We start from the raw sequence: 101,114 nt of genomic DNA on the forward strand, positions 1-101,114 counted from the left end.
CCTGAGACACACCTGTCCGTGAGGTCCTGAGACAGGACAGCCGGTTCTGACCGGAATCGCCACTCACGACGGCCGCGGAAGTCATTGCCGCAGCGGGTGGGATTGGCGGGTGCGGAAGTGTTCGCCGTGACCGCTGTGCTTGGCATGGTGAGGTCCCGGCGGTTGTGGTGTGGCGCGCGGAGGTTCGCGGTGGCTGTGGCGTGGCATGCGTAGGTTCGCGGTGGCTGTGGCGTGGCATGCGTAGGTTCGCGGTGGCTGTGGCGTGGCATGCGTAGGTTCGCGGTGGCTGTGGCGTGCTGGAGTTCCCGGCGGCGGTGGTGTGGCGCGCGGACGTTTCTGGCTGCCGTGGCGTGGCGCGCGGACGTTTCTGGCTGCGGTGGCGTGGCGCGCGGAAGTCTCCGGCAGCGGTGGTGCGGCGCGCGGACGTTTCCGGCGGTGGTGGTGCGGCGAGTGGAAGTCTCCGGCGGCTGCGGCGTCGCGTGGCGTGGCGTGCGGAAGTTCTCGGCAGCCGTCAGGTGCGGGCAGCGCGTTCGGCTGGGCGGGAAGCGAGCGGGCAGTTGCGGGAAAGAGCTCTCGGCGAGGGCGGAGGACTCGCAGGCCGGGACCAGCACGGAGCTTGTGCCCGGCTAAATGAAGCAGGCCTCGCGCCCGCAGGACAACCCTGACCCGTCCCGAACCCATTGCGGCACCCCGCATCCAGCCCATCACCGCCAGAAACACCTTGCCCCGCCAGGAAAACCCCGTGCAGCACGAAGCGGCGGGCCGCCCGGGATGCCTCCGGTGCGGCCCGCCGCCTCCCCCTTGCATCCGTCTGCTCGGCGCACTCGGGGTAGTGGAGTGTCCAGGCCAAAGCAGACGGGATGTCAGCCCGCCGCGCGGGTCACCACTGCGTTGCCGGTTCCGGTGCGGGCGCGGACTTTCAGCGCGACCGCGCCCTCCGGCGGCGTTTCCGAGACGTCCAGTTCGCTCGAAACCCGCCCGGCCGCCGACGCCAGTTCTACTTCCGCTCGCACTCCGCTCCGGATGCCGACGCGCACCTCGCCCGAGCCGGTGATCAGTTCGAGCGAACCGGACGCCGCGTCGGCCACCGAGAGGTCGCCGCTTCCGGTGCGGGCCATGACGTCGCCCTCGACCGCGCCCAGCCAGACGTTTCCGGTGCCGGTGCCGAGCGTCGCCGGTCCGGCGATCGACGCCGCTTCGACCGAGCCGCTTCCGCTGCGCAACTGCAGTCCGGCCAGGGTCGGGCCGAGTTTCACGGCTCCCGTTCCCGTCCGGATGGTGGCCGCGCCGTCCGCGCGTTCCAGCGACACTTCGCCGGACCCGGTGAGGATGTCCGCGCGGCCCGCAGCGCCGGTCACCGTGACGTCCGCCGAACCCGCGCGCACTTCGAGGTGCGACCCGGCCGGCGCGTGCACCGTCACCGCTACCGGGACGTTCCGCAGCTGCCACGCCTTCGCCGCTCGCACGACGACCCGGTTGCCCGTCTTCTCGATCCGCGCCTGGCGCACCGCGTCGGCGACCGAGAACTCCGGCACGCCGCCGAACTGGTCGCCGAACTTCTCGCCGACCCACGACAGCAGGCTGCTGACCCCGTTCACCCACGACGGCTGATCGCCCGCGTCGTGCTGCAACCGCACCGTCACCCCGGACTCCCGCCCGAGCACGACCTCGACCCGTCCGATCGTGACGCCCAGGTCCAGTTCGACCGGACCGTCCGCCTCGAAGTCCTGCAGTCGCACGTACGGACCCGGTTCCGCGCTGTCGGAACTCGCCGAAGCGTCGTCCGCGGAACTGTCCGAAGTGGACGCAGTCTCGCCCGTGGGGGCAGCAGATTCGCTGGCGGCCTCCGCAGCGCCGTCGCCCGCTGGACTGTCCGAAGTGGACGCAGCCTCGCCCGCCGGAGCAGCAGATTCGCTGGCCGCCTCCGAAGCGCCGTCGCCCGCCGAGCTGTCCGAAGCGGACGCAGTTTCGCCCGCGGGAGCGGCAGATTCGGCGGATGTCGTCGAAGCAGCGTCGGCGCTGGCCGCTTGCCCCGTCCCGAAGCCAGGTTCCCCAACCCGGTCTTCGGTGTTCTTCCCCTGGTCTTCCCGGTTTTCGCCCATGGTGGTGCCCCCTTCTAGCCTTCGACCCAGCCGTGCAGCTTGGTCTCGGTGCGGCCCCCGCCGCTGCTGCTGTCGTGCCAGCGCTGGTGCCGTTGCTGGTGCTGCTGCGCCTGGCCGAGCGCCCCCTGCACGGCCTGCGCCACGAACGTGTTCAGCGAAACCCCCTGCGCGGCGGCCGCCTGTTCGGCCTGGCCCTTGATCTGCTCGACCAGCCGCAGCGTGATCCGCGAGATGTCGCCGCCGTCGATCGGCGGGGCGGGCGGCGGCGGGGGAGGCGGGGGAGGCGCGGACGAAGAACGGTCCTCGCCGCCAGTCACGACCACGCGCACGTCCCGGCCGTCGAGCCGGACGTCCACGACCTGGCCGGGCAGCGCGGCGGTCACCTCGGCCGCCAGGTCGGCCAGCGCGTTCATCAGCGTCAGCCGGACCGCCGGCTCCAGAGCAGACGACAGCAGTGCGGCCGCCCGCCGGGTCTGCTCGTCCCCGGCGGAGGCCGTGTTCGCGAGGTCTTCGCGAAGGTTCGCGATATACGGCGTCAAGTCCATGACACCACTATGGCGTCACCAATGACGTCACGTCAAGGCGCGGTGATGTCACCCGTGCCGCCGGGTTAGGCTGGCGGAGCCGACATGAGGGGAGCGAGACCGGTGCCGCCCAAGGTGCAGCTGATCGCGAAAACCGAGTTCTTCCCGCCCGAGGACGTGCCCTGGTCCACCGACGCCGACGGAGGCGAAGCGCTCGCCGAGTTCGCCGGGCGCGCCTGCTACCAGTCCTGGGAGAAGCCGAATCCCGCGACCGCGACCAACGCCGGGTACCTCGAGCACGTCATCGACGTCGGCCACCTGGCCGTGCTGGAGCACGGGTCGGTCACCTTCTACCTGTCCGGGATCTCCCGCTCGCTCACCCACGAACTGATCCGGCACCGGCATTTCTCCTACTCCCAGCTCTCCCGGCGCTACGTTCCCGAGCGCGACGCCGAGTTCGTCGAGCCGGACGTCATCGCCGAAGACCCGGTGCTGCACGAGAAATTCGTCAAGGCCACGCAGGCCAGCGCGGCCGCGTACGACGAGCTGCTCGCCGGGCTGGAGGAGAAGTTCGCGGACACGCCCAGCGCCACCCTGCGCCGCAAGCAAGCGCGCCAGGCGGCCCGCGCCGTGTTGCCGAACGCGACCGAAACCCGCATCGTCGTCACCGGAAACTACCGAGCCTGGCGGCATTTCATCGCGATGCGCGCCACCGAGCACGCGGACGTCGAGATCCGTTCGCTGGCCATCGAATGCCTGCGGCAGCTGCACAAGGCGGCGGCCAACGTGTTCGCCGACTTCACGATTTCGACCCTGCCCGACGGCACCGAGATCGCCTCGAGCCCGAAAGTGCTGGAAGGCTGACAACGCACTGATGAAACACCTGACGATCGACCTCCGCCCCGGCCCCTACTCGGTCGTGCGGCTGCCCGCCGACGCCGCCGTTCCCGCCGAACTGCTCGAACCCGGCGAGCCCGCGCTCGTGTCGGTCACCCGCACGCCCGACGAGCTGTCGGTGATCTGCCCGACCGGCCGTGAGCCCGAAGGCGGCACCATCGAGGACGGCTGGCGGCTGTTCACCGTGCGCGGGCCGCTGGAATTCACCCTCACCGGCATCATCTCCGCGCTCGCCTCGGAGCTGGCGGCGGCGGGTGTCGCGCTGTTCTCGCTGTCCACCTTCGACACCGATCACATCCTCGTGCGCTCGGACGACCTCGACCGCGCCGTGGCGGCGTTCCGCGACGCCGGGCACGAAGTGCTCCTGCCTGCCTGACGAAAGTCCGTGAAGGGCTCCTTGAAGGAATCTGATTCCCTCAAGGAGCCCTTCACGGACCGTCCCGCCGCGCCCGACGCGCGATGCCGACGTCTGCGAGGGCGGGCGCGGCGTGGCGCAGCACACCCTTGCCCCGCAAAGTTCGGCATGCCTAAACTTCGAGTTGGGGCGACCGATACCAGGGAGTGGCGCACATGGCGGTGGCGGAAGCGGCACGTCCGCGCGGCGTGGCCCGGCTGCGCGCCGGCTGGGCGCTGCTCGGACCGGCGTTCGTCGCCGCGATCGCCTACGTCGACCCGGGCAACGTGGCGGCCAACGTCAGCGCCGGGGCGCGCTACGGCTACCTGCTGGTGTGGGTCATTGTCGCGGCGAACCTGATGGCTGTGCTGGTGCAGTACCTGTCGGCGAAGCTCGGTCTCGTCACCGGCCAGTCGCTGCCCGAGGCACTGCGCGACCGGCTGTCCGGCCGGGCGCGGCTCGCGTACTGGGCGCAGGCGGAGATCGTCGCGATCGCCACCGACCTGGCCGAGGTCGTCGGCGGCGCGATCGCGCTCAACCTCCTTTTCGGACTCCCGCTGGTCGCGGGCGGGCTCATCACCGGACTCGTGTCGCTGGTCCTGCTCGCGGTGCAGGACCGCGGCGGACAGCGCCCGTTCGAACGCGTCGTGACCGGCCTGCTGGTGGTGATCGCGGTCGGGTTCCTGGCGAGCTTGTTCGTCGAATCGCCGTCGGCCGCCGGGATCGCGAACGGCCTGATCCCTCGTTTCAGCGGCGGCGACAGCGTGCTGATCGCGGCCGCGATGCTGGGTGCGACGGTGATGCCGCACGCGGTGTACCTCCACTCCGGACTGGTCCGCGACCGGCACGGCAAACCGGAACCCGAACGGCGCAGGCGGCTGCTGCGGGCGACCCGCTACGACGTCGGGTTCGCGATGCTGCTCGCCGGCGCGGTGAACCTCGGCATGCTGCTCGTGGCCGCGACGAATCTCCAAGGCCAGCAAGGCGTTGACACCATCGAAGGCGCACACGGCGCGGTCGCCGCCGCGCTCGGGCCGGGGGTCGCGCTGCTGTTCGCGATCGGGCTGCTCGCGTCCGGGCTGGCGTCCACGTCGGTCGGCGCGTACGCGGGCGCGATGATCATGCAAGGCTTGCTGCGCAAGAGGATTCCGATCGTGGTGCGGCGGCTCGTCACGCTCACTCCGGCGATCGTCGTGCTGGCGCTGGGCGCCGATCCGAGTGCCGCGCTGGTGGTTTCGCAGGTGGTGCTGTCGTTCGGCATCCCGTTCGCGCTCGTGCCGCTGATCCGGCTCACCGCCGACCGCGGACTCATGGGCACGGACGTCAACCGCCGGACCACCACGGTGCTCGCCGCCGTCATCGCGGCGGTGATCATCCTGCTCAACGTCGTGCTGATCGTGCTCACCTTCACCGGCTGACGCCGTCCTAACCGGACGGAACCGGCAAGGCTGCCGGACGGTCGGACTAGCATCTGCGCGAAGCCGACCGAGGAGCCCGACCCCGTGACCGACGAACAGACCCGCCCGCACGACCCGAACCGCACGGCCCCCGCCGGCCGCGTGGTGGCCGGCCGCTACCTGCTGCTCGGCGAACTGGGCCGCGGCGGCATGGGCATCGTGTGGCGCGCGCAGGACCAGGTGATCGGGCGGCAGGTCGCGATCAAGGAGCTGCGGCTGCCCGAAGCAGAAGGCGCCGCGGTGTTCTCGGAGCGGATCCTGCGCGAAGTGCGCGCGGGCGGGCGGCTCAACGACCCGGCCGTCGTCACGGTCTACGACGTGGTCACCGACCAGGGCACCACCTGGATCGTGATGGAACTGGTCGAGGCGCCCACGCTCGCCGACCTGGTGCGCACGCACGGCCCGATGCCCGAGCAGCAGGCGGCGGTGATCGGGGAGCGGGTGCTGTCGGCGCTGCAGGCCGCGCACGCCGCCGGGATCGTGCACCGCGACGTCAAGCCGGCCAACATCATGGTCGCGCCGGACGGCCGGGTGAAGCTCACCGACTTCGGCATCGCGCACGCCATCGACGACCCGCGGCTCACCACGAGCGGGATGATCGTCGGCTCGCCCGCGTTCATGGCCCCGGAGCGGGTCGAGGGCCGCGAAGCGATGCCGGAATCGGACCTGTGGTCGCTCGGCGCGACGCTGTACTTCGCGGTCGAGGGGATCGTCGCGTTCGAACGGCCCACCACGGCCGCCACGTTGCACGCGATCATGACCGAAGTGCCGTACCTGACCCGCGTGCAGGGGCCGCTCGGCGCGGTCATCCTCGGCCTGCTGGTGGCGAACCCGGAAGCCCGGCTCACCGCGGCGCAGGCGCGGGCGCAGCTCGCCCACGCCACCGGTCCGCAGCAGCGTCCGGCCACCGCGGTGATGCCGCAGCAGGAGACCCGCGTCGGCGGGCAGCCGACCCGGCTGGCGGCGAAGCCGGACGGCAAGAGCAGGCGCGGCCTGTGGGCGGGCGCTGTTGCGGTGCTGGTGATCGCCGCGCTGGTCGGCGGGTTCTTCCTCGGCAAACCGGTGTGGTCGCCGAAGAAGGACGAGCAGCAGGCCGAGACGGTCACCTACGGTCCGGACGGCTATCTCAAAGCCAAGTTCTCCTCGTACGAGATCTGCTACAACGCGGTCGTCCAGCCGGGCGTGGTGATCAGCTCGGACAACAACGTCGACTGCAAGAAGAACCACACGCTCGAGGTCTACGACGCGGCCGACCCGCTGCCGCTGGAGAACTGGAGCAACGACGACGCGACGGTCGCCCCGTATCCCGGCCTGGAGGACATCAGCCGGGCCGCCGAGGCCCGCTGCGCGGCGACGTTCCACTCCTCGGTGGTGCCGCAGCAGCAGCGCGCCGGGCTGTCGTACCGGGCGATCGTGCCGACCCAGCAGGGGTGGCAGGTCCAGCCGGACAGCGACAGCAGCAGCGGCCCGAACCGCAAGATCTACTGCGTCCTGTCGCGGGCCAACAACGACCAGATCCCGGCGCAGATCACCGCCAAGGTCAAGTAGCCGCGCGAGAAGTTCCGCCGCGAGCGGCGCGGCGGCGGAAATTCTCCGAAGTTGCCGGTGGCACACCAGGTCGAGGCCGGGTTCGGCGCTCCGACGAGGTACCGTCGTGGCCATGTCCACCTCACCTGCCGCCGCGCCCGGACGTCCGTTCGGCCGCGTGCTCACCGCGATGGCGACCCCCTTCGACCGAGCCGGGGCGCTGGACGTGAAGCGGGCCCAGGAACTGGCCGAGTACCTCGTGGACCTCGGCAACGACGGCCTCGTCGTCAACGGCACCACCGGCGAGAGCCCGACCACCTCCGACGAGGAGAAGGCCGCCCTGGTCCGCGCCGTCGTCGAGGCGGTCGGCGACCGCGCGACCGTCGTCGCGGGGGCGGGCACCAACAACACCGCGCACAGCATCGAGCAGGCGCAAGCCGCCGCCGAGGCGGGCGCGCACGGCCTGCTCGTCGTCACGCCCTACTACTCGCGGCCGAGCCAGGCCGGGCTGTACGCGCACTTCACGACGGTCGCCGACTCGACCGAGCTGCCGGTCATGCTCTACGACATCCCGCCGCGCTCGATCGTGCCGATCGAGGTCGACACGCTGCAGCGGCTGGCCGAGCACCCGCGGATCGTCGCGGTCAAGGACGCGAAGGGCGACCTGATCGCCGGCTCCGAGGTCATCGCGAACACCCACCTCGCCTACTACTCCGGCGACGACGGCCTGAACCTGCCGTGGCTGTCGGTCGGCGCGGTCGGCGTGGTCAGCGTGATCGGGCACGTCGTGGCGGGCCGGATCCGCGCGATGATCGAGGCCTACGAGGCAGGCGACACGTCCACCGCGCGCACGAACCACCGCGCGATGCTGCCGGTGCTGCGGGCGATGTCGCGGGTCGGCGGCGTGGCGTTCAGCAAGGCTTCGCTGCGGCTGCGCGGGTTCGACATCGGCGACCCGCGGCTGCCGATCGTCGCCCCGTTCGACGACCAGTTCGAGCAGATCGCGGCCGATCTCGCCCAGGGCGGCGTGCCGCTGGAGGACAGCGCGGCCTCGGACTGGCATGGTGCACGGGTGGCACAAGCAGATTCGCAGGCGGCCTACACCGCCCCCACCTCGCACACCAGCGTTGGGACAATGCCCCGGTGACCTCACTTCCCGCCGGACCCGGCCCGACGCACCTCCCGCCCGCCCTTCCCGAGGGAGCCCTGCGCGTCGTCGCGCTCGGCGGCATCGGCGAGGTCGGGCGCAACATGACCGTCTTCGAATACGACGGCAGGCTCCTGATCGTCGACTGCGGCGTCCTCTTCCCCGAGGACGACCAGCCGGGCGTCGACCTGATCCTGCCGGACTTCCGCGCGATCGAGGACCGGCTCGACGACATCGACGGCCTCGTGCTCACCCACGGGCACGAGGACCACATCGGTGCCGTCCCGTTCCTGCTCCGGCTGCGCCCGGACGTCCCGATCTACGGTTCGCGCTTCACCAACGCGCTGCTCGCGGCCAAGGCCAAGGAGCACCGCCAGCGGCCGAAGCTGATCGAGGTGCGCGAGGGGGAGAAGCGCAAGGTCGGCGCGTTCGACCTCGAGTTCTTCGCGGTGAACCACTCGATCCCGGACGCGCTCGCGGTCGCCATCCGCACGCCGGCCGGCGTCGTGCTGCACACCGGCGACATCAAGCTCGACCAATTGCCGCTCGACGGCAGGCTCACCGACCTCGCGGGCTTCTCGCGGCTCGGCGACGAGGGCGTGGACCTGTTCTGCGTGGACTCGACCAACGCCGAGGTGCCCGGGTTCGTCATGCCCGAGCGCGACATCGGCCCGGTGCTCGACGACGTCGTCCGGCGCGTGGACCAGCGCGTCATCGTCGCCTGCTTCGCGAGCCACGTGCACCGCGTGCAGCAGGTGCTGGACGCCGCCGTCCGGCACGGCCGCCGGGTGGCGTTCGTGGGCCGGTCGATGGTCCGGAACATGGGCATCGCGGCCGAACTGGGCCTGCTGAACGTGCCGGAAGGCCTGCTCGTGGACCTGGACCAGGCGAGCAACCTGCCCGAGAGCAAGGTGCTGTTCGTGTCGACCGGTTCGCAGGGCGAGCCGCTGTCGGCGCTGTCGCGGATGGCCCGCGGCGAGCACCGGCAGATCTCCATCCGCGCGGGCGACACCGTCGTGCTGGCCAGCTCGATGATCCCGGGCAACGAGACCGCGGTGTTCGGCGTCGTGAACGGCCTGACCCGGCTCGGCGCGAACGTCGTGCACCAGGGCAACGCGAAGGTGCACGTGTCCGGCCACGCGTCCGCGGGCGAGCTGCTGTACCTGTACAACGCGGTCCGGCCGAGCAACGTCATGCCGGTGCACGGCGAGTGGAAACACTTGCGCGCCAACGGAGAGCTCGCGATCCGCACCGGCGTCGCGCCGGACAACGTGGTGATCGCCGAGGACGGCGTGGTCGTGGACCTGGTCGACGGCAAGGCCTCGCGCACCGGCCGCGTCGAGGTCGGGCACGTGTACGTGGACGGGCTGTCCGTCGGCGACGTCGGCGAGTCGACCCTGTCCGACCGGCTGGTGCTCGGCGAGGGCGGGTTCATCGCGATCACCGTGGTGATCGACTCGAACACCGGCCGCGCGGTCAGCAGCCCGACGATCTCCGGCCGCGGCTTCTCCGACGACCCGAAGGCCCTGCACGCCGTCGTGCCGCTCGTGGAGATGGAGCTGGCGCGGACCGAAGCCGAGGGCATCACCGACACCCACCGCATCGCGCAGGCCGTGCGCCGGGTCGTCGGCCGGTGGGTCGCCGACACCTACCGCAGGCGGCCGATGATCGTGCCGACGGTCATCCCGGTCTGATTCAGCGCCGCGCGCCCGCCAGCAGCAACGCCATCACGACGATCGCTGCCTGGCGGGCGAGCGCGTTGCGGGCTCTGCGCTGTTCGGCCCGGCTCGGTCGGTGGTCCATGAGATCCCCCAGGTGTCTCGTGCGGCTCGCTCCAGTGTGGCGGGCCCGCGGATAGGACACATCCCGCGCGAGGTTGGTTCCCGTCTCCGTCCGGAGAGGGAGTCAGGCGACTTCGGCGGTTTGTCGTTGGACCAGGTAGGCGCCGCCGAGCAGCAGCGCGGCGCCGACCGCTTGCGGCCAGGCGAGGGCTTCGCCGAGCAACGCCCACGCGAACGCCGCGGCCGCGACGGGTTCGAGCAGCCCGACCACGCTCGCCACCGAGGCGGGTAGGTGGCGCAGCGCGGAGATCCCCGCGACGTACGGGATCGCCGTCGAGAGGATCACCAGGCCGAGCAGCAGCAGCCACAGCGGCGGGGTCCACGCTCCGAAGGGGACGGTCTGGCCCGCCATCCCCAGCGGCAGCGTCCATGGCGGCGCGGCGACGCTCACGAGCACCCCGCCGATCACCATGCCCCAGGTGACCAGCCCGAGCGGTTCGCGGTCGGCCACCGCGCGTTCGCCGAGCAGGAAGTACCCGGCCGAACAGAGCGCCGCGCCGAGGCCGGCCAGCAGCCCGATCGCGTCGAGCCGCAGCCCTTGCCAGACCTGCGCGACCAGCGCCAGTCCGACCATCGCGACCGCCATCCCGAACCACAGCATGCGCGGCAGCCGCTTCTTGCGCACCACGCGCACCCACAACGCGATCAGCACCGGCGACAGGAACTCCAGCAGGATCGCGATGCCGACCGGGATCCGTTGCGCGGCAATGAAATACAGCAGCTGCGTACCGGCCACGCCGAGCGCCCCGTACGCCAGCAGCATCGGCCATTCCCCGCGCCGGACGCGCAACGTGTGCGGCGCGAACAGCGCGGTGCCGATCAGCAGCAGGACCCCCGCCGTCCCGATCCGCAGCACCGCCACCTGTTCCGGCGTCATGCCCGCGCCCATGACCGGTTTCGCGAGCGTCCCGGAGGTGCTGAAGAAGACCGCGGCGAGCAGGACGAGCGACAGCCCGCGGCCGCGGTGGATCACCCGGGGTTGTTCCAGGACGGGGAGTTCGGTGGTCACGCGCGCGACATTACGGAGCGGGACGACCGAGCGAAACTGAGTTATTCCCCGGTTTTACTAATCCGACCAAAAGTAGGCCGACCCCGACCGCGGCACGTAACCGTTGCTACGAAAGCCATTCGGCCGTGGCTGTGGTCGGATTAGTAATGATCGGCACAGTCAGGCCCGTCGCGACGTGTGTCGTGATGGTCGCCAGCCGCCGTCCCTGAATCCGCAGTGCCTGCAGTGCGGTGGCATCCGGCGCCGCGGATTTGCGCGAGACGAACGAGCCGCCGTACGGGTTGCCGGACTCCATGAGGTGCGGGTCGGCGTAGCCGAGGGGGAGGACGATCGCGCCCCAGTGGTAGAAGATGTTGTTGATGGCCAGCACGGTCGCTTCGAGGCCGCCGTGCGCGGTGGACGCCGAGGTGAACGACGTCGCCACCTTGTCGGCCAGTTTTCCTTGCGCCCACAGGCCGCCCGTGGTGTCCACAAAGGACTTCAGCTGCGCGGCGGGCCCGCCGAACCGGGTCGGGCTGCCGAGCGCGAGCCCGTCCGCCCACTCGAGATCGGCCAGGGTGGCGAGTTCGTGGTGCGGCCCGGAATCGACCCAAGCCTGCCAGCGCCGGTTGCTCGCGATCGCTTCCGGCGGCGCGGTCTCGGCCACGGTGCGGACGCGGACCTCCGCCCCGGCTTCGCCCGCCCCCTCGGCGAGCGCGCCGGCGAGGGCAGCGGTGTTCCCGGTGGCGCTGTAGTAAACGACCAGAATGCGGGTGCTCACACCTCGCGACCCTAGCCGGGCTCAGCGAGGCGTCCCACGATCCGGACTCAGCGCTGCGGCTTCCAGGGACTGACCGTGTCGGTCGGCCGGGTCGGATCGTAGAAGCGCGGACGGATGGGTTCGTGGCGGCGCAACGGAACCAGGCCGTCCGTGATGGCCTGCATGATCTTGGCGTGCGCGCGAACGCCCGCGCCCGGTCGCTCCGGCTCGACGTCGGAGAGGTCCACCGGCGCGCCGAAATGCACCTTGAACCGGGGCCGCCGCAACGGCGCGCTCAACCCGGACTTCGCCAGCGGCAGCAGGTCCGCGGGCCCGTTCACGGTCTCCGTGCCCCAGTAGACGGCCTCGTGCGCGCCCCACTGACTGATCGGGATCACCGGCACGCCCGCGGCGAGCGCGAGCCGCGCCGCCCCGGTCTTGCCGCGCTCCGGCCACAGCCCCGGGTCGTGGCTGATCCGTCCCTCGGGATAAACGACGATCGGCTCGCGAGTGGTCCGCAACGCCTCCGCGGCTTCGGCGAACTGCCCGATCGCGGTCGCCGCCTTGGCCCGGTCGACGCGCAAATGCCCGCTGACCTTGAGCGCGGGCCCGATCACCGGCGCGTCGAGAATCCCGCCGGCGAGCATGAACCGGGGATTGATGCCGATCCGCTTGCACGCCGCCATGAGCACGAAGGCGTCGAACACGCCGATGTGATTGGCCGCCATGAGCAACGGCTTCCCCCGGAGCTCCCGCGGCACCGCCCCGGTGACCGTGAGCCGCCCGACGAGATTCACCAGCCCTCGGTCGAGGTTGAGCATCGTCCGCCAGATCGCGGGGGCACGGCGCGGAGCCTCGTCCTGTTGGAGCGCGAACATGAGCAGAGCATTTCACGGGCGGAGCCACCTGCGGCAACGCGGTTCTCGGTGCGGTGGGGGCGGTGTGGGCTTTGGATGCTGTTGTAGCTGCTCAGGGTGCGTGCGGAGGGGCTTGGTTCGTGGTCAGTAGTCCCATTCCCAGCCGGGGCTGCCGTTCAGGAACCCGTTGGCGGCGGTGAGCAGGAGCGTGCCGTGCGGATTGGGGGTGTCGACCACGAGCTGACCCGTGTACTTGCTGCTGGGCGCGAACTGGAACGGGAGCTCCTTGACCCGCCATTTGCAAGGACTGTTGTACTCGGCCTGGTTGGTGAAGCCGTCCTCGCCGCGGGTCGAGAACCGGGTCTCGTTGAGCACGTCATTGCCGAAGGCGTAGATGTCGGACGGGTCGCCGCCGGCGGCGGGCATCTGGACGGTGAAGTCGAGCACCAGCGTGTGCATGCCCGGCTTGCGCGTCCCGGGCCGGTCGCAGGCCGGGTCGACGGTGATTTTGGTCAGCCACGCGGTGATGCGCGGTTCGCCGGTGCCGGGGTCGCGGGTGCCCCAGACCTGCCCGACGGATTTCTTCAAGTAGGTATCCGCTGCCATCGCGCTGGTGGTCGGCACCGCCGCGACGCTCGCGGGCGCAGGGGAGTCGGCCGCGGGGGACGACGCTGGGACGGAAGCCGCCGGACGGGAAGCCGGCGGAGCGGGAGACGCTGGAGCGGGCGCATTGTTGCCGCACGCGGAGAGCAGCACTGTCAGCGTCGCCGTGCCGAGGGCGAGGCCGAAGAGAGTCCGGATGGTCATGCTTGCTCCAAGCCCGGTCGAAGAGTGCTTCGATGGGTCGCGTTGATCACGCGAGGTGTTACGGCACGAATGTCCGGAAGGAGAGCGGCCGCGCACCAGGATTCATGGGCGGGGATTGAGCGGTTGTCGCTGGTCAGGAAACCTCAGCCGGTCGCAGCTCAGTGGAATCCGAATACCCGGACTCCAGCCACCTCGTGCAGCCCGACACCGTCGCCCCGTCGACGTCCCGGGTCTGCAGCAACATCCCGGTCTCCGAATCGACCACCAGCTGCCGCGTCCCAGCCCGCGCCGAATCCGGGACACTCACCACAACCCCCGGCACCTCGGCGTCCTCCAAGACCAGCCCGGGCTGCTCCGCCAACCACAAGAGCAGCAACCGCTGCAGTTCGAGCGTCACCACCTGCGTAAGCCACACAGTGCTGAAAGCCTTGACCACCCCAGCCGGACTGATCCGCCGCCGCAGCTCGGCGCTCACCGACGGCAGATCCCGGCCCACCAGGAAATCGCCCATCAACCCGCCCGCCGGAAAGTAGCCGCTAGGCCGCACAGGCATCCCATCCTGCGTCACCAGCAACCGCCCCGAACCGTCCGCGGCGATCCAGTCCTCGCGCTCGAAGAACCGAGTGCTCGCCGACAGAACCCGCCCCGAAGTGGTTCGGTCCGTGTGCCCGGCCCAGCCGGACTTGCGGAGATAGTGGTACCGCCCCGTACCCCGAGGTGCCGCAGCGAAAACGGTCCGTTTGGCAAGCAGGCGCACGGTCTCGGCAGGGCTGGGGACGGAGGGACCTCGCCTTCCCAGGAGACCCCCGATGCTTCCACAAGATCCACTGTGATCCGGGACGATTGTTTCGGGTGCGCTGCGAGTGGCACATGTGACTATCGGTCCTCGCCCGTTACCGTGGAGGCATGGCTGGGTCGGCGACGAGAAAGCGGAGCACTGCGGGAAGCGGCGGGAAGGCACCGGCGCGTAGTTCGCGTACGCCGGCGAAGTCTCGGGCCGCCGCGTCGAGCAGGTCGTCGAAAGGCCGTTCGACCAGGGGGAGTTCCCGGCCGCGGACGTCCAGTGCCCGGCGTCCGGCACCCCGGCGCAAGAACGGCGCGTTCGGGCGCGGCGTGCGCAGCACCTGGAACCTCGTGGCCAAGGGCGTCGGTTCGCTGGCCCGCACGGTCGGGCGCACGCGGGAGCTCGAGGCCGAACACCGGCGCGACGGGCTTGCTCTCGGGTTGATCGCGCTGGCCATCGTCGCCGCGGTCGGCGTCTGGTGGCGGGCGGCCGGGCCGATCGGGGCCGGGGTCGAGATCGCCACGCGGACGGTGCTCGGCGCGGGAGCGGTGACGCTGCCGCTGGTGCTGCTCGTGGTCGCCGTCGCGTTGATGCGGTCCGAACCGAGTCCGGAAACCCGGCCGCGGATGGTGATCGGCACACTGTTGGTCGTGCTGTCCGTGCTCGGGATGCTGCACATCTTCACCGCGCTCCCGGACACCAACGACGGCCGCATGTACGCGGGCGGCATTCTCGGCGCGTTCTCCGGCGGGCTGCTCACCAAGGGCGTCACCACCTGGGTCGCGGTGCCGTTGCTGATCCTCGCGCTGCTGTTCGGCGTCCTCGTGTTCACCGGCACGCCGGTGCGCGACATCCCGCACCGCCTGCGCACCTGGGGCCTCGACGAGCACGAGCTGGCCGAATACGAGGCCGGTCAGCACGACGACGAGCCCGAACCCGAACCTGAGGCCGACCCGAAGTCCGTCCGGCTGCGCAAACCGTCGCGCCGCCGCCAGGCCAGTGCCGACAAGGACGGCGAGCAGCTCGACATCGACGCCGCGCTCGCCGAACCGGCCACGCCGATCCGGCCGCCGAAGCCGGTCGCGCCGCCCGCCGACGTGCCGGAGAAGAAGCCGAAAAAGGCTCCGGAACCCGCGCTGTCGGTCACCCGCACCGTCGAGGGCGACTACGCGCTTCCGCCGCCTGACCTGCTGAAGCTCGGCGACGCGCCGAAGTCCCGCAGCAAGGCCAACGACCAGATGATCGAGGCGATCACCGGCGTCCTCGACCAGTTCAACGTCGACGCGCAGGTCACCGGCTTCACCCGCGGCCCGACGGTCACCCGGTACGAGGTCGAGCTCGGCCCGGGCGTGAAGGTCGAGAAGATCACCGCGCTGACCAAGAACATCGCCTACGCGGTGGCCACCGACAACGTCCGCCTCCTGGCGCCGATCCCGGGCAAGTCCGCGGTCGGCATCGAGGTGCCCAACTCCGACCGCGAGATGGTGCGCCTCGGCGACGTGCTGCGCGCGCCGACCACGGTCAAGGACAACCACCCGATGCTGATCGGGCTCGGCAAGGACATCGAGGGCGAGTTCGTCACCGCGAACCTCACGAAGATGCCGCACTTGCTGGTGGCGGGTTCGACCGGTTCCGGTAAGTCGAGCTTCGTGAACTCGATGCTGGTGTCGCTGCTGGCCCGGTCGACGCCCGCGGAATGCCGGATGATCCTGATCGACCCGAAGATGGTCGAGCTGACCCCGTACGAGGGCATCCCGCACCTGATCACGCCCATCATCACGCAGCCGAAGAAGGCCGCCGCCGCGCTGGCCTGGCTCGTCGAGGAGATGGAGCAGCGCTACCAGGACATGCAGGCCAACCGGGTCAGGCACATCGACGACTTCAACGCCAAGGTCCGCTCCGGCGACATCACCGCGCCGCCGGGCAGCGAACGCGAGTACCAGCCGTACCCGTACATCATGGCGATCGTCGACGAGCTGGCCGACCTGATGATGACCGCCCCGCGCGACGTCGAGGACGCGATCGTCCGGATCACCCAGAAGGCCCGCGCCGCGGGCATCCACCTGGTGCTCGCGACGCAGCGGCCGTCGGTCGACGTCGTCACCGGCCTGATCAAGACCAACGTGCCGTCGCGGCTCGCGTTCGCCACGTCGTCGCTCACCGACTCGCGGGTCATCCTCGACCAGCCGGGCGCGGAGAAGCTGATCGGCATGGGCGACGCGCTCTACCTGCCGATGGGCGCCGGGAAACCGGTCCGCATCCAGGGCGCGTTCGTCGGCGACGAGGAGATCGCCGCGGTCGTCAACTTCGCCAAGGAACAGGCGCAGCCGGACTACAACGAGGGCGTCACCAGCGCCAAGGCGGGCGAGAAGAAGGAGATCGACCCGGACATCGGCGACGACCTCGACGTCCTGCTGCAGGCCGCCGAACTGATCGTCACGTCGCAGTTCGGGTCGACCTCGATGCTGCAGCGCAAGCTCCGCGTCGGCTTCGCCAAGGCCGGCCGGCTGATGGACCTGCTGGAAAGCCGCGGCGTGGTCGGCCCGTCGGAGGGTTCGAAGGCCCGCGACGTGCTGATCAAGCCGGAGGAACTGGAGTCGGTGCTGTTCATGATCCGCGGCGGCTCCGACGCGGGCGGCTCGCCCGCCGGCGGCGAGGACGAAGAGTTCTGAGCCGCGCGTGCAACCCGGCGGCGCGTCCGGCCCGTCCACTGCGCATGGACCTCAAGAAGCTCGCACTGGGTATCGGGACGGCCGCCGCGCTGGCCGGGTGCGCGGGCGGAACGGCCGCCATCGCGCAGACACCGTCGCGCCCGCCGGCCGCTGATCCGGGCGGAAACGTGGCGCTGACGCCCGGCCAGGAGGTGCAGGTCGCCGGACGGGACCTGACCGTGCGCTACCGCCAGCTGGTCTCGGATTCGCGCTGCAAGCCGGGCAGGCAGTGCTTCGTGGCGGGGGAGGCCGTGGTGGCCCTGGTCCTGACCGAACCGGGCCGCGGCGAGCACACGTCCGTCCAGCTCCACACCGGCCGTCAGGGCCCGGACACGACCACATTCGCCGGGACGACGGTGAAGCTGGCCGCGGTGGACGGGTCGGGGAACCACATCCTTGTGCGGTTCTCCTGACGGCGCTCAGAACTCGAGCAGCATCCGCGAGTTCCCGAGGGTGTTCGGCTTGACGTAGGGCAGGTCGAGGAACTCCGCGACGCCCGGGTCCAGCGACCGCCGCATCTCCTCGTACACCTCGTGCGACACCGGGGCGCCGTCGATCTCGACGAAGCCGTGCCCGGAGAAGAACGACGTCTCGAACGTCAGCACGAACAGCCGCTTGAGCCCCAGCTCGCGGGCTTCTTCGACGAGCCTGCCGACCAGCGCGCGGCCGATCCCGCGGCCGCGCGCCGCTTTGTCGACCACCACGGTGCGCAGTTCGCCGATGTCCTCCCACAGCACGTGCAGCGCGGCCGCGCCCAGCACGTCGTCGGTGCCGTTCTCCTCGTCGGTCGCGACCCAGAACTCCTGCACCGCCTCGTAGAGCGTGACCAGATCTTTCTCGAGGAGCACGCGGCCCGCGTCGGAATCGACGAGGGCCTTGATCTTGCGGACGTCGGCGATCCGCGCGCGGCGGACGGACGGGGAGCGGGAATCGGGCACCTGGTCAAGATAACGACCGCGAGGACCGGCCGCGCCGAGCGGCTCCATCGGGGGACCCCGGATGCGTGACGCCGCGAGCCGTCACGTATAGCTAGTGAACGCACATGACCAGTAGTCGGCGGCCCGGCCCGCCGCCGGCCCCCGGGAGGAACCTGCATGTCCGGCACCACGGTGGCTGCCCCGGAACGGCCCGGCAAACCTCCCGCCGGGCCGAGCGCGCAAGCGCGGTTCCGGCCCGAGCTGCAGGGCGTGCGGGCGCTGGCCTCGGTGCTGGTCGTGGTCTACCACGTGTGGTTCGACCGGATCTCCGGCGGCGTCGACGTGTTCTTCCTCGTCTCCGGGTTCCTCATCACCGGGCAGCTCTACCGGGCGCTGCTGCGCGGCCGCATCGAGCTGCGCGCCACCTGGGCACGGATGATCAAACGGCTCTTCCCGGCCGCGATGACCGTGCTGCTCACCGTCGTGGTCGTCTCCCAGCTGCTGCTGCCGCAGGACCGCTGGTTCCAGACCATCCGCGAGGTCGTCGCCTCGGCGCTGTTCTACGAGAACTGGCAGCTCGCGGCCGATTCGGTGGACTACTTCGCCCAGCACAACAGCGCGAGCCTGGTACAGCACTTCTGGTCGCTGTCCATCCAAGGCCAGTTCTACGTGCTGTGGCCGCTGCTGTTCGTCGGCCTCGGCCTGCTCGTGCGCCGGCTCGGCTGGTCGCTGCGGCGCACGGTGAACCTGCTGCTGATCGTCCTGTTCGCCGCCTCGCTCGCGTACTCGGTGTACCTCACCGCCGACGACCAGCCGCTGGCCTACTTCCACGGCCTCACCCGGGTGTGGGAATTCGCGCTCGGCGGCCTGATGGCGATGTTCCTCGACCAGGTCACCCTGCCGCGCCTGCTGCGCATTGTGCTCGGCTGGGTCGGCGTCGCCGGGCTGGTGCTGTGCGGCGTGCTGCTCGAGGTCGACAGCGTGTTCCCCGGCTGGATCGCGCTGTGGCCGACCGTCTCGGCGGGCCTGGTGCTGGTCGCCGGGCAGACCGGCAGCGTGCTCGGCGCGGACCGCTGGCTCAGTTCGAAATTCCTCGGCTACGTCGGCAACCTCAGCTTCTCGCTGTACCTGTGGCACTGGCCGGTGCTGGTGTTCTACCTGATCGTCCGCGACCGGGTCGCGGTCGGCCTGCTCGGCGGCGCGTTCGTGGTCGGCGTGTCGTTCCTGCTCTCGATCCTGACCTACCACCTGATCGAAAACCCGATCCGGCTGTCGAAGATCGGCACCGCGAAACGCTGGGGCGCCTACCGGTTCGGCGTGCTCGCGCTGGCCCCGGTGCTCGTCGCGAGCGGCGTCTGGCAGGGCGTGAGCAGCGCGCGGGCGAACTACGAGATCGCCATCGGCGACCCGGACCACCCTGGCGCGGTCGCGCACGCGCCGGGCTTCGTCTACCGCGGCACGCCGTCGCCGTCGATCGTGCCGCCCACGGTGAAGCTGGCCGACGACTGGGCCCGCACGCCGCTGGACCAGTGCTCGATCTCGCCGCGCAACAAGGAACTGCAGATCTGCTCGGAGTTCCCGGAGGGGCCGCCGACGAAGCGGGTCGTGCTGGTCGGGGATTCGCACATCCAGCAGTTCCTCGCGTCTTTCCGGCCCGCGATCGTCTCCGACGGCTGGGAAGTCTCGACCATGCTGAAGGGCGCGTGCCCGTACTCGTCCGGCTCCGAGCTGATGCCCGGCGACCAGCCCTGCCTCGACTGGAACAAGGCCGTCACCGACGAACTGCTCGACACGCGCCCGGACGCGGTGATCATGCTCGGCACCATCAACTCAAAGCCGGGGCCGCACGAGACGACGCCGAAGGGCTTCGCCGACGTCTGGTCCACTTTGGACAAGGCGGGCATCCCGGTCGTGGCCGTGCGCGACAACCCGCGCTACACGTTCAACATGGCCAGCTGCGTCGCGCAGAAGAGCCCGGCCGACCCGTCGTGCTCGGTGCCGCGGTCCGCCGCGGTGGCCGCGACGCCGTCGTGGGAGCAGGTCGAGGACGTCCCGGACAACGTGACCTTCCTGGACTTCACCGACTACTACTGCGACCAGAAGCGCTGCCGCGCGGTCGTCGGGAACGTGCTGGTCTACATGGACGACAACCATCCGTCCGCGACCTTCAACACGACACTCGCGCCGATCGCGGTCAAACAGCTCAAACAGGCCCTGCGGTGGTGACCGCGCGCGGGGCGGGAAGGGACGAGTTCGGCGGCTAGCCGTCGCGGAGCGTCCCGGGTTGGGCACAATGGGGCGGCGGCGGGATCGCCGCACGGGCACCTGAGGGGGAGCTGGTCTTTTTGACGCGCGCAGGGTGGGACGCATTCCAGGCCGCACAGTCCGAGGCGGCGGCGGGCCGGACGGCCGCGCTGACCGGCCCGGACGGCGTCGGATGGCTGCTCGTCCCCGGCCAGGCGTGGCAGCGGCGGCTGCCGGACGGGAGCTGGCAGTACACGCAGCCGCCCGCGGATCCCGGCTACCGCGGCGCGGCCCGTCTCGTGCCGCCGCCCGCTCCCGGCACGCCCGCGCCGGGCTACGGCGCGCCGCAGCAGTACCCGGGCGGCCAGCCGGGCTACGCCGGTCCCGGCAACGGAGGTCCCCGGCCGCCGTATCCGGGTCCGCCGAGCAACCCGGGCGGTTTCGCCGCGCCGCAGGGCAATCCCGGCGGGTACGCGGGGCCGCCGCAGGGCTATCCCGGACCGCAGGGCGGCCCCGGCGGCTATCCCGGACCCGCCGCGCCGCCGCAAGGCAACGGATTCGGCGGCCCGCCGCCCGCTCCGCAGGGCTACCGCCCGCCGCCGCCCGGTTACCAGCCGCCGCAGGGCGGCCCGTGGTCCGGACAAGTGCCCGCGCAGCCGCCGTCCGCCGCGCCTCCGGGACCGCAGCCGCCAGCCGCGCCCGCGGGGCCTCCGCCGCTGCCCGCAGCCGGTCCTCCGGGATCGGTGCCGCCGGTCCCCGCGAGCGCCCCGAATCCGGCTCAGCCGCCGCAGATCCGGGTCGAGAGCCTCGGCCAGGCGGGGATGTTCGTCGCCGGGACGGAATCGATGGCCGAGTTCGTCACGCGCGCCACCCGGGTGGTCGCCTGGGCGGACGCCACCCGGCACGGCACCGCGAACGGCCCCGGCGAACCGCCGCCGCCCGAACCGGAACGGCCGGGTTCGGACGGCAACGGCAACAACGTGCTCGGCGACATGGCGCGGCACAGCCGGTCGGTCACGCTCGACCTGCTCGCCGCGGGCAACCGCATGTGGCAGCGCAAGGAGCAGTCCCGCTACGAAAAGGCCTACGAGGAGTGGCAGAAGGCCTACGCCGAATGGGAGAAGCGCGAAGCGGCCCGGATGACCGCGGGCACCAAGCAGCCGAACCCGTTCATCCTGCTGATCGGGGAGGCGAACACCGGCCAGCGCCGGTTCACCCGGGCGCTGAAGGCGTCGCTGACCGAGGCCGAAGTCGGGTTCGACAACGCCGAGTTCTTCGACTGCGCCGTCCTGGTCGCCGAGTACGGCGACGACCCGATCGAGCGTTCCGTGCCGACGACGATCAACGAGATCGAGAACGGCGGCTCCGCGCTCATGCTCGCCGAGCGGGTCGACGCGCTCTTCGAGAAGGACCTCGCCGGCACCGTCCGGCTGCTCCGCAACTACGCGCGCGACCAGGACAGCTGCCGCCTGATCGTCTTGGACGGCACTGAAAAGGTCCTCGAACAGCTCAGCGCCGAGGCCCCCGACCTGGTGCAGAACATGCTGCAGTACCGGCTGCCGCGGTTCGACCGGCCCGCCGAAGCGGCCGCGCTGCTCGACGTCCTCGCCCGGGAGCGCTCGTTCGGCCTGCCCGCCGACGTGCGCGACCGCCTCGCCGCGCTCGTCAAGGAACCCAGCGCCCGCACGGTGGAGGCGCTGCTGGACGCGGCCTCGCGGCAGGCGATCAGCCGGGGCGCGATGCCGGGCACCCGGATCGAGATCGGCCACCCGGACATCGAGCCGCTCGTCGCCGCGGCCGGCCAGCGCGGCGGGTCCTCGATCGAGGAGCTGCTCGCCGAACTGGACGGGATGATCGGCCTCGCCGCGGTCAAGGAGCGGGTCCGTTCGCTGACGTCGGAGATGACGATCGACGCGCGGCGCCGCGAAGCGGGCATGAAGGTCGCCGTGCGCAGCCGCCACCTGCTGCTCACCGGCAATCCGGGCACGGCGAAGACGACCGTCGCCCGGCTGCTCGGCAAGATCTACCAGGCGCTCGGCGCGCTGCCCAAGGGCCACGTCGTCGAGGTGACCCGCACCGACCTGGTCGGCGAGTACGTGGGCCAGACGTCGCTGAAGACCCGCGCGGCGGTCCAGCGGGCCGTCGGCGGCGTGCTGTTCCTCGACGAGGCCTACAACCTCGTGAACGACAAGGACGACGACTTCGGCCGGGAAGCGGTCGCGGAACTGCTGGTGCAGATGGAGAACCACCGCGAGGACCTGGTGGTCTTCGCGGCCGGCTACCCGAAGGAGATGGACGCCTTCCTGGAGTCCAACTCCGGCCTGCGCTCGCGGTTCGCCGGGTCCATCGAATTCCCGGACTACTCCAACGACGAGCTGGCGCAGATCTTCCGCGCGATGGCCAAGGGCCAGGGCTACGAGCTGTCCGCGGACCTGCTCGCGGCGCTGCCCGAGGCGGTCCGGCGGATCCCGCGCGGGCGCGGCTTCGCGAACGGCCGGTCCGCGCGCGTGCTGCTGGAAGCGGCGATCGGGAAGCAGTCCACCCGGTTGACCACCGACGGCGGCGCGGACCTGGTCACGCTCGTCGCCGCCGACCTCCCGCAGCCCGGCGAATCCGGGGTGGGCGCGGTCGACGACACCGGGCCGCGGCGCAGTCTGCCGGAGCTGCTGGCCGAGCTGGACGCCATGATCGGGCTCGGCTCGGTGAAGCAGCGCGTGCGGTCCATGGTGGACGAGATGGCCGTCGACGCGCGGCGGCGCGAAGCGGGCATGAAGGTCGCCGTCCGCAGCCGCCACCTGCTGTTCACCGGCAATCCGGGCACGGCGAAGACGACCGTGTCGCGGCTGGTCGGGCAGATCTACCGCGAGCTGGGCGTGCTGCCCTCCGGGCACCTCGTCGAAGTCGGCCGCGGCGATCTCGTCGCCGAGTTCACCGGCCAGACCGCGCCGAAGACCCGCGAAGTGTGCGAACGGGCCGCGGGCGGCGTGCTGTTCATCGACGAGGCGTACAACCTCGTGCGCGACGACAACGACGACTACGGCAAGGAAGCCGTCACCGAACTGCTGGTGCAGATGGAGAACCACCGCGAGGACCTGGTGGTCTTCGTCGCGGGCTATCCCAAGCAGATGGACGAGTTCCTCGAGTCCAACCCCGGCCTGCGGTCGCGGTTCTCCGGCCGGATCGAGTTCCCGGACTACACCAACGAGGAACTCGCCGGGATTTTCACCGTGATGGCGAAGAGCCAGGGCTACGAGCTGTCCGCCGACCTCGCCGCGGCGCTGCCCGAGGCGATCCGCCGCATCCCGCGCGGCCGCGGGTTCGCGAACGGCCGGTCCGCGCGCGGCCTGCTGGAAGCCGCGATCAGCGGGCAGTCCAGCCGGCTCGCCGCCGCCCCGGACACGCCGCCGGACCAGCTGGCCGTCCTGGTGGCCGCGGACCTGCCGGGCGAGGCCGGGGTCGCGGTCAGCGACGACGCCGGACCGCGCCGCGGACTGGACGACCTGCTGGCCGAACTCGACGGCATGATCGGCCTGGACGGGGTGAAGGAGCAGGTCCGCGCGCTGGTCGCGGAAACGCGGCTGGACGCGCGCCGCCGCAAGGCCGGGCTGCCGGTCGGGGCGCGCAGCAGGCACCTGGTGTTCACCGGCAATCCGGGCACGGCGAAGACGACCGTCGCGCGCCTGATGGGCCAGCTCTACCGGGAGCTCGGCGTGCTGCCGTCCGGGCACCTCGTCGAGGTCGCGCGGCCGGACCTGGTCGGCGAGTACATCGGCCAGACCGCGCCGAAGACCCGCGAGGTGTGCGAGCGGGCGATCGGCGGGCTGCTGTTCATCGACGAGGCGTACAACCTGGTCCAGAGCTACTCGAACGGCACCGACTTCGGCAGCGAGGCGGTCGCCGAACTGCTGGTGCAGATGGAGAACCACCGCGAGGACCTGATCGTGATCGCCGCCGGCTACCCGGCGGACATGGACCGCTTCCTCGACGCCAACGCGGGCCTGCGGTCCCGCTTCGGCGCGACGGTGCACTTCGCCGACTACGACAACGACCAGCTGGCCGCGATCTTCACCGCCATGGCGGGCAAACAGGGCTACCGGCTCGACCCCGGGCTCGTCGAAGCGCTGCCCGGGTTCATGGCCGGCCTCGACCGCGGAACGGGTTTCGCCAACGGCCGTTCGGCCCGCGGCCTGCTCGAACGCGCGATCCGGGCGCAGGCGATGCGGCTGGCCGGCCCGGACGTCGACCTGGAGGCGCTGGACGACGCGGAGCTGACCCTGCTGACAGTCCCGGACGTCTCCGCCGCGGAGTGATCCCACGCCGGGACTCACGCCGGGCGGCCCGCCCGCAGGTACGTGAGGGGAACCCTGAGGGAATCTGATTCCCTCAGGGTTCCCCTCACGTACCGCAAACCCCGGCGAGACCCGGCCGGAGGAGACCGGGTCACCGCACTGGGCGACTCCGTCTCGGGGCGGTCCGGACGCGACGGCTACCCTGAACGTCGTGCCTTCTCCAGCCGCTGACTCCGCTCGCGCCCGCCGTGTCTCCCTCGTGACCTTGGGCTGTGCCCGCAACGAGGTCGATTCTGAGGAGCTGGCGGGCCGGCTGGCCGCGGGCGGCTGGGAACTGGCCGCCGAACCGGAGGACTCCGACGTCGTCGTGGTCAACACGTGCGGGTTCGTCGAATCGGCCAAAAAGGACTCGGTCGACACGCTGCTCGCCGCCGCCGACACCGGACGCAAGGTCGTCGCGGTCGGCTGCATGGCCGAGCGCTACGGCACCGAACTCGCCGACAGCCTCCCCGAGGCCGACGCGGTGCTCGGCTTCGACCACTACGCCGACCTCTCGTCGCGGCTGGACGACGTGGTCGCCGGCCGCGCGATCGCCTCGCACACCCCGTCCGACCGCCGCAAGCTGCTGCCGATCAGCCCGGTGCAGCGGCCCGCCGCGACCGCCGAGGTCGAGGTGCCCGGGCACGCGCAGCACGGCTGGGGCCCGCGCGTCCTGCGCACGCGGCTCGACGATTCCCCGGTCGCCGCGCTGAAGATCGCCTCGGGCTGCGACCGGCGCTGCTCGTTCTGCGCGATCCCGTCGTTCCGCGGGTCGTTCGTGTCCCGCCAGCCCGACGAGATCGTCGCCGAGGCCGCCTGGCTCGCCGAGAACGGCGCGAAGGAACTGTTCCTGGTCAGCGAGAACTCCACGTCGTACGGCAAGGACTTCGGCCGCGACGGCACCCGCGCGCTCGAACTGCTGCTGCCGCGGCTCGCGGAGATCGACGGCATCGAGCGCGTCCGCGTCTCCTACCTGCAGCCCGCCGAAACGCGGCCGCAGCTGGTGCAGGCGATCGCGACCACGCCGGGCGTCGCGGACTACTTCGACCTGTCCTTCCAGCACTCCAGCGAGCAGGTGCTGCGCCGGATGCGCCGGTTCGGGTCCACCGACTCGTTCCTCGCACTCACCGAGCAGATCCGCGAGTACTCGCCCGAGGCGGGCATCCGCACCAACGTGATCGTCGGCTTCCCCGGCGAGACCGAGGACGACCTGGCCGAGCTGGAGCGGTTCCTCACCGGGGCGCGGCTCGACGCGGTCGGCGTGTTCGGCTACTCCGACGAGGACGGCACCGAGGCCGAGACCTTCGAGGGCAAGCTCGACCCGGCCGTGGTCGCCGAGCGCGTCGCGCGCATCTCGGCGCTGGTCGAGGAGCTGACCGCGCAGCGCGCCGAGGACCGCATCGGCACCTTCGTGGACGTGCTGGTCGAGCACGACGGCACGGACGGCGACGACGCGGTCGGCCGCGCCGCGCACCAGGCCCCTGAAGTCGACGGGGAATGCGTCATCCTCGAGGACGAAGAGACCAAGCCGCTCTCGGTGGGCGACATCGTCCGCTGCGAGGTCGTCGACTCCGCCGGCGTCGACCTGGTCGTCCGTCCGGCACCGGACGCCGGCCGGTGAGTGCCGCGCCCAGCGGGGCTGGCGAGGGCGTGCCCCGCGCCGCGTCGGAGGGCGGGGCTCAGCTGCCCGAGGCGACTCCGGTCCCGACGCTGAACCTGGCGAATCTGCTCACCATCTCGCGGCTCGTCCTGGTCCCGCTGTTCGTGGTCGCGCTGTTCACCGGCCACGGCGAGGACACCACGTGGCGCGCGATCGCCACCGGGCTGTTCGCCATCGCCTCGGCCACCGACCAGGTCGACGGCTGGGTCGCCCGCCGCTACGGGCTCATCACCGACTTCGGCAAGATCGCCGACCCGATCGCGGACAAGGCGCTCATCGGCGCCGCCCTGGTCGGGCTCAGCGCGCTGGGGGAGCTGTCCTGGTGGGTCACGATCGTGATCGCGGTGCGCGAGATCGGCGTGACCCTGCTGCGGTTCTGGGTGATCCGGCACGGCGTGATCCCGGCCAGCCGCGGCGGCAAGGCGAAGACGATGGCGCAGATCATCGCGATCGTGACCTACCTGCTGCCGCTGCCGGCCGGTGCGGACCCGGTGCGCTGGGCGCTGATGGGTCTCGCGGTGGCGCTGACCGTGATCACCGGCGTCGACTACCTGATCCGCGCGATCCGCCTGCGCGCCGCCGGCCGGCGCGCGATGGGCTCGTGATGACCGAAGCGCGCGAACTGGTCGCGACCCTCACCCGCCGGGGGGAAACCGTGGCCGCCGCGGAGTCGCTCACGGCCGGTCTCGTCTGCGCCACGCTCGCCGAGGTGCCGGGCGCGAGCGCGGTGCTCCGCGGTGGTCTGGTGGTCTACGCCACAGAGCTGAAGGCCGCGCTCGCCGGGGTCGACGAACAGCTGCTGGCCGAGCACGGCGCGGTGCACCCCGACGTCGCCGCGCAGCTGGCCAAGGGCGCGCGGGAGCGCTGCGGGGCGACCTGGGGCCTCGGCCTGACCGGCGTCGCCGGGCCGGATCCGCAGGACGGCGTGGCCCCGGGAACGGTGTACGTCGGGCTCAGCGGACCCGGCGTGGACACGGTGCGTGAGCTGGCCGAGACCGGTGACCGGGACACGATCCGGACCGCGTCGGTGCGCGCCGCGTTCGCGCTGCTCGGGGAACAATTAGACTGAAAACGGCGTTCGCCCTTGGCGTACGTACGTGTCAAGTCCTGCACTCGGGGTACCGCTCTGGGTAACGTAGGAGGCACCAGTTCGGGAAGGGAGGCGCGTGATGACCGTGCTGTTGCGCGAGGCGATCGGTGATCGGCTCCGTCATGCCCGCACCAACCAGCGTCGGACGCTGCGTGACATCTCCCGCGCCGCCCGGGTGAGCCTCGGCTACCTGTCCGAGGTCGAGCGCGGCCAGAAGGAAGCTTCCAGCGAGCTGCTGGCGTCGATCTGCGAGGCGCTGGAGCTGCCGCTGGGCGAGCTGCTGCACAAGGTCGCCGCCGACGTGTCGGCCCTCGACAAGGTCGAGGTCGCGCCGGTCGAAGAGGTGGAGACCGCGCCGGGCCAGACTGTTCCGGACCGGGGCGAGGCCGGGTTCGAAGGCGGCCGCCTGGTGTCGGAGCTGATCGGCGACGACCTCTCCGACCTGCGGCTTCAGCCCGCGCCGCGGATGAACACGACGTTGCGGACCACGATCGGCGCGCCCAAGCTCGCGTCCACGATCGCGGCGTAACGCCGGCGCTGTTTCGCTGCACGGCCCCGGGGATCTCCCCGGGGCCGTCGGCGTGCGCGGGGTTCCCCTCCGGGCCGGTCCCGGCCGCCGGTCAGGGCTGACCCTGAATTCCCCCGGGGTCGCCTGGAACGGCGGAGGCCGACCTGACACGATGGAACCCAACGCCGGGGTCGGTACGTTGTGCGACTAGGGGAGCGACGCCCCGCCCCGAAGCAATCAGGGCCCGTGGGACGCAAGAAGGCAGGCGGAGGAGATGGCCAACCCGTTCGTGAAGTTCTGGAAGTACATGATGGCGGCGTTCTCGTCGAAGATCGACGAGCACGCCGACCCGAAGGTACAGATCCAGCAGGCCATCGAGGAGGCGCAGCGCAACCACCAGGCGCTGACGCAGCAGGCCGCCTCCGTGATCGGCAACCAGCGGCAGCTGGAGATGAAGCTCAACCGCCAGCTCGGCGAGGTCGAGAAGCTGCAGGCCTCGACGCGCCAGGCGCTGGTGCTGGCCGACGAGGCCCGCAGCAAGGGCGACGAGGCGAAGGCGACCCAGTTCGAGACCGCGGCGGAGAGCTTCGCCGCGCAGCTGGTCACCGCCGAGCAGAGCATCGAAGACCTCAAGACGCTGCACGACCAGTCGCTGCAGGCGGCGACGCAGGCCAAGCAGGCCGTCGAGCGCAACGCGACGATGCTGCAGCAGAAGCTGGCCGAGCGCACCAAGCTGCTCTCGCAGCTGGAGCAGGCGAAGATGCAGGAGCAGGTCTCCGCGTCGCTGAACCAGATGAGCCAGCTGGCCGCGCCGGGCAACACGCCGTCGCTGGAAGAGGTCCGGGACAAGATCGAGAAGCGCTACACCACCGCGCTCGGCTCGGCCGAGCTGGCGCAGAACTCGGTGCAGGGCCGCATGATGGAGGTCCAGGAGTCGGCCACCCAGATGGCGGGCCACTCGCGGCTCGAGCAGATCCGCGCGTCGATGCGCGGCGACTCGGTCGCCCAGGTCACCGACGGCGGCGCGTCCGCGGGCGCGGCCAAGCCGGCCGCCGCCTCCGGCGACATCCAGCGGGAGATCCAGGCCCGCGTGCAGGCGGAACAGGGCAAGAACCCGGCCTGACCGGCCGGGCACGAGCGGCGCGCAGGGGGTAGGGCCGGATGACCAAGCGACGGGACTTCAGCGAGTTCAACGCGAAGCTCGAGAAGCACATCGAGCGGTTGCCCGACTACGCCCAGCGCGCCCAGGAAAAGCTGCAGCGGTACTTCCCGCCCGCCGACGAGGCGGGCGGGAAGCCGCAGCAGAACGGCCGGACCCAGCGCGGTCCGGTCTCCCCGCCGCCGGCCCCGCGCCGCCCGTCGGCCCCGGCCGCGTTTTCCGCGGTAGCCGGACAGGTGCCCGCGGTGGCCGAGGTCCGCGCGAAATGGCAGCGCTGGAACGAGCCGAGCGCGAAGCACCAGCGCCGGGTCCGCCGCACCTCGCGCGTGCTGACGCTGTGGGTGCTGGTCACGATCCTGTTCGGGGTCCTCACCGTGCTCACCGCCACCGGATTGCTCGGCGGGGCGGTGGCCGGTCCGGAGATCGGGCAGGCGGTGTTCTCCGGGTTCGCGACGCTGGTGTTCGGCACGTTCAGCGTCCGCACCGGGATGCGGCTGCGAGAGCTCAAGAAGGTCGAACTGCCCGCCGCGCCCAGCGGCCCGCCGCCGCTGCCCGCCGCCGGTTCGGCCGCGCGCGAGCCGATGGAGCGGCTGGCCGAGTCGGAAGCTTCGCTGCGCGAACTCCTGAAGCAGCTGTCGGTCCCGACTTCGCTGGGCACCACGGCGGTTCCCGAGGTTTCTGTCGCCGACGCCCGCGCGACGGCCGACGAGGCCGCCCGTGCGCTGCGCGGCCTGGCCGACCGGATCCAGGCGATCGAACGGGGCCGCAATTCCGCGCCGGAGCGCGAACGTTCCGCGCTGCAGGCCGCGATCGCGAAGCTGCGCGAACAACTCGACGACGGCATCGAGGGCTACGGCGGCCTGGTCGCCGCGGCCGGTCGCGCGGTGGCCGCGAGCAGCGACGGGATGGTCACGTCGCGGGAGGCGCTGACGGACGCGACGGACCGGCTCGCCGGGTTGGCGCTGGCGTTGAAGGATCTCGGCTGACCCTGGCCCGTGGGCTCCAGGTGGCTGACTTGCGACCGGGGAATCCGCTGTGAAACGCCCGATCCAGGGGTGAATGTGGTCCGGGCCTGCTGCTTCGCGACGACTCCGGGAATCGCAGCGACCGGGCGGGATCACCGTCCTGATGGCCGAGTTTGGGATTCCGGTCGGCGCAACCGGACAGTCCGGCCGCGACGGTGCGTGAGTTTCCCCCGCACACCGCAACAATCGCGTAATCCGATCCTGCTGGTGACGGAAACGTCTGCGGTTTAACGTTTTTCTCATGAGGTCGGTGTTGGCACCCGCCAGGCCCGGCGTCGCGGGCTGAGGTTCGCGGCGCCGGACGTACACAGTGGACTCCTCCGATCCCGCCGAGGAAAGGACGCCCTCGTGACTACGCTCCCGCCGGAACCTGATCCTGTTCCCGTCCCTCCGCCCAGCTCGCACGAGCGGGTCCGCACCGCGTTCGAGCGGCTCGCGAAAGCCGACCGCCCCGGACTCTGGGCTTCGGTGCGGACCATGGAGGAAGTGCTCGTCGAGGCGAAAACCGTCGACGAACGCGTCCACGCCGGAGAAGACCTGCCGCTCGCCGGAATCGTCTGCGCGGCCGACGCCGACGGCCCGCCCGCGCTCGCGCGGCTGACCGACGCCGGCGCGGTGGTCCTCGGAACCACTGTCGCGGACCCGGAAAACGCGGTCGTGGGACTCGAGATCGTCGACCTGGCACTGAATTCCGCCGCCCGCGAGATCGCCGCCCCGCCTGGCGTGCTCACCCTCAAACCGACGCCCGGGCTCATCCCCGGCCCGACCGTTTCGGTGTCCGCGCACCGCCTCGCGTCCGCCCAGCGCGCGATCGCGGCGATGCTCGGCCCCGATGGTCTGGACCCGGCGGCCCGCGAATGGCCCGCCGACGTCCGGCTCGCCGCCGGGCAGCACCCACGCCTCGGCATCCCCGCCGAAGCCAGCCTCCCGCTGCCCGCGAGGAGGGCGTTCGACGTCGCCGCGGCCTCTCTGGAGGCTTCGGGTGCGGTGCTGGTCCCCGTGGACGTCAGCGCGCTTTACGGGGCCGGAAACGCCCCTGCGGCGCGCTCGCTGCTGGCGGAGCTGGACGCGGTTCTCCTGCCGACCGTCGGAGTCCTGGACGCGACGCTGAACGCCCTGGATCTCGCTGCGGTGACCGTGCCGGGGGACCGGCGGCCGTACGGGATCACGGTGGTGACAAGGGCGTTCGAGGACCAGATCGGGCTTGACCTGGCTTCGGTGCTGACCGGCGAGCAGTCGCCGGATCCGTATCCGTGCGAAAGCGTCGACGTCGTGGTGTTCGGCGCGCATCTGTGCGGCCAGCCGCTGCACGACGAACTGCACGGCGCCCGGTTCGGCGGTCTGGTCCGGACCGCCGAGCGCTACCGGATGGTGCTGCTCGACGGGGTCACGCCGCCGCAGCCCGGGGTGGTCTCCGGCTCGGCGGGCGTGGACGGCGAGCGCTGGAGGTTGTCTCCCGCGGCGTTCGGCCGGTTCGCCGCCGGTTTGGCCGCGCCGTTCGTGCTGGGCCGGGTCGAACTGGAAGACGGGAGCACGCCGCTGGCGGTGCTGTGCGAACCAGCGGCCGCGGCGGGTGGGGAAGGTCTGGACCGGTACGCGTCCTGGCGGGGGTACCTGCGGTTCGTCAGCACTGGCGGACCGCGGTTCCCCGGCTGAGGCCGGGCGGTCGCTTTCGGCGCGGGGGCCCGAGTCTTCGTGGGCGGACTCGGGCTCGGCGCTGTGCTACCGGGCGGCGAGCCCACGGCCGACGCGGCGGACGAGCCCCGGCCCGTGCAGGGCGAAGCCGGTGTAGAGCTGCACGAGGCTGGCCCCGGCGTCGAGCATGCGGCGGGCGTCGTCCGGGCCGAGGATGCCGCCGACGCCGATGATGGGCAGCTTGCCTTTGGTCTTCTCGTGGACGAAGCGGACGACCTCGGCCGAACGCCGGGTCAGCGGGCGGCCGGAGAGCCCGCCGGTTTCGGCGGCCAGCGCGGCTTCGGCGGGGTCGATGCCTTCGCGGGAGAGGGTCGTGTTGGTCGCGATGATTCCGGCGACGCCGTGCTCCAGGCAGACCTCGAGGAGTTCGGCGAGCGCGTCGTCGGTGAGGTCGGGGGCGACCTTGACCAGCAGCGGAGTGTTGCCGCCCAGTTCGGCGCCGGTCTTGCGGAGTTCGGCGAGCAGCTCGGCGAGCGCGGCTTTGTCTTGCAGCGCACGGAGACCCGGGGTGTTCGGGGAGCTGACGTTGATCGCGAAGTAGTCCGCGTAGGGGTGCAGGGCGCGCAGCGAGAAGCGGTAGTCCTCGACGGCCTCGTCCAGCGGCGTCACCTTCGACTTGCCGATGCTGATCCCCAGCGGGACGGCGGGCTTTCCGTCCGCGGCCAGGCGGTCGGCGAGGGCTTGGGCCCCGTCGTTGTTGAAACCCATGCGGTTGATGACCGCGTCGGTGGCCGGGAGGCTGTAGAGGCGGGGTTTGGGGTTGCCCGGCTGGGGATGGCGGGTGACTGTGCCTACTTCGACGAACCCGAAGCCCAGGGCGGGCCAGGCGTGGAGGGCGCGGCCGTTTTTGTCCATGCCCGCGGCCAGGCCGATCTTGTTGGGGAAGGTCAGGCCGAGGACAGTGGTGGGGTCGGCGGTGCGGTACAGCTTCGAGATCGGGCGGAGGGATTTTCCGGCTCGGCTCAGCAAGGTGACGGTGCGTTCGTGGACTGCCTCGGGGTCGTGGTAGGCGAGCCGGTACATCGCTGGGCGGACGATCCTGTCGAAGAGCACGTCGTCCATGCTGCCGTATGGGGGGTGGGCTGGCTGGGGCGGATCTGGGTTGGTGTGGTGGGGGTCGCTGTTCGGCTCGTCGCCTGGCGGCGACATCGCGTTCCTTGGGTGCGTGGGGCACCCCGAAGCTTGATTGTGCTGACGGTCTGGGGGTGCTTGTCAAGGCGGGAAAGATGCCTTGACAAGCACCCCCAGACCGCAGGAGGGCTTCGTATCGGGTGCGGGGGAGGGGCTGGGTGCCTCGCTCGTGGGTGCATCGGCTGCGGGGGAGGGGCTGGGTGCCTCGCTCGTGGGTGCATCGGCTGCGGGTTGCTTCGTTGAGTGGGGCTTCGCGGCTCTCTCGAGAGCTGGCGAATCTTTGGCGAGTTGCGGCTCAACCTGCGCCGCGCCACCATCCGGCTCCGGGCATTGCTCGTGCTCGTCCGCCATCCTGATCAGCGCAAACCAGGATGAAAGATCCCCAATGTGGCATTGGGTGCATGCGCTGCACCCAATGTGGCGTTCGGTGCGTCTGACGCACCCAACGCCGCATTGGGGCGCATCGCTGGCGGGGCTGCGGCGAGGATGGTCCGTGAAGGGGCCCCTCACGACCGGAGGCTGGTCGTGAGGGGAACCCTGAGGGAATCAGAGTCAATGAGGGTTCCCCTCATGGCACTGGTGCGATCCTCGCGGCGCCGGCTTTCCACTCGTCTTCCAACATGGCGTAGACCAGCTCGTCGGTCCATTCGCCCTTGACGATCTCGTTTTCCCGCAGGCGTGCTTCCTGGCGCATGCCCAGCCGTTCCATCAAGGTCGCCGACGCGGTGTTGCGGCCGTCGCAGCGGCCGATGATGCGGTGCAGGCCCAGGTCTTCGAAGCCGAGGCGCAGGACCTCGCGCGTTGCTTCCAGGGCCAGGCCTTTTCCGTGGTGGTCGGGGTGGAAGACGAAGCCGATCTCGCCCTGGCGGTGTTCGGCGCTGAGGTATTCGAGGTTGAGGTCGCCGATGAGCTGCCCGGTTTCGGCGAGTTCCACGGCGACGGCGAGGAACTGGCCTTCCTCCGACAGCGTCGCGCTGTGCACGCGCTTCGCCAGCGCGGCGGCGGATTCCGCGCGGCTGCGCGGTCCCCAGTACAGGTAGCGGACGACGTCCGCGCGGGACTGGAACGAGTTCAGGGCATCGAGATCGTCGTCCCGGAACGGGCGGAGGAGCAGGCGTTCGGTGCTGATCGGATAGTCCGGCCTGAGCATCCTCCCAGCCTAGCGACTTCCGCGTGCCCGCAGGAACCGCCGCGGTGATCGCCTGGCGCGGAAAAAACACGCGCGGAGCCGCGTGCGGACATGGAAATTCCCGGGGCGCCTCCTGGACGCCGTCAGCGTCCAGGCTCGAGCCGGACCGGTGCTCGAGAACCCCGGGAACCCGGTGACTGCCTGGTATTCGTCAGCAGGCAGCACGTGAAGCAGGCGATGAGCCGAAGGTGGCTCTTGTTGCATCGCTGCTCAAAGTCCCTACACGTGCCATCCGCTAGCGGACAGCCACCTCACGAGTCCTGTGTGAATACAACTTAGGACCACCTCCTCTCTCGTGTACTGCCACGCTAACCGCGAACCTCTAGATACGGCAACATCATTTGCGCGGCGGTCCATCGGCCGGGACGGGGCCGGGCTGGCAGCGCGGGCAGCACCAGGTCGGGCGCTGGTACTGGCCGTCGCCCTGCTGGCGCACCAGCAGCGGGCCGCCGCAGCGGAAGCAGCCCTGGCGGGTGCGTTCGTAGACCCAGGTGCGGCGGCCGCGGCGGAGGTCGCCGGTGGTGGCCTGTTCGTGCCGCCAGGCGTTGGCTACCAGCAGCTTCCGGGCGAGCGCCACGGCTCGTGCGGGGTCCACTTCGGACACTGGGGTCCACGGGGAAACCCCTAGCAGGAAAGAGATCTCGCACTTGTACAGGTTGCCGACGCCTGCCATGATCCGCTGGTCGAGCAGAGCGTCGCCGAGTTCGCGGTCCGGTTTCGCGGCGAGGTTGGCGGCGGCCAGCGCGGCGTGCTCGTCCGTCCACTGTGGATCGAGCAGGTCCGGGCCGAGGTGATCGACGAGAGTGTGCTCCTCGGCGGTGGGCAGCAGTTTCAGGTCGTGCAACCGGAAACCGATCGCCTGGACGTCGTCGGTCATCAGCACGACGCGCGCGTGATGGGCGGGCATCGGCCACTTCGCGCCCGCGGGCTGGATTTTCCACGAGCCGTCCATGCGCAGGTGGCTGTGCAGCGTCAGGTCGCCGGAGAAGCGCGTGAAGAGATGCTTCCCGACGGTGCCGACGCCGTGCACCTCCCGGCCCGCGAGGTCCACAGTGGCCAGTTCAGGGTGCCGGAACTGCCCGCGCACCAACGTTTTCCCGGCGAGCGCGCGGTCGAGCAGTTTTCCGGCCAGGAATACGGTGTCGCCCTCGGGCACGGTTCAGCCCGCGGTTTCCGACACTTCCGCCTGCACCGCTTCCTCCTCGGCGCGCACGCGGTGCCGTCCGGCGCGGTTGGAGCGCAGGATCTTGGCGAGGACCATGTTGAAGGTCAGCGCGATCTCTTGTGCGCCAGGGGAATGCCATTCGTGGATCGGGCTGCACGCGCCCTGCGCCTGCTGCACCGCGAGCCGGTCCGGGATCGCGGTCGGCATCACCAGCGAACCGAAGTTCTCGCGCAGTTCCGAGACCCGGAACTGGTGCTCGTACGACCGCACGCGCAGCTTGTTCACGAGCACGCCGATCGGGCGCAGCGACGGATTGCTGTCCTCGCGGATCCGTTCGATCGCCTCGAGCGCGCGCTGCGCACCGGCGACGGCATACATTGTGGGTTCAGTCACAATGAGCGCGCTGTCGGCCGCCACGAGCGCCGATTTGGTGAGCCGGCCGAGCGACGGCGGGCAGTCGATGATCGCCAGCTCGTACGGATCCTCGCGCAGCGGGTGCTGGTGCAGCTCGTCGAGCGCGCGGGAGAGGTTTTCCAGGCGGCGGCCGTCGGAGTCGGGTTCGTTGAGCGACTCCAGCTCCTCGGCGCCGACCAGCACGTCGATGTCCTCGCTCCAGACGCTGGGCGCGATCGCGCGTTCGAGGACGGCCCGCGCGGGCGTCTCGAGCACGTCGGCGAGCGTCGCGTCGGTGAACGGCGGGTCGAGCGAGGTGGTGGCGTTGCCCTGCGGGTCGAGGTCGGCTACGAGCGTGCGGGTTCCCCTACGCAGCGCGGCCGACGCGATACCGAGCGCGACCGTCGTTTTGCCGACACCACCCTTGAGGCTGAGAACGGCGACCGTGTGCACTCGACACAGCCTACGGGCCGTGCGCCGGGGCGGTAGCCCGGAAGGTGGCGAACGCCGCTGCGGCGCCACGCGGGTCACGGCAAGTGACCGGCGGCCATTACCCTGTCGGCCATGAAGACCGACACCGTGGCCGCCCGGGGTTCGGGCGCTGTTCGCCGGGCGCTCGAGGCCGAACTGCGGGCCGCCCGCGCCCGCGGCGTGGAGCAGCCGGTCGTCGTCGACGTCGGCGGGGGGAGCGGCGGCTGGGCGGTGCCGTTCGCCTCGGCCGGATGCCTGGTCACCGTGGTCGAACCGAACCCGAACGCGCTCGCGACGCTGCGCCGCCGCGCCGAGGAGGAGGGCGTCTCCGGCCGGATCACGGTGATCGCGGACGACTCCGACGCACTCGCCGCGCACGTCGAGGCCGGATCGGCGGACCTGGTGCTGGCGCACGGCCTGCTGGAGGTCGTGGACGACCCGCGCGCCGTGCTCGACGCGCTCGCCGCGGCCGTGTCGCCGGGCGGCGCCGTGTCGGTGCTGGTGGCCAACCGCAACGCGGCCGTGCTGCATCGCGCGCTGGCCGGGCGGATCTCCGAGGCGCAGCAGCTGATGGAAGGCCCGGACGGCATCGTCGCGGGGGACACCGTACTGCGCAGGTACGACAGTGCCGGGCTGACCGATTCGCTCGTGGCGGCCGGCCTTGAGGTCACGCTGCTGCAGGGCGACCGGGTGATCTCGGACGTCGTGCCGGGCGGGGTCCGCGAGGACGAGCTGGCCGAGTTCGAGCTGAGCGCCTCGGCGGTGCCCGCGCTGCGCGACGTCGCGGGCCGCTTGCACGCCATCGCCCGGCGGGGCTGATCCGCTCCGCTCTGCCGCGGTAGCCGTCCCGGACCACCCGTAAGCGTGGTCGCCGGTGCTCGCGCGCCGGGAATTGTCGGTGGCGGAAGGTAGCGTCCGGAGGCGTGGGGAGAAACGCCGAACTGCCGAGCGGGATGGCCCGCTACCGCGTCACCACGGGCGCGACCGAGCTGCCGGACGACACCGGCTGCTCGATTCTGCACGTGGACATGGACGCCTTCTTCGTGTCGTGCGAACTGCGCACCCGGCCGGAGCTGGCGGACCAGCCGGTCGTCGTGTCCGGCGGCGGCCCGCGCTCGGTCGTCGCCGCGGCGAGCTACCCGGCGCGGCGCTTCGGAGTGCGCTCGGCCATGCCGTTCGCCACCGCCAAACGGCTGTGCCCGCAGCTGGTCTGCATCCAGCCGACGCCCGGGCTGTACGGCGAGGTGTCGCGCGGCGTCATGGGGATTTTCCGGCAGCTGACGCCGCTGGTGGAGCCGCTGAGCCTGGACGAGGCGTTCCTGGACGTAGGAGGCGCATTGCGGCGGCTGGGGACCACTCCGGGTGCGCTGGGGGCGCGGATTCGGGAGCGGGTGGCGGCCGAGCACGGGATCACGTGCTCGGTCGGGGTCGCGAAGGTCAAATTCGTGGCGAAACTGGCGTCGGGGATGGCCAAACCGGACGGGATGGTGATCGTCCCCGCGGCCGAGACGCTGGAGTTCCTGCACCCGCTGCCGGTGTCGGCGCTGTGGGGCGTCGGCAAGCGGACGGAGGAACAGCTGCGCCAGCACGGCTGGCACACGATCGCGGACATCGCCGCCACCCCGCCCGCCCGGCTGCGGCGCGCGGCGGGCCGGGCGGTCGGGGATCACCTGTGGGCGTTGGCGAACGGCCACGACGACCGGGCGGTGGAACCGGAGTCGGCGGAGAAGTCGATCGGAGCCGAGCACACCTTCGACGTCGACGTCCTGAACCGCGGCGAGCTGAGCCTGGAGTTGCTGCGCCTGTCCGAACGAGTCGGGGCGACGCTCCGATCGCGCGCGCTGCGCGGGAGGACGGTGTCGATCAAGGTGCGGTTCGCCGATTTCCGCACGATCACCCGAGCGCGCACCGTGCTCTCCCCGACGGACGTGGCCCGCGACATCCACCGCACGGCAGTCGAACTGCTGACCGAACACGCACCGACGGGAGCGGTCCGGCTGATCGGAGTGCGAGTGGAAGGCCTGGACACCGGCGACGGAGGCGAGCAACTGTCGTTCGCGAACGACGAACCTCGATGGCGCGACGCGGAGGTAGCGGCGGACGTCGCAAGACTGAAGTTCGGCTCGGCGGCTATCCGGCCTGCTTCGCTGCTTTCTCCCCGGGAGGAGTGAGGGCGGGGCGTGCAGGAGTGAGGCTGAGGTGGAGAGCGGGCCCTGGCTGGCCTGTTCGGATGGAAACCCCGAGGCTTGCTTCTTCGCCCGTCAATGCCCTGCAGCGATGCTGCGGGACCCGTTTCCGCTCGCCCGCACAGCATCCGTCCGCGCCTTCCTCGAAATCCCGCCCCCGCTGCCTGGCACGGTGTCCCGGGCAAGACCGCCTTCGGGGCCGGGAGCTGATCGCGCGCTGGGAGGTCTCGGCACCGCTGGGAAGCCCAGGCCTGCTGGGCGTGTGGCCGTCGCCGTTCTGGCACCGCAGACGTTCGGACGGCAGCGGCGGGCACGCCCGCACGCGTCCGGGCGCAGGCTTCTCTGTCCGGCCGGGCCGCCTAGCCGGATTCATCCGCCTCGACGGATTCGTGGGCGATTCACCGGAATGACCGCCCAGTTGGCGATCGATGCCCGGCTCGAGGCGGTCGAGCAAGGCCCGGAACAGGGTTCCGTCGGTCGCGCTGAGTTAGCGGGAGCCGGGCTGTTCGAGCGGTGAGGAATTGCCGATCCCGGATACCTCCGGGTGAATGAATCGCGGACGGTACCGATCGGCGGAAGATCGGCCCGGCGGGGGCGTCGGCAGGGCGGGTGGTCGGCGCGGAGACGGTTTCTCTCCGTGACGAGGGACCCCGCCCGGGGGAGGCCGACGGGGCGGCGCAGGGCCCTGGACTGCGCCGATGGGGGTGACTTCCGTCGCGGTGACGCACTGTCAACCCGCGTTCTGCGGGATTTCCCCCGATTCGATCATTTCCGGATCGGGGATCGGGTAGTCGGACGAGCGCGGGGCTCGTATCCTGGACAGTGCCACCCCGCCTGGGGTTGGCTGTTGGGTCCAGGACGTTGCGCGGCCCGGCGCCCGCGACAGCTGTGCCGGAGGAGGAAAGATGCCACTCTCCGAGCATGAGCAGCGGCTGCTCGACCAGATCGAGCGCGAGCTCTATGCCGAGGACCCCAAGTTCGCATCCACGGTGCGCGGCACCCGGTTGCGCCGACCCGCGCGCCGTCGGCGCATCCAGGGGATCGCCCTGTTCGTGGTGGGCGTTGCGCTGCTGGTGCTCGGTGTGGTGATCCCGGTATTGCGGGTCGCCGACGTGCCGGTGGTCAGCGTGCTCGGGTTCCTCGTGATGTTCTTCGGGGTCATGATGGCCGTGACGTCGCTGCGCCACAGCGACAGCGGCGGCAAGAACAGCCATGACGACGGAGGCGGCGGGGGGAAGCAATCCGGCCGCAAGAGCTCCTTCACGCAGCGCATGGAGGAACGTTTCCGCCAGCGCTTCGAAGGCCAATAGCACGACGGCGAATCCGCGCTTCTCCCTTCGGGGCGGAGCGCGGTTTCTCGTGCGCGGGCACGGACTGCACCGGCTAGCGGGACACCCGTTCCCGCCCCGGCTTGTCGGGGCAGACCTGGCTCGTGTGCGCCCGGTCGGGATGCGCGACGAGGAGTTGCGTCGCGCCCCGGGGCCATGCGGTGCTGCCGAATACGGCACCGGATCGGGCGAGGTGTCGCAGCGTGCCGGGGGTAAGCGGATTCGCCGAGGTCGATCAGGGCCAGCAGGCCGCGCGGAGTTCGTGGAAAACGGCCCCCAAGAGCGGCGAGGGCGCGGCAGTGCAAAGGCTGAGGCGGGACAGCCGTCTGGGATTTGCAGCGGCCGAACGCATCCGGATGGTTTGGCTTGTCCCACCGCACCCAACAAATGCACCCACCGCGATACACGCGCGCCGCTTAGGCAAGACCAGGCCGCGCTGGCTCAGGCTTCACACTCCAGCCAACGCGACCCCCGTGAAGCTCACCGTCGTCGGCGAATGACCGATCGAGGGAACAACCGACCGCGCATCGACAGCGGGGCAGTCCGGCGCAGGCTTTCCCGGAGCTGTCCGAAAGCGGGCTCCAGCGTCGCATCCGGAGTCGCCTCGTCGCTGTACCAGCTGCGTTCCACGGCACCCAGCACAGTGCGCAAAGCCTCCCGGCCCGAGTCGTCCAAACGGTGGCGTTCGGCGATCTTCCCGCCCGCCACCCGGACCGTGTCGCTGTCGGAGATCGGCAGGTCTCTGTCCGCGCACTCCGCCTTCAGCTCGCGCCAAGCCGCGTCGGCGGCGCCGGACGAGTGCGTTGCGATGGTCTGGAGGTGACGGCGGCGTGTCAGGTCGCGCAGCGCCGCTGGGCCGCCGGTCGCGGCGAGGATCAGGACCACCACCGCAGCGAACCACCATGACACCGTGCCGGCCAGCAGGCCGATCGCGGCGACCAGCAGGACCGCTCCGGTCAGCGGCAGCCACAACGCGGCCAGGTGCAACGGGGTCGGGGCGGCGACCGGGTTTCTGACCAGCACGTTCCCGTCCGGCGTGGCGCCCGGCGGGACGCCGGACGGGGCCATGCCGGGACGCGGGCGGCGGCGCAGGAAGTACGACGTGGCCACGGCGGCGGCGCCCAGAACCGCGAGGGCGAGCGCCAGCCAGGTCATCCAGCTGTCGTCCGGGGTCGTGTCGGCGGGGGTGGCGGGCGCGGCCTGGTCGTGGGTCTTGTCGGCCGACGCGCCGGTCGACGGGGAGGCGGAGCGCGGGGCCGTCGGGAGGTCGTCGGTCGCGTTGGGCTGTTGCGGGTTCTGGGTGTTCTGCTGGAGATACGGCGGGACGATGCCGCGCCCGTCGGCGAGCGGGGTCGGGTCGAAGCTGACCCAGCCCTTGTCGCCGAAGTACGCCTCGACCCACGCGTGCGCGTCCTGCGAGCTGATCGACTGGTAGTCGCCCTTGGAAACGCCGGGAGTGAAGCCGATCGCGACGCGCGCGGGGATGTGCGCGACCCGCAGCATCACCGCCATCGCCGACGCGTATTGCTCGCAGTAGCCCCGTTTTCCCTTGAGGATGAAGTCGGCGAGCGCGTCGGCGTCGGTGGCGTCCGCGGTCTTCGTGTCGTACACGAAACCGTTCTGCGCGCTGAAGTACTGCCACAGCGCGGTCGCCCGGTCGAAGTTGTTCGACTTGCCCGCGGTGAGCTGGTCGGTCAGCGCCGTGACGCGCGGGTCGACCTGGCCGATCCGCGTGTACAGCGCGGGGACCTCGTCGGATTTCGGGGCGGCGTCGCGCAATTCGGCGGCGGTCGGCTCCTTCAGCGACGCGGTTTCCACGTACGCCGGGGCGGGCTCGCTCGTCGTGGTGAACACCGAGCCGCTGACCCGGTCGTACAGCCACTGCGGCGGCACGCCCCGGAGCGCGCGCGGGGCGCCGTAGACCGGCAGCCAGTTGTCGACCCAGCGCGTCGGCTGGATCTGGATCTGCCGCGACACGCCGGTGCCGTCGTCGCCGGGCGCGGCGGGCAGCGTGCTGTTCGCGAGCACGCCGGTCTGCGCCTGGCCGCCGGCGCGCAGGCCCCAGCCCTTGTTCGGGGTGTAGGTGTCCAAGGTGAACGCGCGCATCAGCCGCCGGTCCGGGCCGAGGCCGCGGACCTGGAACAGTTCGGTGTTCTGGCCCTGGTCGAGCAGTCCGCGCAGCTGCGTGAACGGCGCGATGCCGAAGCCGCCGGTCCCGTCCCCGTCGCCGCCCGGGCCGGAGCCGAACGGGATCTTGCCGACCGTCCCGACCATGGTGATCCCGCCGCCCAGCAGGCCGAGCACGATCGCCGAGCTGACCACGGCCACCGGGGCCTGTGCGAGCCGCAGCATGCCGCCGGAGCCGGGCGCGTCGCGGTTGCGCCAGCGGCGGTGCCGGTGGTTTCCGTCGAGCGCGAGCAGGCACGCGAAGGCACCGGCGCCGAGCACGAACGTCCACCACGGCATCAGGTCGTCCGACAGCGCCGCGGGCACCGCGTACACGCAGAGCAGCACGAGCCCGGTCGCCGCGGGTGCCGCGGCGGCGACGGCGAGCGTGTCAACCAGCACCGCGACCAGGCCGATCGCGATCGTGACCAGGCACAGGATCGGCTGGGTGCTGTCGACCGGCGGGAGGCCGGTCCGGATCTGCTCGGCCGCCGCGGTGAGCGTGGCCTGCAGTTCGCCGAAGGCGGTGGGGCCCGGGAAAATCGTGAGCACGCCCTGGGTCGTGAACGCCCCGGTGATGAGGAACAGCAGCACGAACAGCTGCCCGAACCCGGCGACGACGGTCGGCGCGCGCAGCGACCGCAGCGCCAGCCCGGTGCCCGCGACCAGCACGACGGCGACGAAGATGTACCCGAACCACGCCCAGCCGGAGACGACGCTGGTCAGCGACGTGGCCGCGCACAGCGTCGCGAGCCCGGCCGCGATCGGCGGCAGCACGCTGCTCCGCCACGCGGGCGGCGGATCGGTGGGCTGCGGAGTCGGGGTGTGCGGGATCGGCGGCGCGCTGGACGGGCGGGGAGCGGTGGTGGTCATCGGATCCCCCTGCGTGCTCGTGCGCGGCGACGCCGGTGAGAACCGGCATCATCGCGCACGACGGTCTTCGTCAGTTTCATCGCGTCCCGCCGATCACCGTCGACCGGTGGGTCCCCGCGCGGCACAGCAGCCCCCACACCTCGGGCATCGGCGTCCGCGGCCCGGCCACCACGACGCCCCAGCCAGCTCCGCGCAGCAGCTCCGCCGATTCCTCGGTCGCCGCGGCGAGGTGGTCCGGCGAAGCCGAACCCGCCCAGGCCGGAGTGTCCAGAAGGACGGCGAGACTGCGGACTCCGCGCGCCCGGTACCGCGTCAGCTCGTGCACCGATTCCGCGCTCACCGTGCCCAGGATCGCGATCAGTTCCTGTCCTTCGGCCGGGTCGTGGCCGAGCGTCACGTCTCGCTGGTGCGCGGGCTGGAGCGCGGCCAGCGCGTCGAGCACCAGATTGTCGTAGCCCTCGCCGCCGTCGGCGGGAGAGTCGGCGAGCGAGATGCCGTGTTCGGTCACCAGCCGTACCCGGTGGCCGGTCCGCCGCAGATGCAGCGACACCGAAGCGGCGAACGAGACCGCCCACTCCAGGCTCGCCGCGGGCCCGCTCCCGTGGTGCGCCGCGGCGCGGTGGTCCAGCAATACTGTCGTGCCGCCGCGCCAAGGGCGTTCCTCGATGCGGACCATGATCTCGTCGCGCCGCGCGGTCGACCGCCAGTGGACCTTCCGCATGTCGTCGCCGGTGCGGTAGTGCCGCACGATCACGTCCGGCTCGCCCTGCCCGGAATGCAGCCGGACGCTTCCGTCGTCGCCCGCTCCGGCCCCGGCGCCGCCGGGCAGCCCCCACAACGGCACCGCGCGCGGCACGACGACCAGCCGCGAATGGCCGATCAGCTCGCGTTCGAATTCGCACAGCCCGAACGGGTCGGTGATCGTCGCGCGCAACGGGCCCACCTGCTGGATCCCGCGCATGGCCGGGCGCAGCGGATACCGCAGCAGCACGCGCCGGTCGTGCGGCAGCCGTTCGACCACGAACCGCGGGCGGGCGCCCAGCGCGTACGGCACGCCGTCCTCCAGCAGCACCTCGCCGCCGGGCAGCCGTCCGCTGCGCCACAGTTCCAGGTCGACCTCGCCGGTCGCGCCCGCGGCGACCCGGTCCGGGCGCAAGGAGCGCGCGGCGCCGAGCCGCAGCCGGGTCGCCGAAATGTAGGCGGCGACCAGCAGCGGAAGGGCGACGACGAACACCGCGACCCGCAGCAGGTCGCGTTCGTTGAGCACCAGCGAGCACACCGCGGCCGCGATCCCGGCGGCGAGGAGGCAGCGGCCTCGGGTGGTGAGGCCGGAAAGCGCGCGCAGCATGCGGATTCCCTACTCGGGTAGCGGGACGCGCCTCAGCGGGCCGAGCCCTGGGGGACGGGGACGCGGTGCAGCACCGCGCGGACCACGTCGGTCGCCGAACGGCGGGCGGCGTGCGCCTCGGTGGTGAGCACCAGCCGGTGCGCCAGCACGGGCACGGCGACCGTGTGCAGGTCGTCGGGCACCACGTAGTCGCGCCCGGACAGCGCGGCCTGCGCGCGTGCGGCCCGGACCAGGTGCAGCGTCGCCCGCGGCGAGGCGCCGAGCCGGATCTCCGGCACCTGCCGGGTCGCCGACACGACGTCGACGGCGTACCGGCGGACCTCCGGCGCGATGTGCACGCCGCGGACGGTCTCGATCAGCCGCAGCATCGTCTCGCCGTCGGACACCGGCTCCAGGTCCGCGAGCGGGTTGTGCCCGGAGTGCTCGTCGACCATGGCCAGTTCGGCCTGCTGGTCGGGGTAGCCGATGGACACCCGCGCGGTGAACCGGTCGCGCTGGGCCTCGGGCAGCGCGTAGGTGCCCTCCATCTCGATCGGGTTCTGCGTCGCGATGACCATGAACGGCGCGCCGAGCCGGTAGGTGCTCGTGTCGACCGTGACCTGGTGCTCCTCCATGCACTCCAGCAGCGCGGACTGCGTCTTCGGCGAGGCCCGGTTGATCTCGTCGCCGACCACGATGTTCGCGAACACCGGGCCGGGCCGGAACTCGAACTCGCCGGTCTGCCGGTTGTAGATGGAGACGCCGGTGACGTCGCTGGGCAGCAGGTCGGGCGTGAACTGCACGCGGCTGACGGTGCAGTCGATCGAGCGCGCGAGCGCCTTCGCGAGCGAGGTCTTGCCGACGCCCGGCACGTCCTCGACGAGCAGGTGACCCTCGGCCAGGAGGGTCACCAGCGCGATCCGGATGACGTCCGGCTTGCCGACGAGGACGCGTTCCACGTTCGCGGCGATCCGGCGCGCGGCGTCGTGCAGTTCGCCGAGCCCGGCCGCCGGGACCGCTGCCAGCCCGTCCGGGGACTCGACCGCCGGGTACGGCGGCTGCCCGGACCCGTTGCCGTGACCTCCGGCGGGGGAAGCGGACTGGATTCTCGACGTCACTCGACCTCCTGGTGGCGCAATGGCTGGACGGGAACCGGCGGGGATGCGCGCCTGCCCAGCGTGCTCCCCAGTGTGTCAAACCCGGGAGAACCGGGCGGCGGAACCCCGAGATCGTTTCATGGTGACGCCCAGCCACCTCAGCACTCCTTCTTACGGGTGATTATGAGGCATTTTCAGGTGATCCCGCTGACCGTATGCACTGTCGTATGCTCCGAAACGAAGTCGCCCGACCACGGTTCGACGTCGGAAGAGGTGCATCCGCGCATGAGCGAGGCCGAGGCGGAACGGAAAGCCGGGCTCCCGGGACTGTCCGGCGGCCGGTTCGCGGTCACGCCCGAACTGGCGACCGCGACGTACGCGAAGCTCGGCGAGCTGCAGGACGTCGTCGGCGAGATGGTCCGCGAGGCCGCGGTGCTCGGCCGGTCGGTCCCGCTGGGCGGCGGGTACGCCGGCGAGGTCGGCGCGTTCATGGCGAAATACGGCCTCGGCCGCGACGGGTCGGCGGTCGACAGTCTCACCGCGTTCGGGAAGGAAATCGCCGGGCTGAAGAAACGCATCGGCGGCGCGCTCGAGAAATACCGCGACCAGGACAGCGAAGCCGCCGAAGGCGTGGACTGCACCGGTGGCTGACCGTTCCGCGGCGCGCGCCGCACTCCTTCTTCTCCCGCTCGCCGGGCTGACGATGCTCGTTTCCTGCGGCCGGATGCCCGGCCTCTCGCACGCCGCACCCGCCGACGGAGGCCCGCCCGCTCCGCCGCCGTCATCCTCCGCTCCTTCGCTGGCCAAGCTCGACCCGTGCACGCTGCTCTCGCCGCAGGACCGGTCGTCGGCCGGGCTCACCGGGCAGGGCAAGCCGAAGACGATCGGCGAGGCGCGCGCCTGCGACTGGACGGTGCCCTCGACCTTCGGCGTCACGGTCACCCTCGACGAAACCAACGGGCTGGCCAACCTCGACCTCTCCGACGGCAAGCGCACCAAGAAGGAGGTCGGCTCGCACCAGGCGGTGCAGGTGTCCGGCCGCCGCGGCACGTGCGCGGTGCTGCTCGACGTCGGCGGCGCGCAGAGCGTGCAGGTCGACGTGAACAACGCGAACTTCGCCGACTCGGACCTCGCCTGCTCGCGGGCGGGCGACGTGGCCGGGCTGGTCGAGCCGAAGCTGCCGTGAACCCCGTGCGAGGAGGAAAGTCGTGACCGACACCCCGGCCCCCGAGCCGACGGCCCGGTACGAAGCGTTCAGCCACGCGGCGCTGGCCGCGCAGGCGGTCGACGGCAACGACCCGGCCGCGGCCGGCGAGTCGGGCACGCGGTGGGCCGGGCTGTCGCAGCGGCTCGAGGACTCGCTCGGCGGGCTGATCGCGCTGTCCGCGGGCAGCGAGGAAGCCTGGCAGGGCGACGCCGGCGACGCGATGCGGAAAGTGCTCGGCAAGGCGTCCGGCTGGCTGGCCGAAACCTCCGTGGTGTCGGCGAAGGTCGGGGAGGCCGTGCAGGGACAGGCCGAGGTCGCCGCCCGGGCGCGCGCGGACATGCCCGCGCCGGTGGACTTCGACCCGGCGGCGATGATCCGGTCCGCCGCGGCGAGCGGGGACCTGGTGCGGCTGGCCGGGCTGTCGTCCGCGATGGACGAGCGGCGCGCCGAAGCCGAAGCTGCCCGGCAGAAGGCGATCGACGTCCTGCGCACCCGTGACACGGCGTTGCGCGGACTCCTGCCCGAAGGCGAGTTCCCCGCGGTCCCGCCGCTCGGCGCGGGGCCGGCTTGATCAGCCTGTCGGCGTCCGCGTTCGACATCGTCTGGGCCGACCTCGGCCTCGACGCCCCGCCCGCGCCGCTGGCGGTGCGCAGCGTGGGGGAGACCGACGCCGACCGCTCCGCGATCCGCGCGGAGGTCTACCGGAACCTCGGCGACCGCGGCCTCTTCGACGGCCGTCTCGACGCCGCGCTGGAGAACAGCCTCCGCGTGCTGGCGTCCGCGGAACGGTATGTGGAGTGCGAGGCGCTCGCCGACATGACCGCCGACGAACCGTTCCGCGCGGTCGCCGCTCTTCGCGGACGGAACGCGGTGCTGGCGGTGCAGCCGGCGCGGACGATCGGCGTGCGCGGCATCGGGGAGAGCGAACTGGCCTCGGCGATCGTCGACGTGCTGCCCGAACTCTCGGCCGGACCCGGTTACGGCGTCCGGCTGCCCGCGGCGGGGGAGCCGCCGGGCGGCGCGCAGGGGGAGGAGCTGCGGGCGATCCAGTCCCGGCCGGTGTACGCGGCGGGCCAGTTCACCGTCCACGTCCGCGACCGGGCGGGCAAACTCGCCAGGACCGGCGGGCTGACGTGGTTCGACACGGACGCCGGGGCGTATTCGGCGGTGTGCTCGCCCGGACGCGGCGGGCAGGAGTGGGTGACGGTGTCCCCGGTCGACAGCGCGCGGCTGGCCGAGCGGGTCATGGAGCTGGTGCCGCGCTGACCCGGCGCGTCTGAAGTGGACGGTGGCGGCCGCGCCGGTGTCGCGAGTGGACGGTCGACCGGCTGGCGGCGGACTCGTGCGCGACGATGCCGGTTCTCAGCGGCATCGCCACGCACGACCGCGGTTGGCCGCCGCTTGCGCCGGACTCCCCGCCGAGCCCCACCCGGCTGGCCCCACCGCCAGGCCTCGCCGCGGCTCCCCACCCGCCCCCACGGCGGCCCCCACCAAGCCCCGCTCGCCGTGCGCCGCGCACTTGCCGGACCTCGCGCCGACTCCCCACGACGCCCCCCACCAGGCCCCACCGCGGCTCCCCACCCCGCTCCACCCGCGTCCCCACCAGCCCCCACCGGTTCCCCCACCCGTCCCCACCACGGGTCCCCACGCTGCCGAAACGCGGACGTTTCAGACCTTCCGAGGTTGCGGGAGACCCCGGTGCGGGGGATCTTCGCCACGGTCCCCCCACCGCGCCCCCACCTGGACCCACCTCCGTGACCTGCGCAAACGCGCCACCCGACGGAGTGGCACGCGCGCAAGACTCGTTGACTGTGGTGAAAAGTGGGGTACGGTGGTGGCCAGTGGGGCGGAAGGGAGCCCCCGAGCCGGGGACCGGGTGGGGAGCCAACCGGATCCGGTAGGGAGGTGGAGGCCGGTGTTCCTCGGCACCCACACCCCGAAGCTGGACGACAAAGGGCGGCTCACGCTGCCCGCGAAGTTCCGCGAAGCCTTGGCAGGCGGGCTGATGGTCACCAAGGGGCAGGACCACTGTCTCTTCGTCTTCCCCCGAGCCGAGTTCGAGCAGATGGCCAGGAAGGTCGCCGAAGCCCCGTTCACCAACGAGGCGGTGCGGGCCTACCAGCGCTACCTGTTCGCCGGGACGGACGAGCAACGTCCGGACGGGCAAGGGCGCGTCGCCATCGCGCCGGAGCTGCGCCGGTATGCGGGGCTCAACAAGGAGTGCGTGGTGATCGGCGCGATCACCCGGCTCGAGATCTGGGACGCCCAGGCGTGGCAGGGCTACCTGGACGAACACGAGGACAGCTACGCACAGGCTCGGGAGGAAGTTCTGCCGGGCGTCTTCTAGGAGGCGCCCCGGGCGGACCTGCGTCGTCGGGGGACGCGGGTACGCCGTTCGACGCGGATGCCGTGAGGCCTCTGTCCGCTCTTTGACCCTGGCGCACCTTCCCCGGTGCCAGGTCAGCAAGCGGGCGGGCAGGGACCTGACGGCATCCGCCGCATCTTCCCCGGAAACACTCGCGGCAGAAAGGGGGAAGACATGGCGGACGAAGCCGAGCACGTTCCGGTGCTGCTGGACCGCATCGTCGAGCTGTTCGCCCCCGCGCTGGCGGATCGCGACGCCGTTCTCGTCGACGCGACCGTCGGCCTCGGCGGCCATTCCGACGCGCTGCTCGCCGCGTTCCCCCGGCTCCGGCTGATCGGTCTCGACCGCGATCCGGCCGCGCTCGAGCGCTCCGCGGAGCGGCTCGCGCGGCACGGCGACCGCGTCGACCTGGTCCACACCGTCTACGACGGACTGCCCGAAGCGGTGTCCGGACTCGGACTGTCCCAAGTGGACGGAATCCTGTTCGACCTCGGCGTCTCGTCGATGCAGCTCGACCGCACCGAACGCGGGTTCGCCTATTCGCAGGACGCGCCGCTCGACATGCGGATGGACCCGACCACCGGGTTCACCGCGGCCGACGTGCTCAACACCTACGCGCCCGGCGAGCTGATCCGGATCCTGCGCGACTACGGCGAGGAACGGTTCGCGCAGCGGATCGTCCGCGCCGTGGTGGCGGAACGGGAGAAGGAACCGTTCACCCGCAGCGCAAGGCTGGTCGAACTGCTCTACTCCGCGGTGCCCGCGGCGAGCAGGCGCACCGGCGGGCATCCGGCGAAGCGCACGTTCCAGGCGCTGCGGATCGAGGTCAACGGCGAGCTGGAAGTCCTGCGCCGGGCGATGCCCGCGGCGCTGCGCACGCTGGCGATGGACGGCCGGATCGTCGTCGAGTCCTATCAGTCCCTCGAGGACCGGCTGGTCAAGCAGGCGCTCGCGGAACTGGCGAAATCCCGGACGCCGGAAGGGCTTCCGGTCGAACTGCCCGGGCACGGGCCGGAACTGAAGCTCCTCACGCGGGGAGCGGAGAAGGCCGGCGAGCGCGAGATCGAGCACAACCCGCGGGCCGCCTCGGTACGGCTGCGTGCAGCACAACGGATCGGAGAGCCGCGATGACCGCACCTACGAAGTCCCGCCGCTCGTCGTCGACCGCTGCGGAGCGGGCACCGCGGAACACCGTCGCCGAGACCGACGCTCCGGCGCGGCGGCGCACGACGGCGGCCGAGCGCGCGTACGCCCGGCGGGCGCAGCGGGCCGACCTGCTGCGCCAGCGTGCGCCGAAAAAGCCGGTCGCGGAACCGGAACGGGTCGAGACCAAGACCGTGCGCACGCGGTTCCAGCTGCGCTGGCCGCGTTCGCGCGCGTCGTTCGTGCTCGTGATGATGGGGCTGCTGGCGGTCGGGGTCGCCGCGACGCTGTGGTTCACCACGCAGGCGATCGCCGATTCGTACCGGCTCGAAAAGCTGCGCACGGACAGCGCTTCGCTGATGGAGACGAAGGACCGGCTGGAGCGCGAGGTCGCGAAGGCCCAGTCCCCGGCGTCTCTCGCGCCCGCGGCCAAGCAGTTGGGCATGGTGCCCGGCGGCGACCCGGCGCGCATCGTCGTCGGCAAGGACGGCAAAACGACCGTCGTCGGCGAACCGAAGAAGGCCCAGCCGGACGAGCAGGACACGGCCGCGCCCCCGGCGCAGCCGGCCGCTCCGCCGGAGGGCGGCATCGAAGGCGACCTGTCGGGCACGCCCGCGGGGACCGCAGGAGGGCAGTGATGGCGGCAGGCGGCAACAGCCGTTCCCGGGCGGCGGGCAGCGCGCGGCGGACCTACGCCGCGGGCACCCGCCGCGCGGTCGCGAAACGGGGCAACGGCGGACAGCGCAGCCGGTTCTCCGCGGTGCGCATCATGCTCGTCGTGCTGATGGTGGTGGCGGGCGCGAAACTGGTGCAGGTGCAGTGGTTCGAGGCCCCCGCGCTGTCCGCGGCGGCCGAACGGCAGCGCACGCTCACCATCGACATCCCGGCGCAGCGCGGGTCCATTGTGGACCGCAACGGGGCGAAACTGGCGTTCAGCGTGGAAACCCGCACGCTGTCGGTGAACCTGCGCGCGCTGCACAAGACGATGGACGAGTACGCGAAGAAGTACCCGGACAAGGGCCGCACCTTCGAAACCGAGGTGGCCGGCGCGGCGAAGCTGATCGCGCAGAAAGTCCCGCACCTGACGACGGAGGCCGAACAGCTGGCACTGCTGCACAAACAGCAGTCCTTCACCTACCTCGTCGACAACGTCGAGCCTTCGGTGGCCGACCAGATCGTCAAGAAGTACGCGTGGATCGGCGTGGAGAAGCGCGCCAAACGCGAGTACCCGGGCGACAACCTCGCGTCGAACATCGTCGGCCTGGCGAACTGGCGGATGGACGACCCCGACGTGTCGAAGCACAACCTGCACGGCGTGATCGGGCTGGAGAAATCGCGCGACGCGGACCTGGCGGGCACGCCCGGCCGCGAGATCGTGAACACCCAGAACGGCAACGACAACCTGTACCTGCCGGGCACCGAGCACGTGCTCACCGCCGCCGTCCCGGGCTCCGATCTCGAGCTGACCATAGATTCCGACCTGCAGTTCGAACTGCAGCGCCAGCTGGCCGACTACGTCTCGAAGTCGAACGCCAAGGGCGGCCAGGCGGTCATCATGGACTCGAAGACAGGCGAGGTGTACGCGCTGGCCGACGCCAGCACGTTCAATCCGAACGATCCCTCCACGATCAAGGACGACCTGCTCAACAACCGCCCGGTCACCACGCCGTACGAGCCCGGTTCGGTGAACAAGGTGGTCACCGCGACCGCGGCGATCGACGACAAGATCGCCACGCCCACCTCGACGCTGGAGGTGCCGGGCTCGATCAAGGTCGCCGACCGGACCGTCCACGACGCGTGGGTGCACGGCACGCAGACGTTCACCACCACCGGCGTGTTCGCGAAATCCTCCAACGTCGGCACGCTGGAACTCGCGCAGCAGGTCGGCCCGGACCGGTATCTGGCGCTGCTGAAGAAGTTCGGCATCGGGCAGAAGACCGGCATCGGCCTTCCCGGGGAGAGCTCCGGTTACGTGCCGCCGCGCAAGGACTGGTCGGCGTCCACGTTCGGCAACCTGCCGATCGGGCAGGGTCTTTCGATGACCGTCGTGCAGATGGCCGGGATGTACCAGGCGATCGCCAACGACGGCCTGCGCGTCGAACCGCGGATCGTGAAGGCGAAGAAGAACCCGGACGGCACCGTGACGCCCGAAGCGCCGCCGAAGACCGAGCGCGTGGTGAGCCCGGAGACCGCGAAAACGGTGCGGGACATGCTGCGCGCGGTGGTGCAGAACGCCAAGAGCCCGAACGGGGGCACCGCGCCTTCGGCCGGGCTGGAGGGCTACCAGATCTCCGGCAAGACCGGCACCGGCCAGCAGATCGACCCGCGCACCAAGGCGTACAGCTCGAGCCTGGCGAACATCACCTTCGCCGGGATCCTGCCCGCCGACCACCCGCGGTTCGTCGTCGGCATCCGGCTCGACGCGCCGGACACCACGCTGCCCGCCGGGCATTCCGCGGGCCCGCTGTTCCACTCGATCGCGTCGTACCTGTCGCAGCGGTACCAGATTCCGCTGTCCGACGGCCCGTCGCCGGTGGTGCCGCTCGTCGTCGGCTGACCGCCCCGGCCGCTTCGGTTGTCCGTGAAGGGCTCCTTGAGGGAATCTGATTCCCGCAAGGAGCCCTTCACGGCCGTCTGCGGGAGGGGGAGAGCAGCGCGAGGCGGGCGGGGGCAGCGCATTCGATGCCGGGTCGGGGCGGGTGTTTGTCCACACGGGCCGGTGCGGCGCCGGGGAAAGGGTTGCGCCGCAACGATCTTGACCGCCCCGCCTAGCACACCCGGGGCGGGGGCGCGCGTTCGCCGTACCGCGTTGGGTCACCCGGATCCGGCCTCGGTAACCTCTCCGGCGTGTCCGTGTCCTCGTCCCAGCCCCGAAGCGGGCCCGCTGCCGCGTCGCTGCCGGACAGCCCGGCCAAGGCGGCCGCCGCGCCGCCCCGCCCGGCCCGGATCGATCCGGTCCCGCTGGCCACTCTGCTCGCCCGTGCGGGAGCCCGGCTGATCGCCGACCGTCCCGAGGCCGCCGACCTCACCGTCACCGGCACCACGCTGCGTGCGCAGCACGTGCTCCCCGGTGACCTGTTCGCCGGCCTCCCCGGAGCCCGCGCGCACGGCGCCGACTTCAGCGACCAGGCCCTCGCCGCCGGAGCCGCGGCCGTCCTGACCGACCCGAGCGGAGCCGACCGGCCCGCGCTGCGCGACGCGCCGGTTCCGGTCCTCGTGCACCCGGACCCGCGCGCCGCGCTCGGCGAGATCGCCGCGTGGATCTACGGCGAGCCGTCGCTGAGCCTGTCCGTGCTCGGCGTCACCGGCACCTCCGGCAAGACCACCACCTCCTACCTGGTCGACTCGGGCCTGCGCGCCGCCGGGCGCACCACCGGCCTGATCGGCACGGTCGAGACCCGGATCGCGGGCGAGCGCCTCGCGAGCGGGTTCACCACGCCGGAGGCCCCGGACCTGCAGGCGCTGCTCGCGGTGATGCTGGAGCGCGGCGTCACGCACGTGCCGATGGAGGTGTCCAGCCACGCGCTGGCGCTCGGCCGGGTCAACGGCACCCGGTTCGCGGTGGGCGCGTTCACCAACCTGTCGCAGGACCACCTCGACTTCCACAAGGACATGGAGGAGTACTTCGCCGCCAAGTCCCTGCTGTTCGACGGCCGCTCGACCACCGAGGTCGTCGTGGTCGACAGCGCGTGGGGGCAGGCGCTGCTCACGCCGCAGACGGTGACCGTCTCGATCGAGGCCGGCGCCGACGCGCTGTGGCGGGCCGCCGACATCGAGGCGACTCCGGCGGGGGAGCAGACCTTCACCCTGCTCGGGCCGGACGGGCTCAGCCGCGCGGCGAAGATCCCGCTGCCGGGCACGTTCAACGTCGCCAACGCGGTGCTCGCCGCGGCGATCCTGGACAGCGCGGGCATCGACGCCGACGACATCGTCGCCGGGCTCGCCGCGGTGGAGGTGCCCGGCCGGATGGAGCGGGTGTACCTCGGCCAGGAGTTCACCGCGGTGGTCGACTACGCGCACAAACCGGCCGCCGTGGCGCAGGGCCTCGACGCCCTGCGCGCCCGCACCGACGGCCGGATCATCACCGTGCTCGGCTGCGGCGGCGACCGCGACACCGCGAAGCGCCCGATGATGGGCGAGGCCGCGGTGCGCCGCAGCGATCTGCTGATCGTCACCGACGACAACCCGCGTTCGGAGGACCCGGCCGCGATCCGCGCCGCGATGATGGCCGGCGCCCGCGCGGTCGGGCCCGCGGCCGGCGGCGAGGTCGTGGAGATCGGCGACCGGCGCGAGGCGATCGCGTCCGCGGTGTCGCTCGCCCGGCCGGGGGACATCGTCCTGATCGCAGGCAAGGGCCACGAGACCGGCCAGGAGATCCAGGGTGTGGTGCACCCGTTCTCCGACCGGGACGAACTGGAGGCCGCCATCCGCAAGCGTCTCGAGGTGACCGCGTGATCGAGCTGAGCCTGGCCGAGATCGCCGACGTCGTCGGCGGCAGGCTGCACCGCACCGACGGATCCGCTGTCGTGACCGGCAGCGTCGAATTCGACACCCGCGAACTCGGCCCCGGCGGGCTGTTCCTCGCCCTGCCCGGCGAACGCGTCGACGGGCACGATTTCGCCGCGAAGGCGGTACAGGCCGGCGCGGTCGGCGTGCTGGCCGCGCGCGAAGTCGACGCGCCCGCGATCGTCGTGCCGCCGCTGCCGCCGGGACAGGGCAACGCCGGGTCGGTCGCGCTGACCGGCGACAAAGACGGCTCCGGCGCCGCCGTGCTGGCCGCGCTGGCCAAGCTGGCCCGGCACGTCGTCGACCGGCTGGCGGCGGCCGGGCTGACCGTCATCGGCGTCACCGGCTCGTCCGGCAAGACCTCGACCAAGGACGTCATCGCGCAGCTGATCGAGCCGATGGGCCCGACGGTCGCGCCGCCCGGGTCGTTCAACAGCGAGCTGGGCCATCCGTGGACCGCGCTGCGCGCCGACGCGTCGACCAGGTTCCTCGTGCTGGAGATGTCCGCGCGCGGGGTCGGGCACATCGCCGCGGCCGCCGAGACGACGCCGCCGCGGATCGGCGCGGTGCTCAACGTCGGCAGCGCGCACGTCGGCGAGTTCGGCTCGCGCGAGGGCATCGCGAAGGCGAAGGGAGAGCTGGTCGAGGCGCTTCCGGAAGACGGCCTGGCGGTGCTGAACCTCGACGACCCGCTGGTCGCCGCCATGGCGAGCCGCACGAAGGCCCGCGTCGTGGGCGTGGGGGAGTCGGCCGGGGCGCAGGTCCGGGCCGCCGACATCACCGTCGACGACGAGGCCCGCCCGTCCTTCCGGCTGATCACGCCCGAGGGCGAGGCCCAGGTGACGCTGCCGCTGCACGGCGAGCACCACGTCGGCAACGCGCTGTCGGCCGCCGCCATCGCCCGCGAGCTCGGCGCGACCACCGAGGAGATCGCGCAGCGGCTGTCGTCGCTGCAGCGGCGCTCGGAGCGCCGGATGGACGTCACCACCCGCGCGGACGGCGTCACGATCCTCAACGACTCGTACAACGCCAACCCGGAATCGGTCCGGGCCGGCCTGAAGGCGCTCGCCTCGATGAGCCGCTCCGGCCGCCGCGCGTGGGCGGTGCTCGGCGTGATGGGCGAGCTGGGCGAGGACTCGGTGACCGCGCACGACTCGATCGGGCGGCTCGTGGTCCGGCTCAACATCGAGAAGCTCGTCGTGGTCGGCCAGGACGCGGCCGCCATGCACCAGGGCGCGTTCCAGGAGGGTTCCTGGGGCGAGGAGTCGGTGCTGGTACCCGATGTCGAGGCCGCCGTTGCCGTGCTGCATGATCAGCTCCGTCCCGGGGACGTGGTGCTGGTCAAGGCGTCCAAGGCCGCCGGTCTGTGGCGGGTGGCCGAGGCGCTGCTGGCCGAACCCGGGAACCTCTCTTCCTCGTCTTCCGAACGCTCGAACGGTGGTCACGCGTGATCAACATCATGATCGCGGCCGCGGCGGGTCTGCTGGTCTCGATCCTGCTCACGCCTTACCTCATCCGGGTCTTCTCGCGGCAGGGCTTCGGCCAGGAGATCCGCGAGGAAGGCCCGCAGGGGCACAAGTCGAAGCGCGGCACGCCGACCATGGGCGGCGTCGCGATCATCATCGCGATGGTCGTCGGCTACTTCGTCGCGCACCTGATCACCTGGATCGGCAACTCGCGCTCGGCCGCGCCCTCGGCGTCCGGCCTGCTCGTGCTGATGCTCGCGGTCGGGCTCGGCGTGGTCGGTTTCCTCGACGACTTCATCAAGATCCGCAAGCAGCGCAACCTCGGGCTGAACAAGACCGCGAAGCTGGTCGGCCAGCTGGTGGTCACCATCCTGTTCGCGGTGCTGTCGCTGCAGTTCAAGGACGCGCAGGGGCTCACCCCGGCGTCGCAGAGCCTGTCCTACGTCCGCGACCTGGCGCTGATCACGTTCCCGTCGGTCGTGTTCGTGATCTTCTGCTACATCGTCATCTCCGGCTGGTCGAACGCGGTGAACTTCACCGACGGCCTCGACGGCCTGGCGGGCGGCGCGGCGGCGATGGTGCTCGCGACGTACGTGGTCATCTCGTTCTGGCAGGCCCGGCTCTCCTGCTCGACCCAGCCGCTCCCGGCCTGCTACGACGTGCGCGACCCGCTCGACCTCGCGGTCGTCGCGGCCGCCGCCACCGGGGCCTGCATCGGGTTCCTGTGGTGGAACGCGGCGCCGGCGAAGATCTTCATGGGCGACACCGGGTCGCTCGCCCTCGGCGGCCTGGTCGCCGGGCTGTCCATGACCACCCGCACCGAACTGCTCGCCATCGTCATCGGCGGCCTGTTCATGGTCGAGATGATCTCGGTGGTCACGCAGATCGCGGTCTTCCGGACGACGCGGCGGCGGCTGTTCCGGATGGCGCCCTTCCACCACCACTTCGAGCTCGCCGGGTGGGCGGAAACCACGGTGATCATCCGGTTCTGGCTGCTCTCGGCGATCTGCTGCATGTTCGGGCTCGGGCTGTTCTACAGCGAGCAGCTCAACTTCGGAGGCTGAGCCTTGCAGCTTGAGGGCAAACACGTTCTCGTCGCGGGCGCGGGCGTCACCGGGAAATCGGTCGTCCCCGTGCTGCGCGAACTGGGCGCGCGGGTCACGGTCACCGACGGCAACGCCGAGCGGCTCGCCGAACTGGAGGACCTGGACGCCGAGCTGGTGCCCGGCCTCAGCGCACCGCCCGCGGACACCGCGCTCGTCGTGACCAGCCCCGGCTGGCGGCCGACGTCCCCGCTGCTGGTCGCGGCGGCCGAGGCGGGCGTCGAGGTGATCGGCGACGTCGAGCTGGCGTGGCGGATCGGGCAGCTGCGCGAGCATCCGCCCGCGTGGCTGGTCATCACCGGCACGAACGGCAAGACGACCACGGTCGGGATGCTGGAGTCGATCCTGCGCGCGGCCGGCGCGGACGCGGTGGCCTGCGGCAACGTCGGCTACCCGGTGCTGGACGCGGTCCGCGGCGGGCACCAGGTGCTGGCCGTCGAGCTGTCGAGCTTCCAGCTGCACTGGTCGTCCACGATCGCGCCGGACGCGTCGGTAGTGCTGAACCTCGCCGAGGACCACCTCGACTGGCACGGCTCGATGGAGGAGTACGCCGCCGCGAAGGGCCGCGCGCACGAGCGTTCGCGCGCCGTCGTGCACAACGTCGACGACCCGTGGTCCGCGCGGATCGCCGAGGAGCACGCGCCGGACGGTGCCCGGCGGATCGGGTTTGTGCTCGACACCCCGCGCGCCGGCGAACTGGGCCTGGTCGAAGACCTGCTGGTGGACCGTGCTTTCGGGGCCGACCCGGAGACGAGCGCGGAGGAACTGGCCGAGATCGCCGACGTCCGCCCGGCCGGACCGCACAACCTCGCGAACGCGCTCGCCGCGGCCGCGCTCGCTCGCGCGCACGGCGTGACTCCGGAGGCGGTGCGCGCGGGGCTGCGCGCCTACGAGCCCGCGCCGCACCGCGCGGTGGAGGTCGCCGAGGTCGGCGGCGTCCGCTACGTCAACGACTCGAAGGCCACCAACCCGCACGCCGCGCTCGGCTCGCTGCTCGCGCACGAAGGCGTGGTCTGGATCGCCGGCGGGCAGCTCAAGGGCGCGTCGGTGGACGAGCTGGTCGCCGCGGTCGGCGGACGGCTGCGCGCCGCCGTCCTGCTGGGCGTCGATTCACCCGTGATCGAGGCCGCTCTCGCGCGACACGCGCCGGATGTCCCGGTCAACCGCCTCCTTCCGGGTGACGATGAGCCCATGACTGCGGCGGTGAATGCGGCCAGCGCCCTGGCTCGTCCTGGTGACGTGGTGCTCCTCGCGCCCGCCGCCGCCTCGCTGGACATGTTCTCCGGCTACGGAGCGCGCGGCGACGCGTTCGAAGCCGCGGTGCGTGCTCTGGACGACGGCGCGGCGGGGGCGGCGGATGACGGTCGTTGACGGAGACAAGCCCCGGCCGCGGCGCGTCCGCAAGGAAAGCCCGTTCGTCGCGCTCCGGACCGCGCTGACCGCCTGGCTGTCGCGGCCGCTGGCGTCGTTCCACCTGGTCCTCGCGCTGACCGGCATCCTCACCGTGATCGGCGCGGTGATGGTGCTGTCCGCGTCGTCGGTGGCCTCGTACAACCCGAAGACCGGCAGCGGCGTGTACGCGCTGTTCTTCCGGCACCTGATGTTCGTCGCGATCGGCGGGATCGTGTTCTGGGCGGGCCTGCGGGTCCGGCTCGAGCGGGTCCGCCGGATGTCGGCGACGATGACGGTCGCCTGCCTCGGCCTGCTGCTGCTGGTGCTGACGCCGCTCGGGTCGACGGTGAACGGTTCGCAGGGCTGGTTCAAGCTCGGCGTGTTCACCTTCCAGCCGGTCGAGGCGGCGAAGGTGGCGCTGGCCTTCTGGGGCGCGCACATCCTGGTGATCAAGTACAACGTGCTGCACCAGTGGCGGCATCTGCTGGTCCCGGTCGTCCCGGTGGCGCTGCTGATGTTCGCGCTGGTGATGCTGCAGCCCGACCTCGGCGGCACGATCACCCTCGCGGTGGTGCTGCTGGGCCTGCTGTGGTTCGCCGGCGCGCCGAAACGGCTCTTCGGGGTGATCCTGGCCGGCGGCCTGAGCGGCGTGCTGGTGCTGGCGATCATCGCGCCCTACCGGCTCGCGCGGGTGATGTCCTTCCTGTCGCCGGACGCGGACACCTCGGCCGAGGGGTTCCAGGCGAACCAGGCCAAGCTGGCGCTCGCCGACGGCGGGCTGTTCGGCAAGGGGCTCGGGCAGGGCGCGTCGAACTGGGGCTACCTGCCGAACGTGCAGAACGACTTCATCTTCGCGCTGATCGGCGAGGAACTGGGCTTCGTGGGCTGCGCGGTCGTGCTGGCGCTGTTCGCCGGCGTGGCCGTGGTCGGCCTGCGGATCGCCACCCGCAACATCGATCCGTGGATCCGGATCGTCGCGGGCACCCTGACGGTGTTCCTCGTCGCGCAGGCGGCCATCAACATCGGCTACGTGGTCGGGCTGCTGCCGGTCACCGGCGTCACGCTGCCGCTGATCTCCTACGGCGGCACGTCGCTCGTGATCACCATGCTCATCATGGGCGTGCTGGCCAACGCCGCGCGGCACGAACCCGAGGCGGTGGCCGCACTGCGCTCGCACGGGCCGGGTAAATTCGGACGCCTGCTGCGGCTGCCCGCGCCCGATCCGTACCGCCCGCCGTCCACCCGCAAGGGAACGCGCGGAGCGGGGACCGGGACGAGGGCGGCCCGGCCGGCGCCGCGTGCGGCCCGGCCCGCACCGGCACAGGAACGCCGCCGGTCGGCGCGGCGGACTACAGCGAACCGCGGTGCCCGGAGCACCGCGAACCGGAGAGGTCATCGGTGAGCAAGCCCGTCAAGGGAACGCAGCGGTCGGCAGCGGGCCGGGCGCCGGTCGTCGTGGTCGCGGGCGGGGGCACCGCCGGGCACATCGAGCCCGCGCTCGCGCTGGCGGACGCCGTGAAGCGGCTGCGCCCGGACGCCGAGGTGATCGCCCTCGGCACGGAACGCGGACTGGAGAACAAGCTCGTGCCTGCGCGCGGGTACCCGCTGGAGCTGATCCCGCCGGTCCCGATGCCGCGCAAGCCGACGCCGGAGCTGCTCCGGCTGCCGCTGAAGGTGCGCGATTCGGTCCGCCGCACCCGCGAGGTGCTCGACCGGGTGCACGCGGACGTCGTGGTCGGTTTCGGCGGCTACGTCGCGCTGCCGGCGTATCTCGCCGCGCGCGGCCGCACGCCGATCGTGGTGCACGAGGCGAACAAGTCGGCCGGGCTGGCCAACAAGGTCGGCGCCCGCTTCGCGTCGCGCGTCGCGGTCGCGGTGCCGGGCACGCCGCTGCCGAAGGCCGAGGTGGTCGGCATTCCGCTGCGCCGCTCGATCACGTCGCTGGACCGGGCCGCGCTGCGCGCCGAGGCCCGCGCATTCTTCGAGCTGGACCCGGACGCGCCGACGCTGCTGGTGTTCGGCGGTTCGCAGGGCGCGGCGTCGATCAACTCGGCGGTTTCCGGTGCGGCGAAGGACTTCGCCGAGGCGGGTGTCGGCGTGCTGCACGCGCACGGCCCGAAGAATTCCCTTGTGGTGCAAGAGTTTCCCGGCCGCCCGCCGTACGTGCCGGTGCCGTACCTGGAGCGGATGGACCTGGCCTACGCCGCGGCGGACGCGGTGGTGTGCCGCTCCGGCGCGATGACCGCGGCCGAGGTGTCCGCGGTCGGGCTGCCCGCGGTGTTCGTCCCGCTGCCGCACGGCAACGGCGAACAGGCGGTCAACGCCCAGCCCGCGGTCGACGCCGGCGCCGCGCTGATGGTCGCCGACGCCGACCTCACCGCGGAGAAGGTCGCCGAACTGGTGATCCCGCTGGTGACCGACGCCGACCGGGTCGCCGCGATGAGCGCGGCCGCCGTCGGGCTCGGCCACCGCGAGGCCGACGAGACCCTCGCCCGCATCGTTTTGGAGGCCGCCGGTGCCTGACACGCCCGAACTGCCCGCGCAGCTGCGCCGGGCGCACCTGATCGGGATCGGCGGGGCCGGGATGTCCGGCATCGCGCGGATCCTGCTCGCCCGCGGCGCGGCCGTGTCCGGGTCGGACGCCAAGGAATCGCGCGCGCTGCTTTCCCTGCGCGCGCAGGGCGCGACGTTGTTCGTCGGCCAGACCGCGGAAAACCTCGGCGAGCTGGCCGAACCGCCGTCGGCCGTCGTGGTGTCCACCGCGATCAAGGAGACCAACCCGGAACTCGCCGCGGCCCGCGAGCGCGGCATCCCGGTGCTGCACCGCGCGCAGGCGCTGGCCGGGCTGATGGCCGGGCACCGCGTCGCGTGCATCGCGGGCACGCACGGCAAGACGTCGACCACGTCGATGCTCACCGTGGCGCTGCAGAACTGCCGGATGGACCCGTCGTTCGCGATCGGCGGCGACCTCAACGAATCCGGGGCGAACGCGCACCACGGCGAGGGCGGCGTGTTCGTCGCGGAAGCCGACGAGAGCGACGGTTCCTTCCTCACCTACACGCCGTCGGTGGCGGTGGTGACGAACGTCGAGCCCGATCACCTCGACCACCACGGCACCGCCGAGGCGTACGTGAAGGTGTTCAGCGACTTCGTCGGCCAGATCGAGCCGGGCGGGCTGCTGATCGTGTGCGCGGACGACGAGGGCGCGGCCCGGCTCGGCGACGAGGCCGTCGCGGCCGGCGTCCGGGTGCGCCGCTACGGCCGTGCCGCTTCCGGCGAAGGCGACGTGCGCGTGCTCGACTACACGCCCGCACCGGACGGCGGCGTCGTGCGGATCGCGCTGGACGGCGAAGAACACGACCTGCGGGTCGCGGTGCCGGGCGAGCACATGGCGCTCAACGCGGTCGCCGCGCTGCTCGCCGGACTCGAACTCGGCGCGCCGCTGGACGGTATGGCCGCCGGGCTCGCCGCGTTCGGCGGGGTGCGCCGCCGGTTCGAGTTCAAGGGCCGCGCGGGCGACGTCCGGGTGTACGACGACTACGCGCACCACCCGACCGAGGTGGCCGCGCAGCTGCGCGCGGTGCGCACCGCGGCGGGCAGCGGACGGGTCGTCGTGGTGTTCCAGCCGCACCTGTACTCGCGCACGCAGACTTTCGCCGCCGAGTTCGCCGAAGCGCTGTCGCTGGCCGACGAGGTCGTGGTGCTCGACGTGTTCGGCGCGCGCGAGGAGCCGGTGCCGGGCGTGACCGGTGCGCTGATCGCCGACCGGGTGACCGTGCCGGTGCACTACCAGCCCGCCTTCGACGTGGCCGCCGGCCTGGTCGCGGACCTCGTCCGGCCGGGCGACCTCGCGATCACCATGGGCGCGGGCGACGTGACGCAGCTCGGCCCGGAGATCTTGGCCGAGCTGGACCGGAGGGCCTCGGGAGCATGACCGGGACCCGGCAGCGCCGTCGCTCGCCCGCGCCTCGTGCGGGCGAGGAGCAGCGTGCCGCCCTGGCCCGGGAACGCCGCGGGCGGCGGACCGAGGAGGAACGCCAGCGCACCCGCGCCCGCACCTCCGCGCGTTCGAGCCGCTCGACGCGGGCTTCCGCGCGGAAGTCCCGGCCCTCGCGCGGCAAGGAGATCCGCCGTCGCTGGGTCGCGTTGCTGACCGTGGTCACCCTGGTCGCGCTGGGGTACCTGCTGTTCTTCAGCTCGCTGCTCGCGGTGAAGACGATCGAGGTGCAGGGCGCGAAAACCGTGTCGGCGGACCAGATCCGCGCGACCGCCGCGGTGCCGCCCGGGCAGCCGATGCTGCGCGCGGACGTCGACGGGATCCGCGACCGGGTGGCGCAGATGCCGGGCATCGCGACGGTCGACGTGTCCCGGTCGTGGCCGACGACGCTGGAGATCGCGGTGACCGAACGGACCGCGATCGCGTTCTTCGACAGCGGACCCGGCGGCGACGGGGTGCACCTCGTCGACGGCGGCGGGGTCGTGTTCAAGACGGTGAAGACCCGGCCGGTCGGCTTGCCCGAGCTGAAACTGCCGAAGGTGTCGGTGGACGACCCGGTCACCCGCGCGGTGACCGCGGTGCTCGGGGTCCTGCCGGAGCAGCTGCTGAAGCAGACGAAGACGGTCACCGCGCAGACGCCGGCGAGTGTCGAGTTCACGCTGTCCACCGGCAAGACGGTGCGGTGGGGGAACGCGGAGAACACCGACCGCAAGGCGAAGGTGCTGGCCGCGCTGCTGACGCAGCAGGGGAAGATCTACGACGTTTCCGCGCCGGAGTTGCCGACTATCACTTCGTGAGTGTTGAAGCCGGTTCTAACCGGCATGAACGCTCGCGAGGCGCGGGACCTGGTGACGCGCGAGGAGGGCGGTAGCTCCGGATCGCCCGGGTGCCTACGCGCATTCGTGCGGGGGAGTGCCTCGTGAGTGGCTATGCCGGTTCTAACCGGCATAGCCACTCACGAGGTTTTCGTGGCGCGGACTTCTCGTATGGCGTACGCTTGTCGGGTTCGTACGCCATACGAGAAGGTGGGGGCATGACGGTTCTGGTGACGGGTGCGACGGGCAACGTCGGGCGGCTGGTGGTCGACGAGCTGGTGGCTCGCGGGGTGCCGGTGCGGGCGTTGACGGTGGATCCGGAGCGGGCGGCGTTGCCTGGCGGGGTCGAGGTGGTGGTCGGGTCGCTGGCCAAGCCCTCGACGTTGCCTGCTGCGCTGGACGGGGTCGAGGCGGTTTATCTGGCGCCTTATGCGCGGACTGTTTCGCGGTTTTGCGAACTGGCCTCGGCGGCTGGGGTTCGGCGGGTGGTCGCGTTGTCTGGGTCCAGTGTGGGGGACACGCATCCGGCTTCCAGCGGGCATGGGTTTGCCGCGGTTGAGGATGCGGTTCGGGCTGGCGGGTTTGCGTGGACGTTTTTGCGGCCTGGGGCGTTCATGATGAATTCTCTGGGGTGGGCGTCTTCGATTCGGGAGCGTGGGGAGGTTCGGTCGGTTTATCCTCGGGCTACTCAGACGCCTATTGATTTGGGGGATATTGCTGCTGTTGCCGCTCAGGTGTTGGGTAGCGAGGGGCATGTGGGGCGGGTCTATGAGTTGAGTGGGCCGGAGGGGATTTCTCTTGAGGCGATGGCTGCGGCTATCGGGGGTGCGTTGGGGAAGACGCTGCCGTTTGTGGAGTTGACTCCGGAGGAGCAGGTTGCCGAGTGGGTGGGGGCTGGGTATCCGGAAGGGGTTGCTTCGTGGTTGCTGGAGAATTTCGCGGTTACTGATCGGGAGCCGCAGGTGCCTACTGGGGTGGTTGAGGAATTGCTGGGGCGGTCGGGGGTTTCTTTTGCTGAGTGGGCGAAGGGCAATGTGGCTGCGTTTTCCTGAGGCGGCTCGTCGCCTGGCGGCGACATTGCGCCGTGAGTGGTGAGACGGGGCACCCCGATTTTTGAGTGTGACTACGGCGCGGGGGTGCTTGTCAAGGCGGGAAAGATGCCTTGACAAGCACCCCCGCGCCGTGTTTTGGGCTTCGTATCGGGGGTGGGGGAGGTGTGGCTGCCTTGATGGGTTGGGTGCGCTGGCTGCGGTCCGTTAGCTGGCGTTTTCGATGAGGTCTAGGTCTCGGAGGCAGAAGCCGTGGTGTTCGAAGGTTTCGTTGAGCACTGTGCCTAGGCATTGGCGTACTGTGCGGCCTCTTGCGTAGGGCGGCCAGACGTCGTCGTCGGGTACTGGGGCGGGGGCTGTCAGCTCGGCGGCGGTGATCTCGTTCAGCCAGGTCTCCAGTTCGGCGGCTTGCGCGTCGCGCACGTTCGCGATTTCGTCCAGGGACGGAGTCGCCGAGAGGTTCAGGCCGTGTGCTTCGCGGTAGGGCTCGACGGCCGGGCCGATGCCCATGGGCGTGAAGTGCGCCGTCGAGCCTCGGCAGCAGCGGCGGAACCATGAGTCGTGGACGAAGACCAGGTGGCGCATCGTTTGGGCGGCCGACCATTCGTCGTTCACGCTGCGGTGTTCGATGCCTGGGGTGCGGCGGATGCGCTCGATCGTCGCGGTCCAGCCGGCGCGGAGTTGGCGTGCTGCTTCGCGCAGGTCGGCAAGGTCGTCGGAGCGGATCAGTACCCGCACCGGGTGGCGGCGGTCCAGTTCTGCTTCGACGTAGCCGCTGACTTCGACGCCGTTCACCACGAGGTTGGAGACGAGTCCGTCGATCACGGCGTCCTGCATGACCACGCCGATCAGGCGCGCGCCGGTCAGGTCGCACTCGCGGAACTCCGTGTTGCGCAGGTCTTCGTCGACATGCTTTTTCATGATCCGCATCGTAGAAGCGACCACCGACAAAACCGGGTGCCGCGGGTCGTGCGGGGGAACGTCGTGAGGGGAACCCTGAGGGAATCTGCTTCCCTCAGGGTTCCCCTCACGTACGTTTGCCTTGTCTGGCGCGTCCGGTGTGCCGGTCGGCGGGGCGACGCGGCTTAAGTTCCTGGCAACGGGAATCGGATTCCGTCGGGGTTCCCCTCGCGAAACACGGTCAGGCCAGTGCGGCGTCCAGGGTGATGGTGGTGCCGGAGAGGGCCTTGGAGACCGGGCAGGTCTGTTCGGCGGTCTTGGCCAGTTCGGCGAACTGGTCCGCGGTGACGCCGTCCAGTTTCGCGCGCAGGGTGATGGCGATGCCGCTGATTTCGAAACCGCCGCCGTCGGCCGGGCCGAGGGTCACTTCGGCGGAGACGTCGATGTACTCGGCTTCCAGTTTCTGGGACTCCAGCACGCCGGAGAGGTTCATCGCCAGGCAGCTCGAGTGGGCCGCGGCGATGAGTTCCTCGGGGCTGGTCTGTCCGTCCGGGTCGCCCGCCCGGGTCGGGAAGGACACCTCGTAGGTGCCGAGGTTCGACGAGTCGAACGTGACCTCGCCCTTGCCTTTCTGCAGTCCGCCGGTCCAGTGGGTGGTCGCGTCGCGGCTGGGCATCGCTGTCTCCTTCGAAACGGTTGGGGGTGCTGCTCCCATGAAGGTAGTGCGCAATTACATTGCGTGCAAGTTAAATCGCGAAAACGGGTGGCCGGATGCGGCAGACTGCGAACTGTGACCGATGCTCCTGAACGTCCCGACCCGCCGATGGCGGGGGACGAGCGCACCCAGCTCACCGGCTTCCTCGACTTCCTGCGCGCCAGCGTCGTATGGAAATGCTCCGGCCTCACCGACGAGCAAGCCCGCCGGACGCACGTGCCCAGCGAGCTGACCACGATCGCCGGGCTGCTGTGCCATCTCACGCTCGTGGAGAACTACTGGTTCCGCGTCGTGCTCGACGGGCAGCCGGACGAGTGGGCGGACCGGCTCGAGATCGACCGGGACGCTGAGTTCCGGCTCGCGCTGGAACTGCCGATGACCCAGCTGATCGCCGACTACGAGGCGGAGACCGAGAAGTGCCGCGCGGTCGTGGCGGCGCGGGGGTTCGACGACACGGTGCTGTTCAAGGGGGACAAACCGCTCACGGTGCGTTGGGTCGTCACGCACATGATCGAGGAGACCGCGCGCCATCTCGGGCATCTTGACCTGCTGCGCGAGCTGACGGACGGTCTCACCGGGGAGTGAGCCCGATCGCGCGACGACCTCGAACTGCTGCGCGCGACCGTGGCGTGGACGTGCTCCGAGCGGTCTTTGGACGATCCGGTGGGGTTCGCGGGCGACCGGCTCGTGACGGTGGGGACCTAGCGGCGTCTCGAGTTGCTGCGCGGGCTCATCGGGGAGTGAGCTTTTTCGGGGGAAGCGGGACGAAACCGCTGGTGCGGGCGATGTAGTCGGCGTAGCCGGGGCGAGTGTGCCGCATGCCTTTTTCCAGCATGGGCTTGCCGGTGCCGCGGGCGAGGGTGAAGGTCATCGCGACCGGGGACAGGATCGTCGCCGCGCCGGGCCACGTCGAGCTGGCCAGCAGATAGAGGCCCCACCAGACGCAGGCGTCGCCGAAGTAGTTCGGGTGCCGGGTGTAGCGCCAGAGGCCGGTGTCGAGGACTTCGCCGCGGTTGGCCGGGTTCGCGCGGAAGCGGCGGAGCTGCTCGTCGCCGACGGTTTCGAAGGCGAAGCCGACCAGCCAGACCGCCACGCCCAGCCAGGCGGTCACGCCGAAACCCGTGCCGGACATGGCGAATTGCACGGGCAGCGAGACGAACCACAGGACCACCGCCTGCATCAGATAGGTCCGCACGAAGATCCGGACGCCGGGGTTGGGTCCGGCGCGTTCGGCTATCTGCTGGTAGCGCGGGTCTTCCGGCTTGCCGCGGTTGCGCAGGTGCAGGTGGACGGCCAGGCGCACGCCCCAGACGACGGTGAGCGCGGCGACCGTCAGGCGCAGGGTGAGCGGGCCGGTGCCGAACGGGAACGAGACCACGGCGACGAGGGCGAAACCTAAGCCCCAGAACGTGTCGATGGTGTCGTAGCGGCGGCGCAGGCGCGCGATGCCGAAGGTCACGGTGACCGCGACCAGGGTGACTCCGCCGGTGAGGGCGAGCAGCGCGATCATGCCCACTCCCTCGTCCACGGCAGGGCGGAGCGGCCGGTCGCGTCCGGGCGCACCGCGAGGATCTGGTCCACGCCCATGCGGTTCTCCTCGAAGGCGAGCGCGCCGCCGACCAGGTACAGCCGCCAGACCCGGGCGCCTGCCTCGCCGATCAGCGCGACGGCCTCGTCCCAGTGCCGCTCCAGGGTGTCTGCCCACGCTCGCACGGTCGGGACGTAGTGCTCGCGCAACGCGTGCACGTCGCGGATTTCGAAGCCGGCGGTTTCGAGGTGGCCGAGGGTGCGGCTGAGCGGGCGCATGGTCATGTCGGGGGCGATGTAGCGCTCGATGAACGCGCCGCCGCCGGGTGCGACCGCTCCGCGCGACATTTGCTGCAGCAGCAGTCGTCCGGTCGGCTTGAGCATCCGGTACAGCGTGCTGGCGTAGGTCGGGTAGTTCTCTTCGCCGACGTGTTCGCCCATCTCGACGGACGCTACGGCGTCGAAGGACTCCCCGGCGAGTTCGCGGTAGTCCTGCCGCCGCACCTCGACGCGGTCGTCCAGATCGTGCTGCGCCAGCCGCGTTTTGACGTGCTGCACCTGCTCGGCGGAAATGGTGACGCCGACCGCTTCGACGCCGTGGTGCTTCGCCGCGTGCACGAGCAGGGATCCCCAGCCGCAGCCGACGTCGAGCAGCCGCATGCCCGGCCGCAGGCCGAGTTTGCGGCAGATCAGCTCGAGCTTGTCGTGCTGGGCGCGGGCGAGGTCGGCGGTGTCGGACCAGTAGCCCGAGGAATACGCCATCGAATCGTCCATCAGCAGCTGATAGAAGGCGTTCGACAGGTCGTAGTGGTGCGAGATAGCGGAGCGGTCGCGGCCGAGGGTGTGCAGCTTCCCGCGCAGCCGGGCTTCCTCGGCGGGCGGTTTCGGCGGCAGGCCGAACACCCCCAGCCGGGCGGCCAGTCGGACGGCCTCGCCGAAGTCCCGCGCGGACAGTTGCGGCCGGTAAGCCCAGGCCCGGCGGAAGCCCTCGGTGAGATCGCCTTCGACGTCCAGGTCGCCCGAGACGTAAGCGCGGGCCAGGCCCAGTTCGCCAGGCGAGTACAGGAGCCAGCGCAGGGCGCGGCGGTTCTTCAGGACGACGGTCGGCCCGGCCGGCCCGGCCTGGTGCCCGTCCCAGGTGCGGACGGCGACCGGCAGCGGGCCGCCGAGGACGCGTTCGGCGAAGTCGGCGAGTCGATGGGCTGCGGATTTCGGCATGCGGGGGATTCGGAGCCGAGGTTCGCGCGGATTGGCGCCAATCCGGCCGGGCCGCCGCGCCGAATGCCTTCCGTGCACCACACCACGGGACAACGCATCGCTGTCATCGGCAGCGGGGTCGCCGGCCTCACCGCCGCGTACCTGCTGCAGCGCCGCTACGAGGTTCTGCTGTTCGAGGCCGACGACCGGCTCGGCGGCCACGCCCACACCCACGACGTGCCGAGCGCGCACGGCGGGACGGTCGCCGTCGACTCCGGGTTCCTCGTCCACAACGAGCGCACCTACCCGACGCTGCTGCGGCTGTTCGGCGAACTCGGCGTCCGCACCCGCGAGACCGAGATGTCGATGAGCATCCGCTGCGACGGCTGCGGTCTGCAGTATGCCGGGGCGAAAGGCGTGCGCGGGTTGTTCGCGCAACGAAGCAACGCCGCGTCCATGCGCTATCTGCTCATGCTGGCGGAAGTGAAGCGGTTCCACCGGCACGCCGCACGACTGCTGGCGCGCCCCGAGGCCGGCGACGTGCCGCTCGGCGCGTTCCTGGCGATCGGCGGGTATTCACGGTATTTCGTGGACCATTTCGTGCTGCCGCTCGTGTCGACAGTGTGGTCCGCCGATCGCACCGACACCATGCAGTATCCGGCGCGGTACCTGTTCGAATTCCTGCGCAACCACGGAATGCTCAGCGTGCGGAATTCGCCGACGTGGCGGACGGTTGTCGGCGGTTCGCGGGAGTACGTCGAGCGGGCGGCCAAGCAGTTGACCGCGGTGCATCTGTCCACTCCGGTTCGCGCGGTGCGGCGGACCGCGCGCGGCGTCGAGGTGCGCGACGACGCCGACACGGCCCACCGGGTCGACCGAGTCGTGGTCGCGACGCACGCGGACCAAGCGCTGCGACTGTTGCCGGACCCCACTGCGGCGGAACAGAAGCTGCTCGGCGCTTTCCGCTACTCGCGCAATGAAGCTTGGCTGCACACCGATCCCGCCGTGCTGCCGACCGCGCCCGGAGCCCGGTCCTCCTGGAATTACCGGACGCCCGGCTGCGGGGCTGACCTGCGCGCGGTCCAAGTCACTTACGACCTGAATCGCTTGATGGGCCTCGACGAAGCGACGACCTATGCGGTGACTCTCAACCCGGGCGATGGTCTCGATTCCGCCTCCGTAGTCGCGAAAATGTCTTACGAACACCCGATCTACACGCCGGAATCGGTGGCCGCGCAGAGAAGCCTCGCGGAATTGAACGACGGCGTGCTCGCCTACGCCGGTGCTTATCAAGGCTGGGGATTCCACGAGGACGGCTGTTCCTCCGGCGTCCGCGCCGCGGCCAGTTTCGGGGTGACCTGGTGACCGCAGCTCTCTACGACGCCACCGTCGCGCACGTCCGCCGGGCCGACCCGCCGTACTCCTTCGCGCACCGGATGTACCTGTGGCGGACCGAGCTCGACGACCTGCCGCGGCTGCCGTGGTGGCTCCGGCCGTTCGCGCGCTTCGACGGCCGCGACCACTTCGGCCGGGACGAACCCGGCGACATCCGGTCCAAACTGGACGCTTGGCTCGCGCACCGAGGGGTGGACTTGCGCGGCGGGCCGGTGACGATGCTCGCATCGGCGCGCGTTCTCGGGTACGTGTTCAATCCGATCACGGTCTACTGGTGTCACACGCCGGACGGCGCGCTCGCCTGCGTGGTCGCCGAGGTGCACAACACTTACGGCGGCCGGCACGCCTACCTGCTCCGGCCCGGGGACGAGCTCCGGACGGAGAAGGAGTTCTACGTGTCGCCGTTCCAGGAGATCGCGGGGGAGTATCGGATGCACCTGCCGCGGCCGGACGCGCTGCTGGCGTTGACCGTCGTCCTGCAGCACGACGGAGACGCCGCCCTGACCGCTACGCTGCGAGGAGTCCGCCGTCCGGTCGGGATCGCCACGCTCGCGCGTTTCCTGCTCGGCAGGCCGCTGCAGCCGCAGCGCGTCGCCGCGCTGATCCGTCGCCACGGGCTCGCGCTGTGGCGGCGCAAGGCCCCGCTCGCCGCCCGGACCGGACAGAACACGGCAGGAGCCCTCCATGGATGAGAGCGCACGCCCGGCGGACCGGCTCTCGGCGGTGCCGCCGACGAGTGCCGAGGATTTGATGGCGCTGGTCGCGAAGGGGGACGAACGCGCCTTCGAACGGCTCTACGATCAGCTCGCCGGTCCCGTCTACGGGCTCGTCCGCCGCATCGTGCGGGACCCCGCGCAGTCCGAGGAGGTCGCGCAGGAGGTGCTCGTGGAGCTGTGGAAGACCGCGACGCGCTATTCGCCGGGGAAGGGCAGCGTCTTGAACTGGGCGATGACCCTCGCGCACCGCCGCGCGGTCGACCGGGTGCGGTCCGCGCGGGCGAGCACCGAGCGCGAACGGAAAGCCACCTTCGAGGCCGCGCGCGGGCGGCCGTTCGACGAAGTCGCCGAATCCGTCGCGACCCGGCTGGAACGCTCGCAGGTGCGGCGCTGCCTGAAGACGCTGACCGAATTGCAGCGGGAATCCGTCCTCCTGGCGTACTACCAGGGCTATACCTATCGCGAGGTCGCCGACGTGCTGGACACGCCGCAGGGGACGGTCAAGACCAGACTGCGCGACGGGTTGATCCGGTTGCGCGACTGCCTGGGGGTGACGGCGTGACCAGTCCGGACATGCACACGTTGGCCGGCGCGTACGCACTCGACGCGCTGTCGGAGGTCGAGCGGGCCCAATTCCGCCGTCATCTCGACCAGTGCGAGGCCTGCGCACAGGAAGTGCGGGAACTGAGCGAGACCGCGGCCCGGCTCGGCGCGGCGATGGACGAGCAGCCGCCGTCCGGCCTCAAGGACCGGGTGCTCGCGGAGATGCGCACGACCCGCCAAGTGCCGCCGCGGACCGGCGCCGCGGAACCGCGTCCGCGCGGACCGCGCCGCTGGCCGATGCTCATCGCCGCCGCGGCGGCCGTCATCGGGCTCGCCCTGGCCGGCGTGTTCGGCGGGATCGCGCTGCACACCAGCAGCCAGCTGAACAGCGCACAGTCCGAATTGGACGCCGCGCGCGACCGCTACGCGCCGGTGGCCGAGCTGCTCGCCGCGCCGGACAGCCAGACGTCGCACATCGCGTCGCCGCGCGGAGGCGGCGGGACCGTCGTGGTTTCGCGGAAGCTGGACCGCGTGATGTTCATGCAGTCCGGGCTGCCGCCAGTGCCGTCCGGGCAGGTGTACGAGGCCTGGCTGATGGGCCCGGACCTCGCGCCGCGTCCGGCCGGTCTGCTGCCGGGCGGGCCGTCGGGTTCGCTGGTGGTGGCGGACGGATTGGCCGGTGCGCAGCAGTTCGCGGTGAGCGTGGAGCAGGCGGGCGGGTCGCCGTCGGGGAAGCCGTCGAAGGACGTGGTCCTGGTCGCTTCGGTGCCCGCATAGCAGACCGCGCGCCGGGCCTCGCGGCGGGTTCCGGCCTTGCGCGCGGCTTCGCGTTGTGGCAAAACACCTTTGCCGCTCACGGCGTGGCTACTGGATTAGAGCTTGCGCGGCGCCTACCGTCCTGCCTTGACGCCGGTGGTTGACATAACTCTCACTCTCGGGTTGAGGTTGAGGGTTTCCGGCCCCGGCGGGCGGCATGTGCACATCACGATCAGGAAGGCGGACCCGATGACGCCCCCGCACAACTACCTTGCGGTGATCAAGGTCGTCGGCATCGGCGGCGGCGGCGTGAACGCCGTGAACCGGATGATCGAGGTCGGCCTCAAGGGTGTCGAGTTCATCGCGGTGAACACCGACGCGCAGGCACTGCTCATGTCCGACGCCGACGTCAAGCTCGACATCGGCCGGGAACTCACCCGCGGACTCGGCGCCGGAGCCGCCCCCGAGGTGGGGCAGAAGGCGGCCGAGGACCACCGCGAGGAAATCGAAGAGGTCATCAAGGGCGCCGACATGGTGTTCGTGACCGCGGGCGAGGGCGGCGGCACCGGCACCGGCGGCGCGCCGGTCGTCGCGCAGATCGCCCGCAAGCTCGGCGCGCTCACGATCGGCGTGGTGACCCGCCCGTTCACCTTCGAGGGCAAACGCCGCGGCAAGCAGGCCGAGGACGGCATCCAGCAGCTGCGCAACGAGTGCGACACGCTGATCGTGATCCCGAACGACCGGCTGCTGCAGCTCGGCGACATCGGCGTGTCCCTGATGGACGCGTTCCGCTCCGCCGACGAGGTGCTGCTCTCCGGTGTCCAGGGCATCACCGACCTGATCACCACGCCGGGTCTGATCAACCTGGACTTCGCCGACGTCAAGAGCGTCATGTCCGGCGCGGGCTCCGCGCTGATGGGCATCGGCTCCGCGCGCGGCGAGGGACGGGCGATACAGGCGGCGGAGAAGGCGATCAACTCGCCGCTGCTGGAAGCGTCGATGGACGGGGCGCACGGCGCGCTGCTGTCCATCGCGGGCGGATCGGACCTCGGGCTCTTCGAGATCAACGAGGCCGCGTCGCTCGTGCAGGAATCGGCGCATCCGGACGCGAACATCATCTTCGGCACGATCATCGACGACTCCCTCGGCGACGAGGTGCGCGTCACGGTGATCGCGGCCGGCTTCGACGCGGGCGCGCCCACCCACAAGAAGCTCGACCCGCCCGCGTTCGGCGGCAAACAGGGCAACGGCACCGCGTCCGCCGCGGCGGGCCAGGTCGGCGGCGGTTCGGCCGCGCAGACCCCGCCGCAGACCGGGGCCACTCCGGTGCCGCCCGCGGGCAGCTCCGGCTACCCGGTCGCTCCGCCGCGGACCCCGCCCTCAGGCCTGCCGCAGCCGGGCACCGGCACCCCGCCGGGCGGCCTTCCCCAGCCGGGCGGCGGCTCGCGGGGATATTCGCCGATCGGTTCCGGTTCCGCGACGGGCGGTCTGCCGAGCCGCCCGACCACGGTGCACGACGACCCGACCGACGACGACGTCGACGTGCCCCCGTTCATGCGGCGGTAAGCAAGGGCTCGCGAGCCACGGCCGCCCCGATCTGTCCGGGGCGGCCGTGGCCGTGTCCGGACCTTCGTGCGCGCTGGCGCCGGTTCTCACCGGGACCGCAGCGGCAGAAGCGTGCGGCCAGGCTTGCCTCGTGAGTGGCGATGCCGGTTAGAACCGGCTGTTGAGTCTCAGGACATCGCCGACAGTTGATGTCTCAGGACATCGCGGACACTGACCGGCCTGTCGGCGTGGTGACCAGGGGTGTTGTGGTGATCATGCGGCGATGGGCAGAGCAGGGTTTTCGATGGATCCTGAGTTCGTCGCCGCGGTCGCCCGGGCGGCTCACGGCGAGAAGGTCAACGTGGTGCGGTTCTGCCGCGAGCACGGCCTGTCCCGGGACACCTTCTACAAATACCTGGCCCGGTTCCGGGCCGAGGGCGCGGACGGGTTCACCCGCCGCAGCACCGCCCCGCACCGCCGTCCGACCGCGTTCGGGCCGGCGGTGGCCGAGGCGGTGGTGCGCGCCCGCAAGGAACTCGCCGACCAAGGCCTGGACAACGGGCCGATCTCGATCCGCTGGCGGCTGCAGGACACCGGGCAGTCGCCGCTGCCCTCGCCCGCCTCGATCCACCGCATCCTGCGCGCCCACGGCCAGATCACGCCCCAGCCCCGCAAGAAACCCAAGACCCGGCGACGGTTCGAGTACGCCGACCCCAACGGCTGCTGGCAGATCGACGGCATGGAGCACTACCTCGCCGACGGCGCCAAGGTCTGCATCATCCAGATCCTCGACGACCACTCCCGCCTCAGCATCGGCTGCCACGCCGCGGCCAGCGAAAACAGCGCCGACACCTGGGCCGCGCTGCAACACGCCTTCGCCGGCCACGGCCTGCCCGTGAAACTCCTGTCCGACAACGGGCTGGCCTTCTCCGGCAAACACCGCGGCCGGATGGTCGACCTCGAACGCCGCCTCGCCGAACGAGGGATCACCGCCATCGCCTCCACCCCGCACCACCCGCAGACCTGCGGCAAAGACGAACGAGCCCACCAGACCCTGCGGAAATGGCTCGCCGCCCAGCCGCCCGCCGAGAATCTCCCCGCCCTGCAGCAACTGCTCGACCAATACCAGACGATCTACAACAACCGCCGCCACCAAAGCCTCGACGGCCAGACACCCCAGCAACGCTACGACGCCCAACCCAAAGCCCTCCCCGCCACCGGCCCCCGCCGGCCCAGCGGCGTCACCACCCGCCCCGTTTCCGCCACCGGCGTCATCGCCTTCTCCGGCTGCTCCATCGTCCTCGGACGCACCTGGGCCGGACACACCGCCACCGTCTACTGGCAAGGCGACCGCGTCGCCGTCATGACCGGCGACACCCTCGTCCGCCAGCTCACCCTCGACAGATCAGTACGCTACCAACGCCTCACCAACCAGAAACTGTCCGGAAAGTCCTGAGACACATCTGTCCGTGAGGTCCTGAGACAGGACAGCCGGTTNAACTGTCCGGAAAGTCCTGAGACACATCTGTCCGTGAGGTCCTGAGACAGGACAGCCGGTTAGAACCGGCTTCGCCACTCACGACGCCTGCGGAGATGCTCGCGAGACTCGCCTCAGCGGCCGCCGCGGTTTTTGGCAGGATGGCGGGGTGCGAGTACGACGAGTGGTCACGACCAGGGCGGGCGGGGCTTCCCGGCCGCCGTACGAGAGTTTCAACCTCGGCGACCACGTCGGCGACGACGCGGGCGACGTCTACGCCAACCGCAAGCGGCTGGCGTCCGAACTCGGTCTCGCCGAGGACAAGCTGGCCTGGATGGAGCAGGTGCACGGCCGCACCGCGACCGTCGTGGACGGCACCGAGACCGCCGCGGCCGAAGCGACTGACGCGCTGGTGACCGACCGTCCGGGCGTCGCGCTCGTGGTGCTGGTCGCGGACTGCGTCCCGGTGCTCATGGCGGATCCGGAGGCGGGCGTCGTCGCCGCGGTGCACGCGGGCCGGGTCGGCGCGCGCGTCGGCGTGGTGCCCGCCGCGCTGGAGGCGATGCGCGATCTCGGCGCCGAACCGGGCCGCGTCGAGGCGTTGCTGGGCCCGGCCATTTGCGGCGACTGCTACGAGGTCCCGGCCGCGATGGCCGCGGACGTCGACAAACACCTGCCCGGCAGTGCGTGCAAAACGCGCACGGGCACGACTGGTCTGGACCTGCGCGCCGGGCTCTGGCAGCAACTGGCCGACCTCGGCGTCGGACGCGTCGGCGCGGATCCGCGCTGCACGGCGGAGGACAAGACGTTGTTCAGCTTCCGCCGCGACGGCACCACCGGCCGCATCGCCGGCATCACCTGGCTGGAAGAGGAGAAAGCGTGACCGAGGACCCGGCAGAGAAGCGGCGGGCGGAGCTGGCGGCGGCGCTGGCCGCGGTCGAGGAGCGCATCGCGAACGCCTGCGCCGAGGCCGGCCGTTCCCGCGACGAGGTGCGGTTGCTGGGCGTCACCAAGACCTTCCCGGCGAGCGACGCCGCGCTGCTGACCGACCTCGGGCTGCTGAACCTCTCCGAGAACCGCGACCAGGAAGCCGGTCCGAAGGCGGCCGAGGTCGCGCAACTGCGCCCGGACGCCGCGCCGCGCTGGCACATGGTCGGGCGGCTGCAGCGGAACAAGGCGCGTTCGGTCGTGCGCTGGGCGGTCGAGGTCCAGTCGGTCGATTCGGCGCGGCTCGCCGACGCGCTCGCCCGCGCGGTCGCCGCCGCGCAGGAGGCGGGCGAGCGGACCGGACCGCTCGACGTCCTGGTCCAGGTGAGCCTCGACGGCGACGTCGCGCGCGGCGGGACCCCGCTCGAGGAGCTCGACGCCCTCGCCGACCGCATCGCCCACACGGGGGAGCTGCGACTGCGAGGCGTGATGGCGGTGGCCCCGTTAGGGGAGGACCCGGGCACTGCTTTTGCCCGCCTGTCCCACGCAGCGGAAAGAGTCCGCGCCCGGCATCCCGAAGCGGCTGACGTGTCCGCCGGAATGAGCCATGATCTGGACCAGGCGATCCGGCACGGCTCGACGTGTGTGCGTGTCGGAACCGCGTTGCTCGGCGGGCGCGGTTTAGCCTCGCCGTAGGGAGTCCGCCCGGTGGTCACGTTTCGTGTCCGGCCGGGCGGGGCACAACGGTGCGGGAGCGGCAAGGGCTAGGGAGAGGCTATGAGCGCGCTGCAGAAGCTGAAGGCCTACTTCGGGATGGTGCCCGCGGACGAAGACGGCTACGACGACGGTTACGACGACTACGACGACGGCTACGACCAGCCGCCGGCGCGGTCCCGGGCGCGCTACCGCGACGTCGAAGAGGCTTACGACGAACCGGCCGCGCGCGTGCGGTCCCGGTCGATGGCGGCCGAGCCGGCGACGCACGGCGCGCTCGCCGTGGACCGCCAGCCGGAGCCGGTCGCCCGGCTGCGCCCGGTCGCCGAACCGGTCGCCGCGCCGGCGAGGGACCCGCTCAGCCGGATCACCACGCTGCACCCGACGAGCTACATCGAGGCGCGGGCGATCGGCGAGCACTACCGCGAGGGCATCCCGGTGATCATCAACCTCACCGAGATGGACAACGCGGACGCCAAGCGGATCGTGGACTTCGCGGCGGGCCTGGCGTTCGCCGTGCGGGGGTCGATGGACAAGGTCACCAACAAGGTGTTCCTTCTCTCACCGCCCGACGTGGACGTGACCGCCGAGGACCGCAGGCGGATCGCCGAGGGCGGATTGTTCCTGCGCGGGTGAACGGGAACGGACCGCTGGGCGCAGCCAGACGTGATTTTGTCGACTATGTCGCCCTCAGGGCGACTGGTCGCGCCCAATCCGGCCGTCCCCCGCTAGAGTGGTCGCCGTGAATGCTGTGTGGCTTGCGATCTGGTACGTGCTGTTTGCCTTCTGGCTGCTGCTCACGGCCCGGATCGTGGTCGAGCTCGTGCGGACTTTCGCACGGGAATGGCGTCCCGCCGGAGGGGTTGCGGTGACGCTCGAGACCATCTACACAGTGACCGACCCGCCGGTGCGGTTGTTCCGCAGGATCATTCCGATGGTCCGGATCGGCGGCGTAGGACTGGACTTGTCGATTATGGTGCTGCTGTTGGTTGTGTTCTTCGCGATGCAACTGACACCCAGGTGATCGGGGAAAACCCGGGTGTGTCCTGCAGGCCATGGAGTGCGTGAGGTGATCTGATGTCGTTGACCCCCGCTGACGTGCATAACGTCGCGTTCAGCAAGCCGCCCATCGGCAAGAGGGGCTACAACGAGGACGAGGTGGACGCGTTCCTCGACCTGGTGGAGACCGAGCTTGCCCGGTTGATCGAGGACAACAACGAGCTGCGCCAGCAGGTCGAGCAGCTCGACTCCGAGCTCGAGTCGACCCGCTCGGAGCTCGAGAACGCGAAGGTCGCCGGCCCGCCGCCGGGCCGCGACCCCGAGCCGTCGCGGCGGCTCGCCCCGGTTCCGCCGCCCGCTTCGGCGATGGAGCAGACCCAGGCGCACTCGATGGTCCCCGACAGCGGCGAGCCGAACGTCCAGGCCGCCAAGGTGCTCGGCCTGGCGCAGGAGATGGCCGACCGGCTCACCGCCGAGGCGAAGACCGAGTCCGACGGGATGCTGGCGGAGGCGCGGACCAAGTCCGAGCAGCTGCTGTCCGACGCCCGGGCGAAGTCCGACTCGATGGTGAACGAGGCGCGCACCCGCGCCGAGACGATGCTGAACGACGCGCGCACGCGCGCCGAGACGCTGGAGCGCCAGGCGCGCGACAAGGCGACCACCATGGAACGCGAGTCGCAGCGCAAGTACACCGAGACGATGAACAACCTGAACGCCGAAAAGGGCGCTCTGGGCAAGAAGATCGAAGAACTCCGCACGATCGAGCGCGAATACCGCACCCGGCTGCGCGGATTCCTCGAGTCCCAGCTGCGCGAGCTCGACGACCGCGGCTCCGCGGCCCCGGCGTCGGCCTCTTCCGGTTCGAGCCAGTCCTCGACCGGCAGCAGCGGTCAGGGCTACTCGTTCGGCCCGCGCGCCGAGGCCGGCTGACCCACCGCCGTACGCACCCCGCCGGAAGACCTTCCGACCCGGCGGGGTTTCGGCGTGTCCGGGTCCGGTTCCCGCCACGGTGGGGCATCGGCGGAGCACGCCGCGTGGGCGGGTCGCGCCCGGTTGGCGGGTCGCGCGTGTTGTAATTCAGCGTGCTCTACATCGTCCTCCTTCTGGTGCTGGCGGCTCTCGGGCTGCTCGTCACGGCGCTCATCACGGGCACCTCGCTGTGGGCCTGGGTTTCCATCGGCCTTTCCGTGCTCGCCGGGCTCCTTCTGCTCGCCGACTGGCTGCGCCGGCGCAAGCGCGCGGACCGCGGCCCGGACGCCGAGGAGTCCGAGGACTCCGAAGCCGCCGATTCGGATGCGGCGGAGGAGAAGGACGAAGCGGTCCCGGCCGAGGAGGACGCCGAGCAGACCGCGCTGATCCCGGCGACGGGCGAGCTGGGCGATCCGGCGGACGTGCCGGAACCGGAGCTCGAGAAGCCCGCCGCGGAGGCCGAGCCCCAGTCCGAGGCGAAGGCGGTGCGCGACACGCCGCCCGGCGTCGAGGAGACCGCGCCGGAGGACCTCGAGGTGGTCAAGGAGCTCGAGGACGAGGTCGTGGTCGTCGACGAGTACCCGCGCTACCACCTGGTGGACTGCGGCTGGCTGTCCGGCCGCGACACCATCCCGATCGGCGTCGGCGAGGCACGCCAGCTCGGCTTCACGCCGTGCGCGCGGTGCGGTCCGGACGCTGTGCTGGCCGCGGCGCATCGCTGACGCCGAGCACCTCTTCAAGTACCTTCGCGCCGCTTTCGGTGAGCTGAACGGCTCGGTGCGCCTTCGCGCGTGACCGCAGCCAGCCCGCGTCCATGAACCGTCGCGTCACCGCCGCGCCCAAGGCTCCGGCCAGGTGATGGCGCTGCTCTGTCCAATCCAGACAGAACCGCAGCAGCGGGCGACGGCTTTTCGCGGCTGCCTCGACATCCACGCCTAACGCGGCGAACACGTCGTCGGCAGCAGGCCCCAGCACGTACGGATGTTCTTGCAGCTGCGAGGAAATCCGGTCCCCGGGCCGCCGTTGCGTGGTCGGGTCACCGTCCACAGTGGCCAGCGCGCCGCGATCGAGCAAGGCGGCCGTGACGGTGACGCCGAGTCGTCCGGCGACGTGGTCGTAGCACAATCTCGCGGTGCGCAAGGCTTCCGCGCGCGTGCCTTCCCGCAGCGAGCGCACCGGGCGCGCGGGGGAGTGCCGGGCGAGTGCTTCCAGCAGTTCCGGGGCCGCGCCGGCGATGCGGTAGAACCGGTGCCGGCCGGACTTTTCCGCCGTCACCAGCCCGGCGGCCAGCAGTTTCGACAGGTGCGCGCTCACGCCCTGCGCGGTCAGACCCGCTTCGCCGGCCAGCACGGACGCGGCCAGCGACCGGCCGTCCGCGAGGGCCATCAGCACGCGGACCCGCGCCGGATCGGCGAACAGGGCGGCGGTGCGCGCGATGTCGGCGTCTCCTTCCATGCCTCCAGCATGCCCCCGGCACACTTCCACCGCGACGGAAGCGTTCCCGGTGTCTGCTGGACCCATGCGCACCGCGATCTTGTTCACCATGTGCGCCGGGATGTTCCTGGTGCAGCTCGACGTCACTGTCGTCAACGTCGCCCTTCCGACTCTTGGCAGCGAACTGCACGCGGACGTTCCGCAGTTGCAGTGGGTGGTGGTCGGCTATTCGGTCGTGCTCGCCGCGTTGCTGCTGACCGGGGGAGCGCTCGGCGACGTCCTCGGGCACCGCGGCGTGGTGCTGACCGGGCTGGGCGTTTTCGGGGCCGCTTCGGCGGCGTGCGGGCTCGCGCAGTCGGCGGGCTGGCTGGTCGCGGCCCGGGCGGTGCAAGGGATCGGGGCGGCGTTGTTGCTGCCGGGCACGATGGCCGTGATCTCCGGGGCGTTCCCCGGCCGTACGGAACGCGCCCGGGCGCTGGGGATCTGGGCCGGGATTTCGGCGCTCGCCCTGCCCGCCGGACCGTTGCTGGGCGGGATTCTCGTGCAGACGGCCGGATGGCGGCCGGTGTTCTGGCTGAACGTCCCGATCGTCGCCGCGGCGGCCGTCGCGACCCGGCGGCTGGTGCCGCGGGACGTGCGGAAACCGGGCCGCGTGGACGTTCCCGGGGCGGCGACCGCGGCGTTGGCGCTCGGCTCCGCGGTGTACGCGGTGATCGCGGGGACGCCGTGGGTCGGATTGCTCGCGGTGGCGGCGGCCGTGGCGTTCGTGGTGGTGGAACGGCGTTCTGCGGCCCCGATGCTGCCGTTGCCGCTGCTGCGGTCCCGGCAGGCGGCAGGCGCGAACCTGGTGTCCGCCGCGATGAACTTCGTCGGCCTGGGTTCAGTGCTGGTGTTCACGCTGTACTTGCAGGACGTGCTCCACGCGGACCCGATCGCCGCGGCCGCGGCGCTGCTGCCGATGTTCGTCCCGATGGTGCTGCTCGGCCCGGTCTCCGGACGGCTCACCGCGAGGTTCGGCCCGCGCCCGCAGATCGTGACCGGGCTCTTGCTCGGCGCGGCGGCGATGCTGAACCTGCTGCGCATCGGCCCCGGCACCGGGTACTGGACGCTGCTGCCGACGCTGTTCGTGCTCAGCATCGGAATGGGACTGCTGACCGCCGCCGTGGTAACCGCCGCGGTCTCCGACGCGCCGGACGAGCGGGCAGGCATCGCGGGCGGAATCAACAACGCGGCGCGACAGGCGGGCGGTGCGCTTGGTGTGGCGGTTTTCGGTGCGGTGGCGGGGGAACCGGGGGCGCGGGGGTCGTTTGTGCACGGCTTGCACTTGCTGGGGTTTGTTTCGGGCGGCTTGTGGGTTGTGGCTGCGGCACTCGCGGTGGTGACGGTGCAGAGGCGGGTGCGCGGGAAGCGGCTTGAGCCGACGGGGTGAGCTGAGGCGGGGAGAGAAGTCCGGCGAGGGTGCAACTTCCGTCGGGCCTGCGAGAAACCCGTGGGCTCGGCGGCTGCGGGGCTCACGGCAACGGCCGGGAGAAAAGTCCGGCGAGAGCGCACCCTCCGCCGGGCTCACGGGAGAACCCGTGGGCCCGGCGAAAGGCCTTACTCCTCGTCGAGATTCGCCAGGATGTATTCGAGCCGCTCGATTTGTTCCGTCGCTTCCGGCGGCAGGCCTTCGATCGCGGCCTGCGTCGCGGCGCGGGCTTCGGCGGGGCGGCCCAGGTCGACCAGCAGCCGGGCGCGCAGGCCCGCGGCGATCGCGGCTTCGGTGGTCGCGTCGAGGGTCAGGAACAGTTCGACGGCCGCGGTCGCCCGGGGCAGCGCTTGCTCGGGCCGCTCTGCGGCACCCAGCAGTTTGCCGCCGTTCAAGGCGACCATGGCTCGTTCCCAGCGGATCGGCGGCTCGTCGCCGTCGAGGTCCGCGGCGCTCTTTTCCGCTTCTGCCAGCACCGAAAGCGCCTGATCCGTTTCCGTCGCCCACTGCCACGACAGCGCTGCCTGACGGAGGTTGCGCACGGCGTCGACCGGGAGTTCCGCCGCCGTGTAGTACTCCGCTGCGCGCCCGTAGGACGAGGCGGCCTCGGTGTCGCGGTCGAGTTCGTCGAGGAGGTCGCCGATGGTCTCGGCCGCTTGCCCGGCGGCGGGCTGGTTGCCCGCGGCGGCGAAGTGCCCGAGCACCTGCTCCAGCAGGGTCAGCGCCGGATCCGGCTGGTTGAGGGCGCGGTGCGCTCCGGCGAGCAGGTAGCGCGCCCGGGCCAGTTCGTCCTCGTCGTCGCCCTGCTCCAGGACCTCGATCGCGGCCTCGGCGGCGTCGGCGGCGGTCAGTGGGTCCCCGGCGCGTTCGGCCGCGGACGCCAGTCCGAGCTGGGCGAGCGCGGCGCCGGACAGGTCCCCGGCTTCGACCAGGTCAGCGACCTCGCCGCGGTAGTGGGCCACCGCCTCCTCCCGCAGGTCGAGGTCGGACGCGAGCAAGCCGAGGGTGTGCCGCACCTGGGCGCGCAGGCCCGGGGAGGCGGCGGATTCGGCGGGCCGCACCGTGGCGTAGGCCGTCTCGAGTTCGCCGCTCGCGGCGGCCATCCGTCCGGCGATGAGCCGCGCCCACGCCTCCTGCTCGGCCAACCCGGCTTCGGCGAACAGGTCCACCGCGCGTCCGGCCGGTTCCCGCGCCTCGTCCAGCCGGCCGCTGCGTGCGGTGAGTTCGCCGCGCAGCAGCAAAAGCCGGGCGGCCAGCTCAGCGGGAACCTCGGTGGCGGCGGCTTCGGCACGGCCGAGAATCTCGAACGCGGCGTCGAGGTCGTCGTTCCCGGAAAGCGCCAGGGACCACCGCAGCAGCGCGCGGACGTGCTGTTCCACGTCGCCGAGCCCGGCGAGCGCCTCGGCCGTGCCGGCGAGGGCGGCGAGAGCGGGTTCGGGCTCGCCCAGCTGGTAGCGGGCGAGCCCGGCCTTGCTCGCCGCGGTGTGCTGGGCGACCTGGTCGCCTTCGGCCGCGAACAGTTCGGCCGCGAACAGCCAATCCCGCACGGCGGCCTCGGGGTCGGTGTCCACGACCGCGGTCGCGGATCCGGACAGCCGCCGGGCGAGCAGCGACCCCGCCGGTTCCGCGCACAGTTCGTCGAACTTCGCCCACGCGGCTTCGGCGGCCTCGTGAGCGCTGAGCCGGGAGTGCTGGTCGGCGAGATCGGCCAGCTCTTCGGGAGTGTCCGGAAGGGACGGTGCGACGGGCGTCCGCGGCGGGGAAACCGGACGCGGACTGGTCAAGGACAGCGGAAGGTGGTCCACGATCGGCTCGGAGGCGAGGACGTCGCGGATCAGGTCGCTCTGCTCGCTGGTGCCGTTCCGGGCGTCGAAGCGGGCCGCGATGCCCAGGGCGCGCTCGGAAAGCTCGTCGTGCAGTGCCTGGGCGGAAATCTCGCCGTCGGTCCGGCGCACAGTCGTGCCGCCGTGCCCGGAATCGGCGACCAGGCGCAGGTTGAGCGCGGCGGCGGCGCAGAACTCCATCTCGACGTCCGGAGAGGGCGCGTCGGCGAGCCAGCCGAGATGCCGTTCGAGGATTTCCAGCCCGCGCACGTGGTTGCCGGTGAGCGCGCAGAACCGGAGGTGGCGGGGGAGGAGATCCAGGTCCAGCCGGTTGTGCCGGATCGTGCGGTACACCTGCCGGTGGGCTCGCGCGGCCTCCTCCAGCCGTCCGGTGCGGACGAACGGGAGCAGCAGCGAGGAGAGGATCCCGTTCGGCTGCTCGCTGCAGGTGAACGTGCCGCCGAGGACCGGTTCGGCGACCTCGATCGCCTCCTCGAACCGGCCGTAGCGGCTCAGGTGGGCGACCTTGGCGGACGGTTCACAGCCGACGCAGTCCGACATCTCGCCGCGCGGGGCCGCGGCCCAGAGCCGGTACTGCTCGACAGCCGTTTCGTGGTCGCCGACGTGCCGCGCCACGATCTGCCGGTGCTGGTGCACCGGGTTCATCGCGTACCCGGCCGCCCGGTACCGGCGCTCCATGTCGTCGAGCACGGCGTAGGTGCGGTCCAGCGGCACCTCGGGAAAGTCGGTCAGCGACGTGACGATGGACTTGAACGACCAGAAGAGGATGTAATCCCACCGCTCGTTGCCCTCGCCCTGGTCGTGCTTGGCGAGACACCAGGCGAACGGCACGAACGACTTCGCCGGCTCGCCGCCGTGCGTGTACGCGCGGACGAGCGAGAGCCGGGCCGCGTACTGCAGGTCCGGCAGGCGCTCGGCGTCGGCGGTGCGGACCAGGCTCTCCGTCGCGGCGATCTGGCCCTTGCCGAACGGAAGGGCCCGGGCCGACCCCAGCCGGTTCCACAGGTCCTCTTCGGTCGGTGCGGTCATCAGTTCTCCCGGTTCGGGACGGCGTGGTCGAGAAGGCTGAGGAAGGCCCGGTTGAGCAGCGCGGAGTCGGCGGGCCGGATGGGGTGCTTGCCGAGCAGCAGCGCCTGGCCGTAGAGGGATTCGACGGCCAGCGCGGTCAGTTCCGCGTTCTCGAGCCGGGAAACGCGCCGCACCAACGGGTTCCGGTAGTTGAGCACGAGCTGCGGGCGGTCCCGTTCCGGCTTTTCGAAGGCCGAGAGCACCCCGGCCCACAGCTCGTCGACGGCCTCCTTGGTCGCGCGCAGTTCGCCGGCGAACGAGGCGGCGCGGTCGACGAGATAGAGCACCGGGAGCGACGCGGGCTCGAATTCGCGCAGCACGACCTCGCAGCCGAGCCGGTCGACGCAGCGTTGCGCGGCCGCGACGAACGGCCGGACCGCCAGCGCGGTGTCCGGGGCGAGATCGGCGAAGGCGGTGGTGAGGTCGCTCGGGTCGAGCCGGTCGACGCGCACCCCCGGTTCGAGCGCGCCGACGCGTTCGACGAGTTCGCTGTCGTAGGTGTAGCCGCCGTTGATCACCGGCAGGTTCTGCGCGGCGGCGACCCCGGCCAGCTGGTCGAATTCGTCGGCGGTCGCGCAGTAGCGGAGCACGCCGTGGCGCGAGCGGAACTCGGCGAGCGTCATCCGGCCGACGTTCGTTTCCAGCGGCCACCACTCGTCGACCAGCCGCAGCATGTCGTCGTCGTGCAGCGCGAGCGCTTTGACGCCGAGGTGGTGGATCTTCAGGAACTGGTTCAGCCGCCGCGGACTGGTCGCCGAGAGCCCGACGAGCCAGCCGCGCAGCTGCTCGCCGAGCGCTTCGCGGGTCGCGGCGAGCTGGTCGTCGTCGTAGAGCGCCTCGCGGCTCGCGGTGGGCCGCAGCTCGCCGGTGTCCACGACGCAGCGGGCGAAGAACGCCCAGTCCGGCAGCAGCCCGGGCGCGTTCTCCGCGAGCAGCATCCGCTTGAGGTACACGCGATGCCCGGCGCGCTCGGCCGGGTTCGCCGGGAACGGCAGCACGTAGGCGACGCCGGTGAGCCCGGCCTCCGGCACGTCGAGGTCGACAATGTCGAACGGGGTGAAGCCGAGGACCTCCTGCGCGTAGCCGACGAGGTCCGCGGAGCGGTGCCCGGGGGAGCGCTCGTCGGCCTGCCACGGGATGCCGGCGCCGCTGATCGCCTTGCCGTTGACGGTGATTTCGAACGGCAGCATCGAGCCGTACAGCGTCGCGAGATCGGCGACCGTCTCCGGCACGAACCACTGCTCGGCGCCGCGGCGCGCGGTGAGGGTGACGGTGGTGCCGATCGTGTCCCGTTCGCCGGGCCCGACGGCGTAGGTGCCGTCCGCGCGGCCGGTCCACGAGACCGCGGGAGCGCCGCTCGCGGAACGCGTGACGACGCGGGTCTCGTCGGCGACCAGGAAGGCCGACAGCAGCCCGATCCCGAACTGGCCGAGGAAATCCCGCCGTCCGTAGCCGAGTTCGTCCCGTTTGGAGCTGCGGCCGATCGTCGCGAGCAGTTCGTGCACCTGCGCCTCGGACAGGCCGATGCCGGTGTCGGTGATCCGCAGCGTCCCGTCGCCGGCTTCGATCGCGATCTCCGCGGGCGCCGAATCGTCGGCCGCCCGGCGCGCGGTGACCGCGTCGACGGCGTTCTGGAGCAGTTCGCGCACGTAGACGCGGGGACTGGAATAGAGGTGCTGGCTCAGCAGGTCGACGACCCCGCGAAGATCCACCTGAAAACTGCGGTTCACCCGTGCTCGACTCCTGTGCTGTGGCCGGAAGGAAGATCTGCCCGGCACATCCGCCGCGCACGCCCGGTCGTTACCGTATCGGCGGAACCCGGTGCCGGACATCGGTTTTCGCCTTTTCCCCCGGCGATCCCGCGAGCCCGGCCGGGGCAGGGCGAAAGCGGGTTGCGGCGACGGGTTAACCTGGAGTCAGCAAGGCGTCGATCCGGCCATCACCGGGGAGCCTCCGGAAGAACCGGGCGTCGCCGCCCGCAGTAGAACCGGACGGGTGCGGCCCGTGACAGCCGCGCAACGAGTGGCCCGGGAGCAGTGCGCCGGGCAAGCGGGGTGGTACCGCGTGACGCGCCAGCGTCTCGTCCCCGTGTGGGTGGCCGCCGGTCGCCCGTACGAGCGACGAACGCAAGGAGCACCCGGATGTACCCCCAGGCTTCGCCGGGCGGAGAGACCACGGTCCCGTCCCAGCCGTCGTTCCCCGCGCTGGAGGAGAGCGTCCTCGCGTACTGGGAGAGCGACCGGACCTTCCAGGCGACGATCGACGCCCGTCCCGAGGGCACGAACGGCGACAACGAGTACGTCTTCTACGACGGCCCGCCCTTCGCCAACGGCCTCCCGCACTACGGGCACCTGCTCACCGGGTACGTCAAGGACATCGTCCCGCGCTACCAGACGATGAAGGGCAAGCACGTCGACCGGCGGTTCGGCTGGGACACCCACGGCCTGCCCGCCGAACTCGAAGCGATGCGGCAGCTCGGGATCACCGAGACGACCGAGATCGAAGAGATGGGCATCGCGAAGTTCAACGAGGCCTCGCGCGAGTCCGTGCTGCGCTACACCGACGAGTGGCGCGACTACGTGACCCGCCAGGCCCGCTGGGTCGACTTCGACAACGACTACAAGACGCTCGACGTCACCTACATGGAATCGGTGCTCTGGGCGTTCAAACGGTTGTGGGACAAGGGACTCGTCTACGAGGGCTACCGCGTCCTGCCCTACTGCTGGCGCGACGCGACGCCGCTGTCCAACCACGAGCTGGGCATGGACGCCGACGTCTACCGCAACCGGCAGGACCCGGCCGTCACGGTCGGATTCCGCCTGGAGGGCAACGACAACGACCTCGACGGCACGTATCTGCTGATCTGGACCACGACGCCGTGGACGCTGCCGTCCAACCTCGCCACCGCAGTGCACCCCGAGGTGCAGTACGTCGTGGTGGAGAGCGACGGCAAGCGCTTCCTGCTCGCGGAGGCCCGCGTCGCCGCGTACGCGCGCGAACTCGGCGAGGAGCCGGCCGTCGTCGCGCGCTACACCGGCGAGCAGTTGCTCGGATCCCGTTACGCGCCGCCGTTCCCGTACTTCCTCGGCACGGAGAACGCGCACCGCGTGCTGTCGGCGGATTACGTCACCACCGACGACGGCACCGGCGTCGTGCACATCGCGCCCGCGTACGGCGCCGAGGACAAGGTAGTCACCGACGCGGCCGGGATCGCCCCGGTGACGCCGGTGGACGACCACGGCAAGTTCGACGAGACCGTTCCGGACTACGCCGGGCAGCTGGTGTTCGACGCGAACCCGAACATCGTGCGGGACCTCAAGAACGGCACCGGCGGCGCGGAGCGCCAGGGCGCGGTGCTGCTGCGCCACGAGACCTACGACCACTCGTACCCGCACTGCTGGCGCTGCCGGAACCCGCTGATCTACCGCGCGGTGTCGTCGTGGTTCGTCGCGGTGACGCAGTTCAAGGACCGGATGGTCGAGCTGAACCAGCAGATCACCTGGTACCCGGAGAACGTCAAGGACGGCCAGTTCGGCAAGTGGCTGGAGAACGCCATCGACTGGTCGATCTCCCGCAACCGCTACTTCGGCACGCCGATCCCGGTGTGGCGCTCGGACGACCCGGCCTACCCGCGCATCGACGTCTACGGCTCGCTGGACGAGCTGGAGGCCGACTTCGGCGTGCGGCTGGACAACCTGCACCGGCCCTACATCGACGAGCTGACCCGGCCGAACCCGGACGACCCGACCGGCCGCTCCACGATGCGCCGCGTGCCGGACGTGCTCGACGTGTGGTTCGACTCCGGGTCGATGCCGTACGCCCAGGTGCACTACCCGTTCGAGAACCGCGAATGGTTCGAGCACCACTACCCGAGCGACTTCATCGTCGAGTACATCGGGCAGACCCGCGGCTGGTTCTACCTGCTGCACGTGCTCGCGACCGCGCTGTTCGACCGGCCGGCGTTCCGCACCTGCGTGTCGCACGGCATCGTGCTCGGCTCCGACGGCCAGAAGATGTCGAAGTCGCTGCGGAACTACCCGGACGTCAACGAGGTCTTCGACCGCGACGGGTCCGACGCCATGCGGTGGTACCTCATGGCGAGCCCGATCCTGCGCGGCGGCAACCTCGTCGTCACCGACCGGGGGATCCGCGACGCGGTGCGCCAGGCCGTGCTGCCGCTGTGGAACTCGTACTACTTCCTTGCCCTGTACGCGAACGCCGAAGGCAAGCAGGGGCAGTGGCGCACGGATTCGACGCATCTGCTCGACCGGTACGTGCTCGCCAAGACGCACGAACTCGTCACCGACGTCGAGTCCGCGATGGACGGCTACGACATCGCGGGCGCGTGCCAGACCGTGCGGGACTTCCTCGAGGTGCTCACGAACTGGTACGTGCGCCGGTCGCGCGACCGGTTCTGGGCGGGCGAGCAGGACGCGATCGACACGCTGCACACCGTGCTGGAGGTGACCTGCCGGGTCGTCGCGCCGCTGCTGCCGCTCACCACGGAAACCGTGTGGCGCGGGCTCACCGGCGGCCGTTCGGTGCACCTGACCGACTGGCCGAACGCGCTCGACCTGCCCGCCGACGCGGCGCTGGTGACCGCGATGGACAAGGTGCGGCAGGTGGCGTCGTCGGCGCTGGCGCTGCGCAAGGCGAACAAGCTGCGCGTGCGGCTGCCGCTGGCGAAGCTCGTCGTCGCGGCCGAGGACGTCGAAGCGCTGCGCGGGTTCACCGAGATCCTGCGGGACGAGGTGAACGTGAAGTCGGTGGAGCTGACCACCGACGTCGCGGCGCACGGCACGTTCGAGGTCGCGGTGAACGCGCGGGCGGCCGGGCCGCGGCTGGGCAAGGCCGTGCAGCAGGTGATCAAGGCGGTCAAGGCGGGCGACTGGACGACCAACGCGTCCGGCGCGGTCGTGGCGGCGGGCGTCGAACTTGTCGAGGGCGAGTACGACCGGCGACTGGTCGCGTCCGGCGGCGGCGCGGCGGCCGAACTGCCCGGCGGGGCCGGTCTGGTCGTGCTGGACACCGAGGTCACCGGGGACCTGGCGGCCGAGGGCCTTGCCCGCGACCTGGTCCGCGTGGTCCAGCAGGCGCGCCGCGAGGCCGGTCTCGACGTCGGCGACCGGATCTCGCTGACCGTGGACGCCGCCGGCGAGGTGACGGCCGCGGTGCGCAAGCACGAGGAGTTCGTGGCGTCCGAGACGCTCGCGACGTCGGTGTCCTACGGCGAGGTGGCCGAGGGCTTCGACGGCACGGTCGGCGAGGGCGTGAAGGTGCGCGTGGCGGTCGCTAAGGCGTGACGTGCCGCGGTCTTGCTCCGGGCCTCCGGGGCAAGACCGCGGTTTCGGCAAAATTCTTGGCGGAAACCGCAAAGCCGCCCGCACCATGAGGGCATGAGCGAAGAGTTCGACGCCGTGCTGGCCGCGGTCGGGCCCCGGCTGCGGGAACTGCGCCGCCGGACCGGGATCACCCTCACCGCGTTGTCGGAGACCACCGGGATCGCGGTGAGCACCCTGTCCCGGCTGGAATCCGGGCAGCGCAAACCGGGTCTGGAACTGCTGCTCCCGCTGGCCAAGGCCTATCAGGTGCCGCTCGACGAACTCGTCGACGCCCCGCCCAGCGGCGACCCGCGCGTGCATCTCCGGCCGTTCGACCGCAACGGCATGACCGTCCTGCCGCTGACCCGCAAACCCGGCGGGCTGCATGTGTACAAGCAGATCCTTCCCGCTGGGCGGACCGACCGGCTCGACCCGGATCCGCGTTCGCACGAGGGATACCACTGGCTGTACGTCCTGAGCGGGCGGCTGCGGATGATCCTCGGCGACCAGGATTTCGTGCTGAAGGCCGGCGAGGTCGCCGAATTCGACACGCATCTGCCGCACTGGTTCGGCAACGCCGACGAGCACGCGGTGGAATTCTTCAGCATCCTCGGGCCGCAGGGCGAACGATTCCACCTCAGGGCCCGCTACCGGCCCAGCCGGTGACTCCGGACGGACGGGCCTCGGCTCCTGCGCCCGGGGAAGCGTCTGCTAGGGATTTCCCCATGACTTCGAAAGCCGCCGCCGAACCGGCCGCCGAGGGGCTGGCCGCCGGCCTGCGCCAGCGGCACCTCGCCATGCTCGCGATGGGCGGCGTGATCGGTTCGGGACTGTTCGTCAGCTCCGGCGTCGGGATCAAGCTCGCCGGGCCCGGCATCGTGCTGTCCTTCGTGCTCGCGGGCACGCTCGCGATGCTGGTCATGCGCATGATGGCGGAAATGGCCGCCGCGATCCCGTCCAGCGGGTCGTTTTCGGTGCACGCCGAGCGCGCGTTCGGGCCGTGGGCCGGGTTCGCCATCGGCTGGCTGTACTGGGCCGCGCTCGTGGTCGTGCTCGCCGTCGAGGCCACCGCGGCCGCGATCATCGTGAACAGCTGGCTGCCCGGCATTCCGCAGTGGGCGCTGGTCCTGCTCTTCATGGCCGTGCTGACAGCGGTCAACTTCACCGCGGTGTCCCGCTTCGGCGAGCTCGAGTTCTGGCTGGCGCTGATCAAGGTCGTGGCGGTCGTGGCCTTCCTCGTCCTCGGCGTGCTCGCGTTCCTCGGCGTGCTCCCAGGAACGTCCTTCGTCGGCACGGCCAATCTCCTCGGCAACGGCGGACTGCTCCCGAACGGCTGGGAAGGCGTCGGCACCGGCTTGCTCGCGGTGGTCTTCACCTTCGGCGGCCTGGAAGTGGTGACCATCGCGGCCGCCGAATCCGACGACCCGGCGCACGCGGTCGGCAAGGCGGTCCGCAACGCGGTCGTGCGGATTTCGGTGTTCTACATCGGTTCCATGCTGGTCATCGTGTCGCTGCTGCCGTGGTCGAGTGTCCACATCGGACAGAGCCCGTTCGCCGCGGTGCTCGAGCGGATCGGGATCCCGGCGACCGGGCAGATCATGAACGTGGTCGTGCTGTTCGCCTTGCTGTCCACGCTGAACACCAACATGTACGGCGCGGCCCGCATGGTGTACTCGCTGGCGCAACGCGGCCACGCCCCGCGCGCACTGACCAAAGTGGACCGCAACGGCGTACCCGTCTTCGCGGTCGCGGCTTCGGTGCTCTTCGGGTTCGTCGCCGTGGCGCTGAACGCGCTCTGGCCGGACACCGTCTTCCAGTACCTGCTCAACGCGGTCGGCTCGGTGCTGCTGATCGTGTGGATCCTGGTCGCCTGCACGCAGTTGCGGGTGCGCAAGCAGCTGGAACGCACCGCGCCGGAGAGCCTGACCGTGCGCATGTGGGGCTTCCCGTACCTGACCTGGGCGACGCTCGCCGCGATGATCGCGATCCTGGCGGTGATGACCGGCGACGCCGACGCCCGGATCCAGCTGATCAGCTCAGGCGTCCTCGTGGCGGCGCTGGTCGTGGCCGGGATCTGCTGGCAACGCGCCCGCCGGGCGGCTGACCAGACTGTATAACGACCTATACGGCCCGGCGTTGATCACGAATCCGTCGCGTTCCCCGAGGTAACGCCCGGTCCCGCGATGCGATGGGCAAGCTGAGCCACGGACGCGGGCGGACCGCGTGGGCGAGGGGGAGGCGACGGTGAGTCCTGCCGGGAAGAAGGGCGTGCTGATCGGGGGCGCGCTGGTCGTGGTCGCGATCGTCGTGGCCGCGGTCGTGCTGCTCAACGGCAGCGGAACGACAGCGGCCTCACCAGGCACGGAGCCGGCCTCGACGGCCGCGGAGCCGAGCGACCCGACGTCGGCGGCCCGCACGTACCTGCTCGCTTTCGCGGGGAAGGACGCCGACGCCGCCAGCAAAGCCACCGACGCTCCGATGGACGCCTCGACCGCACTGCAGGACGCGTGGGCGACGCTCAAGCCCAAGGAACTGACCGCGAAGCTCGGCGACGTCGGCGCGGCGCAGGGCGACAAGGCCACCGCCGGTTACACGATCACCTGGAACCTCGGCCCGGGCCACGTCTGGACGTACACCGGCAGCCTCGGGCTCGTCCAGGCGCAGGGCAAGTGGCGGGTCCATTGGGCCCCGACGGTGCTGCACCCCAAGCTGGAAGCGGGGCAGCGGCTGGCGATCGCGTCCTCGGACGTCCCGGCGGTCGTCGACCGCGACGGCAAACCGCTCGTCGTCTCCGGCGGCGGGGGACTGAAGCTGGCTGACGACAAGGCGTTCCCGCTGCTCCGTTCGGCGCTCACCGGGCATGGGCAGTCGTCCGAAGCGTTCGCGGTCGAGCGCGTGGACGCCTCGGGCAAGAACCTCGAAGCGCTGTTCGGAAACCCCGAAGGCGACCACAAACCGGCCGCCACCGGGCTCAGCGTCGCGACGCAGAACGCGGCTCAGGCAGCGGTCGACGGGTATCACGGCAAGGCCGTTCTCGTCGCCATCCAGCCGTCCTCCGGCGACTTGCTCGCGGTGGCGCAGAACGCCAGCGTCACCAACGCGGCGTCGGCGTTCAGCGGCCAGTACGCGCCGGGGTCGACGTTCAAGATCGTCACCGCGACCGCGGCGCTGGAAGCCGGAATCGTCACGCCGGATTCCACGGTTCCGTGCCCGCTGACCGACCGGATCGGCACCCGCACGCTCTCCAACGAGGGGTTCGACCTCGGCACGACCACCGTGCACAAGGCGTTCGCGAAGTCCTGCAACACCACGTTCGCCCGGCTCGCGTCGCAGCTGCCCGCCGACGGGCTCGCGAAGGCGGCCACCCAGTTCGGCCTCAACGCCGACTTCTCGATCGAGGGCCTGTCCACCGAGATGGGCCGCGTCGACCCGGCGGCGAACGCGGACGAACAGGTCGAGGACGGCATCGGCCAAGGAAAGGTGCAGGTCAGCCCGATGGGAGCGGCGGTGATGGCGGCGACCGCGGCGTCCGGGCGCGCGGTCGTGCCGCGGCTGTGGGAGGACGGCACCAAGGTCAACACCGGCTACCACCCGCCGTCCGGCCCGGTCCTGGCGGCGCTGCGCGGGATGATGCGCGAGGTCGTCACCGGCGGCACGGCGACCGGCCTGGCACACTCCGGCCCGGTGTTCGGCAAGACCGGCACCGCGCAGTTCGGCGACGGCGCGGAGGCACACGGCTGGTTCGTCGGCTACCGCGGCGACCTGGCGTTCGCGGTGTTCCTGGAGGGAGCCAACGACTCCAAACCGGCCGTCTCGCTGGGCGCCAAGTTCCTCGATGCGCTGTAGGGATTCAGCAGTGCGGGTGTGCGGCTTCCTCTCCCGTTGAAAGTCCGTGAAGGGCTCCTTGAGGGAATCTGATTCCCTCAAGGAGCCCTTCACGGACCTCGCAACCGCGCGCCAGCTCCGCGAGCGAGATGCGTGAAGCTGTCCCGGCCAGATGGGCGCGATCCGGCCGGTGCTGGTTGCCGCGCATCGCGGCAACCAGGGCGCACGCCGCGGCTGCCGAGAAAACCTCACTTCGGCCGCGGCCGAAGCGTCCCCGCTCTACCGTGGGCACATGGAAACCGTCGCATTGGCCGAGGTCGCCGCCGTGCTCGCCGACCCGAGCCGCGCGACCATGTGTCTCGCCCTGCTCGACGGGCGGGCCTGGACGGTCGGCGAACTGGCCGCCGCGGCGCGGATCGCGGTGTCGACGGCCAGCGAGCACGTGACGCGGCTGGCCGAGGCCGGGTTCGTCGCCCGGGTGAAGCAGGGGCGGCACGCGTACGTGCGGCTCGCGAATCCGCGGGTCGCGGAGCTGATCGAGCATCTGGCGCAGCATGCCGAACTGAAACGGCCGTCCGGGCTGCGGACTTCGTTGCGGGTGCAGCGTTTGTCGTTCGCGCGCAGTTGCTACGACCATCTCGCCGGGACCCTCGGCGTCGCCCTGCGGGACGGGATGGTCGAGCGGGGCCTGATCGACGTGTCGGACGGGCTCGCGCTCACCGACGCCGGACGCGACGTGCTGGCCGATCTCGGCGTCGCGGTGCCGGATCGGCCTCGGCGGCCGCTGTTGCGCGACTGTCTGGATTGGACAGAGCGGCGGGAGCACCTCGCCGGCGCGGTTCCGGCGGCGGTGCTGGAGCGGGCGGTCGAGGCGGGATGGCTGACGCGGGACCAGCAGCGCGCGGTCCGCGTCCTGCCGGGCGCGCGGGGTCCGTTCGCCGCGCTCGGTGTCGATCTCGCGACGGTGAGTGCCGCCGAGGCTTCGTAACACACCGGCGAGGTCCCCCGGACCGGTGGTGCGCGCTCGGGAACCGGACACTGCCTCACTATTCTGGACGCCTGCGGGCGACCGGGAGGGAGGCGGAGGGTGAACGAGCTTCCCCTGGTGCTGGGCGTCGGAGCGCTGGTTCTCGTCGTCTCGGTCGTCGCGGTGCGGGTGTCCATCCGGCTCGGATTCCCGTCGCTGCTGCTGTATCTCGGGATCGGCGTCGTGCTCGGCGAAGCCGGGTTCGGCATCCGCTTCGACAATCCGGCGCTCACCCAGTCCCTCGGGCTCGCCGCGCTCGTCCTGATCCTCACCGAGGGCGGGCTCACCACGCGGTGGTCCGCGGTGAAACCCTCGCTGGGGCCCGGAATCCTGCTGTCCACAGTGGCCGTGGTGATCAGCATCGCGGTCACCGGCGCGGCATTGCACTGGCTGCTCGGCCTCGACTGGCGGCTCGCCCTGCTGTGGGGCGCGGTTCTCGCGTCCACCGACGCGGCGGCGGTGTTCTCCGTGCTGCGCACGGCCGGGGTCGGGAAACGGCTCGTCGGCGCGCTGGAACTGGAATCCGGCATCAACGACGCGCCCGCCTACATCGCGGTCGTCGTGCTCGCGTCCGGCGAGGCGGTCGACTGGTCGCTGCCGCTGCTGGTGGTCTACGAACTGCTCACCGGCCTCGTGCTCGGCCTCGCGTTCGGCTGGCTGGGCGCGCAGGCGCTGCGCCGGGCCGCGCTCCCGGCGACCGGTCTCTACCCGCTCGCCACGGTCGCGGTGTGCGTGCTCGCGTACTCCTCGGGACAGCTGGCGCACGCGTCCGGCCTGCTCGCCACCTACGTCGCCGGCCTGGTGCTGGGGAATTCCAAGCTGCCGCACCGGTCGGACACCCTGTCGTTCGCCGAAGGGCTCGGCTGGCTCGCGCAGATCGGGCTGTTCGTGCTGCTCGGCCTGTTCGCGTCGCCGACCCGGCTGCTCGAAACGCTCATCCCCGGCCTGGTCGCGGGCGCGGTGGTGCTGCTGCTCGCCCGGCCGCTGTCGGTGGTCCTGTCGCTGCTGCCGTTCCGCTTGCGGTGGCGGGATCAGGCGTTCCTGTCCTGGGCGGGGTTGCGCGGTGCGGTGCCGATCGTGCTCGCGATGATCCCGCTGTCCGAGGGCGTGCCCGGCGCGCAACGGCTCGTGGACGCGGTTTTCGTGCTCGTCATCGTGCTCACCGTGCTGCAGGGCGCGACGCTCAGTCCGCTCGCGCGGATCCTCGGGCTGGCGAAGGCGACGCAGGCGCACGAGATCGAGGTCGACGCCGCCCCGCTCGACGAACTCGGTGCCGAACTGCTGCAGGTGCGCATCCAGAAGGGGTCGAAGCTGCACGGCGTGTACCTGTCGGAGCTGCGGCTGCCCGCCGGGGCGACGGTCAGCCTCGTGGTGCGCGGCGGGACGGGCTTCACTCCGCAGAAAACGAGCCGCTTGCAGGTCGAAGACCAGCTTCTGGTGGTCACGACCGCCGCCGACCGCGACGCGACCGAACGGCGCATCCGGGCCGTCGACCGGGCTGGCCGCCTCGCCCGCTGGCACGGGGAATCCGGAGCCTGATCTTTCTGTCCTTTGTGGACAAACTCTGTGACTGCCGTCTCAGATCACGAGACGGGTCTGGTTTCTCCCGGGGGTCGTCCGCTATCTTCGGTTTCAGGTCATGAGTGCCAGCGCGAAGCCCCGGCTTGCTGGCCGGCAACCCTCCTACCGCGGTGGGGTGCCCCGGGTGAGGACCAGGCCGGTCGCGCAGTGCGGCGGGCAAGCGCGGGCCCCTCGCCGGGGGTCCCCCGGAACGCCGAGGAGGCGCCGTCATGACTCTCGCACTCGACCGGTCCACGGAAACTGTTGCCGCTGCCGTTCCCGCTGTCGCCGGTGCGACGCTGCGGGTCCCGCTGGTCACCGGCGGCGACATCGGTTACGCCAACCTCGACCACGCGGCGAGCGCGCCGTGTCTGGACGCCGTGCGCTCGGCGGTCGACGAGTTCCTTCCCTGGTACGCCAGCGTGCACCGCGGCGCCGGCTTCGCTTCGCAGGTCTCGACGCGGCTGTACGAGCGGACGCGCGACGTGCTGCGCCGGTTCGTGGACGCGCGCAACGGCGACTCGGTGATCTTCACCCGCAACACCACTGACGCGTTCAACCTGCTGGCGAAAGCGTTGCCGCGCAAGACTTCCGTGGTGGTGTTCGACAGCGAGCACCACGCGGCCCTGCTGCCGTGGCGCGGCCCGAACGTCCGGCGCGTGCAGCTGCCGCGGACCCGGCTCGCCGCAGTGTCCGTTGTGGACGAAGCGCTCGCGGAATGCCCGCAGGGGCCGCGGTTGGTGGTCGTCGCCGGTGCGTCCAATGTGACCGGCGAGCTGCTGCCGGTGGCCGAGATCGCTGCGGTGGCCCGGAAACACGGTGCCCGGGTGGCCCTCGACGCCGCGCAGCTCGCTCCGCACCGGCAGATTTCGTTGCGGGAGCTGGATGTTGACTATGTCGCGCTGTCCGGGCACAAGCTGTACGCGCCCTTCGGGGCCGGTGCGCTGATCGGGCGCAGCGACTGGTTGCGGGCGGCCGAGCCGTACCTGGCCGGTGGTGGCGCTACGAAGCTGGTGACCGAGGAAGCCGTGGTGTGGAACAGCGGCGAAGAACGGCACGAGGCCGGATCGCCGAATACCGTTGGCGTGTATGCGCTCGGGGTGGCTTGCGAGCAGCTGGCAGCTCAGTGGGATGCCGTGGGTTCGCACGAAGCCGCGTTGCTGGAGCGGTTGCGCAAGGGGCTTGAGAGCTTGCCGGGGTTCGCCGAGCTGCGGTTCTTCGACGCGCCGGTGGACCGGGTCGGCACGGTGAGCTTCGTGGTCGACGGGTTCGAGCCCGGATGGCTGGCCGCGGTGCTGTCGGCCGAGTACGGAATCGGCGTGCGGGACGGGGCGTTCTGCGCGCACGTGGCCGCCCGGCGGCTGATCCGGGAAGCCGGAAGCCAGGGCCAGCAGGCGGTCCGGGTGAGCCTCGGGCTGGGGAGCACCGAGGAACACGTCGACCGCTTGGTGCTGGCGCTGCGGCAGATCGTGGCCCGGCGAGCCCGGTGGGAGTACGCGAAGGTGGACGGGCGGTGGGCACCGGTCGGGGACCCGCGGGAGCTGCCGCCGTTCTGCGCCTGACAGGGCTGGTGCTGGGACTGGCGCGACAGGAAACGTGACCACAACGCGGGATCGCTTAAGGGCGATCCCGCCGCGGCGGCGGAGCCGACGCCATCAAACACAGTCCGCGTGCAGGTCGTTCAACAGGCCGCGCTCGGTGAGGTCGCCGCTGAGGAACAGCCGGGCCAGATGAGTGAACGCGGCTTCGGCTGCGTCGGCCACAGCGGGAATGGGCGTGCGGCAGTCGGCTAAGGCCGCCTCCTGCACGTCGTGGATTTCCCGCGGCTCGCTGCGGGACAGCCCCGCCAGGTGGCGCAGGTGCTCGCCGTCCTCGCCGTCGGCCAGCCAGTGGGCTGCCCAGAGGGGGAGGTCGCTGGTGGGGGAGAGGTCGAGGGCGATCCACGCCGCGGCCGCGGCGGGGGTGGGGATCTCGGCGGGCATGGCAGCGATGATGGCGGGCGAGAGGCCTCCGGGGCGACTGAATTCGGCCGCTGTGACCTGCTCGGGCGCGGTTGTGGACAATGGGGGTGTGAGCACCGATCCTTCGCCGTCCGAGTCCGAGGTCGAGCCGTCTGCGGAACCGCCTGAGCAGGAGGCCGCCGGGGACGGCGCGCCGCTGCCCAAGCGGCGGGTCTGGGTGGTGTTCGCGGTCGCGGCGCTGCTGTGGGCGATCGACCTGATCACGAAGAACCTGGTCGTCGCGAACCTCGAGGGCAAGGAGCCCAAGCCGATCCTCGGCGGGCTGATCTACCTGCAGGTCATCCGCAACCCGGGCGCCGCGTTCTCGATGGCGACCGGCATGACGTGGGTGCTCGCGCTGGTCGCGATCGGCGTCGTGATCGCGATCGTGTGGATCTCGCGCAGGCTGCGCTCGGTCGGCTGGGCGATCGGCCTCGGGCTCGTGCTCGCCGGCGCGCTCGGCAACCTGACCGACCGGTTCTTCCGCGAGCCCGGACCGCTGCGCGGCCACGTCGTCGACTTCATTTCCGCGTTCGCGCCCAACGGCCAGGGGTTCGCGATCTTCAACATCGCCGACTCCGCGATCTGCGTCGGCGGCGCGCTGATCGTGCTGCTGTCCCTGCTCGGCAAGGACTACGACGGCACCTCCACCCGCGGCAAGAAAAAGGACTCCGAGTGAGCGCGCGCATGCTGCCCGTCCCCGACGGGCTCGACGGGATGCGCGTCGACGCCGGGCTCGCCAAACTGCTCGGCCTGTCCCGCACCGCGGTCGCGGACCTCGCCGCGGCGGGCGACGTCCTCCTCGACGGCCGTCCGGCGGGCAAATCGGACCGGCTGTCCGCGGGCGGGCTGCTCGAGGTGACGCTGCCGGAACCGGAACGTGCGGCGGAAATCGTCGCAGAGCCGGTCGACGGCATGAAGATCCTGCACGATGACGACGACATCGTGGTGATTTCGAAACCGGTCGGCGTCGCCGTGCACCCCAGCCCCGGCTGGACCGGCCCGACGGTCGTCGGCGGACTCGCCGCGTCCGGGCTGCGCATCTCGACCTCAGGCGCGGCCGAACGGCAGGGCGTCGTGCACCGGCTCGACGCCGGCACCACCGGGGTGATGGTGGTGGCGAAGAGCGAGCACGCGTACACCGTGCTGAAGCGGGCGTTCAAGGAACGGACCGTCGACAAGGGCTACCACGCCGTCGTGCAGGGCCACCCGGACCCGACGCGCGGCACCATCGACGCCCCGATCGACCGCCATCCGCGGCACGACTACAAGTTCGCCGTCGTCGCGGGCGGACGGCCGAGCGTCACGCACTACGAGGTGGTCGAGGCGTTCCGGGCGGCGTCGCTGGCGCACGTGAAGCTGGAAACCGGGCGTACGCACCAGATCCGCGTGCACTTCTCCGCGCTGCGCCACCCGTGCGCGGGCGACCTGACCTACGGGGCGGACCCGGTGCTGGCCCGGAAACTCGGCCTGACGCGCCAGTGGCTGCACGCGCGGACGCTCGGGTTCGCGCACCCCGCGGACGGCCGGTGGGTCGAGTTCGAGGCGGAGTACCCCGACGATCTGGCCAGTGCGCTGGAGATCCTGCGCGACGGGAACTAGTCGACGGCCCAGGTCAGGGTGCGCTCGTCCGGCTCGGGCCGCGGGCTCCAGCGCACCGAGACGACCCGGGTTGCGGTGGGGAGCACGTAGACGGTGTGCCCGCCGAGCGTCTCGCCCGGCTGCACGCCGATCTTGTGCGGCGGCCGGGACGTCAGCGAAACCGGGGCCTTCGCGACGGTCTCGCCGCTGTCGGTGACGAGCTCGAGATAGTTGTCGGGCAGCGACGCGAACGGGATCGGCCCGCGATTGGTGATCTCGGTGTGCACGACGACCGCGCGCTCGCCGTCCTCGAGCCGGTAGCCCGCCGCGCCGAAGAGGAAGTCGGCGGGATCCTGGACCTCCAGCAGCTGTACGGAAAGCTGTTCCCCTTCGAGCCCCTGCGACTGCATCGTCTCGCCGATCCGCCCCTGCTTGGCAGGCGCCGCGGCGGGCCGGGGTTCGTCGCCGCGGGCCCAGGAAGCGGTCTGCGGGACGCCCCACGTGCTGACGACCGGATCCGGAGCCGGGTACGGCCCGGAGGGTCCATTGTGGACATTCGCGCCGACGGGAACCTGGTGCGGCATCCCGGTTTGCCCGGGGGAGTACGCGCCGGACACTCCCGGCCCGGCAGGGATCCCGTTCGGTCCCGGGGCATACGCGCCCGACACCCCCGGCCCGCCGGGAATTCCGTTCGGCCCAGGGGGATACGCGCCGGAAATCCCGGCCGGTCCGGGGGCGTACGCGCCGGACACGCCCGGACCTGGCCCGGTCGCCGGAATGCCGGTCTGCCCGGGCGGGTACGCGGCGGAAGTCCCCGGGCCGGGCATGCCGTGCTGCCCCGGACCCGCGGGGATCCCGGTCTGCCCTGGTGAGTAGGCGCCGGAGGTTCCCGGGCCGGGCATGCCGTGCTGTCCCGGCGGATGCGGTCCGGAGTGCCCCGGCATCCCGGCGGAATCGGGGATCCCGTTCGGCCCGGGCGGATGCGGACCGGAGCCCTGCGCGCCCGGCATCCCCGCCGCCCCGCCTCGCACGGGGACTCCCGCCGACGCCGGGCCAGCGCCTTGCGCCGCACCCTGGCCGGACGTCATCGGCCCCGGCATCCCGCCCTGGTTGGGTCCGGGCATCCCGCCCTGGTTAGGCCCCGCAGCCCCTGGCATCCCGCCCTGGTTGGGCCCCGCAGCCCCTGGCATCCCGCCCTGGTTGGGCCCCGCAGCCCCTGGCATCCCGCCCTGGTTGGGCCCCGCAGCCCCTGGCATCCCGCCCTGGTTGGGCCCGGCCGCCCCGCCTGGATTCGGCCCGGTTGCCCCGGGCATCCCGCCCAGGTTCTGTCCCGCCGTCCCGGGTCCCGCGTTCGGTCCGGCCGCAGCGGGGAACGGCGCCGACCCGGGCCCGCCCGGATAGCCGCCCGGGGGACGCTGCCACGAAGCCGGAGCCCCGGAAATCGCCGCGCGGAGGCCGTTCGGGTCGCTTTCGACCCCCACCAGCAGCGGCAATCCGCTCCCGGACAGCGCGACCAGCCGGTACGCGACCTCCCTCGGGTCCATCCCGACCTTCGCCGCCAGCTCGTGCACAGCCCCCTTGCCCAGCTCGGCGAGCGCGGCGAGCAGGCGGATGTCGGCGGGATCGGTCACGGCCACTCCGGCAACGCTACCGCCTCGCCCGCCCGGCCCGGCCGCACCACGCGCCCGGCGTGCCCCGCGCCACCGCGACCTCGGCGATCGGCGCGTCCCGGGGCGGGCGGGACCGCCCGAGTTCGACGCCCTGGCACGCCGGTACGGCCTGCCGCACCACGTGGCCCGCGCCACCGCGGCACCG

General features: G+C 71.4%; 85 protein-coding genes and 1 riboswitch. Of the genes, 60 read left to right on the forward strand and 25 right to left on the reverse strand.

From position 1 onward, the window contains the following. Nucleotides 1–863: 863 nt before the first annotated feature. Nucleotides 864–1,739: a DUF4097 family beta strand repeat-containing protein gene (locus tag EIZ45_RS38630; protein ID WP_051728925.1), complete on the reverse strand. Its 876-nt coding sequence runs from the start codon at nt 1,737–1,739 to the stop codon at nt 864–866. A 377-nt stretch (nt 1,740–2,116) separates the two neighbouring features. After that, nucleotides 2,117–2,647, reverse strand: coding sequence for a toxin-antitoxin system HicB family antitoxin (locus EIZ45_RS38635; protein ID WP_134669123.1), 531 nt, complete (start codon nt 2,645–2,647; stop codon nt 2,117–2,119). 84 nt (nt 2,648–2,731) lie between these two features. Between EIZ45_RS38635 and thyX the strand changes: the two genes are divergently transcribed. The 6 genes from thyX (at nt 2,732) to EIZ45_RS38665 (ending at nt 9,742) form a co-directional block, all read left to right on the forward strand. Beyond that, complete coding sequence (gene thyX / locus EIZ45_RS38640) at nt 2,732–3,490, forward strand: FAD-dependent thymidylate synthase (RefSeq protein ID WP_037812497.1); 759 nt, start codon at nt 2,732–2,734, stop codon at nt 3,488–3,490. A 10-nt stretch (nt 3,491–3,500) separates the two neighbouring features. Continuing rightward, nucleotides 3,501–3,899 (forward strand): ACT domain-containing protein, encoded by a 399-nt coding sequence (locus EIZ45_RS38645; RefSeq protein ID WP_037812496.1) that lies wholly within the window; start codon nt 3,501–3,503, stop codon nt 3,897–3,899. Nucleotides 3,900–4,093: 194 nt separating this feature from the next. Next, nucleotides 4,094–5,335 (forward strand): Nramp family divalent metal transporter, encoded by a 1,242-nt coding sequence (locus EIZ45_RS38650; RefSeq protein WP_051728914.1) that lies wholly within the window; start codon nt 4,094–4,096, stop codon nt 5,333–5,335. Between the two features lie 84 nt (nt 5,336–5,419). Continuing rightward, a complete protein-coding gene (locus EIZ45_RS38655; protein WP_134669125.1) occupies nt 5,420–6,922 on the forward strand; it encodes a serine/threonine-protein kinase in 1,503 nt (500 codons plus the stop codon). A 112-nt stretch (nt 6,923–7,034) separates the two neighbouring features. Next, nucleotides 7,035–8,048 carry a 4-hydroxy-tetrahydrodipicolinate synthase gene (gene dapA / locus EIZ45_RS38660; protein ID WP_051728913.1) on the forward strand — a complete coding sequence of 338 codons (1,014 nt, stop codon included), beginning with the start codon at nt 7,035–7,037 and terminating at the stop codon, nt 8,046–8,048. A 104-nt stretch (nt 8,049–8,152) separates the two neighbouring features. After that, nucleotides 8,153–9,742 carry a ribonuclease J gene (locus EIZ45_RS38665; protein ID WP_235146553.1) on the forward strand — a complete coding sequence of 530 codons (1,590 nt, stop codon included), beginning with the start codon at nt 8,153–8,155 and terminating at the stop codon, nt 9,740–9,742. Nucleotides 9,743–9,953: 211 nt separating this feature from the next. Here EIZ45_RS38665 and EIZ45_RS38670 read toward each other — a convergent pair whose 3' ends face one another. The 6 genes from EIZ45_RS38670 to EIZ45_RS47120 form a co-directional block, all read right to left on the reverse strand. Beyond that, a complete protein-coding gene (locus EIZ45_RS38670; RefSeq protein WP_134669127.1) occupies nt 9,954–10,898 on the reverse strand; it encodes a DMT family transporter in 945 nt (314 codons plus the stop codon). 106 nt (nt 10,899–11,004) lie between these two features. Further along, the gene (wrbA, locus tag EIZ45_RS38675; protein ID WP_134669129.1) at nt 11,005–11,658 is read right to left on the reverse strand and encodes an NAD(P)H:quinone oxidoreductase; all 654 of its coding nucleotides are present in this window, start codon (nt 11,656–11,658) and stop codon (nt 11,005–11,007) included. A 47-nt stretch (nt 11,659–11,705) separates the two neighbouring features. After that, nucleotides 11,706–12,515 carry a 1-acyl-sn-glycerol-3-phosphate acyltransferase gene (locus EIZ45_RS38680; protein ID WP_037812490.1) on the reverse strand — a complete coding sequence of 270 codons (810 nt, stop codon included), beginning with the start codon at nt 12,513–12,515 and terminating at the stop codon, nt 11,706–11,708. Nucleotides 12,516–12,638: 123 nt separating this feature from the next. Further along, nucleotides 12,639–13,301, reverse strand: coding sequence for a hypothetical protein (locus tag EIZ45_RS38685; protein ID WP_037812489.1), 663 nt, complete (start codon nt 13,299–13,301; stop codon nt 12,639–12,641). Nucleotides 13,302–13,434: 133 nt separating this feature from the next. After that, a complete protein-coding gene (locus tag EIZ45_RS38690) occupies nt 13,435–13,854 on the reverse strand; it encodes a hypothetical protein (protein ID WP_134669131.1) in 420 nt (139 codons plus the stop codon). 340 nt (nt 13,855–14,194) lie between these two features. Further along, a complete protein-coding gene (locus tag EIZ45_RS47120) occupies nt 14,195–14,425 on the reverse strand; it encodes a hypothetical protein (protein ID WP_037812487.1) in 231 nt (76 codons plus the stop codon). On the opposite strand from EIZ45_RS47120, the gene EIZ45_RS38695 reads away from it, so the two are divergent. Together EIZ45_RS38695 and EIZ45_RS38700 are read left to right on the forward strand one after the other, a co-directional pair. Beyond that, nucleotides 14,415–16,757, forward strand: coding sequence for a DNA translocase FtsK (locus EIZ45_RS38695; protein WP_240690917.1), 2,343 nt, complete (start codon nt 14,415–14,417; stop codon nt 16,755–16,757). The genes EIZ45_RS47120 and EIZ45_RS38695 overlap by 11 nt on opposite strands. A gap of 44 nt (nt 16,758–16,801) precedes the next feature. Continuing rightward, nucleotides 16,802–17,209 carry a hypothetical protein gene (locus EIZ45_RS38700; protein ID WP_238605442.1) on the forward strand — a complete coding sequence of 136 codons (408 nt, stop codon included), beginning with the start codon at nt 16,802–16,804 and terminating at the stop codon, nt 17,207–17,209. Between the two features lie 6 nt (nt 17,210–17,215). Here EIZ45_RS38700 and EIZ45_RS38705 read toward each other — a convergent pair whose 3' ends face one another. Then, nucleotides 17,216–17,734, reverse strand: a complete 519-nt coding sequence (locus EIZ45_RS38705) for an amino-acid N-acetyltransferase (protein ID WP_037812807.1) — start codon at nt 17,732–17,734, stop codon at nt 17,216–17,218. Nucleotides 17,735–17,890: 156 nt separating this feature from the next. Between EIZ45_RS38705 and EIZ45_RS38710 the strand changes: the two genes are divergently transcribed. The 9 genes from EIZ45_RS38710 to EIZ45_RS38750 all read left to right on the forward strand — a co-directional run bounded on the left by EIZ45_RS38710 (nt 17,891) and on the right by EIZ45_RS38750 (nt 31,383). Beyond that, nucleotides 17,891–19,939: an acyltransferase family protein gene (locus tag EIZ45_RS38710; protein ID WP_134669135.1), complete on the forward strand. Its 2,049-nt coding sequence runs from the start codon at nt 17,891–17,893 to the stop codon at nt 19,937–19,939. Nucleotides 19,940–20,058: 119 nt separating this feature from the next. Then, nucleotides 20,059–24,267 (forward strand): AAA family ATPase, encoded by a 4,209-nt coding sequence (locus EIZ45_RS38715; RefSeq protein WP_134669138.1) that lies wholly within the window; start codon nt 20,059–20,061, stop codon nt 24,265–24,267. A 190-nt stretch (nt 24,268–24,457) separates the two neighbouring features. Beyond that, nucleotides 24,458–25,906 carry a 30S ribosomal protein S12 methylthiotransferase RimO gene (rimO, locus tag EIZ45_RS38720; RefSeq protein ID WP_037812800.1) on the forward strand — a complete coding sequence of 483 codons (1,449 nt, stop codon included), beginning with the start codon at nt 24,458–24,460 and terminating at the stop codon, nt 25,904–25,906. Further along, entirely contained in the window at nt 25,903–26,550 is a 648-nt protein-coding gene (gene pgsA / locus EIZ45_RS38725; protein ID WP_037812484.1) for a CDP-diacylglycerol--glycerol-3-phosphate 3-phosphatidyltransferase, read from the forward strand. Before rimO ends, pgsA begins: the two co-directional genes overlap by 4 nt. Beyond that, on the forward strand, nt 26,550–27,014 hold the full coding sequence (locus EIZ45_RS38730; protein ID WP_037812482.1) for a CinA family protein: 465 nt from the start codon (nt 26,550–26,552) through the stop codon (nt 27,012–27,014). Before pgsA ends, EIZ45_RS38730 begins: the two co-directional genes overlap by 1 nt. A gap of 100 nt (nt 27,015–27,114) precedes the next feature. After that, entirely contained in the window at nt 27,115–27,564 is a 450-nt protein-coding gene (locus tag EIZ45_RS38735; protein ID WP_037812480.1) for a helix-turn-helix domain-containing protein, read from the forward strand. 253 nt (nt 27,565–27,817) lie between these two features. Continuing rightward, nucleotides 27,818–28,666, forward strand: a complete 849-nt coding sequence (locus EIZ45_RS38740) for a PspA/IM30 family protein (protein ID WP_037812477.1) — start codon at nt 27,818–27,820, stop codon at nt 28,664–28,666. Nucleotides 28,667–28,704: 38 nt separating this feature from the next. Further along, nucleotides 28,705–29,688, forward strand: a complete 984-nt coding sequence (locus EIZ45_RS38745) for a hypothetical protein (protein ID WP_037812475.1) — start codon at nt 28,705–28,707, stop codon at nt 29,686–29,688. A 387-nt stretch (nt 29,689–30,075) separates the two neighbouring features. Next, nucleotides 30,076–31,383: a hypothetical protein gene (locus EIZ45_RS38750; protein ID WP_134736103.1), complete on the forward strand. Its 1,308-nt coding sequence runs from the start codon at nt 30,076–30,078 to the stop codon at nt 31,381–31,383. Between the two features lie 66 nt (nt 31,384–31,449). On the opposite strand, the gene EIZ45_RS38755 is transcribed toward EIZ45_RS38750, so the two are convergent. From EIZ45_RS38755 to EIZ45_RS38770, 4 genes are all read right to left on the reverse strand, one after another. Beyond that, a complete protein-coding gene (locus EIZ45_RS38755; RefSeq protein ID WP_134669140.1) occupies nt 31,450–32,475 on the reverse strand; it encodes a quinone-dependent dihydroorotate dehydrogenase in 1,026 nt (341 codons plus the stop codon). A gap of 646 nt (nt 32,476–33,121) precedes the next feature. Continuing rightward, a complete protein-coding gene (locus EIZ45_RS38760; RefSeq protein WP_134669142.1) occupies nt 33,122–33,703 on the reverse strand; it encodes a GNAT family N-acetyltransferase in 582 nt (193 codons plus the stop codon). Between the two features lie 376 nt (nt 33,704–34,079). Then, nucleotides 34,080–34,898, reverse strand: coding sequence for a DNA-formamidopyrimidine glycosylase family protein (locus tag EIZ45_RS38765; protein WP_134669144.1), 819 nt, complete (start codon nt 34,896–34,898; stop codon nt 34,080–34,082). A 3-nt stretch (nt 34,899–34,901) separates the two neighbouring features. Next, nucleotides 34,902–35,753 carry a ParA family protein gene (locus EIZ45_RS38770; RefSeq protein ID WP_037812467.1) on the reverse strand — a complete coding sequence of 284 codons (852 nt, stop codon included), beginning with the start codon at nt 35,751–35,753 and terminating at the stop codon, nt 34,902–34,904. 111 nt (nt 35,754–35,864) lie between these two features. On the opposite strand from EIZ45_RS38770, the gene EIZ45_RS38775 reads away from it, so the two are divergent. From EIZ45_RS38775 to EIZ45_RS38785, 3 genes are all read left to right on the forward strand, one after another. Further along, nucleotides 35,865–36,590: a methyltransferase domain-containing protein gene (locus tag EIZ45_RS38775; RefSeq protein WP_134669146.1), complete on the forward strand. Its 726-nt coding sequence runs from the start codon at nt 35,865–35,867 to the stop codon at nt 36,588–36,590. A gap of 134 nt (nt 36,591–36,724) precedes the next feature. Continuing rightward, nucleotides 36,725–37,942, forward strand: a complete 1,218-nt coding sequence (gene dinB, locus EIZ45_RS38780) for a DNA polymerase IV (RefSeq protein ID WP_134669180.1) — start codon at nt 36,725–36,727, stop codon at nt 37,940–37,942. A gap of 920 nt (nt 37,943–38,862) precedes the next feature. Continuing rightward, complete coding sequence (locus tag EIZ45_RS38785) at nt 38,863–39,267, forward strand: DUF3040 domain-containing protein (RefSeq protein ID WP_043827044.1); 405 nt, start codon at nt 38,863–38,865, stop codon at nt 39,265–39,267. 498 nt (nt 39,268–39,765) lie between these two features. Here the strand turns inward: EIZ45_RS38785 and EIZ45_RS38790 are convergent, their stop codons facing one another. The 3 genes from EIZ45_RS38790 to EIZ45_RS38800 form a co-directional block, all read right to left on the reverse strand. Beyond that, nucleotides 39,766–42,324: a DUF3488 and transglutaminase-like domain-containing protein gene (locus EIZ45_RS38790; protein ID WP_134669148.1), complete on the reverse strand. Its 2,559-nt coding sequence runs from the start codon at nt 42,322–42,324 to the stop codon at nt 39,766–39,768. Between the two features lie 76 nt (nt 42,325–42,400). Beyond that, nucleotides 42,401–43,672, reverse strand: a complete 1,272-nt coding sequence (locus EIZ45_RS38795) for a DUF58 domain-containing protein (protein WP_134669150.1) — start codon at nt 43,670–43,672, stop codon at nt 42,401–42,403. A 32-nt stretch (nt 43,673–43,704) separates the two neighbouring features. After that, complete coding sequence (locus tag EIZ45_RS38800) at nt 43,705–44,769, reverse strand: MoxR family ATPase (protein ID WP_037812456.1); 1,065 nt, start codon at nt 44,767–44,769, stop codon at nt 43,705–43,707. A gap of 264 nt (nt 44,770–45,033) precedes the next feature. On the opposite strand from EIZ45_RS38800, the gene EIZ45_RS38805 reads away from it, so the two are divergent. The 17 genes from EIZ45_RS38805 to EIZ45_RS38890 all read left to right on the forward strand — a co-directional run bounded on the left by EIZ45_RS38805 (nt 45,034) and on the right by EIZ45_RS38890 (nt 63,794). Next, nucleotides 45,034–45,399, forward strand: coding sequence for a hypothetical protein (locus tag EIZ45_RS38805; RefSeq protein ID WP_037812795.1), 366 nt, complete (start codon nt 45,034–45,036; stop codon nt 45,397–45,399). After that, entirely contained in the window at nt 45,392–45,934 is a 543-nt protein-coding gene (locus EIZ45_RS38810; protein ID WP_240690919.1) for a DUF3558 domain-containing protein, read from the forward strand. Before EIZ45_RS38805 ends, EIZ45_RS38810 begins: the two co-directional genes overlap by 8 nt. Before the next feature lie 22 nt (nt 45,935–45,956). Continuing rightward, on the forward strand, nt 45,957–46,526 hold the full coding sequence (locus EIZ45_RS38815; RefSeq protein ID WP_037812454.1) for a PPE domain-containing protein: 570 nt from the start codon (nt 45,957–45,959) through the stop codon (nt 46,524–46,526). Continuing rightward, nucleotides 46,523–47,221, forward strand: a complete 699-nt coding sequence (locus EIZ45_RS38820) for an ESX secretion-associated protein EspG (RefSeq protein WP_134669152.1) — start codon at nt 46,523–46,525, stop codon at nt 47,219–47,221. The genes EIZ45_RS38815 and EIZ45_RS38820 overlap by 4 nt, the downstream gene beginning before the upstream one ends. A gap of 649 nt (nt 47,222–47,870) precedes the next feature. Then, nucleotides 47,871–48,302 (forward strand): division/cell wall cluster transcriptional repressor MraZ, encoded by a 432-nt coding sequence (gene mraZ, locus EIZ45_RS38825; protein WP_009080393.1) that lies wholly within the window; start codon nt 47,871–47,873, stop codon nt 48,300–48,302. Between the two features lie 192 nt (nt 48,303–48,494). Continuing rightward, nucleotides 48,495–49,451 carry a 16S rRNA (cytosine(1402)-N(4))-methyltransferase RsmH gene (rsmH, locus tag EIZ45_RS38830; protein WP_037812451.1) on the forward strand — a complete coding sequence of 319 codons (957 nt, stop codon included), beginning with the start codon at nt 48,495–48,497 and terminating at the stop codon, nt 49,449–49,451. Further along, complete coding sequence (locus EIZ45_RS38835) at nt 49,448–50,101, forward strand: hypothetical protein (protein WP_134669154.1); 654 nt, start codon at nt 49,448–49,450, stop codon at nt 50,099–50,101. The genes rsmH and EIZ45_RS38835 overlap by 4 nt, the downstream gene beginning before the upstream one ends. Next, nucleotides 50,101–52,020: a penicillin-binding protein 2 gene (locus EIZ45_RS38840; RefSeq protein WP_134669156.1), complete on the forward strand. Its 1,920-nt coding sequence runs from the start codon at nt 50,101–50,103 to the stop codon at nt 52,018–52,020. The genes EIZ45_RS38835 and EIZ45_RS38840 overlap by 1 nt, the downstream gene beginning before the upstream one ends. A gap of 338 nt (nt 52,021–52,358) precedes the next feature. Beyond that, the gene (locus tag EIZ45_RS38850) at nt 52,359–53,918 is read left to right on the forward strand and encodes a UDP-N-acetylmuramoyl-L-alanyl-D-glutamate--2,6-diaminopimelate ligase (protein WP_043838522.1); all 1,560 of its coding nucleotides are present in this window, start codon (nt 52,359–52,361) and stop codon (nt 53,916–53,918) included. Continuing rightward, on the forward strand, nt 53,915–55,420 hold the full coding sequence (gene murF / locus EIZ45_RS38855; RefSeq protein WP_134669158.1) for a UDP-N-acetylmuramoyl-tripeptide--D-alanyl-D-alanine ligase: 1,506 nt from the start codon (nt 53,915–53,917) through the stop codon (nt 55,418–55,420). Before EIZ45_RS38850 ends, murF begins: the two co-directional genes overlap by 4 nt. After that, complete coding sequence (mraY, locus tag EIZ45_RS38860; protein ID WP_037812444.1) at nt 55,417–56,499, forward strand: phospho-N-acetylmuramoyl-pentapeptide-transferase; 1,083 nt, start codon at nt 55,417–55,419, stop codon at nt 56,497–56,499. Before murF ends, mraY begins: the two co-directional genes overlap by 4 nt. A gap of 3 nt (nt 56,500–56,502) precedes the next feature. Then, on the forward strand, nt 56,503–57,909 hold the full coding sequence (murD, locus tag EIZ45_RS38865) for a UDP-N-acetylmuramoyl-L-alanine--D-glutamate ligase (RefSeq protein WP_134669160.1): 1,407 nt from the start codon (nt 56,503–56,505) through the stop codon (nt 57,907–57,909). Further along, nucleotides 57,896–59,332 carry a putative lipid II flippase FtsW gene (gene ftsW, locus EIZ45_RS38870; RefSeq protein WP_043838524.1) on the forward strand — a complete coding sequence of 479 codons (1,437 nt, stop codon included), beginning with the start codon at nt 57,896–57,898 and terminating at the stop codon, nt 59,330–59,332. The genes murD and ftsW overlap by 14 nt, the downstream gene beginning before the upstream one ends. Further along, nucleotides 59,329–60,453 carry an undecaprenyldiphospho-muramoylpentapeptide beta-N-acetylglucosaminyltransferase gene (murG, locus tag EIZ45_RS38875; RefSeq protein ID WP_037812442.1) on the forward strand — a complete coding sequence of 375 codons (1,125 nt, stop codon included), beginning with the start codon at nt 59,329–59,331 and terminating at the stop codon, nt 60,451–60,453. Before ftsW ends, murG begins: the two co-directional genes overlap by 4 nt. Beyond that, nucleotides 60,446–61,864, forward strand: a complete 1,419-nt coding sequence (gene murC, locus EIZ45_RS38880; RefSeq protein WP_134669162.1) for a UDP-N-acetylmuramate--L-alanine ligase — start codon at nt 60,446–60,448, stop codon at nt 61,862–61,864. Before murG ends, murC begins: the two co-directional genes overlap by 8 nt. Then, the gene (locus EIZ45_RS38885) at nt 61,861–62,724 is read left to right on the forward strand and encodes a cell division protein FtsQ/DivIB (protein WP_134669164.1); all 864 of its coding nucleotides are present in this window, start codon (nt 61,861–61,863) and stop codon (nt 62,722–62,724) included. Before murC ends, EIZ45_RS38885 begins: the two co-directional genes overlap by 4 nt. Nucleotides 62,725–62,960: 236 nt before the next feature. Further along, nucleotides 62,961–63,794, forward strand: coding sequence for an NAD(P)H-binding protein (locus EIZ45_RS38890; protein ID WP_134669166.1), 834 nt, complete (start codon nt 62,961–62,963; stop codon nt 63,792–63,794). Between the two features lie 204 nt (nt 63,795–63,998). On the opposite strand, the gene EIZ45_RS38895 is transcribed toward EIZ45_RS38890, so the two are convergent. Then, nucleotides 63,999–64,712: a DinB family protein gene (locus tag EIZ45_RS38895; RefSeq protein ID WP_051173072.1), complete on the reverse strand. Its 714-nt coding sequence runs from the start codon at nt 64,710–64,712 to the stop codon at nt 63,999–64,001. A gap of 220 nt (nt 64,713–64,932) precedes the next feature. Further along, nucleotides 64,933–65,367: an OsmC family peroxiredoxin gene (locus tag EIZ45_RS38900; RefSeq protein WP_037812437.1), complete on the reverse strand. Its 435-nt coding sequence runs from the start codon at nt 65,365–65,367 to the stop codon at nt 64,933–64,935. A gap of 114 nt (nt 65,368–65,481) precedes the next feature. On the opposite strand from EIZ45_RS38900, the gene EIZ45_RS38905 reads away from it, so the two are divergent. Beyond that, nucleotides 65,482–65,991, forward strand: coding sequence for a DinB family protein (locus EIZ45_RS38905; RefSeq protein ID WP_134669168.1), 510 nt, complete (start codon nt 65,482–65,484; stop codon nt 65,989–65,991). Nucleotides 65,992–66,136: 145 nt separating this feature from the next. Here EIZ45_RS38905 and EIZ45_RS38910 read toward each other — a convergent pair whose 3' ends face one another. Both EIZ45_RS38910 and EIZ45_RS38915 read right to left on the reverse strand, forming a co-directional pair. Beyond that, nucleotides 66,137–66,916 (reverse strand): DUF1295 domain-containing protein, encoded by a 780-nt coding sequence (locus EIZ45_RS38910; RefSeq protein ID WP_134669170.1) that lies wholly within the window; start codon nt 66,914–66,916, stop codon nt 66,137–66,139. Further along, the gene (locus EIZ45_RS38915) at nt 66,913–68,151 is read right to left on the reverse strand and encodes a cyclopropane-fatty-acyl-phospholipid synthase family protein (RefSeq protein WP_043838480.1); all 1,239 of its coding nucleotides are present in this window, start codon (nt 68,149–68,151) and stop codon (nt 66,913–66,915) included. The genes EIZ45_RS38910 and EIZ45_RS38915 overlap by 4 nt, the downstream gene beginning before the upstream one ends. A 63-nt stretch (nt 68,152–68,214) precedes the next feature. Between EIZ45_RS38915 and EIZ45_RS38920 the strand changes: the two genes are divergently transcribed. The 12 genes from EIZ45_RS38920 to EIZ45_RS38975 all read left to right on the forward strand — a co-directional run bounded on the left by EIZ45_RS38920 (nt 68,215) and on the right by EIZ45_RS38975 (nt 78,893). Further along, entirely contained in the window at nt 68,215–69,495 is a 1,281-nt protein-coding gene (locus EIZ45_RS38920) for an NAD(P)/FAD-dependent oxidoreductase (RefSeq protein WP_134669173.1), read from the forward strand. After that, the gene (locus tag EIZ45_RS38925) at nt 69,489–70,217 is read left to right on the forward strand and encodes a DUF1365 domain-containing protein (RefSeq protein WP_134669175.1); all 729 of its coding nucleotides are present in this window, start codon (nt 69,489–69,491) and stop codon (nt 70,215–70,217) included. The genes EIZ45_RS38920 and EIZ45_RS38925 overlap by 7 nt, the downstream gene beginning before the upstream one ends. Then, the gene (gene sigK / locus EIZ45_RS38930) at nt 70,210–70,803 is read left to right on the forward strand and encodes an ECF RNA polymerase sigma factor SigK (protein ID WP_037812427.1); all 594 of its coding nucleotides are present in this window, start codon (nt 70,210–70,212) and stop codon (nt 70,801–70,803) included. The genes EIZ45_RS38925 and sigK overlap by 8 nt, the downstream gene beginning before the upstream one ends. Continuing rightward, the gene (locus EIZ45_RS38935) at nt 70,800–71,561 is read left to right on the forward strand and encodes an anti-sigma factor domain-containing protein (protein WP_106961525.1); all 762 of its coding nucleotides are present in this window, start codon (nt 70,800–70,802) and stop codon (nt 71,559–71,561) included. Before sigK ends, EIZ45_RS38935 begins: the two co-directional genes overlap by 4 nt. Before the next feature lie 228 nt (nt 71,562–71,789). Beyond that, nucleotides 71,790–73,106: a cell division protein FtsZ gene (gene ftsZ, locus EIZ45_RS38940; RefSeq protein ID WP_043838482.1), complete on the forward strand. Its 1,317-nt coding sequence runs from the start codon at nt 71,790–71,792 to the stop codon at nt 73,104–73,106. Between the two features lie 283 nt (nt 73,107–73,389). Further along, the gene (locus EIZ45_RS38945) at nt 73,390–74,541 is read left to right on the forward strand and encodes an IS481 family transposase (RefSeq protein WP_134736104.1); all 1,152 of its coding nucleotides are present in this window, start codon (nt 73,390–73,392) and stop codon (nt 74,539–74,541) included. Between the two features lie 190 nt (nt 74,542–74,731). After that, on the forward strand, nt 74,732–75,445 hold the full coding sequence (gene pgeF, locus EIZ45_RS38950; RefSeq protein WP_134670222.1) for a peptidoglycan editing factor PgeF: 714 nt from the start codon (nt 74,732–74,734) through the stop codon (nt 75,443–75,445). Beyond that, entirely contained in the window at nt 75,442–76,185 is a 744-nt protein-coding gene (locus EIZ45_RS38955) for a YggS family pyridoxal phosphate-dependent enzyme (RefSeq protein WP_134670220.1), read from the forward strand. The genes pgeF and EIZ45_RS38955 overlap by 4 nt, the downstream gene beginning before the upstream one ends. Before the next feature lie 81 nt (nt 76,186–76,266). Further along, nucleotides 76,267–76,839 carry a cell division protein SepF gene (locus EIZ45_RS38960; protein ID WP_037812419.1) on the forward strand — a complete coding sequence of 191 codons (573 nt, stop codon included), beginning with the start codon at nt 76,267–76,269 and terminating at the stop codon, nt 76,837–76,839. 115 nt (nt 76,840–76,954) lie between these two features. After that, nucleotides 76,955–77,227, forward strand: coding sequence for a YggT family protein (locus EIZ45_RS38965; protein ID WP_037367937.1), 273 nt, complete (start codon nt 76,955–76,957; stop codon nt 77,225–77,227). 53 nt (nt 77,228–77,280) lie between these two features. Then, a complete protein-coding gene (locus EIZ45_RS38970; RefSeq protein ID WP_037812417.1) occupies nt 77,281–78,132 on the forward strand; it encodes a DivIVA domain-containing protein in 852 nt (283 codons plus the stop codon). Between the two features lie 152 nt (nt 78,133–78,284). Further along, nucleotides 78,285–78,893 carry a hypothetical protein gene (locus EIZ45_RS38975; RefSeq protein WP_134670218.1) on the forward strand — a complete coding sequence of 203 codons (609 nt, stop codon included), beginning with the start codon at nt 78,285–78,287 and terminating at the stop codon, nt 78,891–78,893. On the opposite strand, the gene EIZ45_RS38980 is transcribed toward EIZ45_RS38975, so the two are convergent. Then, nucleotides 78,838–79,626 (reverse strand): helix-turn-helix transcriptional regulator, encoded by a 789-nt coding sequence (locus EIZ45_RS38980; protein ID WP_037812780.1) that lies wholly within the window; start codon nt 79,624–79,626, stop codon nt 78,838–78,840. The two genes, EIZ45_RS38975 and EIZ45_RS38980, sit on opposite strands and share 56 nt — an antisense overlap. A gap of 64 nt (nt 79,627–79,690) precedes the next feature. On the opposite strand from EIZ45_RS38980, the gene EIZ45_RS38985 reads away from it, so the two are divergent. Then, on the forward strand, nt 79,691–81,034 hold the full coding sequence (locus EIZ45_RS38985; RefSeq protein WP_134670216.1) for an MFS transporter: 1,344 nt from the start codon (nt 79,691–79,693) through the stop codon (nt 81,032–81,034). Between the two features lie 167 nt (nt 81,035–81,201). On the opposite strand, the gene EIZ45_RS38990 is transcribed toward EIZ45_RS38985, so the two are convergent. Together EIZ45_RS38990 and EIZ45_RS38995 are read right to left on the reverse strand one after the other, a co-directional pair. Then, the gene (locus tag EIZ45_RS38990) at nt 81,202–83,946 is read right to left on the reverse strand and encodes a hypothetical protein (RefSeq protein ID WP_134670214.1); all 2,745 of its coding nucleotides are present in this window, start codon (nt 83,944–83,946) and stop codon (nt 81,202–81,204) included. Beyond that, nucleotides 83,946–85,715, reverse strand: a complete 1,770-nt coding sequence (locus EIZ45_RS38995; protein ID WP_134670212.1) for an HSP90 family protein — start codon at nt 85,713–85,715, stop codon at nt 83,946–83,948. The genes EIZ45_RS38990 and EIZ45_RS38995 overlap by 1 nt, the downstream gene beginning before the upstream one ends. 411 nt (nt 85,716–86,126) lie before the next feature. On the opposite strand from EIZ45_RS38995, the gene ileS reads away from it, so the two are divergent. The 7 genes from ileS to EIZ45_RS39030 all read left to right on the forward strand — a co-directional run bounded on the left by ileS (nt 86,127) and on the right by EIZ45_RS39030 (nt 97,280). Further along, the gene (gene ileS, locus EIZ45_RS39000) at nt 86,127–89,288 is read left to right on the forward strand and encodes an isoleucine--tRNA ligase (protein ID WP_134670210.1); all 3,162 of its coding nucleotides are present in this window, start codon (nt 86,127–86,129) and stop codon (nt 89,286–89,288) included. 93 nt (nt 89,289–89,381) lie between these two features. After that, the gene (locus EIZ45_RS39005) at nt 89,382–89,972 is read left to right on the forward strand and encodes a helix-turn-helix domain-containing protein (protein WP_134670207.1); all 591 of its coding nucleotides are present in this window, start codon (nt 89,382–89,384) and stop codon (nt 89,970–89,972) included. Nucleotides 89,973–90,031: 59 nt separating this feature from the next. Beyond that, nucleotides 90,032–91,423: an amino acid permease gene (locus EIZ45_RS39010; RefSeq protein ID WP_134670204.1), complete on the forward strand. Its 1,392-nt coding sequence runs from the start codon at nt 90,032–90,034 to the stop codon at nt 91,421–91,423. 127 nt (nt 91,424–91,550) lie between these two features. Then, nucleotides 91,551–93,152, forward strand: a complete 1,602-nt coding sequence (locus EIZ45_RS39015) for a penicillin-binding transpeptidase domain-containing protein (RefSeq protein ID WP_167756680.1) — start codon at nt 91,551–91,553, stop codon at nt 93,150–93,152. 271 nt (nt 93,153–93,423) lie between these two features. Beyond that, nucleotides 93,424–94,119 carry a helix-turn-helix transcriptional regulator gene (locus EIZ45_RS39020; protein ID WP_037812407.1) on the forward strand — a complete coding sequence of 232 codons (696 nt, stop codon included), beginning with the start codon at nt 93,424–93,426 and terminating at the stop codon, nt 94,117–94,119. A 99-nt stretch (nt 94,120–94,218) separates the two neighbouring features. Beyond that, nucleotides 94,219–95,697 (forward strand): potassium/proton antiporter, encoded by a 1,479-nt coding sequence (locus EIZ45_RS39025; RefSeq protein WP_134670202.1) that lies wholly within the window; start codon nt 94,219–94,221, stop codon nt 95,695–95,697. A 96-nt stretch (nt 95,698–95,793) separates the two neighbouring features. Then, nucleotides 95,794–95,908: riboswitch (SAM riboswitch) on the forward strand. Nucleotides 95,909–95,948: 40 nt separating this feature from the next. Then, the gene (locus EIZ45_RS39030) at nt 95,949–97,280 is read left to right on the forward strand and encodes an aminotransferase class V-fold PLP-dependent enzyme (protein ID WP_134670200.1); all 1,332 of its coding nucleotides are present in this window, start codon (nt 95,949–95,951) and stop codon (nt 97,278–97,280) included. Between the two features lie 93 nt (nt 97,281–97,373). Here the strand turns inward: EIZ45_RS39030 and EIZ45_RS39035 are convergent, their stop codons facing one another. Continuing rightward, nucleotides 97,374–97,700, reverse strand: a complete 327-nt coding sequence (locus tag EIZ45_RS39035) for a hypothetical protein (RefSeq protein ID WP_134670198.1) — start codon at nt 97,698–97,700, stop codon at nt 97,374–97,376. Between the two features lie 88 nt (nt 97,701–97,788). Here EIZ45_RS39035 and lspA point away from each other — a divergent pair, with 88 nt between their 5' ends. Both lspA and EIZ45_RS39045 read left to right on the forward strand, forming a co-directional pair. After that, entirely contained in the window at nt 97,789–98,397 is a 609-nt protein-coding gene (lspA, locus tag EIZ45_RS39040) for a signal peptidase II (RefSeq protein ID WP_134670196.1), read from the forward strand. Continuing rightward, nucleotides 98,394–99,320 carry an RluA family pseudouridine synthase gene (locus EIZ45_RS39045; protein WP_134670194.1) on the forward strand — a complete coding sequence of 309 codons (927 nt, stop codon included), beginning with the start codon at nt 98,394–98,396 and terminating at the stop codon, nt 99,318–99,320. The genes lspA and EIZ45_RS39045 overlap by 4 nt, the downstream gene beginning before the upstream one ends. Here EIZ45_RS39045 and EIZ45_RS47740 read toward each other — a convergent pair. Further along, nucleotides 99,317–100,936 carry an AsnC family protein gene (locus EIZ45_RS47740; protein ID WP_370318236.1) on the reverse strand — a complete coding sequence of 540 codons (1,620 nt, stop codon included), beginning with the start codon at nt 100,934–100,936 and terminating at the stop codon, nt 99,317–99,319. The two genes, EIZ45_RS39045 and EIZ45_RS47740, sit on opposite strands and share 4 nt — an antisense overlap. Between the last annotated feature and the right edge of the window lie 178 nt (nt 100,937–101,114).

The organism is Amycolatopsis sp. CFH S0740 (genome assembly GCF_004522315.1).
Taxonomy (GTDB): Bacteria; Actinomycetota; Actinomycetes; order Mycobacteriales; family Pseudonocardiaceae; genus Amycolatopsis; species Amycolatopsis nivea.

What these genes read in the sequence shown, in the direction of transcription:
- EIZ45_RS38635 (WP_134669123.1), bottom strand. Translation starts at nt 2,647, where the DNA reads ATGGACTTGACGCCGTATATCGCGAACCTTCGCGAAGACCTCGCGAAC.
- thyX (WP_037812497.1), top strand. Translation starts at nt 2,732, where the DNA reads ATGAGGGGAGCGAGACCGGTGCCGCCCAAGGTGCAGCTGATCGCGAAA.
- EIZ45_RS38645 (WP_037812496.1), top strand. Translation starts at nt 3,501, where the DNA reads ATGAAACACCTGACGATCGACCTCCGCCCCGGCCCCTACTCGGTCGTG.
- EIZ45_RS38650 (WP_051728914.1), top strand. Translation starts at nt 4,094, where the DNA reads ATGGCGGTGGCGGAAGCGGCACGTCCGCGCGGCGTGGCCCGGCTGCGC.
- dapA (WP_051728913.1), top strand. Translation starts at nt 7,035, where the DNA reads ATGTCCACCTCACCTGCCGCCGCGCCCGGACGTCCGTTCGGCCGCGTG.
- EIZ45_RS38665 (WP_235146553.1), top strand. Translation starts at nt 8,153, where the DNA reads ATGACCGTCTTCGAATACGACGGCAGGCTCCTGATCGTCGACTGCGGC.
- EIZ45_RS38680 (WP_037812490.1), bottom strand. Translation starts at nt 12,515, where the DNA reads ATGTTCGCGCTCCAACAGGACGAGGCTCCGCGCCGTGCCCCCGCGATC.
- EIZ45_RS38685 (WP_037812489.1), bottom strand. Translation starts at nt 13,301, where the DNA reads ATGACCATCCGGACTCTCTTCGGCCTCGCCCTCGGCACGGCGACGCTG.
- EIZ45_RS38690 (WP_134669131.1), bottom strand. Translation starts at nt 13,854, where the DNA reads ATGCCTGTGCGGCCTAGCGGCTACTTTCCGGCGGGCGGGTTGATGGGC.
- EIZ45_RS38700 (WP_238605442.1), top strand. Translation starts at nt 16,802, where the DNA reads ATGGACCTCAAGAAGCTCGCACTGGGTATCGGGACGGCCGCCGCGCTG.
- EIZ45_RS38710 (WP_134669135.1), top strand. Translation starts at nt 17,891, where the DNA reads ATGTCCGGCACCACGGTGGCTGCCCCGGAACGGCCCGGCAAACCTCCC.
- EIZ45_RS38730 (WP_037812482.1), top strand. Translation starts at nt 26,550, where the DNA reads ATGACCGAAGCGCGCGAACTGGTCGCGACCCTCACCCGCCGGGGGGAA.
- EIZ45_RS38735 (WP_037812480.1), top strand. Translation starts at nt 27,115, where the DNA reads ATGACCGTGCTGTTGCGCGAGGCGATCGGTGATCGGCTCCGTCATGCC.
- EIZ45_RS38740 (WP_037812477.1), top strand. Translation starts at nt 27,818, where the DNA reads ATGGCCAACCCGTTCGTGAAGTTCTGGAAGTACATGATGGCGGCGTTC.
- EIZ45_RS38745 (WP_037812475.1), top strand. Translation starts at nt 28,705, where the DNA reads ATGACCAAGCGACGGGACTTCAGCGAGTTCAACGCGAAGCTCGAGAAG.
- EIZ45_RS38760 (WP_134669142.1), bottom strand. Translation starts at nt 33,703, where the DNA reads ATGCTCAGGCCGGACTATCCGATCAGCACCGAACGCCTGCTCCTCCGC.
- EIZ45_RS38775 (WP_134669146.1), top strand. Translation starts at nt 35,865, where the DNA reads ATGAAGACCGACACCGTGGCCGCCCGGGGTTCGGGCGCTGTTCGCCGG.
- dinB (WP_134669180.1), top strand. Translation starts at nt 36,725, where the DNA reads ATGGCCCGCTACCGCGTCACCACGGGCGCGACCGAGCTGCCGGACGAC.
- EIZ45_RS38785 (WP_043827044.1), top strand. Translation starts at nt 38,863, where the DNA reads ATGCCACTCTCCGAGCATGAGCAGCGGCTGCTCGACCAGATCGAGCGC.
- EIZ45_RS38790 (WP_134669148.1), bottom strand. Translation starts at nt 42,324, where the DNA reads ATGACCACCACCGCTCCCCGCCCGTCCAGCGCGCCGCCGATCCCGCAC.
- EIZ45_RS38795 (WP_134669150.1), bottom strand. Translation starts at nt 43,672, where the DNA reads ATGCTGCGCGCGCTTTCCGGCCTCACCACCCGAGGCCGCTGCCTCCTC.
- EIZ45_RS38805 (WP_037812795.1), top strand. Translation starts at nt 45,034, where the DNA reads ATGAGCGAGGCCGAGGCGGAACGGAAAGCCGGGCTCCCGGGACTGTCC.
- rsmH (WP_037812451.1), top strand. Translation starts at nt 48,495, where the DNA reads ATGGCGGACGAAGCCGAGCACGTTCCGGTGCTGCTGGACCGCATCGTC.
- EIZ45_RS38835 (WP_134669154.1), top strand. Translation starts at nt 49,448, where the DNA reads ATGACCGCACCTACGAAGTCCCGCCGCTCGTCGTCGACCGCTGCGGAG.
- EIZ45_RS38840 (WP_134669156.1), top strand. Translation starts at nt 50,101, where the DNA reads ATGGCGGCAGGCGGCAACAGCCGTTCCCGGGCGGCGGGCAGCGCGCGG.
- ftsW (WP_043838524.1), top strand. Translation starts at nt 57,896, where the DNA reads ATGACGGTCGTTGACGGAGACAAGCCCCGGCCGCGGCGCGTCCGCAAG.
- EIZ45_RS38885 (WP_134669164.1), top strand. Translation starts at nt 61,861, where the DNA reads ATGACCGGGACCCGGCAGCGCCGTCGCTCGCCCGCGCCTCGTGCGGGC.
- EIZ45_RS38890 (WP_134669166.1), top strand. Translation starts at nt 62,961, where the DNA reads ATGACGGTTCTGGTGACGGGTGCGACGGGCAACGTCGGGCGGCTGGTG.
- EIZ45_RS38895 (WP_051173072.1), bottom strand. Translation starts at nt 64,712, where the DNA reads ATGAAAAAGCATGTCGACGAAGACCTGCGCAACACGGAGTTCCGCGAG.
- EIZ45_RS38900 (WP_037812437.1), bottom strand. Translation starts at nt 65,367, where the DNA reads ATGCCCAGCCGCGACGCGACCACCCACTGGACCGGCGGACTGCAGAAA.
- EIZ45_RS38910 (WP_134669170.1), bottom strand. Translation starts at nt 66,916, where the DNA reads ATGATCGCGCTGCTCGCCCTCACCGGCGGAGTCACCCTGGTCGCGGTC.
- EIZ45_RS38915 (WP_043838480.1), bottom strand. Translation starts at nt 68,151, where the DNA reads ATGCCGAAATCCGCAGCCCATCGACTCGCCGACTTCGCCGAACGCGTC.
- EIZ45_RS38920 (WP_134669173.1), top strand. Translation starts at nt 68,215, where the DNA reads ATGCCTTCCGTGCACCACACCACGGGACAACGCATCGCTGTCATCGGC.
- sigK (WP_037812427.1), top strand. Translation starts at nt 70,210, where the DNA reads ATGGATGAGAGCGCACGCCCGGCGGACCGGCTCTCGGCGGTGCCGCCG.
- ftsZ (WP_043838482.1), top strand. Translation starts at nt 71,790, where the DNA reads ATGACGCCCCCGCACAACTACCTTGCGGTGATCAAGGTCGTCGGCATC.
- EIZ45_RS38945 (WP_134736104.1), top strand. Translation starts at nt 73,390, where the DNA reads ATGGATCCTGAGTTCGTCGCCGCGGTCGCCCGGGCGGCTCACGGCGAG.
- EIZ45_RS38960 (WP_037812419.1), top strand. Translation starts at nt 76,267, where the DNA reads ATGAGCGCGCTGCAGAAGCTGAAGGCCTACTTCGGGATGGTGCCCGCG.
- EIZ45_RS38970 (WP_037812417.1), top strand. Translation starts at nt 77,281, where the DNA reads ATGTCGTTGACCCCCGCTGACGTGCATAACGTCGCGTTCAGCAAGCCG.
- EIZ45_RS38980 (WP_037812780.1), bottom strand. Translation starts at nt 79,626, where the DNA reads ATGGAAGGAGACGCCGACATCGCGCGCACCGCCGCCCTGTTCGCCGAT.
- EIZ45_RS38985 (WP_134670216.1), top strand. Translation starts at nt 79,691, where the DNA reads ATGCGCACCGCGATCTTGTTCACCATGTGCGCCGGGATGTTCCTGGTG.
- EIZ45_RS38990 (WP_134670214.1), bottom strand. Translation starts at nt 83,946, where the DNA reads ATGACCGCACCGACCGAAGAGGACCTGTGGAACCGGCTGGGGTCGGCC.
- ileS (WP_134670210.1), top strand. Translation starts at nt 86,127, where the DNA reads ATGTACCCCCAGGCTTCGCCGGGCGGAGAGACCACGGTCCCGTCCCAG.
- EIZ45_RS39005 (WP_134670207.1), top strand. Translation starts at nt 89,382, where the DNA reads ATGAGCGAAGAGTTCGACGCCGTGCTGGCCGCGGTCGGGCCCCGGCTG.
- EIZ45_RS39010 (WP_134670204.1), top strand. Translation starts at nt 90,032, where the DNA reads ATGACTTCGAAAGCCGCCGCCGAACCGGCCGCCGAGGGGCTGGCCGCC.
- EIZ45_RS39020 (WP_037812407.1), top strand. Translation starts at nt 93,424, where the DNA reads ATGGAAACCGTCGCATTGGCCGAGGTCGCCGCCGTGCTCGCCGACCCG.
- EIZ45_RS39030 (WP_134670200.1), top strand. Translation starts at nt 95,949, where the DNA reads ATGACTCTCGCACTCGACCGGTCCACGGAAACTGTTGCCGCTGCCGTT.
- EIZ45_RS39035 (WP_134670198.1), bottom strand. Translation starts at nt 97,700, where the DNA reads ATGCCCGCCGAGATCCCCACCCCCGCCGCGGCCGCGGCGTGGATCGCC.